The organism is Duganella sp. CF402, from assembly GCF_900109645.1.
GTDB lineage: Bacteria > Pseudomonadota > Gammaproteobacteria > Burkholderiales > Burkholderiaceae_D > Rugamonas.
In genome coordinates, this window is sequence record NZ_FOBG01000001.1 from 2840449 (window position 1) to 2955034 (window position 114586).

105 protein-coding genes and 1 tRNA gene (2 of these 106 running past the window's edge) are annotated in these 114586 nt (G+C 63.5%); 60 read left to right on the forward strand and 46 right to left on the reverse strand.

The annotated features are described in order from the left end of the window. The 6 genes in view from fliD to BMZ70_RS12760 are tightly spaced (at most 28 nt apart) and all read left to right on the forward strand, a layout consistent with a single transcriptional unit that may run on beyond the window. Nucleotides 1-2222: the 3' portion of a flagellar filament capping protein FliD gene (fliD, locus tag BMZ70_RS29220; RefSeq protein WP_092274533.1), read on the forward strand. It extends 463 nt beyond the left edge of the window; only the last 2222 of its 2685 coding nucleotides appear in the window; its start codon lies off the left edge, out of view; it ends in the stop codon at nt 2220-2222. 28 nt (nt 2223-2250) lie between these two features. Further along, entirely contained in the window at nt 2251-2688 is a 438-nt protein-coding gene (gene fliS / locus BMZ70_RS12740) for a flagellar export chaperone FliS (protein ID WP_092274536.1), read from the forward strand. Nucleotides 2689-2691: 3 nt separating this feature from the next. Beyond that, entirely contained in the window at nt 2692-3021 is a 330-nt protein-coding gene (locus tag BMZ70_RS12745) for a flagellar protein FliT (RefSeq protein WP_092274539.1), read from the forward strand. 14 nt (nt 3022-3035) lie between these two features. Then, on the forward strand, nt 3036-4643 hold the full coding sequence (locus tag BMZ70_RS12750; protein ID WP_092274542.1) for a flagellar hook-length control protein FliK: 1608 nt from the start codon (nt 3036-3038) through the stop codon (nt 4641-4643). Beyond that, nucleotides 4636-4968, forward strand: a complete 333-nt coding sequence (locus BMZ70_RS12755; protein ID WP_092274544.1) for an EscU/YscU/HrcU family type III secretion system export apparatus switch protein — start codon at nt 4636-4638, stop codon at nt 4966-4968. The genes BMZ70_RS12750 and BMZ70_RS12755 overlap by 8 nt, the downstream gene beginning before the upstream one ends. A gap of 15 nt (nt 4969-4983) precedes the next feature. Continuing rightward, nucleotides 4984-5742: a flagellar brake protein gene (locus tag BMZ70_RS12760; protein ID WP_092274547.1), complete on the forward strand. Its 759-nt coding sequence runs from the start codon at nt 4984-4986 to the stop codon at nt 5740-5742. 112 nt (nt 5743-5854) lie between these two features. Here the strand turns inward: BMZ70_RS12760 and fliE are convergent, their stop codons facing one another. After that, nucleotides 5855-6199 (reverse strand): flagellar hook-basal body complex protein FliE, encoded by a 345-nt coding sequence (gene fliE / locus BMZ70_RS12765; protein WP_092274549.1) that lies wholly within the window; start codon nt 6197-6199, stop codon nt 5855-5857. 163 nt (nt 6200-6362) lie between these two features. On the opposite strand from fliE, the gene fliF reads away from it, so the two are divergent. The 14 genes from fliF to BMZ70_RS12835 all read left to right on the forward strand — a co-directional run bounded on the left by fliF (nt 6363) and on the right by BMZ70_RS12835 (nt 27884). Beyond that, nucleotides 6363-8108, forward strand: coding sequence for a flagellar basal-body MS-ring/collar protein FliF (gene fliF / locus BMZ70_RS12770; protein ID WP_092274552.1), 1746 nt, complete (start codon nt 6363-6365; stop codon nt 8106-8108). Further along, nucleotides 8101-9099, forward strand: a complete 999-nt coding sequence (fliG, locus tag BMZ70_RS12775; RefSeq protein WP_092274555.1) for a flagellar motor switch protein FliG — start codon at nt 8101-8103, stop codon at nt 9097-9099. The genes fliF and fliG overlap by 8 nt, the downstream gene beginning before the upstream one ends. Nucleotides 9100-9101: 2 nt before the next feature. Beyond that, the gene (locus tag BMZ70_RS12780; protein WP_092274557.1) at nt 9102-9869 is read left to right on the forward strand and encodes a flagellar assembly protein FliH; all 768 of its coding nucleotides are present in this window, start codon (nt 9102-9104) and stop codon (nt 9867-9869) included. 2 nt (nt 9870-9871) lie between these two features. Beyond that, entirely contained in the window at nt 9872-11290 is a 1419-nt protein-coding gene (gene fliI, locus BMZ70_RS12785) for a flagellar protein export ATPase FliI (protein ID WP_092274560.1), read from the forward strand. A gap of 39 nt (nt 11291-11329) precedes the next feature. After that, nucleotides 11330-11770, forward strand: coding sequence for a flagellar export protein FliJ (gene fliJ, locus BMZ70_RS12790; RefSeq protein ID WP_092274563.1), 441 nt, complete (start codon nt 11330-11332; stop codon nt 11768-11770). A 19-nt stretch (nt 11771-11789) separates the two neighbouring features. Further along, the gene (locus tag BMZ70_RS12795) at nt 11790-13493 is read left to right on the forward strand and encodes a flagellar hook-length control protein FliK (RefSeq protein WP_092274566.1); all 1704 of its coding nucleotides are present in this window, start codon (nt 11790-11792) and stop codon (nt 13491-13493) included. Nucleotides 13494-13697: 204 nt separating this feature from the next. Beyond that, on the forward strand, nt 13698-14213 hold the full coding sequence (gene fliL, locus BMZ70_RS12800; protein WP_092274568.1) for a flagellar basal body-associated protein FliL: 516 nt from the start codon (nt 13698-13700) through the stop codon (nt 14211-14213). A 21-nt stretch (nt 14214-14234) separates the two neighbouring features. Then, entirely contained in the window at nt 14235-15218 is a 984-nt protein-coding gene (fliM, locus tag BMZ70_RS12805; protein WP_092274571.1) for a flagellar motor switch protein FliM, read from the forward strand. Nucleotides 15219-15232: 14 nt separating this feature from the next. After that, the gene (gene fliN, locus BMZ70_RS12810; RefSeq protein WP_092274574.1) at nt 15233-15667 is read left to right on the forward strand and encodes a flagellar motor switch protein FliN; all 435 of its coding nucleotides are present in this window, start codon (nt 15233-15235) and stop codon (nt 15665-15667) included. Further along, nucleotides 15664-16275 carry a flagellar biosynthetic protein FliO gene (gene fliO / locus BMZ70_RS12815; protein WP_165403479.1) on the forward strand — a complete coding sequence of 204 codons (612 nt, stop codon included), beginning with the start codon at nt 15664-15666 and terminating at the stop codon, nt 16273-16275. Before fliN ends, fliO begins: the two co-directional genes overlap by 4 nt. Continuing rightward, nucleotides 16265-17026 carry a flagellar type III secretion system pore protein FliP gene (gene fliP, locus BMZ70_RS12820; protein ID WP_092274577.1) on the forward strand — a complete coding sequence of 254 codons (762 nt, stop codon included), beginning with the start codon at nt 16265-16267 and terminating at the stop codon, nt 17024-17026. The genes fliO and fliP overlap by 11 nt, the downstream gene beginning before the upstream one ends. A 9-nt stretch (nt 17027-17035) precedes the next feature. Continuing rightward, nucleotides 17036-17305 (forward strand): flagellar biosynthesis protein FliQ, encoded by a 270-nt coding sequence (gene fliQ / locus BMZ70_RS12825; RefSeq protein ID WP_092274580.1) that lies wholly within the window; start codon nt 17036-17038, stop codon nt 17303-17305. Between the two features lie 96 nt (nt 17306-17401). Further along, nucleotides 17402-18244 carry a flagellar biosynthetic protein FliR gene (fliR, locus tag BMZ70_RS12830; RefSeq protein WP_092274583.1) on the forward strand — a complete coding sequence of 281 codons (843 nt, stop codon included), beginning with the start codon at nt 17402-17404 and terminating at the stop codon, nt 18242-18244. 85 nt (nt 18245-18329) lie between these two features. Further along, the gene (locus BMZ70_RS12835) at nt 18330-27884 is read left to right on the forward strand and encodes an iron-regulated protein frpC (RefSeq protein WP_092274586.1); all 9555 of its coding nucleotides are present in this window, start codon (nt 18330-18332) and stop codon (nt 27882-27884) included. Between the two features lie 106 nt (nt 27885-27990). Here BMZ70_RS12835 and flgL read toward each other — a convergent pair whose 3' ends face one another. The 11 genes from flgL to flgB form a co-directional block, all read right to left on the reverse strand. Continuing rightward, nucleotides 27991-29253 carry a flagellar hook-associated protein FlgL gene (gene flgL, locus BMZ70_RS12840; RefSeq protein WP_092274589.1) on the reverse strand — a complete coding sequence of 421 codons (1263 nt, stop codon included), beginning with the start codon at nt 29251-29253 and terminating at the stop codon, nt 27991-27993. A 17-nt stretch (nt 29254-29270) separates the two neighbouring features. Next, a complete protein-coding gene (gene flgK, locus BMZ70_RS12845; protein ID WP_092274592.1) occupies nt 29271-31229 on the reverse strand; it encodes a flagellar hook-associated protein FlgK in 1959 nt (652 codons plus the stop codon). 52 nt (nt 31230-31281) lie between these two features. Continuing rightward, nucleotides 31282-32232: a flagellar assembly peptidoglycan hydrolase FlgJ gene (gene flgJ, locus BMZ70_RS12850; protein WP_092274595.1), complete on the reverse strand. Its 951-nt coding sequence runs from the start codon at nt 32230-32232 to the stop codon at nt 31282-31284. 11 nt (nt 32233-32243) lie between these two features. After that, on the reverse strand, nt 32244-33368 hold the full coding sequence (locus BMZ70_RS12855; RefSeq protein ID WP_092274598.1) for a flagellar basal body P-ring protein FlgI: 1125 nt from the start codon (nt 33366-33368) through the stop codon (nt 32244-32246). Between the two features lie 5 nt (nt 33369-33373). Continuing rightward, nucleotides 33374-34027 (reverse strand): flagellar basal body L-ring protein FlgH, encoded by a 654-nt coding sequence (locus BMZ70_RS12860; protein WP_092274601.1) that lies wholly within the window; start codon nt 34025-34027, stop codon nt 33374-33376. A gap of 10 nt (nt 34028-34037) precedes the next feature. Then, nucleotides 34038-34829 carry a flagellar basal-body rod protein FlgG gene (gene flgG / locus BMZ70_RS12865; protein ID WP_092274604.1) on the reverse strand — a complete coding sequence of 264 codons (792 nt, stop codon included), beginning with the start codon at nt 34827-34829 and terminating at the stop codon, nt 34038-34040. A gap of 68 nt (nt 34830-34897) precedes the next feature. Beyond that, nucleotides 34898-35638: a flagellar basal-body rod protein FlgF gene (flgF, locus tag BMZ70_RS12870; protein ID WP_092274607.1), complete on the reverse strand. Its 741-nt coding sequence runs from the start codon at nt 35636-35638 to the stop codon at nt 34898-34900. Between the two features lie 13 nt (nt 35639-35651). Further along, nucleotides 35652-37211, reverse strand: a complete 1560-nt coding sequence (locus tag BMZ70_RS12875) for a flagellar hook protein FlgE (RefSeq protein ID WP_092274610.1) — start codon at nt 37209-37211, stop codon at nt 35652-35654. A gap of 30 nt (nt 37212-37241) precedes the next feature. Next, nucleotides 37242-37940, reverse strand: coding sequence for a flagellar hook assembly protein FlgD (locus tag BMZ70_RS12880; protein WP_092274613.1), 699 nt, complete (start codon nt 37938-37940; stop codon nt 37242-37244). A 13-nt stretch (nt 37941-37953) separates the two neighbouring features. Further along, on the reverse strand, nt 37954-38364 hold the full coding sequence (gene flgC / locus BMZ70_RS12885; RefSeq protein ID WP_092274616.1) for a flagellar basal body rod protein FlgC: 411 nt from the start codon (nt 38362-38364) through the stop codon (nt 37954-37956). A gap of 2 nt (nt 38365-38366) precedes the next feature. Continuing rightward, nucleotides 38367-38795: a flagellar basal body rod protein FlgB gene (gene flgB / locus BMZ70_RS12890; RefSeq protein WP_092274619.1), complete on the reverse strand. Its 429-nt coding sequence runs from the start codon at nt 38793-38795 to the stop codon at nt 38367-38369. A 154-nt stretch (nt 38796-38949) separates the two neighbouring features. Between flgB and flgA the strand changes: the two genes are divergently transcribed. The 3 genes from flgA (at nt 38950) to BMZ70_RS12905 (ending at nt 40538) form a co-directional block, all read left to right on the forward strand. Beyond that, the gene (flgA, locus tag BMZ70_RS12895) at nt 38950-39648 is read left to right on the forward strand and encodes a flagellar basal body P-ring formation chaperone FlgA (RefSeq protein ID WP_092274622.1); all 699 of its coding nucleotides are present in this window, start codon (nt 38950-38952) and stop codon (nt 39646-39648) included. 97 nt (nt 39649-39745) lie between these two features. Next, nucleotides 39746-40063 (forward strand): flagellar biosynthesis anti-sigma factor FlgM, encoded by a 318-nt coding sequence (gene flgM / locus BMZ70_RS12900; protein ID WP_092274625.1) that lies wholly within the window; start codon nt 39746-39748, stop codon nt 40061-40063. Between the two features lie 7 nt (nt 40064-40070). Next, complete coding sequence (locus tag BMZ70_RS12905) at nt 40071-40538, forward strand: flagella synthesis protein FlgN (protein WP_092274628.1); 468 nt, start codon at nt 40071-40073, stop codon at nt 40536-40538. Here BMZ70_RS12905 and motD read toward each other — a convergent pair. From motD to BMZ70_RS12955, 10 genes are all read right to left on the reverse strand, one after another. Then, the gene (gene motD / locus BMZ70_RS12910; protein ID WP_092274631.1) at nt 40535-41296 is read right to left on the reverse strand and encodes a flagellar motor protein MotD; all 762 of its coding nucleotides are present in this window, start codon (nt 41294-41296) and stop codon (nt 40535-40537) included. The two genes, BMZ70_RS12905 and motD, sit on opposite strands and share 4 nt — an antisense overlap. Nucleotide 41297: 1 nt before the next feature. Next, on the reverse strand, nt 41298-42044 hold the full coding sequence (locus BMZ70_RS12915; RefSeq protein WP_092274634.1) for a flagellar motor protein: 747 nt from the start codon (nt 42042-42044) through the stop codon (nt 41298-41300). Next, on the reverse strand, nt 42026-42757 hold the full coding sequence (locus BMZ70_RS12920) for an RNA polymerase sigma factor FliA (protein WP_092274637.1): 732 nt from the start codon (nt 42755-42757) through the stop codon (nt 42026-42028). The genes BMZ70_RS12915 and BMZ70_RS12920 overlap by 19 nt, the downstream gene beginning before the upstream one ends. Before the next feature lie 20 nt (nt 42758-42777). Beyond that, entirely contained in the window at nt 42778-43578 is an 801-nt protein-coding gene (locus tag BMZ70_RS12925) for a MinD/ParA family ATP-binding protein (protein ID WP_092274640.1), read from the reverse strand. After that, the gene (gene flhF / locus BMZ70_RS12930; RefSeq protein WP_092274643.1) at nt 43571-45022 is read right to left on the reverse strand and encodes a flagellar biosynthesis GTPase FlhF; all 1452 of its coding nucleotides are present in this window, start codon (nt 45020-45022) and stop codon (nt 43571-43573) included. The genes BMZ70_RS12925 and flhF overlap by 8 nt, the downstream gene beginning before the upstream one ends. A gap of 108 nt (nt 45023-45130) precedes the next feature. Further along, the gene (locus tag BMZ70_RS12935; protein WP_092274645.1) at nt 45131-46072 is read right to left on the reverse strand and encodes a DUF4351 domain-containing protein; all 942 of its coding nucleotides are present in this window, start codon (nt 46070-46072) and stop codon (nt 45131-45133) included. Between the two features lie 49 nt (nt 46073-46121). Beyond that, nucleotides 46122-48245: a flagellar biosynthesis protein FlhA gene (gene flhA / locus BMZ70_RS12940; RefSeq protein WP_092274648.1), complete on the reverse strand. Its 2124-nt coding sequence runs from the start codon at nt 48243-48245 to the stop codon at nt 46122-46124. Next, a complete protein-coding gene (gene flhB / locus BMZ70_RS12945) occupies nt 48242-49432 on the reverse strand; it encodes a flagellar biosynthesis protein FlhB (RefSeq protein ID WP_092274651.1) in 1191 nt (396 codons plus the stop codon). Before flhB ends, flhA begins: the two co-directional genes overlap by 4 nt. An 87-nt stretch (nt 49433-49519) precedes the next feature. Beyond that, complete coding sequence (locus tag BMZ70_RS12950) at nt 49520-50497, reverse strand: fumarylacetoacetate hydrolase family protein (protein WP_092274654.1); 978 nt, start codon at nt 50495-50497, stop codon at nt 49520-49522. Further along, the gene (locus BMZ70_RS12955; protein WP_092274657.1) at nt 50494-51210 is read right to left on the reverse strand and encodes a pseudouridine synthase; all 717 of its coding nucleotides are present in this window, start codon (nt 51208-51210) and stop codon (nt 50494-50496) included. Before BMZ70_RS12955 ends, BMZ70_RS12950 begins: the two co-directional genes overlap by 4 nt. 125 nt (nt 51211-51335) lie before the next feature. On the opposite strand from BMZ70_RS12955, the gene BMZ70_RS12960 reads away from it, so the two are divergent. Further along, on the forward strand, nt 51336-51599 hold the full coding sequence (locus BMZ70_RS12960; RefSeq protein ID WP_229205393.1) for a hypothetical protein: 264 nt from the start codon (nt 51336-51338) through the stop codon (nt 51597-51599). Nucleotides 51600-51754: 155 nt separating this feature from the next. Here the strand turns inward: BMZ70_RS12960 and BMZ70_RS12965 are convergent, their stop codons facing one another. The 4 genes from BMZ70_RS12965 to BMZ70_RS12980 are packed head-to-tail and all read right to left on the reverse strand — an operon-like array spanning nt 51755 to nt 54818. After that, on the reverse strand, nt 51755-52780 hold the full coding sequence (locus tag BMZ70_RS12965) for a S49 family peptidase (protein WP_092274660.1): 1026 nt from the start codon (nt 52778-52780) through the stop codon (nt 51755-51757). Between the two features lie 19 nt (nt 52781-52799). Continuing rightward, on the reverse strand, nt 52800-53165 hold the full coding sequence (locus BMZ70_RS12970; protein WP_092274663.1) for a Rieske (2Fe-2S) protein: 366 nt from the start codon (nt 53163-53165) through the stop codon (nt 52800-52802). After that, nucleotides 53165-53824, reverse strand: coding sequence for an HAD-IIIA family hydrolase (locus BMZ70_RS12975; protein WP_092274666.1), 660 nt, complete (start codon nt 53822-53824; stop codon nt 53165-53167). Before BMZ70_RS12975 ends, BMZ70_RS12970 begins: the two co-directional genes overlap by 1 nt. A 10-nt stretch (nt 53825-53834) precedes the next feature. After that, nucleotides 53835-54818, reverse strand: coding sequence for an RluA family pseudouridine synthase (locus BMZ70_RS12980; protein ID WP_092274669.1), 984 nt, complete (start codon nt 54816-54818; stop codon nt 53835-53837). A 670-nt stretch (nt 54819-55488) separates the two neighbouring features. On the opposite strand from BMZ70_RS12980, the gene BMZ70_RS12985 reads away from it, so the two are divergent. The 5 genes from BMZ70_RS12985 (at nt 55489) to fetB (ending at nt 63140) form a co-directional block, all read left to right on the forward strand. Continuing rightward, nucleotides 55489-58611: an Rne/Rng family ribonuclease gene (locus tag BMZ70_RS12985; protein WP_092274671.1), complete on the forward strand. Its 3123-nt coding sequence runs from the start codon at nt 55489-55491 to the stop codon at nt 58609-58611. A 105-nt stretch (nt 58612-58716) separates the two neighbouring features. Continuing rightward, nucleotides 58717-59832 carry a GTP 3',8-cyclase MoaA gene (gene moaA, locus BMZ70_RS12990; RefSeq protein WP_092274674.1) on the forward strand — a complete coding sequence of 372 codons (1116 nt, stop codon included), beginning with the start codon at nt 58717-58719 and terminating at the stop codon, nt 59830-59832. Nucleotides 59833-59834: 2 nt separating this feature from the next. After that, entirely contained in the window at nt 59835-61733 is a 1899-nt protein-coding gene (gene glp / locus BMZ70_RS12995) for a molybdopterin molybdotransferase MoeA (RefSeq protein ID WP_092274677.1), read from the forward strand. A gap of 4 nt (nt 61734-61737) precedes the next feature. Further along, the gene (locus BMZ70_RS13000; protein WP_092274680.1) at nt 61738-62343 is read left to right on the forward strand and encodes an ABC transporter ATP-binding protein; all 606 of its coding nucleotides are present in this window, start codon (nt 61738-61740) and stop codon (nt 62341-62343) included. After that, on the forward strand, nt 62340-63140 hold the full coding sequence (gene fetB, locus BMZ70_RS13005) for an ABC transporter permease (RefSeq protein WP_092274683.1): 801 nt from the start codon (nt 62340-62342) through the stop codon (nt 63138-63140). The genes BMZ70_RS13000 and fetB overlap by 4 nt, the downstream gene beginning before the upstream one ends. Here fetB and BMZ70_RS13010 read toward each other — a convergent pair. Genes BMZ70_RS13010 through cqsA form a run of 5 tightly spaced genes read right to left on the reverse strand, consistent with a single transcriptional unit; the run spans nt 63091 to nt 67989 of the window. Further along, nucleotides 63091-64245 (reverse strand): MFS transporter, encoded by a 1155-nt coding sequence (locus BMZ70_RS13010; protein WP_092277817.1) that lies wholly within the window; start codon nt 64243-64245, stop codon nt 63091-63093. The genes fetB and BMZ70_RS13010 overlap by 50 nt on opposite strands. 5 nt (nt 64246-64250) lie before the next feature. Then, complete coding sequence (locus BMZ70_RS13015; protein ID WP_092274686.1) at nt 64251-65030, reverse strand: DeoR/GlpR family DNA-binding transcription regulator; 780 nt, start codon at nt 65028-65030, stop codon at nt 64251-64253. Nucleotides 65031-65075: 45 nt separating this feature from the next. Continuing rightward, nucleotides 65076-66344 (reverse strand): DNA recombination protein RmuC, encoded by a 1269-nt coding sequence (locus tag BMZ70_RS13020; RefSeq protein ID WP_092274689.1) that lies wholly within the window; start codon nt 66342-66344, stop codon nt 65076-65078. A gap of 4 nt (nt 66345-66348) precedes the next feature. Beyond that, a complete protein-coding gene (locus BMZ70_RS13025) occupies nt 66349-66741 on the reverse strand; it encodes a group II truncated hemoglobin (protein WP_092274692.1) in 393 nt (130 codons plus the stop codon). 15 nt (nt 66742-66756) lie between these two features. Continuing rightward, nucleotides 66757-67989, reverse strand: a complete 1233-nt coding sequence (gene cqsA / locus BMZ70_RS13030; RefSeq protein ID WP_092274695.1) for an alpha-hydroxyketone-type quorum-sensing autoinducer synthase — start codon at nt 67987-67989, stop codon at nt 66757-66759. Nucleotides 67990-68164: 175 nt separating this feature from the next. Here cqsA and BMZ70_RS13035 point away from each other — a divergent pair, with 175 nt between their 5' ends. Next, nucleotides 68165-69430 carry a sensor histidine kinase gene (locus BMZ70_RS13035; protein WP_092274698.1) on the forward strand — a complete coding sequence of 422 codons (1266 nt, stop codon included), beginning with the start codon at nt 68165-68167 and terminating at the stop codon, nt 69428-69430. Nucleotides 69431-69433: 3 nt separating this feature from the next. Then, nucleotides 69434-70441 carry a response regulator gene (locus BMZ70_RS13040; RefSeq protein WP_092274701.1) on the forward strand — a complete coding sequence of 336 codons (1008 nt, stop codon included), beginning with the start codon at nt 69434-69436 and terminating at the stop codon, nt 70439-70441. 8 nt (nt 70442-70449) lie between these two features. Here BMZ70_RS13040 and BMZ70_RS13045 read toward each other — a convergent pair whose 3' ends face one another. Then, nucleotides 70450-72984, reverse strand: coding sequence for an ABC transporter permease (locus tag BMZ70_RS13045; RefSeq protein WP_092274704.1), 2535 nt, complete (start codon nt 72982-72984; stop codon nt 70450-70452). Then, nucleotides 72985-73992, reverse strand: coding sequence for an adenosine deaminase (locus BMZ70_RS13050; RefSeq protein WP_092274707.1), 1008 nt, complete (start codon nt 73990-73992; stop codon nt 72985-72987). It lies immediately after the preceding gene. 440 nt (nt 73993-74432) lie between these two features. On the opposite strand from BMZ70_RS13050, the gene BMZ70_RS13055 reads away from it, so the two are divergent. From BMZ70_RS13055 to BMZ70_RS13125, 15 genes are all read left to right on the forward strand, one after another. Beyond that, nucleotides 74433-76355: a PrkA family serine protein kinase gene (locus tag BMZ70_RS13055; protein ID WP_092274710.1), complete on the forward strand. Its 1923-nt coding sequence runs from the start codon at nt 74433-74435 to the stop codon at nt 76353-76355. 93 nt (nt 76356-76448) lie between these two features. Further along, nucleotides 76449-77717: a YeaH/YhbH family protein gene (locus tag BMZ70_RS13060; protein ID WP_092274713.1), complete on the forward strand. Its 1269-nt coding sequence runs from the start codon at nt 76449-76451 to the stop codon at nt 77715-77717. A 1-nt stretch (nt 77718) separates the two neighbouring features. Then, on the forward strand, nt 77719-79260 hold the full coding sequence (locus BMZ70_RS13065) for a SpoVR family protein (protein WP_092274716.1): 1542 nt from the start codon (nt 77719-77721) through the stop codon (nt 79258-79260). A 518-nt stretch (nt 79261-79778) separates the two neighbouring features. Then, entirely contained in the window at nt 79779-80441 is a 663-nt protein-coding gene (locus BMZ70_RS13070; RefSeq protein WP_092274719.1) for an energy transducer TonB, read from the forward strand. Nucleotides 80442-80525: 84 nt separating this feature from the next. Next, nucleotides 80526-81422 carry a MotA/TolQ/ExbB proton channel family protein gene (locus tag BMZ70_RS13075; protein WP_207231507.1) on the forward strand — a complete coding sequence of 299 codons (897 nt, stop codon included), beginning with the start codon at nt 80526-80528 and terminating at the stop codon, nt 81420-81422. Nucleotides 81423-81428: 6 nt separating this feature from the next. Next, nucleotides 81429-81857, forward strand: a complete 429-nt coding sequence (locus tag BMZ70_RS13080) for an ExbD/TolR family protein (protein ID WP_092274722.1) — start codon at nt 81429-81431, stop codon at nt 81855-81857. Nucleotides 81858-81917: 60 nt separating this feature from the next. Beyond that, nucleotides 81918-82346 carry an ExbD/TolR family protein gene (locus BMZ70_RS13085; RefSeq protein WP_202414291.1) on the forward strand — a complete coding sequence of 143 codons (429 nt, stop codon included), beginning with the start codon at nt 81918-81920 and terminating at the stop codon, nt 82344-82346. 70 nt (nt 82347-82416) lie between these two features. Continuing rightward, entirely contained in the window at nt 82417-83640 is a 1224-nt protein-coding gene (locus tag BMZ70_RS13090; protein WP_229205394.1) for a tetratricopeptide repeat protein, read from the forward strand. A gap of 110 nt (nt 83641-83750) precedes the next feature. After that, nucleotides 83751-84707 carry a bifunctional riboflavin kinase/FAD synthetase gene (locus BMZ70_RS13095; RefSeq protein ID WP_092274732.1) on the forward strand — a complete coding sequence of 319 codons (957 nt, stop codon included), beginning with the start codon at nt 83751-83753 and terminating at the stop codon, nt 84705-84707. Nucleotides 84708-84772: 65 nt separating this feature from the next. After that, nucleotides 84773-87640, forward strand: a complete 2868-nt coding sequence (ileS, locus tag BMZ70_RS13100; protein ID WP_092274735.1) for an isoleucine--tRNA ligase — start codon at nt 84773-84775, stop codon at nt 87638-87640. Between the two features lie 58 nt (nt 87641-87698). Next, nucleotides 87699-88202: a signal peptidase II gene (gene lspA, locus BMZ70_RS13105; RefSeq protein ID WP_092274738.1), complete on the forward strand. Its 504-nt coding sequence runs from the start codon at nt 87699-87701 to the stop codon at nt 88200-88202. 15 nt (nt 88203-88217) lie between these two features. After that, complete coding sequence (gene coaBC, locus BMZ70_RS13110; RefSeq protein WP_175500801.1) at nt 88218-89441, forward strand: bifunctional phosphopantothenoylcysteine decarboxylase/phosphopantothenate--cysteine ligase CoaBC; 1224 nt, start codon at nt 88218-88220, stop codon at nt 89439-89441. Nucleotides 89442-89452: 11 nt separating this feature from the next. Next, entirely contained in the window at nt 89453-89902 is a 450-nt protein-coding gene (gene dut, locus BMZ70_RS13115) for a dUTP diphosphatase (protein WP_092274744.1), read from the forward strand. 24 nt (nt 89903-89926) lie between these two features. Beyond that, nucleotides 89927-91018 (forward strand): M48 family metallopeptidase, encoded by a 1092-nt coding sequence (locus BMZ70_RS13120; protein WP_092274747.1) that lies wholly within the window; start codon nt 89927-89929, stop codon nt 91016-91018. 16 nt (nt 91019-91034) lie between these two features. Further along, entirely contained in the window at nt 91035-91430 is a 396-nt protein-coding gene (locus BMZ70_RS13125; RefSeq protein ID WP_092274749.1) for a surface-adhesin E family protein, read from the forward strand. Here the strand turns inward: BMZ70_RS13125 and BMZ70_RS28335 are convergent. Continuing rightward, nucleotides 91427-91567, reverse strand: a complete 141-nt coding sequence (locus BMZ70_RS28335; protein ID WP_165403478.1) for a hypothetical protein — start codon at nt 91565-91567, stop codon at nt 91427-91429. The genes BMZ70_RS13125 and BMZ70_RS28335 overlap by 4 nt on opposite strands. A gap of 44 nt (nt 91568-91611) precedes the next feature. Here BMZ70_RS28335 and BMZ70_RS13130 point away from each other — a divergent pair, with 44 nt between their 5' ends. The 7 genes from BMZ70_RS13130 to BMZ70_RS13160 all read left to right on the forward strand — a co-directional run bounded on the left by BMZ70_RS13130 (nt 91612) and on the right by BMZ70_RS13160 (nt 97429). Continuing rightward, nucleotides 91612-92634 carry an XdhC family protein gene (locus BMZ70_RS13130; RefSeq protein ID WP_092274752.1) on the forward strand — a complete coding sequence of 341 codons (1023 nt, stop codon included), beginning with the start codon at nt 91612-91614 and terminating at the stop codon, nt 92632-92634. 92 nt (nt 92635-92726) lie between these two features. Continuing rightward, nucleotides 92727-93617: a DMT family transporter gene (locus BMZ70_RS13135; protein WP_092274756.1), complete on the forward strand. Its 891-nt coding sequence runs from the start codon at nt 92727-92729 to the stop codon at nt 93615-93617. Then, nucleotides 93614-94507, forward strand: a complete 894-nt coding sequence (locus BMZ70_RS13140; protein WP_092274758.1) for a DNA-3-methyladenine glycosylase 2 — start codon at nt 93614-93616, stop codon at nt 94505-94507. The genes BMZ70_RS13135 and BMZ70_RS13140 overlap by 4 nt, the downstream gene beginning before the upstream one ends. A gap of 61 nt (nt 94508-94568) precedes the next feature. Further along, nucleotides 94569-95435 (forward strand): acetyl-CoA carboxylase, carboxyltransferase subunit beta, encoded by an 867-nt coding sequence (gene accD / locus BMZ70_RS13145; RefSeq protein ID WP_092274761.1) that lies wholly within the window; start codon nt 94569-94571, stop codon nt 95433-95435. Nucleotides 95436-95450: 15 nt separating this feature from the next. Further along, nucleotides 95451-96467: a MerR family transcriptional regulator gene (locus BMZ70_RS13150; RefSeq protein ID WP_092274764.1), complete on the forward strand. Its 1017-nt coding sequence runs from the start codon at nt 95451-95453 to the stop codon at nt 96465-96467. Between the two features lie 57 nt (nt 96468-96524). Next, entirely contained in the window at nt 96525-97004 is a 480-nt protein-coding gene (locus BMZ70_RS13155) for a DUF29 domain-containing protein (RefSeq protein ID WP_092274767.1), read from the forward strand. After that, the gene (locus BMZ70_RS13160; protein ID WP_165403477.1) at nt 96962-97429 is read left to right on the forward strand and encodes a DUF29 domain-containing protein; all 468 of its coding nucleotides are present in this window, start codon (nt 96962-96964) and stop codon (nt 97427-97429) included. The genes BMZ70_RS13155 and BMZ70_RS13160 overlap by 43 nt, the downstream gene beginning before the upstream one ends. 22 nt (nt 97430-97451) lie before the next feature. On the opposite strand, the gene BMZ70_RS13165 is transcribed toward BMZ70_RS13160, so the two are convergent. After that, a tRNA-Met gene (locus tag BMZ70_RS13165) sits at nt 97452-97528 on the reverse strand. A gap of 162 nt (nt 97529-97690) precedes the next feature. Here BMZ70_RS13165 and BMZ70_RS13170 point away from each other — a divergent pair. From BMZ70_RS13170 to BMZ70_RS13195, 6 genes are all read left to right on the forward strand, one after another. Continuing rightward, a complete protein-coding gene (locus BMZ70_RS13170) occupies nt 97691-98278 on the forward strand; it encodes an NUDIX hydrolase (protein ID WP_092274773.1) in 588 nt (195 codons plus the stop codon). Further along, nucleotides 98275-99003: a leucyl/phenylalanyl-tRNA--protein transferase gene (gene aat / locus BMZ70_RS13175; protein ID WP_092274775.1), complete on the forward strand. Its 729-nt coding sequence runs from the start codon at nt 98275-98277 to the stop codon at nt 99001-99003. Before BMZ70_RS13170 ends, aat begins: the two co-directional genes overlap by 4 nt. A 41-nt stretch (nt 99004-99044) precedes the next feature. After that, on the forward strand, nt 99045-99773 hold the full coding sequence (locus BMZ70_RS13180; protein WP_092274778.1) for an arginyltransferase: 729 nt from the start codon (nt 99045-99047) through the stop codon (nt 99771-99773). 33 nt (nt 99774-99806) lie between these two features. Then, a complete protein-coding gene (locus tag BMZ70_RS13185; protein WP_092274781.1) occupies nt 99807-100841 on the forward strand; it encodes a quinone-dependent dihydroorotate dehydrogenase in 1035 nt (344 codons plus the stop codon). 10 nt (nt 100842-100851) lie between these two features. Next, nucleotides 100852-101901, forward strand: coding sequence for an aldo/keto reductase (locus BMZ70_RS13190; RefSeq protein WP_092274784.1), 1050 nt, complete (start codon nt 100852-100854; stop codon nt 101899-101901). 94 nt (nt 101902-101995) lie between these two features. Next, nucleotides 101996-104335: a TonB-dependent receptor plug domain-containing protein gene (locus BMZ70_RS13195; protein WP_092274787.1), complete on the forward strand. Its 2340-nt coding sequence runs from the start codon at nt 101996-101998 to the stop codon at nt 104333-104335. Here the strand turns inward: BMZ70_RS13195 and BMZ70_RS13200 are convergent. The 10 genes from BMZ70_RS13200 to BMZ70_RS13245 all read right to left on the reverse strand — a co-directional run bounded on the left by BMZ70_RS13200 (nt 104325) and on the right by BMZ70_RS13245 (nt 113492). After that, nucleotides 104325-105932 carry a methyl-accepting chemotaxis protein gene (locus BMZ70_RS13200; protein ID WP_092274790.1) on the reverse strand — a complete coding sequence of 536 codons (1608 nt, stop codon included), beginning with the start codon at nt 105930-105932 and terminating at the stop codon, nt 104325-104327. The genes BMZ70_RS13195 and BMZ70_RS13200 overlap by 11 nt on opposite strands. A 117-nt stretch (nt 105933-106049) precedes the next feature. Continuing rightward, entirely contained in the window at nt 106050-106982 is a 933-nt protein-coding gene (locus BMZ70_RS13205) for a CysB family HTH-type transcriptional regulator (protein ID WP_092274793.1), read from the reverse strand. Next, entirely contained in the window at nt 106979-108049 is a 1071-nt protein-coding gene (locus tag BMZ70_RS13210; RefSeq protein ID WP_092274796.1) for a sulfate/molybdate ABC transporter ATP-binding protein, read from the reverse strand. The genes BMZ70_RS13205 and BMZ70_RS13210 overlap by 4 nt, the downstream gene beginning before the upstream one ends. 4 nt (nt 108050-108053) lie before the next feature. Beyond that, nucleotides 108054-108944: a sulfate ABC transporter permease subunit CysW gene (cysW, locus tag BMZ70_RS13215; protein ID WP_092274799.1), complete on the reverse strand. Its 891-nt coding sequence runs from the start codon at nt 108942-108944 to the stop codon at nt 108054-108056. Between the two features lies 1 nt (nt 108945). Further along, nucleotides 108946-109821 (reverse strand): sulfate ABC transporter permease subunit CysT, encoded by an 876-nt coding sequence (gene cysT / locus BMZ70_RS13220; RefSeq protein WP_092274802.1) that lies wholly within the window; start codon nt 109819-109821, stop codon nt 108946-108948. A gap of 95 nt (nt 109822-109916) precedes the next feature. Then, nucleotides 109917-110693, reverse strand: a complete 777-nt coding sequence (locus BMZ70_RS13225) for a sulfite exporter TauE/SafE family protein (RefSeq protein ID WP_092274805.1) — start codon at nt 110691-110693, stop codon at nt 109917-109919. Nucleotides 110694-110777: 84 nt separating this feature from the next. Beyond that, nucleotides 110778-111416 carry a peroxiredoxin gene (locus BMZ70_RS13230; protein ID WP_092274808.1) on the reverse strand — a complete coding sequence of 213 codons (639 nt, stop codon included), beginning with the start codon at nt 111414-111416 and terminating at the stop codon, nt 110778-110780. Between the two features lie 27 nt (nt 111417-111443). After that, entirely contained in the window at nt 111444-111998 is a 555-nt protein-coding gene (locus tag BMZ70_RS13235; protein ID WP_092274811.1) for an RBBP9/YdeN family alpha/beta hydrolase, read from the reverse strand. Between the two features lie 14 nt (nt 111999-112012). Next, nucleotides 112013-113020, reverse strand: coding sequence for a sulfate ABC transporter substrate-binding protein (locus BMZ70_RS13240; RefSeq protein WP_092274814.1), 1008 nt, complete (start codon nt 113018-113020; stop codon nt 112013-112015). An 88-nt stretch (nt 113021-113108) separates the two neighbouring features. Beyond that, entirely contained in the window at nt 113109-113492 is a 384-nt protein-coding gene (locus tag BMZ70_RS13245; protein WP_092274817.1) for a diacylglycerol kinase, read from the reverse strand. 103 nt (nt 113493-113595) lie between these two features. Between BMZ70_RS13245 and BMZ70_RS13250 the strand changes: the two genes are divergently transcribed. Continuing rightward, nucleotides 113596-114375, forward strand: coding sequence for an IclR family transcriptional regulator (locus BMZ70_RS13250; protein WP_092274820.1), 780 nt, complete (start codon nt 113596-113598; stop codon nt 114373-114375). On the opposite strand, the gene pbpG is transcribed toward BMZ70_RS13250, so the two are convergent. Then, a protein-coding gene (gene pbpG / locus BMZ70_RS13255) for a D-alanyl-D-alanine endopeptidase (RefSeq protein ID WP_092274823.1) crosses the window boundary here: on the reverse strand, nt 114357-114586 show its end. Its footprint extends 832 nt past the window's final position; the window shows 230 of its 1062 coding nt (coding positions 833-1062); its start codon lies beyond the right edge, outside the window; it ends in the stop codon at nt 114357-114359. The two genes, BMZ70_RS13250 and pbpG, sit on opposite strands and share 19 nt — an antisense overlap.

Consider the following 114586-nt stretch of genomic DNA (forward strand, 5'->3'; position numbering starts at 1 on the left):
GCCTGACGCCGGGCTCGCTCACCATCAACAACACCGCGATTGCCACCGACGGCAGCACGCGCAGCGCGCGCCTGCTGGCCGACGCCATCAACGCCAAGAGCAGCACCACCGGCGTGTCGGCCAAGGCCGCCACCACCGCCACCAGCGCCACGCTGTTTGGCAGCGGCGGCGCCAGCACCTATGGCGACATCGACACCAGCGGCGGCGGCACCTACACGCTGTCGGTCGGCGGCGTGGAAATCGCCGTGCAGCAAACCGGCGTGGCGGGCGGCAGCGGCATCACCGGCGCCTCGCTGGACGCGGCGCTGACCGGCGACACCGCCGTCACCCGCGCCCTGGCCGAGGCCAACATCACTGTCAGCGGCAGCGTGGCCGGCGGCGACCTGCAGTTCAAGAATGCGGACGGCAACAATATTGCCGTGACCGAAACCGTGAGCGGCGCCGTTACCGGCGGCATCGGCAATAGCGGCAGCGCCAACAATGGCTCCAACACCACCGCAGTCGGCTCGATCTCGCTGATTTCCGCCGACGGCAGCCCGATTACCGTGGCCGGCACCAACCCGGCCGGCGCCGGCCTGACCGCCGGCACCGGCGGCGCCTACCTGGGCACCAGCTTTACGGCCGACGCCAGCCGTACCAGCGGCAATATCGTCATCGACAGCTCGAACAATACCTTGCAGGGCATCATGGCCGCCATCAACAAGGGCGGCTTCGGCGTCACGGCCAGCATCGTGTCGGACGGCAGCACCGGCACCGGCGCCACGCCCAACCACCTGATCCTGACCTCGACCGCGACCGGCGTCGCATCGACCATGAAGATCACCCTGTCCGGCTCCGGCGGCAACCCGCCCGATCCCGACCTGGTGGCCCTGATGGGCTACGACCCGGCCGGCACCCAGAGCCTGTCGCAAACGGCCGCCGCCGCCGACACCAAGGCCACGGTCAACGGCATCGCCGTCACCAGCGCCGGTACCAGCATCACGGGCGCCATCCAGGGCGTGACCATCAGCGCGCTCAAGGTCGGCACCAGCACCCTGTCGGTGGCCACCGACAGCAGCTCGCTGACCAGTTCGGTGAGCGGCTTTGTCACCGCCTACAACGCCCTGAGCAAGCAAATCAGCACGCTCGGCGCCTACGATCCCGACACCAAGACCGGCGGCCCGCTGCTGGGCGACTCGACCCTGCGCGGCCTGCAATCGGCGCTGCGGCGCCAGCTCTCGACCACGATTACCGGGCTGCAGGGCACCTCGCTGACCAGCCTGTCGCAGATCGGCATCTCGTTCCAGAAAGACGGCACCCTGGCGCTCGATAACAGCAAGCTGAGCACAGCAATCAGCAACAACTTTGCCGATATCCCGGGCCTGTTCGCGGCAGTCGGGCGCGGCACCGACCCCGATATCAAGTTCGCCAGCTCGTCCAGCAAGACCCTGGCCGGCGACTACCGTATCAACATCACCCAGCTGGCCACCAAGGGCACGCTGGCCGGCAACCTGGTCCTGCCGGCCGAGACCACCATCGACGCCGACACCACCTGGACCGTGACGCTGAACGACACCAAGCCGGCCACGCTGGCCAATACCGCCACCATCTCGCTGCCAGCGGGCAATTACAATCCGAGCCAGCTGGCCACCCTGCTGCAGTCGGCGATCAATGGCGTCAGCGCGTTTTCCACCGCCGGCGCCACCGTCAGCGCCACGGTGGGCGATGACGGCAAGTTGTCGCTGACCTCGACCCGCTACGGTTCCAAGTCCAATATCCACGTCAGCAGCGCCACCGGCACCGATGTCTCGGCCGCGTTTGGCACCGGCGCCTCGGTCGACGGCCTGGACGTGGCTGGCACCATCGGCGGCTACACCGCCACCGGCGACGGCCAGTCGCTGACCGGCGCGGCCGGCGCACCGATCGAAGGCCTGAAGCTGACCGTGACCGGCGACACCATCGGCTCGCGCGGCACCTTCGGCTTCTCGCAGGGCTATGCCTACCAGCTCAATACCCTGGCGTCCGGCTACCTGGGCAGCACCGGCGCGATCGCCAGCCGCACCACCGGGTTGAACAACACCGTCAAGGACATCACCAAGCAGCGCGATACCTTCAGCGCGCGCCTGGTGGATGTTGAAGCGCGCTACCGCGCGCAGTACACTGCACTCGACACGTCGATTGCCAGCATGAATTCCACCGCGTCATTCTTGACGCAGCAGTTCGCGGCGATGGCCAAGGCCTGACCGCGTACGCATTAACAGGAGATAAAGTATGTTCGGATCTCGACAAACTGGTGTCAGCGCCTATGCCAAGGTTGGCATGGAAACCGGCGTGGTTGCCGCCAGTCCCCACAAGCTGATCGTGATGCTGTTCGACGGCGCCCTGGTGGCGCTGAGCACGGCCCTGAGCGGCATGCGCACTGGCAATATCGGCGAGAAGGGCAAATCGATCTCCAAGGCCATCATGATCATCGACAGCGGCCTGCGCGCCGCGCTCGACAAGAAAGCCGGCGGCGAGATCGCCGAAGGCCTGGACGCGCTGTACGAGTACATGAGCGCGCGCCTGCTGACGGCCAACCTCAACAACGACGCCACCATCATCGAAGAAGTGCAGCGTTTGCTGACCGAGTTGCGCGACGCCTGGAACGCGATCGCCGACACCCCTGCCGCCACCGGCATCCACCCCGCCAACAACCTCGCGAGCGCCTGATTTATGATGACGATTCAAGATGTTTTATCCGTGTACGCCGCGATGGCCGACCTGACCGAACAGATGGTGCAGGCCGCCAAACGCAGCGACTGGGATGCCCTGGTCTTGCTGGAACAACGCTGCGCCGCCCACGTGCAGACGCTGCGCGAACACGAGCCGCCACAGCCGATGAGCGGCGCCGAGCGCGAACGCAAAATCGAACTGATCCGCCAGATGCTCAACGCCGACCGCCAGATCCGCGACCTCACCATGCCGTGGATGGCCCAGCTGTCCAAACTGATCAACGCCACCGGTACTGAACGGCGCATCGTCACCGCCTACGGTAGCGTCTAAAGCAGGCGCGCGCCATGTTGCCGCGCCTGGACGCCGCCATCGTCACGCCGGTCAAGCCGGCTGACGGCGCCGGTGCGGGCGTTGCCATCGGCGATGGCCGCCAGGCGGCTTTCCAGCGCGCGGTGCAAAGCCTGGTCGGCCAGACCGTGCCGGCCGAGGTGCTCTCCAAGCTCAAGGACGGCAGCTACCTGGTCAAGGTGGCGGAAAATTCCGTGCGCCTGATGCTGCCGGGCGACACCCAGGTCGGCACCAGCGTGCCACTGACCGTGCTCACGGCCCAGCCGCGCCCCACCTTCCAGCTCGGCACCAGCACGCCGGGCGCCGCCCCCACCCTGTTGTACACCGATGCCGGCGCGGCCGAGGGCGGCGAGGCCGCCACCCTGCCATCGCAAGGCGCCGTGGTGCTGCCCGGCAGCGGCAAACCGGCCAGCGGCGCGGCGCAAGGCGCGCCCGGCCAGCCCGGTGCGCCCACCACTGGCGCTGGCGCCGGTGCCGGCGCACCAGCCGATGCCGACGCCGCTCCCGGCCAGCTCCAGCCCGGCCTGCCCGGCACGCCAGCCAGCGGTGCCGGCGCCACTGCCGGCAACCCGGCCGCCAACAGCGGCAACAGCGCCGCCACCGGCCGTCCCGGCTTGCCGGCCGGAGCCGCCCCCGACACCCCCGATGCCCCTGCCGGCAACGCCGCGCAAGCTGGCCGCCCGGCCATCGCTGCCGGCAATGCCGCCCTGCCGAATCCCGCCGCCGCCCTGGCCACGCCAGCCGGCGCGGCACAAGCGCAAGCGGCCGCCACGCTGGCGGCAGGCAGCGCCGGCTCCGCCGTCCCGGCCGACGCCGTCAAGCCGCAAAGCCTGGCCGCCACCCTGCTTGGCAAGGCGCCGCTGACGCCGGCCAGCGAGCTGCCCGAACTCAGCGCCAACACCCCGCAAGCGACGCTGAGCAGCGCCGCGCGCGTGCTGACCACTGTGCTGAGCACCGCGCAAGCGGGTCAGGCGGCGCAAGCGGCGCTGATCGGCAAGACCGCGTTGTTCGGCAACGCCGCGCCCGACACCGACGCGCTGGCGCAACAGCTGCACGAGACCATTTCCAAGAGCGGCCTGTTCTATGAATCGCACGTGGCCGAATGGGTCAAGGGCGAGCGCCCGCTGGCCGAGCTGATGCGCGAGCCGCAGATGCAGCGCCTGCTGCAACAGCAAGGCGGCGAAACTGCCGCGCGCGCCGCCGCCGGCGGCCCCGACCTGAGCGCCGCGCAAATGATCAACCAGCAGCTGCACACGCAGGAGCAAAACCGCGTGCTGTGGCACGGCCAGGCCTGGCCCGGGCAAGAAATGCAATGGGATGTGCGGCGTGAGCAGCGCGAAGGCGGCCAGGGCGGCAACGGCGATGCCGACGGCGAGCCGGAACAGATCTGGCGCAGCGGCGTGCGCTTCCGCCTGCCGCTGCTGGGCGCAGTGTCGGCGGCGGTGACGCTGGTCGGCGAGCAAGTCCACATCCAGGTGCAGACCGACAGCGACGGCAGCGCCGTCACGCTGCGCGCCTATGCCAGCCAGCTGGAAAGCGCGATGGCGGCGGCCGGCGCGCAATTGTCCTCGCTGACCATCAGCCAGGAGGACGATCATGGCTGACGAAGCCGCGCGCAAGCCGCTGCAGCAGGCGGTGGCGCTGGCCTACGACAGCGGCAAGCCCGCCCCCAAAGTGGTGGCCAAGGGCCGCGGACTGGTGGCCGAGCAGATCATCCACGTGGCGCAGGAAGCCGGCGTGGCCATCCATGAGTCGAAAGAACTTGTGTCCCTGCTCATGGAAGTTGATCTGGACCAACAGATCCCGCCTATTCTTTATCGTACAATTGCGGAACTATTAGCGTGGCTATATCATATTGAAGCAGCGCAAAAGTCTGGTATGCCCCTGCCTCCGGCGCCGGACACCAGCATCCCCTTGACCGAAATTTGACCGAACTGGCTTTAGATGTACCCACACTTTCAGGATGCGGAATTGGAAAACTGGCACGATTTTGAAGTCGAATCACGACGGGAAATCTTCTCCCTGCTGCGCGGTATCGGCGAAAAAAACCAGTTGATCCGCATGCTGATCCAGGGCGAGTCGGACGTCTGCGTGACCTCCATCCTCGACGTCGACGAAGCGGCCAACATCGTCTACCTTGACTGTTCGATCGACCAGGAGCAGAACAAGCGCATCCTGGCCTCGCGCCGGCTGTCGTTTGAAACCACGCTGGACAAGGTGCGCATCCTGTTTGCGGCCGACCAGATCGAGCAGACCCAGTTCGAAGGCAACCCGGCCTTCAAGATTCCGTTCCCGGACACCCTGATCCGCTTGCAGCGGCGCGAGTACTACCGCATCGCCACGCCGGTGACCAACCCGGTGCGGGTGCAGATCGCCCTGCCGGCCGAGCTGGGCGGCCCGACCACCTTCCCGCTGGCCGACATCAGCTGCGGCGGCATCGCCATCCTTGACAACAAAATGGTGCTGGGCGACGCCATCGGCAAGAGCTACCTGGACTGCAAGATCGACCTGCCGGAAATCGGCCCGATCACCACCGCGCTGCAGGTGCGCAACTCGCTGGACCTGACCCTGCTGAACAACAAGACCAACCGCCGCCTGGGCTGCGAGTTCGTCAACATCCCACGCGGCGCGCTGGCCAGCGTCCAGCGCTACATCACCAAACTCGAACGCGAACGCAACGCCCGCATCGCCGGCCTGACTTAAGCGCCCCCCCCCCCGCGCCGCCAACAGGCAGTAGCTCAGACTAGACCCTGAAAAATAAAAAAGCCCTGAAGTTGGACCGTAACTTCAGGGCTTCAGTTCAGTTTGTCCGAGCTTAAACCTGCATGTTCATGATGTCGTGGTAGGCCGACACCAGCTTGTTGCGCACCTGGATCGTGCCCTGGAAGTTGATGCTGGCTTTTTGTTGCGCAATCATCACATCCGACAGGCTGACGCTGTCATCCCCCATCGCAAACTGTTTGCTCAAGCCATCGGCCTCGACCTGGCTGGCGTTGACGGCGTCCAGCGACTTTTTCAGGGCGTCGGAGAAATTCGCCTTGGGTACGGCGGCCGGCTCGGTCGCGATCACCGGCGGCTGCAGGTCCGGCTTGGTCGCGTGCGCGCGCAGCTGCGCTATCATGGCTTGGATTCGACTACTGTCAATTCCACCTGTAATCATTGCTAACTCCTTTTTAAACGTGGTGCCAGAATAACAAGGACCACGCCAGCCCCCTGCATTGAGCAGGACCGTAAACGGCGCTCTGTTCCCCCTATTGAATTTCCAAAATACAAGCAATAATGGCGGTATTCCTTAAAGAACCCTCAATCGGGACCCAACCATCATGGCCGTAGCGGAAGAGATCGACAACGACACAGCAGCCGGCGCGCAAGACGACGGCGTCGAGAAGCTGCCCTTCATCCAGACGCCGATGGGGCGCAACTTCCTGCGCGCCGCCGGCGCGGCCGCCATCGCCGCCATCCTGGTCGGCCTGTGGCTATGGAACAAGCCGCCCGACTACGCGGTGCTGTTCTCCAACTTCACCGACCGCGACGGCGGCGCCATCACGGCCGAACTGGACAAGCTCAACATCAAGCACAAGTTCGCCGACAACGGCACCGCCATCCTGGTGCCGGCCGACCAGGTGCACGACATCCGCCTCAAGCTGGCGGCCCAAGGCTTGCCGAAAGGCGGCACGGTCGGCTTCGAGCTGATGGAAAACCAGAAGCTGGGCGTGTCCCAGTTCGCCGAGCAGGTCAATTACCAGCGCGCGCTCGAAGGCGAGCTGGCCCGTTCCATCATGTCGCTGGCGCCGGTGGAAAACGCCCGCGTCCACCTGGCGCTGCCGAAGCCGTCCGTGTTCGTGCGCGACCAGCAAAAACCGACCGCCTCGGTGATCGTTACCCTGCGCACCAACCGCATGCTGGATGCGCAGCAGACCGGCTCCATCATCCACCTGGTGGCGTCCAGCGTGGCCGAACTGACCCCGGCCAACGTCACCGTGGTCGACCAGGCCGGCAACCTGATTTCCGAGCAAAACAAGCCGGGCGCGATCGCCAACGCCAAGCTCGACGAGCTGCAGCTGAAATACGTCAAGGACCTGCAGGCGCAGGTGATCAAGCAAGTCGAATCGATCGTCGCGCCGATCGTCGGCGAAGACAATGTGCGCGCCGAGGCAGTGGCCGATGTCGACTTTGCCAAGATCGAGCAGGCCTCCGAGAACTACAAGCCGAACTCGCCCCCGGCCGCCTCGGCCATCCGCAGCCAGCAAACCAGCGAGACCAACGGCAACAACAGCACCAACAATCCGGGCGGCATCCCGGGCGCGCTGTCGAACCAGCCGCCGGGCACCGCCACCGCCCCGCTCAACCAGACCGCCCAGGCCAACGGCCCCAACGCGCCGCCGCCGGGCACCGTGCCCGGCACCGTCAACCCCAACGCCGCCGGCGGCACCAGCCACAAGGAATCGACTACCAACTACGAAGTCGATAAAACCGTGCGCTACGAGCAACGCGGCATGGGCGGCCTGCGCCGCCTGACCGTGGCGGTGGTGGTCAACTACAAGCGCATTGTCGATAAGAACGGCAAAGTCACGGTAAAAGCCTATACTCCTGAAGAGATGGCCAAGATCAACGACCTGGTCAAGCAGGCGATGGGCTACAACCAGGATCGCGGCGACGCCGTCAGCGTGGCCAACTCGCCGTTCGATGGCGTCGACAAGCCGTACGAGCCGCCGCCGGAATGGTGGAAGGACCCGGCCAACTTGCCGATGGCCAAGGATCTGGCGAAGTTCCTGATCACCGCCCTGATCTTGCTGTACATCGTGCTGCGCATCGTGCGTCCGATGATGCGTCCGGTGTTCAAGAAGATCGACGAGATCAACGCGCCGGAGCCGGAACCGGAAGTGCCGGAGGAAGTGGTCGAGGAAGGTCCGGACGAAGCGCTCATCGCCGAAGAAGAACTGCGCAAAATGGAAGAAAACACCGCGCGCAGCTACCGCGACAACCTCGCGATGGCCAAGAAACTGGCGGTGGAGGACCCACGCATTGTGGCCAACGTGATCAAGGAATGGATAGGCGCAAATGACTGAGAATACCGGACTGCAAAAGGCCGCCATCCTGATGCTGGCGATGGGCGAGACCGAGGCCGCCGAGGTGATGAAGTTCCTCGGCCCGCGCGAAGTGCTCAAGCTGGGCGCGGCGATGGCCACCATGAAGAACGTGCCGCACGAGGAAGTGGTCGGCACGCTGGACAATTTCCGCGACATGGTGGCGGCCGCCTCCACCGTGGGCCTCGATTCGGACGAGTATATCCGCCAGGTGCTGACCAAGGCGCTGGGCGACGACAAGGCCTCGGTGCTGCTGTCGCGCATTCTGGGCGGCAAGGACGCCTCGGGCATCGAATCGCTGAAGTGGATGGATTCGCAATCGGTCGCCGAGCTGATCCGCAACGAACACCCGCAGATCATCGCCACCATCCTGGTCCACCTCGAGCGCGACCAGGCCTGCGAAATCCTCGGCCACTTCACCGACCGCCTGCGCAACGACGTGGTGCTGCGGATCGCCACGCTGGACGGCGTGCAGCCGGCCGCGCTGCGCGAGCTGAACGACGTGCTCACCAAGCTGCTGTCGGGTAACGAGAACATCAAGAAATCGACGCTGGGCGGCGTGCGCGCGGCGGCCGAGATCCTCAACTTCATGTCCGGCGAGCAGGAAAGCTCGGTCATGGACAATATCAAGAACTACGACAACGACATGGCGCAGAAGATCATGGACGAGATGTTCGTGTTCGACAACCTGATCGATATCGACGACCGCGGCATCCAGCTGCTGCTGCGCGAGGTGCAGTCCGAGATGCTGATCATCGCCCTGAAGGGCGCGTCGCAGGAACTGCGCGACAAGATCTTCAAGAACATGTCGGCGCGCGCCTCGGAAATGATGCGCGAAGACCTGGAGTCGAAAGGTCCGGTGCGCCTGTCGGAAGTGGAAACGCAACAAAAGCAAATCCTGCAAATCGTGCGCCGCCTGGCCGACGAAGGCCAGATCGTGCTAGGTGGTAAAGGCGAGGATTCCTTCGTTTAAACATGGTCATACATACGAAAGAACAGCAGACGGCGTTCCAGCGCTGGGAGATGACGTCGTTCGGCGACGAACGGCCGAGTTCGATCGCCCAGCGCGAAGCCGAGCAGCGCGAACGCGACGCCGAGAACGCGCGCCTCGAAGCCGAGCAGCGCGTGCAGGACGCCTTGCAGGCGCAGCAGGAACAAATGGAAATGGGCCCGCCGCTGCCGCCGCCCACCGCCTACCCGACGGTCGAAGAGCTGGAGCAAATCCGCGAAGACGCGCGCAAGGAAGGCTATGAGGAAGGCCATGCGGCCGGCCACGCCGACGGCCATGCCGAAGCCACCGAAGCCGGCCTGGCAGCCACCAGGGAAGAATTGCAGCACGTACGCGCGCTGGCCGACAGCTTCAGCGAAGCGCTGCACGGCGCCGACCAGCTGATCGCCAACGAGGTGCTGGACCTGGCGCTGCAACTGGCCAAGGGCATGCTGAAGAACGCGCTGCAAGTGAAGCCGGAACTGATCCTGCCGATCGTGCGCGACGCCATCGAATACCTGCCGGTGCTGCAGCAGCCGGCGCTGCTGGTGCTGCATCCGGACGACGCCGCCACCGTGCGCGCCGGCATCGGCGAAGAGCTCGACAAGGGCGGCTGGCGCGTGGTGGAAGATCCTTCGGTCGGCCGTGGCGGCTGCAAGGTCGACACCGCCAGCAACCAGATCGACGCCACCGCCGCCGCGCGCTGGCAGCGCCTGAGCCACGCGCTCGGCAAAGAAGTGGACTGGCTGGCCTGATCATGGACGCCGCAACTGCTCCCGCCCCTGCCGCCAACGTCCACGCCGGGCGCTGGAAATCCTACCTCAACGATTGCGCCGAACTGGTCGGTTTTGTCGAGCCGATGCAGGTCTCGGGCCGCGTCACGCGCGTGGCCGGGCTGGTGATGGAAGCGGTCGGCCTGCGGCTGGCCGTGGGCGCCGCCTGCACCGTGCCGCTGCCGGCCGGCGGCAAGATCGAGGCCGAAGTGGTCGGCTTCGAAGGCGACAAGCTGTTCCTGATGCCGCAGTCCGACGTCGAAGGCGTGGTGCCCGGCACCCGCGTGTTCCCGGTCGAACCGGCCATCCCCAAGCCGGGCAGCGTGACCCATCCGCGCCGCCGCCCGAGCGACCGCGCGCGCCACCTGCCGGTCGGCCCGGAACTGCTGGGCCGCGTGCTGGACGGCGCCGGCCGCCCGCTGGACGGCCTCGGCCCGCTCAACACCACCGACAGCGCGCCGATCAACACCCGCCCCGCCAACCCGCTGGGCCGCGCGCCGATCGCCGAAACGCTGGACGTGGGCGTGCGCTCGATCAACGCCATGCTGACCGTCGGACGCGGCCAGCGCATGGGCTTGTTCGCCGGTTCCGGCGTCGGCAAGTCGGTGCTGCTGGGTATGATGGCGCGCTACACCGAGGCCGACATCATCGTGGTCGGCCTGATCGGCGAACGCGGACGCGAAGTCAAAGAATTCATCGAGCAAATCCTCGGCGAGGAAGGCCTGGCGCGCTCGGTGGTGGTGGCGGCCCCGGCCGACACGCCGCCGCTGATGCGCCTGCAAGGCGCGGCCTACGCCACCGCAATTGCCGAGCACTTCCGCGACAAAGGCCAGAACGTGCTGCTGATCATGGACTCGCTGACCCGCTACGCGATGGCGCAGCGTGAAATCGCGCTGGCCATCGGCGAGCCGCCGGCCACCAAGGGCTATCCGCCGTCGGTGTTTGCCAAGCTGCCGATCCTGGTCGAACGCGCCGGCAACGGCGAAATGGGCGGCGGCTCGATCACCGCCTTCTACACCGTGCTGACCGAGGGCGACGACCAGCAAGACCCGATCGCCGACTCGGCGCGCGCCATCCTGGACGGCCACATCGTCCTGAACCGCCGCCTGGCCGAGGCCGGCCACTACCCGGCCATCGACATCGAGCAATCGATCAGCCGCGCGATGCACTCGATCACCTCGCCCGAGCACCAGAGCAAGGCGCGCCAGCTCAAGCAATTGTTCTCGCGCTTCGAGCGCAGCCGCGACCTGATCAGCGTCGGCGCCTACGCCGCCGGCACCGATCCGGTACTCGACCAGGCGATCCAGCTGCACGACCGCATCGAGCATTTTTTGCAACAACAAATCACCGAACGGGTGACCATGAGCGAGAGCTTGGGCCAACTTACCTCTCTATTCGACTGATTGACGCAGTACCCCGCCACCTATAATTAAGCTAAGAATATGGCTTCCAAAGCGCAATTAGAAACCTTGATGGACCTGGCGCGGCGCGAAACGGACGATGCCGCCAAGCGGCTGGGCATTGCCCTGAAAGCCGTGGATGACGCCAGGCAAAAGCACCAGATGCTGGTCGGCTACCAGAACGAGTACATCAAGCGTTTCGAGGCGGCGCAGGCGGCGGGCATTACACCGATGGCTTACCGGAATTTCGTGGCGTTCATCGAAAAGCTGGACACTGCGGTCAAGGGCCAGCTCGACATGATCAAGCACGCCGAGCACCGCAGTGAACAGGAAAAGGCCGCGTGGCAAGCCAGCGAGCGCAAGCGCATGTCCTACTCCACCCTGAACGACCGGGCGGATGCCGCCGCGCTCAAGCTGGAAAACAAGCGCGACCAGAAGCAAATGGACGAGCACGCAGCAAGGCAGGCGTACTACAAACGATGACATTCAGAGAGCGCGAAACATGCAAACCCCTAATCTCCAGATTCCTACCCTGAACGCCAATGCAGTGGCCGCGCAAAAAACCAATGTCAGCTTCGGCGCCGGCGGCGACAACGACGCCTTCAAGCAAGCGCTGTCGCGCGAGATCGACCAGCGCAGCAACAACGAAAGCAGCAGCGCCAGCAGCAAGCAGCCGACCCGCGCCGCCGAGCGCCCTGCTTCGCGCGCTTCGGCGCCGAAACAGCAGCAGGCCGCGCCGGCCAGGCAAGCCGAATCCAACAACGACGCCGATGCGCCGCAGCCAGCCGCTGCCGCCGCCAGCACCGAAGTCGCCGCCGCGCCGGCCAAGAGCGCCTCGAGCGACACCGAAAGCAGCAGCGCCGATAGCAACAGCGCCAGCAGCGACGCCCAGGACGCACAAGCCGCCGATCCGGTGGCCGACATGCTGGCCCTGGTTGCCGCCTTCAACCAGCCCGCCGCACCGGCCGCCGCGCCGGCCACCGACGCAGCAGCAGCGGGCGCAACCGGCGCAAGCAGCGCCACGCTGGGCGCCACCGCCAGCGGCGCTGCCGATGCAGCAGCTGCTGGCGCAGCGGCCGCCGCCGCACAAGCCGCCATCGCAGCCGCCGCCGACAAAGCTGGCGCGATCGCAAACGCGCCGGCCGCCGTGGCAACTGATGCCGCTGACGCCGCAGCAGCCGACGCTGCAGCCGCGCTGGCCGCCACCGCCGGCGCCGATGCCGCCGCCCTGCAAGCCGCACAAGACCAGGCCGCAGCCGCCACCGACTTCAAGACCGCGCTGGGCAAGGCCGGCTCCGCTGCACAAGCGGCTGCCGACGCGGCAGCGGCGGCCGCCGCTGCGGCCGCACTGAGCGCCGCCAGCGGCAAGACTGACGCCAGCCTGACGCCGGAACTGGCCAACGCCGCCGCCAGCAGCGCCAAGGCCGACGCCCAGCCAGCTGCCGAGGTGGCCGACGCCAGCACCGCGACCGTGGCCGACACCGCGCCGAAAGCTGGCGCCGACGTCATCAACAAGATCGAAACCAAGGCTGCGCCGGCCGGCGAGGCCCAGCCGCAAGTGTCGCAGACCCAGCAGCAACAGCAGGCCGCCGATCCGGCCCAGCTGGCCGCCGCGTCCAACACCACCACCGCCAGCGCCGAGACCACCGCCGTGCTGAAGGAAGCCACGATCACCGTCGCGCCGACCGCCAGCCACGCCGCGCAGGAACTGGCCAAGGCCGCCAGCGCCGTCCCGACCGACAAGCTGAGCAGCCGCGTCGGCACCCAGCAGTGGGACCAGCAGCTCGGCCAGAAAATCATCTTCATGGCCGCCGGCGGCGAGCAGAGCGCCACGATGGAACTGAATCCGCCGGACCTCGGCCCGCTGCAAGTGGTGCTGAGCGTGAACAAGGACCAGGCCACCGCCGCCTTCAGCTCGGCCGCGCCGGAAGTGCGCCAGGCGCTGGAATCGGCGCTGCCGAAACTGAAAGAGATGATGAGCGAAGCCGGCATCCAGCTCGGCAGCGCCACGGTCTCGGCCGGGATGTCGGATCAGAACAACAGCGCCTACAGCCAGCAAGCCAGCTCGGCGCAAAGCGGCAGCGGTAACGGCAGCAGCCGGGGCGGCGCCGGCTACGGCCGCGACACCGGCAGCGACGCCGAGGCAGCGCGCACCACGCAAGCCGCGCGCCGCTTGCCGGCCGGCGCGGTCGATACTTTCGCCTGAGCGCACGCCGCCATCGCACACAACCGGGAGCGGCAACCCTGCCCTCCCGGTTTTGTTGTCTGTTACACTACGGAAACGCCAAGCAGCAGCGGGAACGCCCCTCTTTTCAGCGGATCCAACTGCGCAGGCCTGACCGATAATGACATAATGGCGGCGTGATCCACTCCCGCTGCAAGAAGGGCTACTTTGAAAGCGAACCCAAAAATGAAAGCCGATCAGAAAGTTGAAGCGCCTTCCGGTGGCGGCAGCAAGAAACTGATCATCATCATCCTGGCTGTTGTGCTCATCCTCGGCGCGGCGGGCGGCGGTGCGGCCTGGTTCTTCTTGCACGGCAAGGCCGATGCGGAAGAGCATGACGACACGCCGGTCAAGAAGAAAAAATCGAAGAAGCCGGTCGGCCCGCCGGAATACGTGCCGGTCGAACCGTTCACGGTCAACCTGCAGCCGGGCGAAGCCGGCACCGACCAGTACCTGCAAATCGCCTTCACGCTGGAGGTGGGCGGGCTGGAAGAGAAGGAAAACGTCAAGGCCAATATGGCCAAGGTGCGCAGCCGCATGCTGTTGCTGTTGTCGAGCAAGCGCGCCACCGATATCAATACGCCGGAGGGCAAGGTCCAGCTGGCCAAGGAAATCATTGCGCAACTGCGCGAACCGTTTGAAGACCGCGGCTCGCAGCAGGAAATCGAGGACGTCCTGTTCACGTCCTTCATCATTCAGTAACACAGAGAATCACCGAGAATCATGGCTGATAATTTTCTCTCCCAGGAAGAAGTCGATGCCCTTCTGAAGGGCGTCAACGGCGACCAGGACGACGTCGCGGCGCAAGAAGACGTCGCGGGAGTACGAACGTACAACCTGGCCACCCAGGAACGGATCGTGCGCGGCCGTATGCCGACGCTGGAAATTATCAACGAACGCTTTGCCCGCCTGTTGCGCGTCGGCCTGTTCAACTTCCTGCGCCGCAGCGCCGAGGTCTCGGTCGGCTCGGTGCGGGTGTCCAAGTATTCCGAGTTCATCCGCAACCTGGTGGTGCCGACCAACCTGAACCTGGTGCACATGAAGCCGCTGCGCGGCACGGCGCTGATGGTGTTCGATCCGGGCCTGGTGTTCCTGCTGGTCGACAACCTGTTCGGCGGCGACGGCCGCTTCCACACCCGCGTCGAGGGCCGCGACTTTACCCAGACCGAGCAGCGCATCATCCTGCGCATCCTCGACATTGTGTTCGAGGCTTACACCAAGTCGTGGGAGCCGGTGTATCCGGTCGAGTTCGAGTACATCCGCTCGGAAATGAATACCCAGTTTGCCAACATCGCCACGCCCAACGAGGTGGTGGTGGCGTCGACCTTTACCGTGGAGCTGGGCTCGGTGTCGGGCCAGATCCACTTCTGCATGCCGTACTCGATGATCGAGCCGATCCGCGATTCGCTGACGTCCAGCCTGCAGGGCGAGGCGCTCGAGGTGGACAAGCGCTGGATCCGTTTGATGACGCAGCAGATCCAGATCGCGGAAGTCGAAGTGGTGGCCTCGCTGGGCACGGCCAAGGTCAATTTCGACGAGATCCTCAATATGCGGGTGGGCGACATCATCCCGCTGACGATCCCGGAACTGATTTCGGCCACCGTGGACGGGGTGCCGGTGATGGATTGCAGCTACGGCGTCATGAATGGCCAGTACGCGCTCAAGGTCGAGAAACTGCTGGCCAATACCGATAATCTTAAAAATTAACACCGGAGAGAATCATGTCGGACAATCAAGACGATCAACCGCTGGACGATGACGATCCGTGGGGTGCGGCGATCGCCGAGCAGGCCCAGGCCGAAGCGGCCGCGCTGGAAAAGCAGCAGGCTGCGCAAGCGGCCAGCGCCGCCGTGTTCAAGGACTTTTCCGGCACGCCCAGCAAGACCGAGACCCACAACGATATCGACTTCATCCTTGATATCCCGGTCCAGCTGACGGTGGAACTGGGCCGCACCAAGATCGCCATCAAGAACCTGCTGCAATTGGCGCAGGGCTCGGTGGTCGAGCTGGACGGCCTGGCCGGCGAGCCGATGGACGTGCTGGTCAATGGCTGCCTGATCGCCCAGGGCGAGGTGGTGGTGGTGAACGACAAGTTTGGTATCCGCCTGACTGACATCATCACGCCGTCCGAACGTATTCGAAAACTCAATAAATGAAGCACGGACTGATTTCTACCCTCATCCTCGCGGCGGCCCTGGCCGCCGCGCCTGCAATGGCCCAGCGCAGCGTGTCGGGCACCATCGGCGCGGCCCATGCGGCCACCGAAGCGCCGGCGGCGACGGAAACCGCCGCCAGCGTCGAGGCCGCCCCCGCTCCTGCAACTCCCGCACCTGCTCCGGCAGCTGCCGCACCGGCCCCGGCGCCGGTCCAGCCGAGCGCGCTGGCGATGACCATCCCGACGCCGCAAGCAAGCGCGCCGTCGACCGGCGGCGGCCTGTTGCAAACCTCGCTGGCCCTGCTGTTCGTGATTGGCCTGATGCTGGGCCTGGCCTGGCTGACCAAGCGCTTCGGCCCGAAAAACTTCGGCGGCGGCAACAGCAACGTCAAGCTGGTCGGCTCGCTCAGCGTCGGCACCCGCGAGCGCATCCTGGTGGTGGAAGTGGGCGAACAATGGATCGTGGTGGGCGCCTCGCCCGGCCGCATGAACGCGCTGGCCACCATGCCGCGCCAGGAAAGCAGCGAGCCGGCCCAGCCGGCCACCGTCCCCGGCGCCAACTTCGCCGACTGGATCAAACAAACGATAGACAAACGCAATGGCAAATAAGCTGTCCAGCTACGCAACACCACTGCTGATGCTGGCCGCGCTCGCCCTGCCATTGGCGGCCGGCGCGGAATCGAACATCGGCATCCCCGCATTAACTTCAACGCCAGCACCTGGCGGCGGCACCAACTACACGCTGCCGATCCAGACCATGCTGCTGATGACGGCGCTGACCTTCATCCCGGCCGCGCTGTTGCTGATGACCAGCTTCACCCGCATCATCATCGTGCTGTCGCTGCTGCGCCAGGCGCTGGGCACGCAGTCGGCGCCACCGAATCAGGTGATGGTCGGGCTGGCACTGTTCCTGACCCTGTTCGTGATGGGCCCGACCTTCGACAAGATCTACAACGAAGCTTACCTGCCCTTGCAGGAAAACAAGCTCAACATGATGCAGGCGCTCGACAAGGGCGCCGCGCCATTAAAAACTTTCATGCTCAAGCAAACCCGCCAGGCCGACCTGGCGCTGTTCGTCAAACTGTCGCGCAGCCCCGCCCTGCAGGGGCCGGAAGACGTGCCGCTGCGGATCCTGGTGCCGGCGTTTGTCACCAGCGAGCTGAAAACCGCGTTCCAGATCGGCTTTGCCATCTTCATTCCATTTCTGATTATCGACATGGTGGTCGCCTCTGTACTTATGTCGATGGGCATGATGATGATGTCGCCGGCAGTGATTTCGCTGCCGTTCAAGCTGATGCTGTTTGTGCTGGTGGATGGCTGGCAACTGCTGTTGGGCTCGCTGGCCCAGAGCTTTTACTAGGAGGCCGCGATGACGCCCGAAAGCGTGATGACGATGGGCCGCCATGCGATGGAAATTACCCTGATGATCGCCGCCCCCATGCTGCTGGTGGCGCTGATCATCGGCCTGGTGGTGTCCATTTTCCAGGCCGCCACCCAGATCAATGAGCAGACGCTGTCCTTCATCCCCAAGCTGGTCGGCATTTTCGTGGCGCTGGTGGTGGCCGGGCCGTGGATGCTGTCGGTCATGCTCGACTACATGCGCGAAGTGTTCAACGGCATTCCCCTGCTGGTAGGCTAGAGCACTGTCGTTTTATCAATTTGTAACAGTTTCCGATTTACTAAAAAGTTCGTCTACAATGCAGAAAGATGCCGGACGGAAATGTAACAGACCCTTATGCTGACCGTCTCTTCCGCCGATATCAATATGTGGGTAGCCGGATTGCTGTGGCCGCTGGCCCGCATCCTGGCCCTGATCGCCGCCTCGCCGCTGCTCGGCAACAGCGCGGTGCCGGCCAGCGTCAAGGTCAGCCTGGGCGTGGGCATCGCCATGATCGTGGCGCCGGCGGTGCCGGCTTGGCCCGCCACCGACCCGCTGTCGATGGCCGGCATCCTGATCGTGCTGCAGGAAATGCTGATCGGGCTGGCGATGGGGTTCAGCATCCGCATCATTTTTGCGGCGGTGGAAATGGCCGGGGAGATTTCCAGCCTGACGATGGGCCTGGGGTTCGCGACGTTTTTCGATCCGACCACCCAGGGCCGCTCGTCGGCCATCAGCCAGTTTCTGTCGCTGGTGGCGACGATGGCGTTTTTGGCGGTGAATGCGCATTTGGTGTTGCTGTCGGCGCTGGTGGAGAGCTTTTCCACGCTGCCGGTGTCGAGCATCCCCATCTACGGCGGCGGCTTCAAGCAGCTGGCCGACTGGGGCGGGCGGATTTTCAGCACCGGGGTGCAGCTGTCGCTGCCGATCGTGGCGGCCTTATTGATTACCAACGTGGCGCTGGGGATTTTGACCCGCGCCGCGCCGCAGTTGAACTTATTTGGGATCGGCTTTCCGATTACCCTCGGCATGGGCTTGCTGGTGATCGCGATGACCCTGCCGTACTTCGGAGCGCCGATCCAGAACCTGTTTTTGGACGGGATTGAACGCGCCAGGCTGATGCCGCGCACCTGGTCGCAGCGACCGCCCGTAGTTAAACCGGCAAGCTTGCCGATTCGACCTCCGGGCCTGCAGCCATAGGGAAATTCAATAGCCGTCGTGTGTATTTTGGTTTCCATGAGGCAATGAGCCGCGTATCATGGGAGCTTGCCTGGAGAAACCTGTAATGAGCACGCAAATACCGAGCTTTACCACTGACCAAATCGCCTTGTGGACCACCGCGCAGATCAAAGCGCTGGGCACCGAGGACATGCAGGCGTTCTCCTCCGATCAGATAGGCGCACTTACCACGGCCAATGTACGCTTCCTGCGCACCGATCAAATCGCAGCGCTGGGACTAGCCGGCATCGCCGGCCTGACCACAGACGCGATCCAGGCCTTCAAGCCAGCCAATATTACCGCGCTGACCAGCGACCAGGTGCTGACGCTCAGCACCGACCAGCTGGTGGCCCTGACCACCCAGGAAATCGTCGCCCTGACCTCCCGCCAGCTCAACATCCTGGCGCCGGCCCAGCTGGCCGCGCTGGAGACCCAGGACGTGCGCGCGCTGCAGCTGGCCCAGGTCAGCAGCATCAGCTCCGACCAGATCATCAACCTGACCACCGACCAGCTCACCAGCATGAGCTCGGCGCAACTGCGCGCCATCAGCACCCGCGCCATCACCGCGATGAGCAGCGACCAGATCGCGTCGCTGGTGTCGAACCAGTTGCAGCAAATCGCCACCCAGCAACTGAACGCCCTGAGCGCCTCCCAGCTGTACTCGGTCACGACCGACCAGATCGCCCAACTGAGCACCTTGCAAGTGAGCGCGCTGTCGAGCGACTTCCTGCAAGCCCTGAGCAGCGACCAGTTTGGCGCGATGGAAACGCGCGACCTGATCTGGTTGAGCAGCCGCCAGATCCGCGCCCTGACCGATGTCCAGCTGGCCGGCCTCAGCACCGACCAGGCGCATGCCCTGCGCAGCAATGAAGTGGCGGCGCTGCGCGCCGACCAGTTGGCCGTGCTCAGCACCGACCAGCTGGTCGCCATCGCCTCGCTGGCGCCGCTCAGTTCGGCCCAGATCAGCGGCCTGACCACCGACCAGGTCACCTCGCTGGCGACCAAGACCATTGCCGCCCTGAGCAGCGCCCAGCTGGCGGCGCTGAACGCCGACCAGGTGGTGGCGCTCAATAGCGACCAGTTGATCGCCCTCGGTACCGCGCAAGTGGCGGCGCTGACCACCAGCCTGCTGACCCAGTTGACCACCACCCAGGTGCAGGCCATCGAAACGCGCGACATCCTGGCCCTGGACAGCAACCAGCTGCGCGCCCTGAGCTTCGACCAGGTCCAGGCCCTGACCACCGCCCAGCTGGCGAGCCTGGCCAGCGACATGCTGCCGGCCCTGCTGCCGGACCAGGTTGCCGCCCTCAGCAGCGACCAGCTGGCGGCCTTGAAAAACCTGGTGAAACTGACCACCGCGCAGTTTGCCGCGCTCACCACCGACCAGCTGGTCACGCTGGAAAGCAAGGACCTGGTGGCCCTGAGCAGCAGCCAGCTGGCGGCGCTGACCTATGACCAGATCCAGTCCCTGACCACCGACCAGGTGGTGCTGCTGAACACCACCCAGTTCAACACCCTGAGCACCAGCGTGTTCGCCCAGCTCACCACCGACCAGATCAAGGCGATCGAAACGCGCGATATCCGCGTCCTCAATACGGCCCAGATCCAGGCCCTGAGCTATGACCAGCTGCAGGCGCTGACCACCGACCAGATCTATGCCCTGACCACGGCCGATGCGCAAGCGCTGCGCCCGGACCAGCTGGCGGTGCTGACCACCGACCAGATCATCGCCATCAAGACCCTGCTGCCGCTGACCACCAACCAGGTGGTGTGGCTGACGACCGACCAGATCGCCGCGCTGGAAACCAAGGACATCGCCCTGCTCACCAGCGCCCAGCTGGCCGCGCTGAATATCGACCAGGTGCAGGCGCTGACCAGCGACCAGCTGGCAGCGCTGGGCACGGCCCAGGTAGCCACCTTGACCACCACCATCCTGAGCGCGCTGACCACGCTGCAAATGCAGGCGCTGGAGACGCGCGATGTGGCGGTGCTGACCGCCAATCAGGTGCGCTCCCTGCTCACCGAACAAGTGGCGGCCCTGAGCACCGACCAGGTCAGCGCGCTCAGCACCAGCGCCGAGCAAGCGTTGACGGCCGACCAGATCGCCACCCTGAGCACCGACCAGATCGTCGCGCTGAAAACCCTGGTGCCGCTGACCACCACGCAAATCCAGGCCCTGACCACTGACCAGCTGGTATCGATCGAAAGCCGCGATGTGATCGCCCTGACCAGCGCCCAGCTGGCGGCGCTGACCTATGACCAGGTCCAGGCCCTGACCAGCGACCAGCTGGTCGGCCTGACCGCGTCGCAGTTTGCCGACATGAGCACCAATATGCTCAACACGCTGACCACCGACCAGGTCCGCGCGATTGAAACGCGCGACATCGGTGCGCTGCGCGCGGCCCAGGTGGCGCTGCTGTCGACCAACCAGCTGACGTCGCTGCTGACCGACCAGTTCAACGCCCTCAGCAGCGCGGCGGTGGGCGCCCTGAGCACCGACCAGATCAGCGTGCTGACCACCGACCAGCTCAACGCCATGAACACCCTGGCCGGCATGTCGAGCCGCCAGCTGGCGGCGTTCACCACCGACCAGATCAGCTCGCTGAGCACGCGCAACCTGGCCACGCTGGCCAGCAACCAGCTCGGCGTGCTGAACGCCGACCAGGTGCTGTCGCTGACCACCGACCAGATCGTCGCGCTCAGTGGCGGCCAGTTCCGCGGCCTGAGCTCGAGCGGCATCGCCGCCCTCAGCACCGACCAGGTGCAAGCGATCGAAACGCGCGACGTCGCGGTGCTGAATACCCAGCAACTCAACAAGCTCACCACCGACCAGATCGTGGCCTTGCTGACCGCGCAGATCTACGCGCTCGACACGGCGCAGGAGACCGCGCTCACCACCGACCAGATCGCCGCACTGAGCAGCGACCAGATCGACGCCCTGCGCTCGCTGGCGGCGCTGACCACGCGCCAGATCCGCGCCCTTACCAGCGACCAGGTCGGCGCCCTCAACTCCAGCGACCTGGTCAGCCTGAGCACGCGCCAGCTGGCCGCCTTCAGCAGCGACCAGCTGCAGTCGCTGAACACCGACCAGATCATCGCCCTCAGCAGCGATCAGATCGCCGCCTTCAGCACCGCCGCGATTGCCGTCCTCAGCACCGATGCGATTGCCGCGATTGAAACGCGCGACATCCGCGCCATGCGCACCGCGCAAATCGCCCGCCTCAGCCTCGACCAGGTGATGGCGCTGCGCACCGACCAGCTGGCCGCCTTCACCACCGCCGAAGTGCGCGCCCTGACCGTCGACCAGCTGGCCGTGATGAGCAGCGACCAGCTGGCCGCGCTGCAGCTGGCGCCGCTGTCAACCAAACAAATCATCGCCCTCACCAGCGACCAGGTCGGCGCCCTCAGCACGGCCGACTTCGCCGCCCTGCTGACGGCGCAGATTGCCGCCCTGACCTCGGACCAGGCCGCCGCCATCAGCAGCGACCAGATGGTGGCGCTCAACACCACCCAGCTGCGCGCCCTGAGCACCAGCACGCTGTCGGCGCTGGCCACCGACCGCATTGCCGCACTCAGCAACAACGACCTGGCCTCGCTCAGCACGCGCCAGGTAGCGGTGCTGACCAGCGACCAACTGCTGGCCCTGAACACCGGCCAGCTGCGCGCCCTGACCACCCAGGAAATCGCCGCCCTGACCGCCGCGCAGCTGGGCAGCCTGAACGATACCCAGCTGGACGCGCTGCTGACCCTGGCAGCGCTCAGCACGCGCCAGCTGCAGGCGCTCAACACCGACCAGCTGTCGCACCTGAACCTGGCCGACCTGCGCTCGCTGACCTCGCGCCAGGTGCAGTCGCTGTCGGCCGACCAGGTCGCGTCGCTGGCCACCAGCCAGATTGCCGGCCTGCTCAACGCCCAGCTGGTGGCGCTCGGCACCACCGCGATCCAGGCCCTGACCACCGACCAGATCGGCGCCCTGACGGCGTCCGGCCTGGTGGCCATGAGCACGCGCCAGATCGCCGCCCTCACCACCGACCAGGTGCAGGCGCTGCGCACCGACCAGATCATGGTGCTGACCACGCAGGAAATCGCCGCCCTGACGCCGGACCAGAAAGCCGTGCTGAGCAGCGACCAGCTGGCCGCGCTGTCGTCGCTGGCCAGCTTCTCGACCGTCGCCATCGCCGCCCTCACCACCGACCAGATCGCGTCGTTGTCGCTGACCCTGCTGGCCAGCCTGACCACGCGCCAGATCGCCGCCCTGACCACCGACCAGGCCGGCGCGCTGACCACCAATGAAATCGTGGCCCTGACCACCCAGCAGGTGCGCGCCCTCAGCAGCAGCCAGCTGGGCGCGCTCAACACCGACCAGTTGCAAGCGATGGAGCTGGCGGACGTGCAGGCGCTGGCCACCCGGCAAATCGTCGGCCTGACCACCGACCAGATCACCAACCTGCTCGACACCCAGATTGCCGTCCTGGGCACGCAAGTCATCGCTGCCCTGACCACCCAGCAAGTGCATGCCCTCAGTACCAGCCAGCTGGCCGCGCTGTCGACGCTGGCGCCGCTGACCAGCAAGCAGATCGGCGCGCTCACCACCGACCAGATCGCCAGCCTGGGCAATATCGCCACGCTGAAAACCAACCAGATCGCCGGCCTCACCAGCGCCCAGATCGGCGCCCTCACCACCGACCAGATCGTCGCGCTGACCACCCAGCAGGTGCGCAGCCTGAGCCCGGCCACGCTGGCCGCGCTCAACACCGACCAGGTGCAGGCGATCGAGGCAGTAGACATTGCCGCCCTTGGCAGCAACCAGATCGTCAGTCTCAATAGCGACCAGCTGACGGCGCTCAGCGCCACCCAGTTTGGCGCCATCGGCACCAAGGTGCTGGTGGCCCTGACCAGCAAGCAGATTGCCGCCCTCAGCACCAACCAGCTCGACAGTCTGGCCTCGCTGGCGCCGCTGACCACGGCCCAGGTGCGGGCCCTGACCACCGACCAGCTCAGCAACCTGCTGCTGGCGCAGATCGCCACCCTGAAAACCGCGCAGCTGGCCGCGCTCAACAGCGCGCAGCTGCAGTCGCTGACCACCGACCAGATCGTCGCGCTGACCACCCAGCAAGTGCGCGGCATGGGCACGGCCGCCCTGACCCGCCTCAGCACCGACCAGACCGCTTCCATCGAACTGGCCGACCTGGCCGCGCTCTCCACCGCGCAAGTGGCGGCGCTGCTGACCGACCAGATCGTGGCGCTGACGTTGACCCAGCTGTCGGCCCTGACCTCGCAGGAGATCGCGGCCCTGACCGCCATCCAGCTCGGTGTGATGAGCACCGCGCAGTTTGCCGCCCTCGGCAGCCTGGCCGGCTTGGGCACCAAGCAAATCGCCGGCATGTCGTCCGACCAGATCATGGCGCTGACGCCGGCCCAGGTGGCGGTCCTGAAAACCGCGCAGATCGCCGCCCTGAACAGCGTACAGATCCAGTTCCTCAGTACCGACCAGATCCCGGCCCTGACCAGCGCGCAAGTCCGCTCGCTGGCGACCGCCGCCGTGGCGGCCCTGACCACCGACCAGCTGAATGCGCTGGAAGACGTCGACCTGCGCGCGCTGACCTCGCGCCAGATCGTCGCCCTCACCAGCGACCAGCTGGGTGGCCTGTCGCTGCCCCAGTACGCCACCCTGAGCACCCTGGAAATCGCCGCCCTGAGCACGCGCCAGATCGGCTACCTGAACAACACCCAGCTCGAAGCCCTGAGCAGCATCACCGCCCTCACCAGCAACCAGGTGCGCGCCCTCAGCAGCGACCAGCTGCAGCAGCTGGCGGTCGGCACCCTGACCGCCATGAAGACCAGCCAGCTGGCGGCGCTGGGCAGCGCCCATGCCGAGGCCCTGACCGATCCGCAACTGATTGCGCTGTCGACCGCGCAAGTGCGGGCCCTGTCCACCGCCCTGCTGTCGCACCTGACCGTGCTGCAAGTGCCGGTCATCGAAGTCGAGGACTTTGCCGCCCTGAGCTCGACGCAGCTGCGCGCGCTGACCACCGACCAGATGATGGTGCTGAGCACCGACCAGCTGCACGCCCTGAACCGGGCGCAGGTGGCGAGCCTGACTGCGGCCCAGCGCGCCGTGCTGAACCCGGACCAGGAAGCGGCCATCCAGCCGGACCTGACCGACGCCACCACCGCCGAGATCGCCGCCCTGTCGACCAACCGCATTGCGGCGCTGACGCAAAGCGAGATCGATACCCTGACGACGCGCCAGGTCGCGGCCCTGACCTCGACCCAGGTGGCGGTGCTGGACCAGAACCAGCTGGCCTACCTGAGCGGCGAGCAGGTGGGCGCCCTCAGCACCAAGGCCCTGACCGGACTGGACTTCAACAACATCCCGTTCATCGATGCCGTCGACTTCGCTTTCCTGAAATCGTCGCAATTGCAGGCGCTGAATTCCGACCAGCTGCAAATCCTCAGCAGCGACCAGGTCGCCGCGCTGAGCAGCCAGAGCCTGGCCGGCCTGAAGGCGACCCAGGTCGCCTTGCTGAGCACCGACCAGCTGAATGCGCTGAGCTACTTTAACGCCTTCAGCACGGCGCAAATCCGCGCCCTCACCACCGACCAGCTGCCGGGCCTGACGCCGGGCCAGATCGCGGCCATGAACACGCGCCAGATCGCCGCCCTGACCAATCTGCAGACGCCGTTGCTGACCACCGACCAGATCGTCGCGCTCGACACCGGCGACCTGCTGGCCATGAACACGCGCGCGCTGCAGGCGCTCACCACCGACCAGATCGCCGCGATCGAAGGGGCCGACATCGCCGCGCTGCGCTCGGCGCAAGTGTCGGTGCTGACCACCGACCAGGTGCTGGCGCTGACGCTGGGCCAGATCGGCCTGCTCGGTACCGGCGCCATCGCCGGCCTCAGTGTCAACCAGATCGGCGTGCTGACCACCGACCAGATCGTCTACCTGAGCGGCGGCCAGTTGCGCGCCCTCAGCACCCGCGCCATCGCCGCGCTCAACACCGACCAGTTCGCTGCCATCGAGGCCGGCGACCTGGCGGCGCTGAACACGGCGCAGATTGTTGCGCTGGGCACCAAGGACATGCTGTCGATTACCGACGCCCAGCTGCTGGCGCTGAGCTCGCAGCAAGTGCGCGCGCTGACCACCGCCCAGACCAACGCCCTGACCAGCACCCAGCTGGCGCTGTTCCCGGCCGGCTGGCTGGCCACGCGCCAGGTGGCCGGCCTGAGCAGCGATAGCCTGAGTGCCTTCGACGACACCCAGCTGGCGGCCCTGACCACGCTGCAGGTGGCGGCGCTGTCGACCAGGCAGGTGACCTCGCTGACCACCCACCAGATCCAGGCCCTGAGCGTGAATCAATGGCGCGCCATCAGCACCAACGCCATGCGCGCGCTGAACTCCGACCAGCTGGCGGCGCTCGAGCCGGAAGACCTGAACGGCCTGAAGTCGAGCCAGTTCGCCGCACTCACCACCGAGCAGATCCAGCAGTTGAGCGCGGACCAGATGGGCCAACTCAGCACCGCCGAGATCGCCGCCATGACGCAGCCGCAGATCAAGGCGCTCAGTACCACGCAGCTGGCCGGCCTGACCAAGCTGCAGCCGCTGACCACGCTGCAAATCGCGGCGCTGACCAGCGACCAGTTGCAATCGCTGGACGCTGACCACATCGGCATGCTGCAGACCAAGCAGGTCGCCGCGCTGACCAAGCTCCAGCTGTCGATCCTCACCACCGACCAGATGGTGGCGCTGAGTACCGCGCAAACCCGCGCGCTGTCGCTCGATGCGCTGGCCGGCCTGAATTCGGACCAGGTCGCGGCCATGGAAGTGGTCGACGTGCAGGCGTTCACCAGCGCCCAGCTGGGCAAGCTGAACACGGCGCAATTCAGCGGCCTGACCCTCGACCAGCTGGCCGGCCTGAAGACCAGCCAGATCCCCGGCATCACCGCCGGTGACATCAAGGCCCTCAGCACCGACCAGCTCAACGCCCTGAGCACGCTGGGCACGCTCACTGCGGACCAGGTGGCGGCGCTGACCTCGGACCAGCTCAATGCGCTCGACGCCGACAGCTTCACCTCGCTGCGCTCGTCGCAAATGGCGGCGCTGAAGTCGGCCCAGGTGGCGCAGTTGTCGACCGCCCAGGTGGGCAGCCTGACCACCCAGCAAATCAACGGCCTGGCCATCGCCTACCTGACCACCGACCAGCTGCAGCTGCTCAGTGTGACCGCGATTGCCGGCCTCAGCTCGGTGCAGCTGCCGAAGCTGACCACCGCGCAGATCTCGGCGCTGACGCCGGAGCAGCTCAACGCCCTGTCGACGCGCGCCCTGCCGGCGCTGACGGCCGGGCAGGTCAAGGCGCTCACCACCGGCCAGCTGAATAGCCTCAACAGCATGAGCGGGCTGGGCACGGCGCAGATTTCCTACCTGACCTCGGACCAGATCACCGCGCTGGACGAGACCCTGTTCGACAGCCTGAGCACGCGCCAGCTGGGCGCGCTGGTGTCGGCCCAGATCGTCGGGCTGAAAGTGTCGCAGATCGACACCTTCAGCACCGCCGACATCCGCGCCTTGAGCGCCAACGCCCTGAACGCGTTCAACACCGACCAGGTCGGCGCGCTCGATGCGACCGACATCGGCGCCCTGAGGACCGACCAGATCAATAACTTCAAGGCGCCGCTGATGTCCAGCCTGAGCGTTGAGCAGGTGGCCACCTTCAGCACCCAGCAGCTGCACAATATGACCAATGCGGTGCTGCGCTTCCTCAGCGTCGAGCAACTGGCGGCGCTGACCATGACCCAGGTGACGGCGCTGACGGCGCTGCAGATCTCGGCGCTGTCCACCGACCAGCGCGCCGCGCTGACGGCCAGCCCGCTGATCCTCGACCTCGACGGCAACGGCGTCAGCACGCTCGGCATCGGCGCCGGGGTGCAGTTCGACATCCGCGCCGACGGCAGCAAGGTCAACACCGGCTGGGTTGCACCGGGCGACGGCTTGCTGGCACTGGACCGCAATGGCGATGGCGTGATCAACGACGGTAGCGAACTGTTCGGCACCGCCACCGCCAGCGCCGGCGGCGGCAACAGCCGCGACGGCTTTGCCGCGCTGGCCGAGCTCGACAGCAACCACGACGGCGTGGTCGACCGCAAGGACGCGCAATACGCCGCCCTGCGCGTGTGGGTGGACGCCAACGCGGACGGCGTTAGCCAGAGCGACGAACTGAAGACGCTGGCCTCGCTCAACGTGGCCAGCCTGACGGTGGCGGCGCAAGCCAGCGACGTGATCGACCAGGGCAACTGGATCGGGCTGCAATCGAGCTACACCAGCAGCGACGGCAGCACCCACGCGCTGGCCGACGTCTGGTTCCTGGCCACCCACACCGCCGCGCTGACGCAGGCCATCAACAGCTACGGCCAGCAGGCGGACAGCGGCAGCAACGGCGCCGGCCAGCTGTCCCAGCCGGGCGCCGGCAGCGGCCTGGCCGGCAACGCCGCCGCGCTGGGCCAGCAATTGCAGCAATACCTGTCCAGCACGCCGCTCGCCGGCAGCGCAACGTCCCAGCACGATGACTGGCTGCGCAAGCAAGCCAGCACCAGCCAGGGCATCCTGGCGGCGAAATAAAGCAAAACGGCCAGCTGAAATGAACTGACCCCGATAAGTTGGACGACAACTTATCGGGGTCAGTTCAGAAAAGCTGGCCGTTTTTTTAACGCTGCGAAAAAAGAATTTAGCTGATGTAATTGAACAGCGACAAGCCGGACATGGTGGTGAACGATTTCTGCGCCGCCGTCAGCGTGGTCTGCTGCTGGGTGAACAGCGAGATCGCCGCCGTGTAGTCGAGGTCCTGCAGGCTGGACAGCGTGGTCGCATATTGCAGGCCGAGATCGTCACCCGAGCTATCGAGATAATCCACCTCCTTCAGGCGCGCGCCCACCGCCGCCTGCACCGACAGCACATTGTCGGTGGCCGCATCGATATTCACTTGCAGCTGGTTGAGACTGTTGTTCAGGCTGGCCTGGCCGGCCGCGCCGCTGCCCGGCGCCCGCAGCGCATCGATGAAGCCCTGCACCGTGGTGAAGATCGATTGCTTGGTCGATGGATTCACGGCGAAATTGTCGCCATCGGCCGGATCGCCCTTGATGTCGAACTGCACGCCGTCGAAGGTGATGTTCTGCCCGCTCACATAGGCTTGCGGCACGGCCGGCACCGGCGCCGGCGGCACCGGGTTGCCGGTGGTCAGGTCGGTCACGGTGTAGGTCGTCACCTTGGGCACGCCCGGCGTTTCCGGTACCACCTGGAAATCGATCTGGTACTGGTGGCCGGTCAGCAGGGTCGCATCCTTGACCGAGCCGGCGCTGATGATGCCGCTGCCGCCGCGCGTGTAGTTGGCCGGGTCCGGCGTGGTCACGAAGGTGCCGTTGCCGGTCTGGTTGCTTTCGAACACGGAGGCGCCGGAATCGGTGATCGGGATGGTGCGGGTCGAGCCGACCTGCAGCGAACGCTGGCCCTGGTCGCCCTGGTAATCGGCGCCGGTGGCGGTCTTGGTGAACGGCAGCGTGGTCGACTTGTAGCCCGAGAACACATAGCCGCCCACGCCGTCGGCGGTGTTGGCAATGCCCAGCAGGTCGGCCAGCCGGCTTTCCAGCTCGATCGCCACCGACTCGCGGTCCGATGGCGTGTACGAACCGTTGCCGGCTTTCACCGCCAGGTCCTTGATGTCCTGCAGGATGGAGGTGGCGCTGGCCAGCGCCGTGGTCTCGGTCGACAGCACGCCCTTGGCGTTGGCGCGGTTGGTGGCCAGCTGGGTGTTCAGCGATTGCGACTGCGTCACTTCCAGCGCGCGCGCGGTGGCGATCGGGTCGTCGGCCGCCGTCAGGTTCTTGCGGCCGGTCGACAGCTGCTGCTGCGTGCGCGACATGGCCGTCTGCAGCGAAGTGATCTGCGCCGAGCCGACGTCGTAAATGGTCCTGGTGCTGATGCGCATTACCATGATGCTACCCTATCTGTTTAATTGCCAAGACTGAGCAAGGTGTCGAATAACTGGCTGGCCACTTGCATGACCTTGCCGCTGGCCTGGTACGCTTGCTGGTAGCGCAGCAGGTTGGCCGCCTCTTCATCGAGGTTGACGCCCGACACGCCCTGCTGCGCGTTGGTCGCTTGCTTGACGGCGGCGTCGGCCGCCGTGCCGCTGATCTGCGCTTCGCGCGCCTTGGTGCCCACGTAGTTGACCATCTGGGCGTAGGTGGTCTGGAACGTGGCCTTGCCGTTGTCCAGGATGTTCTTGGTCTGCAGCCCGGCCAGCAAGGCGCCGTTGCGGCTGTCGCCCACGCCGCTGGTGTTGGGGCCGACGGTGAAGCTGTCCTGGTCGGCCGGCGCGCCGCTGATGGTGAAGCTGACGCCGCCAAAGCTGATGGTGGCGCCGTCAGTATAGTCCACCGGCGTGCCGGCCGTGAACACGGTAGCGGTGCCGTTGACTGTAACCGTCACGTCCTGCCCGGCCGGGAAGCCGGAGAAGGTATTGCTGGCCTTGTCATAGGTCAGCGTGCTGGCGGAGGTCACTTGATTGCCCGGCAGCAGGTAGTTGCTGTCCACCGTGCCGGCCGTGATCTTGCCGTTGCCGGCGTTGGTGGTCGGCGCGGCGGTGGCGATCGGCGCCGCCAGCGCGATCTTGTCGCGGTCCTTGATGGCTACCGAAAAGTCCTTGGCCGCGTTGTAGGTCGGGCGCACCAGGAAGTTGTCGTTCTGCGCCCCGGTGCCGGTGATGCTGTAGGCCACGCCGTCGATCACTTGCGGCGTGGTCTGCGGGTAGGGATTGATCTGCGTAATCTTGCCGTCGCTCAGGCGCGTGACGTTGAAATTGGTGCCGTCGAAATCGACGCTGTAATCGCTGGCGGTCAGCGCGCTGGCGTCGGTCACCGTCGCCGTGACGTCGGCGGTGCTGGCTGGCGAATTGCGGCTGTTGGTGCCGACATAGGCCTGGATCGGATTGAAGAAGTTGGTGCCAAGGTTGCCGTTCTCATCCTGCCCCAGCACGTGCTGGGCGTTGAACGCGGTGGCCAGGCCGGCGGCAACCTGGCCCAGCGAGTTTTGCGCGCGGTCCATCGGGCCGTCGCGGAATTCCATCAGGCCGCCCAGCTGGCCGCCGGTGAACACCTTGTCCGGCAGTTCGGTGAAGGCGCCGCCGTCGGTGACGTAGCCCAGCGTGACGCGGCTGACGTCGGTCGGCGAGGTCGAGGTGCCCAGCTGGAAGGCTTTATTGGCCACCACCAGCGGCTGGCCGGTGCCGAACGAAACGTTGAGCATATTGTTGTCGCCAGGCAGGACGCTGATCTTGACCAGCTTGTTCAGCTCGGTCAGCATCTGGTCGCGCTTGTCGAGCAGGTCGTTCGGCTCGGCCTGGCTGGTGGTGAGGCCGGCGATGGTCAGGTTGATGTCGGCGATCTGCTTGGCGTAGGCGTTGATCTCGCCGACGTTGGAGCTGATCTGGTTGTTGACGCCGGAGGCGATCTCGGTCAGGCGCGCGGCCATGCCCTGAAAGCGCGAGGCCAGCGATTCCGCGTTCGACAGCAGCGACTGGCGCGCGGCGGCCGAGGCCGGGCTGGCGGTGGCGTCCTGCACGCCGTTGAAGAAGTCCTGCAGCGCCGGCGACAGGCCGGCGGTGGGGTCGGCCAGCAGATTGTCGATCTGGCCGATCTGCGCGCTATAGGCGTCCAGCGAAGCCTGGTTGGACTCGGCGTTGCGCAGCGAGGTGGCCAGGAAATTGTCGTAGTAGCGGCGCACGGCCTCAACCTCGGTGCCGGAGCCGACATAGCCGAAGCCCTGGTACTGGGTGCCGGTGTCACCCTGGATGGCGACCTGCCGGTTGTAGCCGACCGAGTTGGCATTGGTGATGTTGTTGCCGGTGGTCGAAAGACCAACCTGGGCTGCCAACAAACCGCTTTTACCGATGCTGAGGAGACTGGACATAATATTTTTACTCTATCTGTGAAGGGTAACGGCAAGCCGTGCCAAAACTTTATTACCCGGCCAGCGAACGCTTGATGATGCTGGCCAGCTTGGTGGCGTAGTTCGGGTCGGTGGCGTAGCCGGCCTTCTGCAGGCCCTTGGCGAAGCTGGTGGCGTCGCCGGCGCTGGCCAGTACTTTTTCGTAACGCGGATTGCTGGCCAGCAGCTTGGCGTAATCCTTGAAGCTGTCGGCATAGCTGTCGTAGGCGCGGAAGCGCTCGACCCGGGTCTGGGCCTTGCCGTTGACGTATTCGGTGGTGGTGGCCTCGACCACCTTGCCTTTCCAGTCGCCGCTGGCCTTGATGCCGAACAGGTTGTGGCTGTTGGTGCCGTCGCGGCCCTTGATCTCGCGCTTGCCCCAGCCGGACTCGAGCGCGGCCTGGCCCAGCATGAATTTGGCCGGAATGCCGGTGGCCTTGCTGGCCTCTTCCGCGTGCGCCGCCAGTTTTTCCTGGAAGCTGCGTACGTGCGGCGCTTGCGAGCCCTTGTTGGCGCTGTCGGTGGCGCTGGTGGCGGTGGCGGCATTGCCGCCGGCCGCCGCGATCGCGCGCTGCAGCTTGGCGTCCATCAGGCTGGCGGCGCCGTTGAAGTTGCCGCCGCCGGCATCGGCCGCCGTGCCATCGTTGCCAATGCCGAGCGCGGCGGCGTCGGTCTTGGCCGACAACTGGCGCACCAGCATGTCAGCCAGGCCGATGCCTTTCTTGGCGATGTTCTGGCTGGTCTGCTGGTCCAGCATGGTCTGGAAGGTCTTGGTCTGCGAACTGTCGAGCATGCCGTCCTGCGGCGTGGCGTCGCGCATGCTCTTCAACATCATGTTGACGAACATGGCTTCAAACTGGGTGGCGGCCGTCTTCAGCGCCTCCGGGCTGCCGGCGCGGGCCGACTGCTTGAGGCTGCCCATGTCGCGCACATCGAGCGCGAACTTGCCGCTCAAATCGTTGGAAGTGGAAGTCTGGCTGGCCATGATCGCCCCGCTTAGATGATTTCCAGTTCGGCGCGCAGCGAACCGGCGGCCTTCATGGCCTGCAAGATGGACAGCAAGTCCTGCGGCGTGGCGCCAATGGCGTTGAGCGCCTTGACCACCTCGGCCAGCGAGGCGCCGCCCTTGACCATCATCACCTTGCCGCCATCGGCCTTGATGCCGACCTGCGGATTTTGCGTGACCACGGTGCGGCCGCCCGACAGCGGATTCGGCTGGCTGACCTGGGTATCGGCATTGACCGATACTGACAGGTTGCCGTGCGAAATGGCGCACGTATCGAGCGTGACCGCGCGGTTCATCACCACCGAGCCGGTGCGCGCGTTCATGATGACCTTGGCAGGCTGCTCGGCCGGATTCACATTCATGTCCTGCAGCGTGCCGATGAAGCTCACGCGCTGGTCGCTGCTGCTCGGCGCCTGCACGCGGATCACGCGGCTGTCGAGCGCGTAGGCGATGCCGGCGCCGTACTTGTCGTTGATGGCTTCCACCACACGGCTGGCAGTGGCGAAGTCGGCGTTGTTGAGTTCGAGCTTGATCATATTGCCCTCGCCCAGATTGGTGGCCACCGCGCGCTCCACCGTGGCGCCGCCCGAGATCTTGCCGACGCTCAGGTGGTTGACGGTCAGCGAGCTGCCACCGCCGCCAGCGCCGCCGCCGGCTTGCACGCCGACGCCGCCCACCAGCACGTTACCCTGCGCCATGCCGTACACCTGGCCGTCGGCGCCTTTCAGCGGCGTCATCAGCAGCGTGCCGCCGCGCAGGCTCTTGGCGTTGCCCATCGACGATACCGTGATGTCGAGCTGCTGGCCCGGCTGCGCGAACGGCGGCAGGGTCGCCGTCACCATCACCGCCGCAACGTTTTTCAGCTGCAGCTGCGAGCCGCCCTGCGGCAGGTTGACGCCCAGCTGTTGCAGCATCGAGATCACGCTTTGCACGGTGAACGGGGTTTGCGTGGTCTGGTCGCCGGAGCCGTCGAGGCCGACCACCAGGCCGTAGCCCAGCAATTGGTTGTTACGCACGCCGGCAATGCTGGCCAGGTCCTTGATGCGCTCGGCCTGGCTGAACGGCGCCAGCAAGGACAGGCTCAGCAACAGTGCGGCTTTGATCGAAGTTTTCATGATAGTCAGAACGGCAGCAAGCTTTGGAAGAAGCGCGACGCCATCGACGACAGCTCGGCGCGGTCGACCTTGTTGGCGGTGCGGTACTCGACGCGCGCATCGGCCACGGCGGTCGACTGCACGGTGTTGCCGGTGGCGATGCTGTCCGGGTTGATCATGCCGGAGAAGCGGATGTACTCGGTGCCCTTGTTCATGCCGATCTGCTTCTCGCCCGCCACGATCAGGTTGCCGTTGCCCAGCACTTCCACCACGGTCACGCCCATCGTGCCGGTGAAGGCATTGCTGGCGGCCTGGGTGTCGCCGTCGGCATAGGTGTTCTCGCTGCTGACCGAGAGCGGATTGCCGAAAGTGCCGGCCAGTTTCTTCGGCATGGTGGCGCTGACGCTGCCCGACTTGTTGCCAGTCGCCGTGCCGCTCTTGTTGGCCGAGGTGCGCTCGGTGATGACCAGGGTCAGCACGTCGCCCACGTGGCGCGCGCGGCGGTCTTCGAACACCGGACGGAACGCGGCGGGCTGGTAGATGGCGCCGTTGTTGGGCACTTGCTGCATTTGCTCGGTGGTCAGCGGGCGTGCGCTCATCGGGCCGCTGACGATGGAGGTCGGCGTGCTCTGGCAAGCGCTCAGGGCCAGTGCGGCAACGAGAATGGTGGCGTGTTTCATGATGGCTTCCTTACATCTGCGACAGCTTTTGCAGCATCTGGTCGGAGGTGGTGATGGCCTTGGAATTGATCTCGTAGGCACGCTGGGTCTGGATCATGTTCACCATCTCCTCCACCACGTTGACGTTGGAGGTTTCGACGTAGCCCTGCAGGATGGTGCCGGTGCCGTTCGAGCCCGGCGTGTTCTGCTGCGGCGCGCCCGAGGCGGTGGTTTCCACGTACAGGTTTTCGCCCTTGGATTCCAGCCCGGTCGGGTTGATGAAGGTGGCCAGCTGCAGATTGCCCAGCTGCTGGGTGGTGGTGGCGCCGTTGGTGCCGGCGATATTCACCGACACGGTGCCGTCGCGCGCCACGGTGATCGCTTGCGCGGTGATCGGGATGGTGATGGCCGGTTGCAGCACAAAGCCTTCCGAGGTCACCATCTGGCCGTTGCTGTCGCGCTGGAACGAGCCGTCGCGGGTGTAGGCGGTGGTGCCGTCCGGCAGCAACACGGTGAAGAAACCGCTGCCGTTGACCATGATGTCTTTATCATTGCCGGTCGACTGCGGATTGCCCTGGGTGTGGATGCGCTCGACAGCGACGGTGCGCACACCGGTGCCGAGCTGCATGCCGGATGGCAGGTTGGTCTGTTGCGACGACTGCGCGCCCGGCTGGCGGATATTCTGGTACAGCAGATCTTCGAACACGGCGCGCGACTTCTTGAAACCGTTGGTGCTGACGTTGGCCAGATTGTGGGACGTGACGTCCATCTGCGTCTGCTGCGCTTCCATGCCAGTCTTGGCGATCCATAACGAACGTATCATGATGCTTCTCCCAATGCCGGATGAACTATGACCGTTCATCCCATGCAAGCATTATGCGGGAGAGGCCGTCAACTCAAAGCGAGGATCTGGGTGGCTTTTGCGGCGTTATTCTCGGCGTTCTTCATCAGGCTCATTTGCATTTCGAACTGCCTTGCCAGACTGATCATGTTGACCATCGAGTCCACCGGGTTGACATTGCTGCCCTCCACCGCGCCATCGACCACGCGCACGGTGGCGTCGGCTTGCGCCGGCGTGCCGTCGGCCTGGCGGAACAGGCCGTCGTCGCCGCGCAGCAGGGTCTTGGTGTCCGGATTGACCAGCTTGATGCGCCCCAGCGTGTTGGCCGGGCCCGGCTGGAAATCGTTGGCGATCACGCTCACCGTGCCGTCGCTGGCGATGCTGACGTTGGTATCGGGCGGCACCGTGATCGGGCCGCCGTCGCCGATCACGGTCTGCCCTGCGGCGGTTTGCAGGATGCCGTTTTCGGTCACCTTCAGGCTGCCGTTGCGGGTGTAGGCTTCCGAACCGTCGGCCGACTGCACCGCGATCCAGCCCTGGTCGCGGATGGCGATGTCGAGCGCGCGGCCGGTGGTCTGGATCGGCCCGGTACGGAAGTCCGAACCGACCGTCGAGTCGACCACGAAGGCGCGCGTCGGCAAGCCTTCCGACACCACCGGCACGGCACGGAAGGTGTCGAGCTGGGCGCGGAAGCCGGTGGTGGTGGCATTGGCCAGGTTGTTCGACACGGTGGCTTGCTGCTCCATCACGTGCCGGGCCCCGGTCATCGCGGTATAGACGAGACGGTCCATGATTTACCTCACATTAACGCAGGTTCACCAGCGTCTGCAGGATCGAGTCCTCGGTCTTGATGGTCTGCGCATTGGCCTGGTAGACGCGCTGCGCGGTGATCATGTTGACCAGCTCGGCCGTCAGATCGGTGTTCGAGGTTTCCACCGCGCTCGAACGCAGCTGCCCCATCGAACCGGCATTCGGCACGCCCACGGTTGGCGGACCGGAGGCCGAGCTTTCCGCCCACGTGTTGTTGCCCAGTGGCGTCAGGCCGTCGACGCTGGCGAAGTTCGCCATTGCGATCTGGCCCATCGCGCGCGACTTGCCGTTGCTGTACTGGCCCAGGATGATGCCGTTCTCGTCGATCGAGTAGCGCTGCCACGAACCGGCCGAGTAGCCGTTCTGGGTCGAGCCCAGGTCGTTGGTGACGCTGCCGTACTGGGTCATCTTGTCGAACGAGGTGGCCACCGTCATCGGCACTTGCGCGCCGGTGTCCGGGAAGATCGGCAAGGTGATACTGATCGGCAAGGTGGTCGGGCTGGTGGTCGAGGTGGCCATCGCCTGCGGATCCAGCACGCCGTTCTTGGTGAAGATCAGCGTGCCGGCCTTGACCGCAGGCACGGTGATGGCCGCGCCCAGCAAGGCGTTGATCTGGTCCGGGCTCTTGCCGGTGATCGAGCTGGTATTGCCCGGATCGAGCGCAGCAAAGGCCGCGTCCAGCGCCGCCAGCTGCTCAGGCGTGGCGGCAGCCGGTGGCGTGCTGGCGGCCGCAAACATCGCGTCATGGGCCGCCTGGGCATAAACGAAGGCGGCTGCGGCGATGTCGGCCGGCACCGGCGGCGTGGCGCGCACGGCGTCGTTGTAGGCGGTGCGGGCATCGATGGTCGGCTGGTCGGTGGCCACCACGGCGGCCACGCTGGCCGAGACGATTTCCTTGTTGTCGGCGGCGGCGTACACGTCCCAGGTGTTGGCGTCGGTCTTGACGTAGTAGGTCGTCATGATGTGCGAGGTGCCCAGCGAGTCGTACACGTTCAGCACGGTCTGCTTGTTGTAGCTGGTCGGATCGTTGGCGTCGAACGGGATGGTTTCCGGCACCTTTTCAGCCGAGCTCAGGTTCAACTGGAAGTTGGCTTCGGTGGTTTGCACCGGCGTCAGGTCGGACTTGTCCAGCGTCAGCGGCACCGGCGCCCCCAGCTGGATCACACCGGCCGTGTTGGACAGGTAGCCGGTCAGCACCGCGCCCTGGGCGTTGACCAGGGTGTGGCTGGCGTCCTCATGGAACTGGCCGTTGCGCGAATACTCCACCGCGCCATTCACCACCAGCCGGAAGAAACCGCCGCCATTGATGGCCACGTCCAGCGGATTGCTGCTGCTTTCGATATTCCCCTGGGTGAACTGCTGCGCCAGCTTGGACACGGACACACCAATACCCGCGTTATTGCCCGAGACGCCGTTCAGCGAGTTGGCGTACAGATCGGCAAACTGCGCTTGCGACGCCTTGAAGCCTACCGTGCTGGCGTTGGCAATGTTATTGCCGATGACGTCCAGCGATTTGGATGCAGCATTCAAGCCGCTCAGTCCTTGTTGGAACATGGTATTCCCCTATGATAGGTGTGGTACTGCTTACAGAACTTCTTTCACGTCGCTCATGGCGAAATGGCCGAGCGAGGTATTCAATTTGACGCCGCCGCTGCCGGTCGACACGCTGGCCACCGCCGCCAGTTGCAGCGGCGTGGCGGTGACTTTGTTGCCGGCGTTGCTGGCGGTGACGGTAAAGGTGTAGCTGCCGGCTGCCGCCGCGCTCTTGTCGTCCTTGGTGCCGTCCCAGGTGATTGGATAGGTGCCGGCCTCGGCGTCGCTCATGGTCATGGTGCGGACCGTCTTGCCGGTGCTGTCCTGGATCGCGATGCTGACGCTTTGCGCGTCCGACGGCAGGTCGATGCCGAACACGCTGGAGCTGGTGGTCTTGCCATCGGCGTCGGTGCTGCTGTTGAGCTCGAGGCCCTTGCCTTCCACCAGGATCCCTTTGCCGATCAGGCTGATGGCGGTGGAGGACTGGGTGGTGGCGATATCGGTGCGCAGCGATTCCAGCGTGGCGTTGACCTTGTTGATGCCGGTCACCGTCGACAGCTGGGCCAGCTGGCTGGTCATGGCCGCGTTGTCCATCGGATTCAGCGGGTCCTGGTTCTGCAGCTGGGTCACCAGCAGCTTCATGAACTTGTCCTGGTCCGCCTGCACGCTGTCGGTGCTGGTGGTCGTGGTGGTGGCCACGCTGTTGGTGGTCGCTGCCTTGGGCGTATCGATAATGCCGCTAATAGCCATGATGTTCTCTTAATCAGGATTGACCGATGGTCAGGGTTTTCAACAGCAGCGTCTTGGCCGCGTTCATGGTCTCGACGTTGGTTTGGTAGGAGCGCGAGGCCGACAGCATGTTGACCATCTCATCCACCACATTCACGTTAGGCATGGTCACGTAGCCGTTCTCGTCGGCGGCCGGGTGTTTGGGGTCGTACATCAGCTTCATTGGCGACTGGTCTTCCACCACCTGCTTGACGCGCACCCCGGTCGAGCTGCCGCCGTTGGTCGGCGTGGTCGCTTCGAACACCACCTGGCGCGCGCGGTAGGCTTCGCCGCTGGCGCTGGTGGCGCTGTCGGCATTGGCCAGGTTGGAGGCCACCACGTTCAGGCGCTGCGCTTGCGCGCTCATGGCCGAACCGGAAACATTGAAAATATTAAACAGCGACATGATTAGCTCCCTGACTGGATCGCCGCCATCATCGACTTGATCTGGGCGTTGATGGCGGTAATGCCGGCTTCATAACGGATGGCGTTGTCGGCAAACTGGTTGCGTTCGACATCCATGTCGACCGTGTTGCCGTCCACTGCGCCCTGCACCACGCCGCGGTACAGAAGCGGCGTGCCATCGGCCAGCGTACCGGCGTCTTGCAGGGGGTTGGGGTAATGCTTGGCGGCGGTGGTGGCCAGGGTTTGCGGCACGTTGCCATTGGCCTTGTCCAGCGCCGACTGCAGCGCGCTGCCGAAGTCGAAATCGCGCGCCTTGTAATTGGGCGTGTCACCGTTGGCAATATTCGAGGCGAGCACGGTCTGGCGCTGCGAGCGCAGGCTCAGTGCGGTTTCATTGAACCGCAAATAATCGTCTAACTTGCTGCCGAGCATGATCCGCTCCCCTTCCACATTGATGACAGGATCGATGATACGGAGTTGCTCTTGATAACGATCGGGCGATAAGCACCCCATTTCCGGTCCTATTCCAAGCTTCAAGTCCAGCCCGGCGGACTATGATGGCAACATTGAAGGGGAAACCGACACCATGAAATCACGCTACCTTATTGCCGCCGTGCTGGCCGCCGCGTTCAGCGCCGGCCCGGCCGCCGCCCAGGCGGGACGCCAGGACATCGCCGCGCTCAAGCGCACGGTGGAGCAATTCCTGCAGGTGCAGGCCGGCGGCTTGCCGGGCCAGGTCACGGTGACCGTGGGCGCGGTCGATCCGCGCATCAGCCTGGCTGCCTGCCCCGATCCACAAGCGTTCTTCATGCCCGGCGCGCGCGCCTGGGGCAAGACCTCGGTTGGCGTGCGCTGCGCGGCGCCCTCCGCATGGACTATTTATATTCAAGCCAGCGTCACGGTGGTCGGCGAGTACGTCGCCAGCGCCGCGCCGCTGGTGCAGGGCCAGCCCATCGACGCCGGCCAGTTGACCGTGCTCAAGGGCGACCTCACCACCTTGCCGGCAGGCATCGCCACCGATGTGAGCCAGGTGATCGGCCGCAGCGCCAATGTTTCGTTGCCGCCGGGCACTCCCCTGCGCCTCGACACCCTGCGCAGCAAGCCGGTGGTGCAGTCGGGCCAGTTGGTGCGATTGGTGTCGAGCGGCAATGGATTCAGCGTATCGTCGGAGGCGCGTGCCATGAGCACGGCCGGCGACGGCCAGGTGGTACAGGTCAAAACCGCCAATGGACAACAGATTACCGGCATCGCCAAGAGTGGCGGCACGGTGGAGGTAGCATTTTGAGCAACATGCAGCACTGGGTAGCTAAAGTTTACCGCCACGCCGCCGTTACCGACTCAGATCCCGGAGTTTCGTACTCCTAGCTGAGAAGGAAAAAGCTGTGAAAATCAATGACACCTTAAAGAGCACGCCCGGCCTGCCGTCGACGCCTGCTGCCGGCTCCTCTACCGCGCGCGGCGCGGAAAAGGCGGCCGAAGCAGCGCCAACGAATGTCGCCTCGGACAACGTGCGCCTGTCGCCGCAAGGCCAGGCTATGGCGGCCAGTTCGGCCGGCGGCGCCAACGCCGTGTTTGACACCAAAAAAGTCGAACGCATCAAGCTGGCGATTGCCGACGGCCAGTTCCAGGTCAACTCGGAAAAAGTAGCGGATGGCTTGCTGGACACGGTCAAGGATCTGCTGCACTCACGCAAACGATAGGATTATCATGACCACCGTCACCCCGCTGAACAGCCTGCGCGAAGAAGAGCACATCATGTCCACCCTGCTGGACGTGCTCCGCGAGGAACAGCAACTGCTGGTGACGGCGGAAATTGAAGGCCTGCCGGCCGTCACCACCCGCAAGACCGCGCTGGTCACGCAAATGACCCTGTTGTCGGCGCAACGTCACCGTGCTTTGGGCAAATCCGGTTTCCCGGCTGAGGAAGCAGGCATGGACGCATGGATCGCCGCCAGCGGCGCGGCGCGCGAGGAATCGGCCAGCCTGTGGCAGTCGCTGCTGCAGCACACGCGCGAGGCCAAGGAGCTGAACCGCGTGAATGGCATGTTGATTAACAAGCAAATGGGCCACACCCAGGGCGCGCTGCAAGCGCTGAGCCCGAAAGGCGCCAATTTCTACAGCCCGGGCGGCATCTCCACTTCCCTGCCGCGCAGCCGCGGCTTCCTGGCCGGCTAATTAGTCGCGACTTCGGTACTCGGATCCGGAATTCCCGAAAGAATCGTCACCGCCACCCGGCGGTTGCGCGCACGGCCTTGCGCCGAGTCATTGTCCGCCACCGGCACGTTGGAGCTGTAGCCCACCGCCGTCAGGCGCTGCGGCGCCACGCCGGCGTCGATGAACAGGCGCACCACGCTGCTGGCGCGCACCGACGACAGCTCCCAGTTGGACGGGAAACGGGTATTGCCGATTGGCTGGTTGTCGGTATGCCCTTCCACCTGCACATCGTGGCTGTCAGCCTTGAGCAGGCTGGCCACGGCGCGCAAGGCTTCCACCGATTCCGGCATCAGGCGCGCATCGCCCGGATCGAACAGCACCGAGGCGTTGATCTCGACGCTGACGCCGCGACTGTTCTGCGTCACCCGCACCTTGCCTTCCTTGACCAGCGGCGCCATCGTTGACAGCAGATCCTGCGCCAGCTTGGTCATCTGCTCTTTTTCCTTGCGCAGCAATTCCACCCGGCGCTTGAGCGCGGGATTCGGCACTGGCAGGTTGGGCACTTCGGTATTCACCGGCTGGGCCGCGCCCTTGCCGCCGAAGGCATCGCCCAGGGCGTCGGAAAAGATCTTGTATTTGCCGATATTGACCGCCGAAATCGCGTACATCACCACGAAGAAGGCGAACAGCAAGGTGATGAAATCGGCGTAGGAAATCAGCCAGCGCTCGTGGTTCTCGGGCTCGTCGTCGAACCGCCTGCGGGCGCGCCGGTACTGCATCTCAATGCTCCCGCATCAGCGTGGCGATGCGCTCGTCGATCACCCGCGTGTGGTCGCCGGTGGCGATATCGTAGAACACCGCCGCCGCAATCTCCTGCTGGTGCACGGCCTGGGTGACGATGGCTTTGAGCTTGTTGGCGATCGGGTAGAAGAACAGATTGGCCAGGCCAACGCCGTAGATGGTCGACACGAACGCCACCGCAATGCCGGCGCCCAGCTTGCTCGGATCGGTCAGGTTTTCCATCACGTGGATCAGGCCCAGCACCGCGCCCAGGATGCCGATGGTGGGCGAATAGCCGGCCGCCGATTCCCAGATGCGCACGGCTTGCCGCTCCTCGGTTTCGTAGGCGGTGATTTCGGTGTCCAGCAACTGGCGCAGTTTGTCGGGTGCGATGCCGTCGACGATCAGGCGCAGGCCCTTGGTGTTGAACTTGTCCTTGGAGGCCAGCATGTAGCGCTCCAGGGACAGCAGGCCGTCGCGGCGCGCCGCCAGGTTCCAGGCGTTGATGTCGCGCGCCAGCGCGGCGCGGCTGTCGGGCGGCGGCGCGAACACCAGCCGCAGCATGCGCAGGCCGCGCAGCAGGGTTTTCGGGCGCGTCTGCAGCAGCACGGCGCCGAAGGTGCCGACCACCACGATGGCAAACGCCGCCGGCTGGAACAGCGAGCTGACCTTGCCGCCCTCGAGCCCCTGGCCGATGACGATGCCGGCCAGCGCCACCAGCACGCCGGCTACGCTGGCCCAGTCCAAGACCGCTCCCGGAGTGAGGCACGCAGCCGCGCCACAGCTTGCGTATGCAGCTGCGATACGCGCGATTCGGATACGCCCATCACGGCGCCGATTTCTTTCAAGTTGAGCTCCTCTTCGTAGTACAAGCCCATCAGCATTTTCTCCCGCTCCGGCAAGGCATCGATGGCGTCGATCACGGCCTGGCGGAAGTCGCCGTCCAGCAGCGAGCGCAGCGGATCGGCTTCGTCGTCCGAGGCATAGCGGTCGAGGAAACTGTCGTTGCCGTCGTCGTCATGGAAATCCTCGTAGTACACCAGCTGGTGGCCGCCGCCGTCGGACAGCAATTCCTGGTAGTCGGCCAGCGACAGCTTGAGCGACTTGGCCACTTCCGATTCGCTCGGCGGCCGGCCCAGGCGCTGCTGCAAGGTGGACATCGCGGCCTCGACCTTGCGCATGTTCTGGCGCAGCGAGCGCGGCAGCCAGTCGCTGTTGCGCAGTTCATCCAGCATGGCGCCGCGGATTCGCAGCACCGCGTAGGTTTCAAATTGCGCGCCGTGGGTTTCTTCGTAACGGCTGATGGCGTCGAGCAGGCCGATCATCCCGGCTTGCACCAGATCGTCGACTTCGACGCTGGGCGGCAGTTTCGCCTTCATGTGGTGGGCCAAGCGCTTGACCAACGGCATGTGCTCCGTCAGTAAGGTGTCCTTGTCCGCTTTCCCTTTTACCGTATACATTCGAATAATTATTATCTTGATTAAGCGCTGAGTTGGCTATTCCCTCCCAGCGCGAAGCGGCCCGCCAGCTCGCGGAACGCAACCGAGGCACCGGCCAGCGGGAAGGCATCGACCACTGCGCGCCCCAAGCGCGCAGCTCGCTGCAGGTATTCATCCGCCGGCACCGAACCCATCGACACCAGGTTCACGGCCAGATATCGGCTGGCTGCCTGTGCCATATTATCGTATACCACCTTTGCTTCCGATTCGGAAGCCCCGGTGACCAGAATTCCAAACGGCCGGCGGCCCAGCTCCTGGTTCAGGCGCTTAATCATACTGTAGGCGGCCTTGATCGAGGTAGCGCTATTGGACACTTGCACCACGATCTCCGAGCTGGCCATCACCGGCACCGGAAACGCTTCCCCGTCGAACTCGCCGTCGACCAGCACCATGCCGGTCTGCTTGGCCAGCACGTCGAAGGCCTTGGCCAGGCGGCGCGTTTCGTCCGGCCCGGAGCGCGCTGCGCCGCGTGTCATGGACGCCACAGCGAAGCCTTGCGGCACCGGATGGATCACTTGATTGAGCGCGCATTCCTGGCGCGCCACGTTCAGCAGGCTATGGCCGCCGTCGACGCCGAGGCGCGAGGCCACGCCGTGGGCGCTGGCGCAGGCGTCGACGATCAGCACGTCGTTGCCGGCGCGGGACAGCGAGGCGCCGAGGTTGACCAGCATGGAACCCTTGTCGTCCTGCGGCGCCGCCGACAGGAAGGTGACGATGCGGGGCTGCGGCCCCGCCAGCATGCGGCGCAGGCCTTCGGCTTGATCGAAATTGAAGTTAGCCAAGGTGCACCTCGCGCATAGTCGTATCGTTGCTCATCAGCAGAGGCAGCTCCGCATCCAGGTACTGGGTGTTGACGATATCGCGTTTCAACTTGAAAGCGCGGTCGATCAGGTAGGCTGGATCGGCCAGGTGCAGGTCTTCCGGCACGCGCTGGCCGTTGGAGACGTAGAACAGGTTCAATTTTTGACGGATCACCACGTCCAGCACGTTGCCGATCGCGGCCGCTTCATCCAGCTTGGTCATGATGCAGCCGGCCAGGCCGCTGCCCTGGTAGGCCCGCACCACTTCGCTCAGGGTTTCCTGGGTGGCGGTGGCGTTCAGGCACAGCAGGCGTTTGACGTTGGCGGCAGCGCCTTGCAGCATGGAGACTTGCTCGGTCACCATCTGGTCGCGCTGGCTGACGCCAACCGTGTCGATCAGCACGGTATGTTTGTTCTTCAGTTCCTTCAGAGCGATGCGCAGGTCGGCTTCGTCTTTCACCGAGTGCACCATCACGCCGAGGATCTTGCCGTAGATGCGCAGCTGTTCGTGGGCGCCGATACGGTAGGCATCGGTGGTGATCAGGGCCAGCTTGTCCGGGCCGTGGCGCATCACGCAGCGCGCGGCCAGCTTGGCGGTGCTGGTGGTCTTGCCGACGCCGGTCGGGCCGACCAGCGCGAACACGCCGCCCTGGTCGATCAGCGCGTCTTCATTCGACATGGTCTGCAGGTTGCGCGCGAGGACGGTCTTGATCCAGCGCAGGCTGTCGGCGGCGTCGGTGTGGCTGGCCGGCAGTTTTTCAATCAGGTAGCGCGCCAGGCTGGCCGAGAAGCCGGCCGCCAGCATCGAGCGCAGCACGGCGGTCTTGTGTGGCGCGCGCGCTTGCGTCGCACCCCACGACAGTTCGGACAGCTGGGTTTCCATCATGCCGCGCATGGCGCGGATTTCATTCATCATGCCGCTCATCTCGGCGGCGGCGCTTTCCTTGGCGCTGGCGACGGCGGCGCTGACCATTGCGGCGATCTGGTTGGCGTCGATGGCTGGCGCGGCTTTCGCTTGCGGCGCAGGCGCCGGGACTGGAGCAGGCGCTGCTGCGGCCACCTTGGTTGCCAGCGACGAGTGCGAGGCGACCACGCGGCGTTGCGGCTGCTGCGGCAGGCTGGCCGGTTTGGCGGCCACCGGCGGCGACATGTGCGGCAACTCGTCTTCGAAACGCGGCTCGATGCGGCCGGTTGCCACGGCCGGGATGGCGGTGCTGCCGAGGTCCAGCGACGGCGCTGGTTCGGCCATCGGCGAGTGCGGTGCCGGCATGGCCAGCGAAGCGGCATCGTCATTGGCCAGGGCGAGGATTTCAACCACGCCATCGGACTGGCGGTTGGACAGGATCACGGCGTCGGGGCCGAGCGATTCGCGGACTTTGCGCAGGGCATCACGGGAAGTCGACGCGGTAAATTTTTTAACGTTCATGACCGTCTCTCAAGGAAAGCAAATGGAGTAGCTTCACTCCCATGCTTGCATTATTGACGATGCACCTTGGAAACGATCTGATGAACAAGAGCAGAAATGGGCCGCAATTCAGTCGCGGAAAACCTCGTCCAATGTTCGGGCGTCCAGCAGCTTCAGTCCCCACCCGGACAGCCGCTCCGCATCGGCCGTCGCCAGCCGCGCCAGCGTGCCCGGATCCAGCGCGCCAAAGCGCTTGACCAGCAACTCGGCCAACATGGTCGAACGCCCTTCTTGCCGCCCTTCTTGCAATCCTTCCTGCCGGCCGATCTTGCGGCCGGCGCGTTCAAAGTTATTTATGTAAGGCATGCTTTCTCTCCTTTCCAATTCCAGGACATCCTCCCTGAATTGCAGGTCCAACGCTTCCGGCAGACGCATCATCCAGTCGATCGCGTGATAGAAATCGATGATACGCTGCCTGTCCCAACGACGCTGGTACAAAAGCTTGGTCAGGCACCACTTGGCCGCGTGGCGATGCCCGGCATGGCGCTTGGTTTGCTGCGTCAGCAAATGCGCCGCAGTGACCAGCGCAAAGGGGTTCTGATGCGCCAGCAATTCTGGCAAGCGGTCCGCATGATCCTGCAACTTCACAATCGGAAAAGCCAGGCGCATCTCGCAGCCTAGCAAGCGATAGACAAAGCTCGCTGGCCGCCAATCCCTGCCGCTATCCGCCAGCACCGCCAGACTTGCCACCGGCCTGCGGTAACGGTCGTACACACGATAGTGATACGTGAAAATGCGCTCGGCAAACGCTCCGTCCCGCCAGCCCTGCACCTCCAGGTGCACCAGCACCCACTGCTCGCCGCCATCGCGCAAATGCACCCGCACCAGCTTGTCGAGGATGCGTTTTCCTACCGCTGCGTCGCGCGACAAGGCAGCCAACTCCTGGTCGAGGAAGTCGTACGGCCGCGACCAGTCAATGAGCGCATGCGCATCGGGAAAATAGAAGGCCATGAATTCGGGGAAGTAGCGTGTCACCACTTCCTTCCACGGCGCGTCGTAGTCGTCGTCCATCCATGCAGTCTAGGCTGACTGCACAGATGGACTTGACGCCAGATCAAACTCAGGCCGGTTGCTGGCCCACCAGGGCGGTGACGCGGATGGTTTTGCTTTCCGGGATTTCGGCGTGCGACAGCACTTTCAGTTGCGGCAGGGAGCGGCGCAGGAAGCGCGACAGCAAGGCGCGCAACGGCCCCGGCACCAACAGCACCGGCGTCAGGCCCAGCGCTTCCTGCTGCTGCGCCGCCGATGCCGCCTGCTGCGCGATGGTGTCGGCCAGGCCCGGTTCGATGCCGGCGCCATCCGGGCCGCTGGCCGCCAGCGCCTGCATCAGCAAACGTTCGAGGCGATTATCCAGCGTCATCACCGACAATTCAGCGGCGCCCGGGAACAGCTGCTGCACGATGGCGCGGCCCAGTGCGATACGTACCAGAATGGTCAGGTCGCCAGCATCCTGCGTATGCGTCGCATGCTCGGACAAGGTCTCGATAATGCTGCGCATGTCGCGAATGTGCACGCCTTCCGCCAGCAGGTTCTGCAGCACCTTCTGCAAGGTCGACAGCGGAATCAGTTTTGGCACCAGGTCTTCCACCAGCTTCGGCGCATCTTTGCTCAAGTGATCCAGCAGCTGCTGCACCTCGGCGCGCCCCAGCAGTTCGGAAGCGTGGGTGGTGATCAGGTGATTCAGGTGCGTCGCCACCACCGTGCCCGCGTCGACCACGGTGTAGCCCATGCCCTGCGCCTGGTCGCGCAGGCTGGCGTCGATCCACACGGCCGGCAGGCCGAAGGCGGGATCGGTGGTCGCCATCCCTTGCAGGGTGCCAGTCGCCATGCCCGGATTGATGGCCAGGAACTGGCCGTTGTAGGCCTCGCCGGTGCCCACTTCCACGCCCTTGAGCGCGATGCGGTAGGCCGACGGTTTCAATTCGAGGTTGTCGCGGATGTGCACCGGCGGCGCCAGGAAACCAACCTCCTGCGCGAACTTCTTGCGAATGCCCTTGATGCGCTTGAGCAGCTCGCCGCCCTGCGTCTTATCCACCAGCGGAATCAGGCGATAGCCCACTTCCAGCCCCAGCGTATCGACCGGCATCACGTCCTGCCAGCTGGCCTCTTCCTGCTCGGCCGCTGCTGCTGCGGCCGGCGCCGCCGCTTCCGCCGCCGCCACCTCGGCGGTCTGCTTCTCCACCGCGCGCTTGCTCATCAGGTAGCCGGAGCCTGCGAGAACTGCGCCCAGCAACAGGAACACCAGGTTCGGCATGCCTGGAATCAGGCCCATGCCGCCGATGATGGCAGCCGTGATGTACAGCACCTGCGGCTTGGCGAACAACTGGCCCATCAGCTGGGAGCCGATGTCCTGATCGCTGGCCACGCGCGACACCACGATACCGGCCGCGATCGAAATCACCAGCGATGGAATCTGCGCCACCAGGCCGTCACCGATGGCCAGCAATGTGTAGTTCTTGATCGCATCGGCAAACAGCATGTCGTGCTGGATCAGGCCGACCAGCAGGCCGCCCACCACGTTAATCACCGTCACCAGAATACCGGCGACGGCGTCGCCGCGCACGTATTTCGAAGCACCGTCCATCGCGCCGTAAAATTCGGCTTCCATCGACACTTCGCTGCGGCGTTTTTTCGCCTCGGCCTCGCCGATCAGGCCGGCGTTGAGGTCGGCGTCGATCGCCATCTGCTTGCCCGGCATTGCATCCAGCGCAAAGCGTGCGCCCACCTCGGCGATACGGCCCGCACCTTTGGTCACCACCACGAAGTTGATGATGGTCAGGATCACGAACACCACGATACCGACGGTGTAGTTACCGCCGATCAGGAAGTGGCCGAACGCCTCGATCACTTTACCGGCCGCATCGGCGCCGGTGTGGCCCTCGGTCAGTACCACGCGGGTCGAGCCCACGTTCAGCGCCAGGCGCAGCATGGTCGACAGCAGCAGGATGGTCGGGAAGGCCATGAAGTCCAGCGGCTTCACCGTGTACAGCGCGGTCAACAGCACAATGATCGACAACGCGATATTGAAACTGAAGAACAAGTCCAGCACGAACGCCGGCAACGGCAGGATCATCATTGCCAGCAGCATGATGATCAGGATAGGCGCGGCCAGGCTGGCCTTGTTTTGCGCCGTCGCCAGGCCTTGCAGCCAAGGCGGCAGTTTTACGTTGCTGAGGGCGTTCATGCGGATGCTCCGTTATTCAAATCTGGTGATGGGCCATGCTTGGGGATGAAAGCTGGATCCAGCGGGTCCATCGTTGGCGGCACGTCGAGTTTCTGCGGCTTGTCCGGATACTTGCCCTTGCCTTTGCTGAACAGGCGCAGCTGGAACACATAGGCCAGCACTTCAGCCACGGCCGCGTACAGCTGCTCCGGAATCTCGTCGCCGATATCGGTGTGCTTGTGCAGCGCACGCGCCAGCGCCGGCGCCTCCAGCATGGCCACCTTGTGCTCCTTGGCGATTTCGCGGATCTTGGCCGCCACCTCGTCGGTACCCTTGGCCACCACCTTCGGCGCGCCGCGCATGCCGTCGCTGTATTTGAGCGCCACCGCGTAGTGGGTCGGGTTGGTCACCACCACGTCGGCGGTCGGCACGTCGGCCATCATGCGGCGCTTGGCCATCTCGCGCTGCAGCTGGCGGATCTTGCCCTTGATTTGCGGGTTACCGTCGGACTCTTTCGATTCCTGGATCAGCTCCTGGCGCGTCATCTTCAGCTTGTTCGCGTAGTGCCACATCTGGTACGGGCCGTCGATGGCGGCGATCAGACCCAGCGCGCCGACGATGAACATGAAGCTGGACGCCAGCATATTGAGCGTGTGGCCGATGCCCAGCTTGAGCGGCTCGAGCGACAGGCCGATCACCGCATCTTTGTACTTAAGCACCACCATCCAGGTGACAAAGCCAACCACGATGGTCTTGAGGATGGCCTTCAGCAGCTCGACCAGCGCGTTGGTCGAGAACATATTGCTGATGCCGTTGATAGGATTGAGCTTGCCAAAGTTCGGCAGGAAAACCTTGTCGCTGAACAGCCAGCCGCCGACCAGCATCGGCGAGGCCAGCGCCACGACCATCACCGCCACGCCCAGCGGCAGGCAGGCGATCATCACCTGCACCACATCGACTGCAATCCGGTGGAACAGGACGTCGGCATCAAAGATTTGTTCCTGGGTCAGCGTCAGGCCGGACACCAGCGCATGCTGCAACTGGCGCACCAGGCTGTCGCCGGTCACCCACAGGCCGGCGCCCGCCGCCATCAGCACGGTAAACGTCGCCACTTCCCGCGATCGGGGAACGTCGCCCTCTTCACGCGCCTGCTCGAGGCGCTTCGCTGACGCGGGTTCGGTCTTTTCGGCGTCGCTGTCTTCTGCCATGTGGTCTGCCTGCTGCTTAGGTTAATCTCGACCGTGCCATTATCGATTGCGGCACGGCAAGATCATCGGTCGAATACGGCAGGAAACTCAGGCTTGCTTGACGGTTTGCGAGATTGCGCCAAAGACGGACTTGCCGTCCTCCAGCATTTCAATGCGGATGGTGTCGCCAAAGGCCATGAACGGCGTGACCGGCTCGCCGCCGGCGATCATCTCGAGGCAGCGCTGCTCGGCGATGCAGGAATAGCCCTTCTTGCTATCCTTGTTGGACACCGTGCCGGAACCGATGATGGAGCCGGCCCGCACATTGCGCGACTTGGCCAGGTGGGCGATCAGCTGCGGGAAGTTGAACACCATGTCGACGCCGGCCTGCGGCTTGCCGACCAGCTTGCCGTTCCAGGTCGACAGCAGCGGCAGATGGACCTTGCCGCCCTTCCAGGCATCGCCCAGCTCGTCCGGCGTGACCGCCACCGGCGAAAAACTGGTGGCCGGTTTCGATTGCAGGAAGCCGAAACCCTTGGCCAGCTCGTCCGGAATCAGGTTGCGCAGCGACACATCGTTGGCCAGCATCAGCAGGCGGATGCGCTGGTGGGCCTGGTCAGGCGTGGCGCCCATAGTCACATCGTCGGTGATCACGCACACTTCTGCTTCGAAATCGATGCCCCACTCCTCGCGGGCCAGCACGATATCGTCTTGCGGGCCGAGGAAATCGTCGCTGCCGCCCTGGTACATCAGCGGCTCTTCCCAGAACGAGGCCGGCATCTCGGCGCCGCGCGCCTTGCGCACCAGCTCGACGTGGTTGACGTAGGCCGAACCGTCGGCCCACTGGAAGGCGCGCGGCAGCGGCGCCATGCAGTTGGCGGGGTCGAAGTCGAAGCTGCGGCGGCCACCGCCCCGGTTCAGTTCCTGATAGATCGCATCCAGTTGCGGGGAGATGAAGGTCCAATCGTCGAGGGCGCGCTGCAGGGTGCGGCACACGCCATCGGCCAGTTGCGCGGTTTTCAGGTCGCGCGAGACCACCATCAGCTGGCCGTCGCGGGTGCCGTCATTCAGGGTAGCGAGTTTCATGTTGGCGTGAGCAGAGCGAGTTGTTCAGGCGTCAGGTAGCACCATTCGCCTTCGTTGAGGTCCAGCGAAGCCAGTTCCAGCTGGCCGATGGCCGAGCGGTGCAGGGCCGCGCAGTGGTTGCCGGCGGCAGCCAGCATGCGCTTGACCTGATGGTACTTGCCCTGCTCCAGCACGATCTCCAGCTGGTGCTCGCCGCGCTTGATGCAGGTCTGCGCCGCCAGCGGCGCCGGTTCGTCGTGCAGCTGCACGCCGGCCAGCATCTGGGCGATCAGCTCGTCGGTGACCGGCTCGGCCGTGGTGGCCTGGTAAATCTTCGGAACATGACGCTTCGGCGACGATTGTGCATGGATAAAAGCGCCATCGTCCGACATCAGCAGCATACCGGTGGTGTCGTGATCGAGCCGGCCGACCGGCTGCACGTCGCGCCAGGTCAGCTCTTCCGCCAGCAAGGTCAGCACGCCCGGATGGTGGCTGGGCTTGCGCGAACATTCGAAGTTGGCAGGTTTATGCAGCGCGATGTAGACGTGTTCGCGGTACACCACGTCCTCGTCGAACAGCCGGAAGACCAGGCCATCGGTCTCGATGGTTTCTTTGTAATTGTCGTGCACCACGCCGTTGATGGTGACTTCGCCGTCCTCGATCAGGGTGCGGCAGAATTTGCGGGTGCCATAGCCCTGCGATTGCAGGATGCGGTCCAAGGATAATTTGCTCATGGCCGAGATTTTACAGGATGCGCGGCCCCTTGATGTAGATCAAACCATGCCGGGATTCCATTGTTAGACTGAAACCACGCTAGGAATTCGCCTACTCCCCATAGGAATACTCAGCAGGACAGTCCATGAACGATCTCGCACTAACAAATGCCGCCGCCCACCGCGCCGCACTGCTGCTGGAACGTTGCCGCCACGGCGACGGTGAGCCGGCGACGGACGCGCAAGCCGCCTGGCATGCCGCCCGGCAGGCGCACTTCCTGGCCTGGCTGGAAGCCGGTGGCCTCACAAAAGAAAACAGCGGCACGCAGCCGCTGTTTTCAGCTCCACAAAGGAACTTATATGAGGAATCGAAATTCTCTCTACTCCGCATCAATGATGCAGCTGAGTAGTTCTCTACGTTGTACTGCACAATCGGAAAGTTTTGATATTGGCCCCCCTATGCAAGAACTACAAACCCAATATAGTTCATCGATAAGGATCTGCAAGTGAAAAAAAGGCTGGATTGATAATATTAATCGCCCAGCCAGTCGTCCTACCAGTTAGCCTAATGCAAGCTCGGCTTGACCGTTTCCACCGCCGACTTCATGGCGCCCGCGCCCATCGCCGCGCCGAATTTCTTCAGCACGCGCTCCGGCAGACCTTCATGCTGGGTGTAGTCGACGATATCTTCAGCCTTGATGACATCGCGGGCCACGCTGTCCACCGTGCCGTAGGCATCGGCCAGGCCCATGTCGATGGCCTTGGCACCGGTCCAGAACAGGCCCGAGAACATGTCCGGCGTTTCCTTCAGGCGCTTGCCGCGACCAGTGCGCACCACCTGAATGAATTGCTGGTGGATTTCGTTGAGCATGGTTTGGGCGTGCTGCTTGTGTTTTTCCGTTAGCGGGCTGAACGGGTCCATGAAGCCCTTGTTCTCGCCGGCAGTCAACAGACGTCGCTCAACTCCCACCTTATCCATGATGCCGGTAAAGCCGAAACCGTCCATCAGCACGCCGATCGAGCCGATGATGCTGGCCTTGTTGACGTAGATGCGGTCGGCGCCGGCGGCGATGTAATAGCAACCGGAGGCGCAAATTTCGTCGACGACAACGTACAGCGGCTTGCCTGGATAGCCCTTGCGCAGGCGAACCATCTCGTCGACGATCATGCCGGCCTGCACCGGGCTGCCGCCGGGGCTATTAATGTGCAGCACCACCGCTACCGAACCGCTGTCGGAGAACGCCTTGTTCAGCGCCGGGATCACCACGGCGGCCGAACCGCTGCCCTCGGACTCGATCGAACCCTCGACCTCGATCAGCGCGGTGTGGCGGCCCAGCGCTTCGCCGTCCGTACCGGTCCAGCTGTAGTCGAAGTAGGCGCTCAGCGCGAACACCACCACCAGCAAGGTCAGCGCCTTGAAGAAAATGCCCCAGCGGCGTGCCGCTTTTTGCTCTTTGAGGGTGGCAAACACCAGTTTTTCCAGCACCTCGCGCTCCCAGCTGGAAGCGTTCACCGCCGCCGGCTTGGCCGGTTGCGGCGCAGGCGCTGGTGCAGGTTCTGGGGTGCTGCCGGATTCGAGATCGTCGCTCATGGATTGCTTTATTAGTTAGTCAGGCGCGCGCGGGGCGCACGTAATCGTCCGGTTGCCAGTAAATTTGCTGGTCGCGTTCGACCACCGCGATCGGCCGCAGCCGGCCGCCACGGCACGGGCCGCCGGCGCACTGCCCGTTTTCCGGGATGTAGATGGCGCCGTGGGTCGAGCACATCAGGTACAGCTTGCTGGATTCAAAGAAGTCGCCTTCGTTCCAGTCGAGTTCGATCGGCACATGGGCGCAGCGGTTCAGGTAGGCATAGGCCGTGCCGCGATGGCGCACCACGAAACCGGTGGCGTCCTCGCCGCCGGCTGTCAGCGCAAAGCGCACGCCTTTGCCACCATCAACGATGGCGTCCGAGGCGCAGATCAGAATCTCATCCATCAGGCATGCTCACTGAGCCACTGGTGCAGCTCGGCCACGGTTTTGGCCGAGTACAGCGGGTTGCAGGCGTGCAGTTGGTCGGCCGGATGGGCGCCGTACTCGACTGCGACACCAGCCGCGCCGGCATTGTTGGCCATCAGCAGGTCGTGGGTGGTATCGCCGATCATCACCGTACGTCGCATATCCTGGCCCAACTCCCGCGTCAGCTCTTGCAGCATCGCCGGGTGAGGCTTGGAGAAGGTCTCATCCGCGCAGCGGGTAGCGTCAAACAAGGACAGTACTTTGACATCATTCATGGCGCGGTTCAAGCCGACCCGGCTCTTGCCGGTGGCCACGGCCAGGAAATAGCCGGCCTGCGACAGCTCGTCCAGCATGGCGTGCACGCCCGGGAACAGGCTGACCTCGTGATCGCGCGACAGGAAATGGTAGCGATAGCGCTCCACCATGCGTGGATAGAACGCCGGATCGACGTCCGGCAGCACCGCCTGCATGGCTTCATGCAGGCCAAGACCGATGACATGGGCGGCGCGGTCGTCGCTCGGCACCGGCAATTTCAAATCGCGCGCCGCTGCCTGGATGCATTTCACGATCGTTGAGGTTGAATCCATCAACGTTCCATCCCAATCGAAGACGATCAGATCAAATTGCTTTCTTGGCATGTGTTTGCGATTAGTTAAGAGGTTTGCCCAAGCTTACCAAGAATCGCTCGCATTCGGCGGCCAAAGGCGCGTTCAGCGTCATGTTTTTGCCGGATTCAGGATGAGTAAAGGTAATTTGGTGCGCATGCAGGAACATGCGTTTGAGCGCGCCGCGCGTGTCGGTGGCTTTCTGCAGCGCCTTGTTAAGCGCGAAATCGCCGTATTTGTCGTCACCTACGATGGGGAAGCCAGACGATGACAGGTGAACGCGGATCTGGTGCGTGCGCCCGGTCTTCAGTTCGGCTTCCAGCAAGGCATAGCCCTCGAATTTCTTCAGCAGGCTAAAGATGGTGTGCGAGGGCTGGCCGCCCTCTTCCGATACCGTGACCCGGCGCTCGCCGTCGGCGGTGGTGTATTTGTGCAAGGCCAACTTGATGTGCTGGCGCGCGTTTTTCCAGTCGCCTGCCACCATCGTCAGGTAGCGCTTGTCGGTCAGGCCGTCGCGCATCTGCTCGTGCAGGCTGGTCAGGGCCGAACGTTTCTTGGCCAACAACAACAGGCCCGAGGTTTCGCGGTCGAGGCGATGCACCAGCTCCAGGAACTTGGCGTCCGGACGCGAGGCGCGCAATTGCTCGATCACGCCAAACGACACGCCGGAACCGCCGTGCACGGCTACGCCGGCCGGCTTGTCGATCACCAGCAGGTGGCTGTCTTCGAAAATAATCTTGAATTCGGCGGCTGGAACGTGATTGTCCGGCTTTTCCGCCAGGCGGATCGGCGGAATCCGTACCACATCGCCTTGTACCAGACGGTACAGTTGGTCGATACGACCTTTGTTAACGCGCACTTCACCCGAGCGCAGGATGCGGTAGACGTGGCTTTTGGGCACGCCTTTGCAAACGCGCAACAGGTAGTTATCGATCCGTTGACCGGCTTCTTCTTCAGTGATGGTGACGAATTGGGCTTGCAGCGGGGCGGACGTTGAAGCGGGAACAACATCTTTTTGCATCTTCATTTGCTCTGTCTTCCCAGAAATCTCTCTAAGTCCTTCATTTTGAATATATAATCGTTTCGCTGCGGTTCAAACTGCGGCACGTGTAAGAATAAAAGCACATTTTACACAGGGGCGTCTCCACTGGCCTCGCCTAATTGCAAATTCAGAGGAAAAAATGTATGCGCACATCCCTGCCGGAATCAAGGTTGCACCGTAGTTGTAATCGGAGGGCGACAGGGGTGCTGAAGAAGAATGATTGGATAGTAAGGATAAAGTCCGGTCAGCCAGATCATAAGTTCGGCTGGCCGGTTGATGAGTAGTTGATAACGCTTGCCGTTTTCGTCAGACCCCATGCTCGCTGCAAGCTCGACCGTCGGCTGATACCGGCCCGGTCACAGAAGTTGCAATACTTGTAGTATGAAAGCTGGTCGAGTCTGGCCATTAAGACGCTGCTCTCCGTCTGTTTCTTTTCTGCCGTCCGTTGGGGCCGCATGGAGAAGGACTGATGAAGCGAGCACTCGGCATGTCGATCAACCTCATGCGCCCAGTTGTGGCCGCCCCGTGCGGCCGCACAGGATGGGCATACCCACCGCAATCACTCCGATTCTCGCGCATATCCCTGTAGCTTGCTGTACCGGACCTAGAAAAACCGGGCAGCACACATGGCCCAAGGGTCGCGGAGTTTATAAAAATGAAACGCATGTTGTTTAACGCTACGCAGCAAGAAGAGCTGCGCGTAGCGATTGTCGATGGTCAGAAACTGATCGATATCGACATCGAAACCGCCGGACGCGAACAGCGCAAGTCCAACATCTACAAAGGCGTGATCACCCGCATCGAACCATCGCTCGAAGCTTGCTTCGTCAGCTATGGCGAAGATCGCCACGGTTTCCTGCCATTCAAAGAGGTAGCGCGCACTTACTTCAAGGAAGGCGTCGATGTCCGTAACGCTTCCGTCAAAGAAGCGCTGCGCGAAGGCCAGGAAATCATGGTGCAGGTGGAGAAGGAAGAGCGCGGCAACAAAGGCGCCGCCCTGACCTCCTTCGTCTCGCTGGCCGGCCGTTATCTGGTGCTGATGCCGAACAATCCTCGCGGTGGTGGCGTTTCCCGTCGCGTCGAAGGCGAAGAACGCCAGGAACTGCGTGAAACGATGGACAAGCTGGACCTGCCGCCAGGCATGTCGGTGATTGCCCGCACCGCCGGCATCGGCCGCAACGTCGATGAACTGCAGTGGGACTTGAACTACCTGATGCAGCTGTGGCGCGCGATCGAAGGCGCCGGCAAGTCGGCCTCGGGCGCGTTCCTGATCTACCAGGAATCGTCGCTGGTGATCCGCGCGATCCGCGACTACTTCCAGCCGGACATCGGCGAGATCCTGATCGATACCGACGAGATCTACGAGCAAGCGCACCAGTTCATGAGCCACGTGATGCCCGACATGGTGCACCGTGTAAAACGCTACAGCGACGACGTGCCGCTGTTCTCGCGTTTCCAGATTGAACACCAGATCGAAACCGCGTACTCGCGCACCGTGCCGCTGCCATCGGGCGGCGCCATCGTGATCGACCACACCGAAGCACTGGTGTCGGTTGACGTCAACTCGGCCCGCGCCACCCGCGGTTCCGACATCGAAACCACTGCTTTCCACACCAACTGCGAAGCCGCCGAAGAGGTCGCCCGCCAGCTGCGCCTGCGCGACTTGGGCGGCCTGATCGTGATCGACTTCATCGACATGGAAGTGGCCAAGAACCAGCGCGAAGTGGAACAGCGCCTGAAAGACGCCCTGCACCACGACCGTGCCCGCGTTCAGATGGGCAAGATCTCCCGCTTCGGCCTGATGGAACTGTCGCGCCAGCGCCTGCGTCCGTCGCTGTCGGAAGGTTCGCACGTGACCTGCCCGCGCTGCTCGGGCACCGGCCACATCCGCGATACCGAATCGTCGGCGCTGCAAGTCCTGCGCATCATCCAGGAAGAGGCGATGAAGGAAAACTCGGCCACCATCCACGTGCAAGTGCCGGTGGACGTGGCAGCCTTCCTGCTGAACGAAAAGCGCGGCGAAGTGCTGAAGATCGAGACCCGCCACCGCATTACCATCATCCTGGTGCCGAACAAGCACCTGGAAACCCCGCACTACAAGCTGGAACGCATCAAGCACGACGATCCACGCCTGGAAGACAGCCAGGCCAGCTACTCGCTGGTGGAACAAGCCGAAACCGACATGGCCTACAGCAAGCGCCAGAAGGAAGAAGCCAAGCCGCGCCAGGAGGCTATGGTCAAGACCATCACCCCTGACCAGCCAGCCCCGCTGGTCGAGCGCAAGCCTAGCGAGACCGTCATCAAGCCGGCCCCGGCCCCAGTGCCTGCGCCAGCCGAGCAAGGTTTCTTTGCCAAGCTGATCGGTTTCTTCACCGGCAAGCCAGCCGCTCCGGCCCTGCCGCAGCAACCGACCATCGTGGTCAAGGCGCCAGCCGGCGGCGATCGCGGCGACCGCAACGCCCGTGGTCCACGCGGCCGCAACCGTAACGCCAAAGGTGGCCGTGGCGAGCGCGAAGAGAAAGAACCGGGCGCTGCCAAGGAAGAAAGCAAGGCAGCGGACGCCAACGGCCGTCCACCACGCCAGCCGCGTCCACCACGTGAAGCGCGTGAGCCACGCGAGCCGCGTGAACAGGCAGCGGAAGGCCAGGCACGCGAGCGCGCCGAACGTCCGGAACGTGCCGAGCGTCCGGAACGTGCTGAGCGCGGCGAACGTGGTGAGCGCGGTGAGCGTCCACCACGCCAGCCACGCGAACCGCGCGCCGACAAAGCGCCAGTCGAAGCCAAGGTTGACGAGTTGGCGCTGAACGCCGCCGCTGTCGCACCAGCGACCGGCCCGGCAACCGACGCCGCCAGCATCCTGAAATCGGCGCCGGGCGCCGGTCCGGAAGGCGAAGAAAACGAAGTGGCAGTGGACGGCGAAGAGCCGCGCCGCCGTCGCCGTCGTGGCGGCCGCAACCGCAATCGCCGTGAACGCGAAGGCGTGGAAGGCCAGGAATCGGCAGACGCAGAAGGCGAACAGGCCGAACTGAGCTTCTCGCCAGTCGCCGACGTCGCTGAAGCCGCCGCCGCTGCCGCAGCAGTTGCGCCAGCAGCCGAAGCCGCACCAGCAGCACCAGCAGCACCAGCAGCGCCGGTGGCTGAAGTAGCCGCCGCGCCGGAAGCCATTGCCGTTGCCGCGCCGGTCGAAGCCGCCGCACCAGTGGCAGCGCCAGCCGCGCCGGTCGCCGAACAAGCCGCACCAGTGGCCGAAGCCGCCGCACCAGCGCCGGTTGAAGCCGCACCGGTCGCCGCCCCGGCGCCAGCCGCCGTGGTGGAAGCCGCCCCTGTCGTGGAAGCCGCCGCCATCGCCGTTCCAGTGGCAGCGGAAGCACCGCTGGCTGCGGAGCCTGTAGTTGCCGCCGTGGTGGAAACCCCGGCCGCCCCTGCCGCGCCAACCGTGGTCGCTGAAGTGGCCGCCTCGGTAGCCGCCGAACCGGCACCAGCCGCACCGCTGGCCGCCGAGCCGGTCGCTCCGGTTGCCGCTGCTGCACCTGCACCGGCTCCGGTCGCTGCACCGGCCCCAGCGCCAGTAGCAGCACCGGCCCCATCGGCCCCGATCGACCTGCAATCCGTGCTGAACTCGGCCGGCCTGACGCTGGCCGCAACCGACCCAGCCAAGCTGCGCGCAGCTCAGGAAGCCGCAGCGCAGATCGCGCAACCAGTGCGCGTGCCACGCGAGCGCAAGCCGCTGCCGCCGCAGGTTGAAGAGCCGTTGGTTCAGGTCGACACCCGCCGTTAATCCGCAAGGATCAGCTGTAAAAAAGGGAAGCCTCGTGCTTCCCTTTTTTTATCATGCTATCGTAGCTGTCTGAGTCATTAGCAAGTGCATTTCATAAACAGCAATATGGCAGAAAAAATTATCATGATGACCGAGCAGCGCGGCGATGCACCAGTCATCCCGGCAGCGCTCGAAACGCCAACCGGCCTGCTGGCAGACCGCCTGGCGCGGCCGCTGCACGACCTGCGCATATCAGTCACCGACCGCTGCAACTTCCGCTGCGTGTACTGCATGCCGAAGGCGGTGTTCAACAACGACTACCAATACCTGCCGCACACCTCCCTGCTGTCGTTCGAGGAAATCACCCGCATCGCCAAATTGTTCATCGCGCACGGCGTGGAAAAAATCCGCCTCACCGGCGGCGAGCCGTTGCTGCGCAAGAACATCGAACGGCTGATCGCCATGCTGGCCGAGCTGAAAACCGTGAGCGGCAAACCGCTGGACCTGACGCTGACCACCAACGCCTCGCTGCTGGCGCGCAAAGCGCAGCCGCTGAAAGACGCCGGCCTGCAGCGCGTGACGGTGTCGCTGGATGCGCTCGACAACGCCACCTTCCAGCGCATGAACGACGTCGACTTCGCGGTCGACGATGTGCTGCAAGGGATAGAAGCCGCCCACCGCGTCGGCCTCGGCCCGATCAAGATCAACATGGTGGTCAAGGGCGGTATGAACGACCACGAGATCTTGCCGATGGCGCGCCACTTCCGTGGCTCGCCGTACATCCTGCGCTTCATCGAGTACATGGACGTGGGCGCTTCCAACGGCTGGAAGATGGACGAAGTGGTGCCATCATCCGAAGTGGTGCGCCGTATCAGCGCCGAGATGCCGCTGGAACCGGTGGCCCCCAATTACAGCGGCGAGACCGCAGCACGCTGGCGCTACGCCGACGGCAGCGGCGAGATCGGCCTGATCTCCAGTGTATCCCACGCATTCTGTGCCGACTGTACTCGCGCGCGCCTGTCGACTGAAGGTAAACTGTACACTTGTCTGTTCGCCACCAGCGGCCATGACCTGCGCGCGCTGCTGCGCGAAGGCCGCAGCGATGCAGAAATCAGCACCGCGCTGGCGCACCTGTGGCGCGCACGCGAAGACCGCTATTCGGAACTGCGCACCAGCCAGACCGAGGTCCTGAAGCTGAAGCGCAGCGCCAATAAAGTGGAAATGTCTTACATCGGGGGTTAGTTTTGTCTTTGAAGAGCAAGGTCACCGGGTTGATCCTGGCGGGTGGACGCGGCACGCGCATGGGCCGCGTGGATAAAGGCTTGCAGCCGTTTCGCGGCGCGACGCTGGCCGCGCACGTGCTGGCGCGCCTGTCGCCGCAAGTGGCCACGGTGGCGATCAACGCCAACCGCAACCTGCCGCAATACCAGGCGCTGGCCGCCGGCTCGCCGGTGCTGCCGGATTATCTCGATGGCTTTGCCGGTCCGCTGGCCGGCTTGCAAATTGGCTTGCAGTTCTGCCCTACCGAATTGCTGCTGACGGCGCCGTGCGACTCGCCGTTCTTCCCGGCGGATCTGGCCGAGCGCCTTTACGCCGCAATGCAGGAACAAGGCGCCGACATGGCGATGGCGGTGACGATGGAGCGCGATCCCGAGCAGCCGGACGCCGCGCCGTACCGCCAGCCGCACCCTGTGTTCGCACTGCTCAAAGCAAGCGTGCTGCCGCAGTTGGACGCCTATCTCGACACCGGCGCGCGCCGCATGGAAGGCTTCTTCAATACGCTGAAAGTGGCCGAGGTGCTGTTCGACGATAGCGCGGCGTTCAGCAACATCAATACGCTGGAAGAGCTGCAGCATCACGAACGCAGCACGCCTGTCCCCGCGCCGCCTGCCGCGCCACGCGACGGCGATCCACCAGCGTTGCCAGTCGAGGAAGCGCAGCGCCTGATCTGCGAGCGCATTGCCCCCGTCGATGCCACCGAAACGCTGCCGCTGTTGTCCGCGCTCGACCGCGTGCTGGCCGCCGACATCATCTCGCCGATCAACGTTCCGGCCTGCGACAACTCGGCAATGGACGGCTACGCCCTGCGCGGCGCCGACCTGCCTGCAGACGGCACGGCTACCTTCAAGACCATCGGCATCGCCTACGCCGGCCATCCGTTCACGCAAGCGCCGCAAGCCGGTGAATGCGTGCGCATCATGACCGGCGCCACCATCCCGCCGGGCTGCGACACCGTGCTGCCGCAAGAACTGGCCGCCGCGATTGACGGCGACCAGGTCACCATCGCCGCCAACGCCATCCGCGCCGGCGCCAACCTGCGCCGCGCCGGTGAAGACTTGAAAGCCGGCGGCACCGCCATCGCCGCCGGCAAACTGCTGCGCCCCGCCGACCTTGGCCTGATCGCCTCGCTGGGCATCGGCCAGGTGAGCGTCAAACGCAAACTCACAGTCGCCTTCTTCTCCACCGGCGACGAACTGCGCTCGCTGGGCGACCAGCTCGATGAAGGCTGCGTCTACGACAGCAACCGCTACACCCTGTTCGGCATGCTCACGCGGCTCGGCTGCGACGTGATCGACATGGGTGTGGTGAAGGACGATCCGCACGCACTGGAAGCAGCGCTGCGTGTAGCAGCCAGCAAGGCCGACGCCATCATCACCTCCGGCGGCGTGTCCGAAGGTGCGGCCGACTACACGCGCGACATCATGGCGCTGATCGGCGACGTCGCCTTCTGGAAGCTGGCCATGCGCCCCGGCCGGCCGCTGGCCTTCGGCAAAGTCCAGACGGAGCAAGACAGCGCCTGGCTCTTCGGCCTGCCCGGCAATCCGGTGGCGGTGATGGTGTCGTTCTACATGTTCGCCCGACCCGCCCTGCTGCGCATGATGGGCACCGACAGCAAACTGCAAACCCTGCAAGCGCGCGCCGCCGAAGCAATCCGCAAACGTCCCGGCCGCACCGAGTACCAGCGCGGCATCGTCAGCACCGGCGCAGACGGCGCGCCGCAAGTACGCCTGACCGGCGCGCAGGGTTCGGGCATCCTCAGCTCCATGAGCGAAGCCAATTGCATCGTGGTGCTGCACCACGACCAGGCCAGCGTCGCCGCCGGCCAGCTGGTCGACGTGCTGCTGTTCGACGGGCTGCTCTAGCATCATGCGCCTGCGGATCAGCAAGCTGCAATCGTCGCTGGCTGGTCCCTATTCCTTTGATTTGGCGGCGGGCCACTGCCTTACCATCTCCGGGCCGTCCGGCGCGGGCAAAAGCCTGTTGCTGCGCATGCTGTGCGATCTCGATCCGAACACCGGCGAGATCCTGCTGGACAACGTACCGCGCTCCGGCATGAGCGCGCCGGCGTGGCGCGCGCAAGTGGTCTACCAGCCGGCCGAACCGGCATGGTGGCTGCCCACGGCGAGCGCGCATTTCAAACCGCATCAGGCGCAGCGCGTGCAGGAACTGCTGCCGCTGCTGAAGCTCGCACCGTCGCTGCTCGACCATGAAGTCAGCCGCCTGTCCACCGGCGAACGCCAGCGCATGGCGCTGATCCGCTCACTGGCCTGCCATCCCAAGGTGCTGCTGCTCGACGAGCCCACCGCCGCGCTGGATCCCGAAGCCGTCAGCGCCACGGAAGCGCTGCTGCGCCGCGAAGTCGCCGCCGGCATGTCGCTCATCCTGGTCACGCATTCCACCGCACAGGCGCAGGCGCTGGGCCATCGCCACATGACCATGCGCGACCGCGTCCTGCACGAGGACACACAATGAACACCGCCATCCAGCCCAGTGCATTCGAGCTGGCGCTGACCTCATCGCTGGTAGTGCTGAATGCCGGCATCTCGGCCTATCTGGGTTTGCGCATGCAGCGCCTGATGCTGTGGTCTGCGGTGCGCATGGTGGTGCAGCTGCTGCTGGTGGGATTGGTGCTGCGCTGGGTGTTTGCGCTGGCCTCGCCCGCCGCCACGCTGGCGGTGGCGCTGTTGATGATTGTCGCCGCCGCGCGCGAGGTGGCCATGCGGCCCGCTCACGGATTGCGCGGCTGGCCGGGAGTGTGGCTGGCCACCGCCAGCGTCGGTCTGTCGAGCATCGCCACCGTGGTGCTGGCGCTGCTGACGGTGCTGCATCCCACGCCGTGGTACGAGCCGCAATACGCAGTGCCGCTGATCGGCATCGTGCTGGGGAATGTGCTGAACGCCGCCAGCCTCGGACTGGACACCTTCTACGGCGGCGTGGTGAGCGCCCGTGCCGCGATCGAAGCGCAACTGGTGTTGGGCGCCACGCGCCACGAAGCACTGGCGCCGCTGATCCGCGACTCGGTGCGCAAGGGCCTGATCCCCATCATCAACCAGATGTCAGCCGCCGGCATCATCACCCTGCCCGGCATCATGACTGGCCAGATCCTGGCCGGGATGGACCCGATGGACGCGGTGCGCTACCAGATCCTGCTGATGTTCCTGCTAGCCGGCGGCAGCGGCATCTCGGTCACACTGGCGGTGTACCTGGCTGCGCGCAGTGTCACGGACGAGCGCCACCGCCTGCGCCTGGAGCGTTTGTCAACCCGCTGAACGCCACTAGCAGCATGCCGCACGCCAGCGCGGCAAAGGCCCACTGCAAGCCCACCGCATGCGCCACGAAACCGATCAAACCCGGACCGGCAAGAATGCCAGCGTAGCCAATGGTGGAAATCGCGCTCACCGCCAGGCTGGCCGGCATATCCTTCTGACTACCGGCCGCCGTGAACAGCACTGGCACGATGTTCGATGCGCCGCAGCCGATCAGCACAAAGCCCGCCAGCGCCAGCCACGCCGACGGCGCCAGCACCACAATCAGGAAGCCGGCCGCTGCCGCCAGTCCGCCCAACAGCAGGATGCGGCGGCCGCCCCAGCGCTGCACGATCTTGTCGCCATTCAGGCGCCCGGCCGTCATCGCCACCGCAAACGCGGCGTAGCCCAAGCCGCCCTGTGCGCTGCTCATGCCGCTGTTGGTCAGCATCACCGCGCTCCAGTCGAGTACCGCGCCTTCGGCCAGGAACACGAACATGCACAGGAGGCCAATCAGCACCACCGCGCCGCGCGGCACCACCAGCAAGGGCGCATCGCGCTCCGCCGCCGGCGCTTCGCGCAGCAGGTGCGGACCTGCGGCCAGCAGCACCAGCGCCACCGCAACCGTCATCACCACCGAGGCGCTGGCGATGTCCATGCCCAGCCACAGCATCAAACTCATGGCACCCGCGCCAACGATGCCGCCTACGCTGAACATGCCGTGGAAACCGGACATCAGCGCGCCATCATAATCCTTCTCCACGATCACCGCCTGCACATTCATCGACACATCCAGCGTGCCGATGGTGGCGCCGAACAGGAACAAGGTCAACGCCAGCAACGGCGCGCTCGGTGCAATTGCCAAAAACGGGAACACTGCGGCACAGCCAAGGCCGGACCACAAGATCACGCGGCGGCAGCCGAAGCGCGCCGCCAGCACGCCGGTCACCGGCATCGCCAGCAACGAGCCGATACCAAGGCACAGCAGCAGCAAGCCCAGTTGCGCCGCTTCGACGCCGGTGCGCGCTTGCGCGTAAGGCACCAGCGGCGCCCATGCCGACATGGCCATGCCGGCCGCGAGAAAAGCCAGACGCGTTGAGACGCGCTGTTTCAATCCGTAGTTGTTCATCAGGTTCATGCGCCGGCCAGCAGCACGCGGGCGCCAGCGGCGGCATAAGCCTCCACGACTTCCGCGCTGGCGCCGGCTTCGACGATCAAGTGGGTTAATTGGGAAATCGGCAGTACGCCGTAGGCCGCTACCGCGCCGATCTTGCTGGCGGTAGCGACAACGGCGGTGGCCTTGCTTTGCGCGGCAAGGCGGCGTTTGAATTCCGCCTCTTCGTAATCGACCGCCGTTACGCCGCCCTGCACATCAACGCCGCAAGCGCCGATGAAGTACAGGTCGGGACGCATCAGTTCCAGCTCGCGCAGCGCGGTCGCGCCCACGCTGCCGCCAAGGCTTTGCTTGATGCGGCCGCCGATCATGATCAGGTCCACATGTGGCTGGTCCAGCAGCCGCGCGGCGATCGACGGCGCGTTGGTCAGCACCGTCACCGGCTTTGCGGGCAGCGCTTCGGCGATAGCGAGGTTGCTCGATCCGGCGTCGAGGAAGATGGTGGCGCCGGGCGGGATCAGGGTGACGGCAGCGGCGGCTAGGCGCGACTTGTCGTCCTGCTGGCGCGCCATGCGCTGCACCAGCGTGCCGCTCTCCGGCGCGGCTGGCATGCGCACCGCGCCGCCGTAGACCTTCTGGCACAAGCCGGCGGCGGCCAGATCGCGCAGGTCGCGGCGGATGGTGTCCTCGGTGACGTTCAGTTCGCGCGCCAGCTCGGCGGCCAGCACGCGCCCTTCGTCATTGAGTTGCTTAAGAATTAATGCATGCCGCTCGGGCAGCAGGAGGTTTTCTCGTTTCATGGACGAGATTGTACACAAATACGCAAAAACGCGCAGAAACGTGGATCAATCGGATTCCGGCTCGGTCCCGATCAGCAATTGCGCCTGCTCGCTCGGCAGCGCTTCCACGGTTTTCAGCTTGCGCGCCATCTGGCGGCTGCGGGTTTCGGCCGATTCGATATTCTTGGCGGCGCGTTCCAATGTGAGTTTGGTCGCGGCCAGCACGTCGCCGAACTTGGCAAACTCGGTCTTCACCGCGCCCAGCACCTGCCACACTTCCGATGAACGCTTTTCCAGCGCCAGCGTGCGGAAGCCCATTTGCAGGCTGTTGAGCAGCGCCGTCAGCGTCGACGGCCCGGCGATACTGATGCGGTTCACGCGTTGCAGCTCATCGGCCAGGCCGGGGCGGCGCATCACTTCCGCATACAAGCCTTCGGTCGGCAGGAACAGGATGGCGAAGTCGGTGGTGTGCGGCGGCGAGACATACTTCTCGGAGATGGTCTTGGCCTCGGTGCGCACCGCGCGTTCCAGTTCACGGCCGGCCGCTGCGACGCCTTCGGCGTCAGCGTTGTCGGCCGCTTCCAGCAGGCGTTCGTACTGCTCTTTCGGGAACTTGGCGTCGATCGGCATCCACACCGGCGCGCCGCCGTCGGTCTGGCCCGGCAGCTTGAGCGCGAACTCCACCCGCGCGCCGGTGCCGGCGATGGTCTCGACGTTCTTGGCATACTGGTCCGGCGTCAGGACCTGCTCGAGCAGCATTTCCAGCTGCACCTCGCCCCAGGTGCCGCGCGTTTTCACGTTGGTCAGCACGCGCTTCAGATCACCGACGCCCAGCGCCAGCTGCTGCATCTCGCCCAGCCCCTGGTGCACGCGTTCCAGCCGTTCCGACACCTGCTGGAACGAGGCGGTCAAGCGCGTCTCCAGCGTGGCGTGCAGTTTTTCGTCGACCGTCTTGCGCATCTCCTCAAGGCGCGCGCCGTTATCGGCTTGCAGGTCCTTGATCTTGGTCTCCAACATCACGCGCACTTCCAGCATGCGCTGGTTCATGGTGTCGGCGAACAGCTTGAGATTGCGGGTCTGCTCATGACGGCTGCTCACGCCCTGCTCTTCCAGCTGGCGGCGCATGGCCTCGAACTGCTGTACATTAGCGGCGTTGCTGGTCTGCGCCGTGGTTTGCAGCTGCATGCGTACCTCGCGCTCGACACGCTCGATGCGCTCGGCAAGATCGCCGGCCGCGCCGCCGCTGTTGCCACGGCCTCGCAGCAGCACCAGCACCTGCAACACAATGACGGCGGCAAATGCAGCCAAGAGGACGAAAAACTCGATGGAGGTCATGGAATCAATCCGGCTTGTTACGCATCCAGTCTGCGGTCTGGAAGAAAGAGTTCATCAGGCGCACGCGCAGTTCGGTCTCGATGCCCACCTCCTCCATCGCCCAAGCCATGCAGCGCAGCCACTGGTCGCGCTCCTGCGTGCCGATGGCGAACGGCATGTGCCGCATGCGCAAGCGCGGATGGCCATGCGCTTCCTGATACAAATCAGGACCGCCCATCCAACCGCTGAGGAACATGAACAGGCGCTGGTTAGCGTTTTCCAGCGAGGGGCCGTGCACGGAGCGCAGCAATTGGAACTCCGGTTCGAGTTCCATCAGATCATAAAAGCGGTCGACCATCGCGCGGATGGTCGCTTCGCCGCCGATTACTTCATAGAGGGTGCGGGATTCTTCAGTCATACCCGCAATGATAGCTTATACGAGGGCCAGCTTGCGCAAGCGCCGCGTCGACGACCAGCTATCCAGATCGGCCTCCGAACGGATCTCATCACAGGCATGGACGATACGCGCCAGCTCGGCGCGGCCCAAGCCGGAATTGAGCGTCAGCCGCACCAGCGAGCGGTTCTTGGGCGTAGCCGGCGCGCAGAACATCGCGCCGTACACCCCCTGCCGTTCCAGCAGCTTGCGCAGGGCCAGCGTCTTGGGCTCCGGCCCTGGTTCCAGCGCGATGATTTGCTCGCTGCCGTCGCTGACGTTGTAGCCCAGCGCACTCAGTTCATCACGCAGTTCGCGCGCGCCGGCATGCAGCGCTGCGCGGCGGTCATCGGCGGCGGCGATGAAATCGATGGCCGCGTCGAACCACGCCAGCTCGTGCCCCAGCAGGCAGGAACTGAAAATCGCCGGCCGCGACTCGGACAGGAAGTAGCCCTTGAAATGACTGGAACAGGTGATGAAGCCAGCCCGCCCGGCAAACGCCTTGGCCAGCGACGCCGTTCGGAAATGCACCCGCTCACTCAGGCCGGCGGCCGCCACCAGCCCGGCGCCGCGCGGTCCGTGGGTGCCCAGCGAGTGCGACTCGTCGACCAGCAGCATGCAGCCGCTGCGCTCCGCGATCTCCACCAGCTGCGCCAGCGGCGCCAGGCTGCCGTTGGTGCTGTACAGCGCATCGACTACGATCAGGCCACGGCCGTGGCGCTGCAGCTGTTTCTGCAAATGCTCCATGTCGTTGTGCAGGAACGAGACCGGGATAGCGCCGGCCGACTGCACCCCCTCCCACAGCGAGGCGTGGGCCTGCATGTCGAGATAGACCGGGATGCCCGGCCCGGTCAGCGTCTGCACCAGCCCGACGTTGGCGGCCCAGCCGGATTGCGCCAGGATGCCGTCCTCCGCCCCCATGAACTGTGCCAGCTTGCGTTCCAGCCGATGCTGCGGGCTGCCTTCCTGCAGGTAGACTGCCGACATCAGCAGTTCGCCGGCGCTGTGCTGCAAGGCGGCGATCTGCGCGCCCACCAGCACCGGCTCGCCGGCCAGACACAGGTAGTCATTGCCGGCCAGGAACACCGCGCCGGCCGGCGTCGGTTGCCAGGCGTGCGGATGCTCGCCGCCCAGCAGTTGTTGAATGCGGGTGATATGGTGCAGGTCCATGCGGCGGGTCACAAAATCCGGCAGCGCAGTGGGAACGTGGTGGTGGGCGATCGCATAGCTCATGGCGTTACTCCTGTTGAGTTTTGGATAAAAAAGATTGTTTTTTATGTACCGCAGGCGTCACCATGCGGCGAAAAAAACTCACAGAGATTGATGCGGATCAATGTCCGTTTTGATAATGCAGAATGCGTTGCAAATAAAGGCGATGATGGCGACTTGATAAAAATCAAAACTCACCATGAGGCCTCCCCTGCTCGACCGCTGGAAACGCCGGCAGCACGGACTGTTGCAGTCCCTGCTGCTGTATCACGGCCGCGAAGACCATGCGACCGTGCGCGTCCTGCTGCTGGCCTGCATCGGCACGGTGGGCATGCCGCTGTATTACGTGATCTGGCAGCACTTTTTCCCGCAGGAGTACGAATCGCTGCCGCTGCGCATGCTCGGCATCCTGCTGTGCGCCATCGGCCTGTTCGCGCGCCAGTTCAGCCGGCAGATGCTGAACCTGTACCTGCTGGTGACGCTCAGCTATATCTTTCCGTTCTTCTTCACCTTCATGTTCCTGATGAACCACGCGTCCGGCGTGTGGGGCGAATCGCTGCTGATCGGGCTGGTGGTGCTGTTCCATTTCGATACCGGACTGGCGCTGCGCGCCTACGCCATCGGCACCGTGCTGGCTTGCGCCGGGGCGGTAGCGCTGGGCGCCGGCGCGGCGCTGTCCAGCCGAGAAGTGCTGCAGCAGGTGCCGATCCACTGGTTCACCATCGCCGTGCTGTCGGCCGCCAAGATCAGCCGCGAAGTACTGGCGCAGGAAAAGCTGGCCGGCATGGGCGCCGGACTGGCTACGGTCGCGCACGAGCTGCGCACGCCGCTCACCAGCGTGGACGCCAATGTGCGCGGCCTGCTGCGCCGCATATCCGGCGCCCATATCCAGGACAAGGACGACCGCCTCACCATCATCGACGCGCTGGCGCGCATCCAGTTCGAGGTGCGCCATATGAACCACATGATCGACCTGTTCCTGCTCAGCGCCACGGCGGTGCGGCAAAACCTGCACCCGGTGGAGACCGTGTCGATGGAGGCGGTGACCGAGGCGGTGCTGCGGCGCTATCCGTTCGCCAGCCAGAAGCAGCAAAAGTCGGTGCAGCTGGAACTACGGCGCGACTTCCAGTTCGCCGGCCAGAGCGAGCTGGCGGTGGTGGTGCTGCTTAACCTGATGCGCAACGCCCTGCGCGCCGTGCAGCGTGCCGGCAAGGGCCGCGTGCGCATCGTCATCGACGGCGGCCACACGCCGCCACGGCTGCTGTTCATCGACACCGGCTGCGGCGTCGCGCCGCAACAGATGTCGCTGATCTTCCGCCGCTTTTACTCGCACCCGCCGCACAACGGCGCCGGCATCGGCCTGGCGCTGTGCCAGGAAATCATGCAGGCCTGGGGCGCGAGCATCCGTTGCGTGTCGCGCGAGAGCGCCTACGCTATCTTTGTCCTGGAATTCCCTGCGAGGTAAATCATGTACCTGCCCGTTTATGCCCATCCCACCACCACCGTGCTGGTCGACGACAGCGATTCCTTCCTGCGCAGCCTGTCGTTCCAGCTCGATCCCATGATGGCCAACAAGACCTTCCACGACACCAGCGAGGCCCTGCACTGGCTGCGCAACAGCGCCCCCGAAAGTGGCGTGCCATTGCACGTCAACTTCGACATGCAGAACCTGCCGGCCGACCAGTGCAATGTGGCGCTGGACCTGGAGCGCATTTACCGCATCGCCGAGCAAAAGCAGCGCTTTGCCACGCCGTCGGTGCTGGTAGTGGATTATTCGATGCCGCAGATGAACGGGCTGGAATTCTGCGCCGCCGTGGCGCACCTTCCGTGCAAGAAGATCCTGTTCACCGGCGCGGCCGATGAGAAGATCGCGGTGAGCGCCTTCAATCGCGGCCTGATCGACCGCTACATCAAGAAAAGCGACGACCACGCGCTGGACGTGCTGGAGATGGAAGTGGCGGCGCTGCAGGAGAGCTATTTCGACAGCCATTCCGACATCCTGCGCGAGATGGTGGCGCTGCACGATTATCACTTCCTGCGCGATCCGGCGCTGGCCGAGGTGGTGCGGGAACTCAAGCGCACGCTGGGTTTCGTCGAACACTACATCTTCCCGAATCCGACCGGCATCCTGTTCCTCGACCAGCACGGCAAGGCCACGCTGATGGTGATCGAGACCGAGCAAGGCATGTACTCGCAATATGAAATCGCGCGCGACAGCGAAGCGCCGCGTTCACTGCTGCATGCGCTGCTGGAACGGCGTGTGCTGGCCTTCTTCAGCGATCCTTACGGCGACGGCATGTACAACAGCAGCATGGCCGAGAACTGGCACCGCTACTGCGCCGCGCCGCGCATCTGCGAGGGCAAGGAGACGTACTACTGGGCGCTGTTCGACCTGCCGGCCCACTACTTCGACCAGCGGCCACACACCTACTCGCAGTTCCTGCAAGAGCTGCACCCGCAGAGCATTGCTGCTTAAGCTGCGGCTTAAGCTTCTCTCAGGGTTTGCAGCGGCGGCTGGCGCAACACATTGCGCAAGCCCAGCCAGCCGCCGGCAATGGCGCACAGCGCACCGGCCAGCAGGCCGACCAGCCACACCATCGGGCTGAAACTCCATGCGAACTTGAACTGGTAAGTGGCCAGCGCCCAGCCCATCGCCGCCGCGCCGCTGGCCGCCAGTACGCCCGACAGCGCGCCCACCAGCGAGAACTCGATCAACTGCGCCTGCGACAGCTGCTTGCGGGTGGCGCCCAAGGCGCGCAGCAAGCCGGCTTCGCGAGTGCGTTCGTCCTGTGATCCCATCAAGGCCGCATACAGCACCAGCACGCCCGAGGCCAGCGTGAACACGAACAGGAATTCCACCGCCGTAATCACCTGGTCCAGCACCGCCTGCACCTGGCGCAGGATACCGCCGACGTCAACGATGGTCAGGTTGGGGAAATCGCGCGTCAGGGCATTCATCACCGCGCCCTGCCCTTGCGGCAGATGGAAGGCGGTGATCCAGCTTTGCGAGATTTCCGTCATCGCCGCCGGGTTGATGATGGCGAAGAAGTTGACCCGCATCGAACCCCAGTCAAGCTTGCGGATGCTGGTGATGGTCACGTCCACCGGCGAGCCGGCGATATCGAAGCGCAGCTTGTCGCCCAGCTTCCAGCGCAGCGTCTTGGCGATGCCCTCCTCCACCGACACTTCCGGGAAGCCCGGCTTGTCCTCGAACCATTTGCCGTCGACGATCTTGTTCTCGGCCTGCATCTGCGCCATCGTCGACAGGTTGAATTCGCGGTCGGCCAGGCCCTTGGCGCGGTCTTCGGTGTAGGTCTCGGCGGTGACTGGCTGGCCGTTCACTGCGGTCAGGCGGCCGCGTATCATCGGGTACTGCGGCGCGTAGCTCACGCCGGCCGCCGTCAGGCGCTGTGCGATTTCATCACGCTGCTCCGGCTGGATGTTGATGATGAAACGGTTCGGCGCATCGGCCGGCGTGGCGTTGCGCCAGGCGGTCATCAAGTCGCCGCGCACCACGGTCAACACCAGCAGCGCCATCATGCCCAGCGCCAGCGAGACGATTTGCACGATGGTGGCGCCGGGGCGGCGCTGCAGCGAGGTAACCGCGAAGCGCCAGCTCTGGTGATCGATGACGCCTCGCAGGGAACGCAGCGACTTCAACCCCAGCCAGCCTACCAGGCCAAACACCGCGAATGCGCCGAGGAAGCCGAGCGCCGTGTACAGCGCCATTTTCCAGTCGCCCGCTTGCCACAGCAGCAGCGCGACGAAGCCCGCCATGCCGAAACCGTAGGTGGCCAGCGCGCCCACTTGCGGCGCATCCTGCTCGCGGCGAATAACGCGGTTGTGCGGCACTTTGCGCAGTTGCAGGATCGGCGGCAGCGCGAATGCGGCCAGCAGCAGGATGCCGATGGCCAGCCCTTGCAGCGCCGGGTAGATGGTCGGCGCGGGTAGTTCGCTGGAGACCAGTGCGCCCAGCACTTCCAACAACACGTAATGGCCGCCAAAGCCGACCGCCACGCCCAGCGCGCTGCCGAGCAGGCCAACCAGCAGGAATTCGATCAGGTACATCAGCGTGACTTGGTTCTGCGTCAGGCCAAGGCAGCGCAGCATGGCGCAGGCGTCGAGATGGCGCTGCATGAAGCGGCGCGCGGCCATCGCCACGGCCACCGCCGCCAGCATGGCAGACAGCAGGCCGACCAGCGACAGGAAGCGGTCCGCGCGCTCCAGCGTGGTTTGCATTTCCGGCCGGCCGTCCAGCGATTCCACGCGTACGCCCTTGATGTTGTTGTTCTTGATTTCGGCATCCAGCCATTGCTGGTACGCCTTGGCGACGGCCGCACCGTTCTTCAGCGACGGCGGTGCGCCGACCAGCAAGCGGTAGTTCACGCGCGAGCCGGGTTGAATCAGGTTGGTCGCTTCAAGGTCCTTCAGCGCGAACATCACGCGCGGCGCGAAAGCGAGGAAGTTGGCGCCGCGATCCGGTTCTGCGGCGATCAGTTGGGCGATGGTGAAGCGACGGTCGCCCAGTTGCAGCTGGTCGCCGACTTTGGCTTTCAGGCTGCCCAGCAGGCCCGGTTCCACCCACACCGTGCCGGCGGCGGGGGTTTCGGCGGCTGGCTTGCCGATGCTTTGCTCGGCTTGTGCCGCGTCAGTGGTAATCTTTACCTTGCCGCGCAGCGGGTAGCCGGGACCGACCGCCTTCAGAGCCGCCAGCACGGAAGCGGATTGCTCGCCCTCACCCGCTTGCGCCATGCTGGGGAAGGTGATGGCATCGGTCACCACCAGTCCGCGCTGGATGGCTTGCGCGCGCCATTCGGCGCGCACCGGCAAGTCAGCGCTGACGGCGACGTCGGCGCCCAGCAGTTGGTGCGCATCGCGATCCAACCCACTGCGCAGGCGGTCGATGAAGAAGCCGGTGGCCGACAGCGCAGCCACCGCCACCGTCAGCGCAATCAGCAGAAAACGCAGCTGACCGGCGCGCCAATCGCGCGCGGTCATTTTCAGGGCGAGTTTGAACATTTAGATTTTCGCGAAGAAGGCGTCGACTTCGGCCAGGAACTTGTGCTTCTGCTCTTCCGGCAGGAAGGCCGCAACGAAGCCATTGCGCGACAGGCGGTGCGCGTGCGACAGCCCCAAAGGCAGCGCCTCAAACGTGGCGATGAAGTTGTCGTTCATGTAGCCGCCGAAGTAAGCCGGGTCGTCCGAATTCACCGTCGCCAGAATGCCGGCATCCAGCAGCTGCAGCAGGTTGTGCTGCTCCATCTGGTCGAACACGCACAGCTTGATATTGGACAGCGGGCACACCGTCAGCGCCATCTGCTCTTTCGCCAGACGCTCGGTCAGCGCAGCATCTTCCAGGCAGCGCACACCATGATCGATGCGCTCGACTTTCAGCGTATCCAAAGCGGTATAGATGTATGCTGGAGGGCCTTCCTCGCCGGCGTGCGCCACCAGGTGCAAACCGAGATCGCGGCAGCGTGCAAACACCCGCGCAAACTTCTCCGGCGGATTGCCGACTTCCGACGAATCCAGACCGACGCCGATGAACTTATCGCGATACGGCAGCGCCGCCTCCAGCGTCGCAATCGCATCCTCTTCCGACAGATGGCGCAGGAAACACAGGATCAGCGTGGCGCTGACCGGGCTGTCCTGGCAGGCGCGATAGATGCCGTTGATGATGACATCCATCGCCACGCCGCGCGCGGTGTGGGTCTGCGGGTCGAAGAAGATCTCCGCGTGGCGCACATTGTCCGCCTCCGCGCGCTTGAGATACGCCATCGTCATGTCGTAGAAATCCTGCTCCTTCAGCAGCACGCTGGCGCCAGCGTAGTAAATATCGAGGAAGGACTGCAGGTCGGTAAAAGCATACGCCGCGCGCAGTTCTTCCACCGAGCCGTAGGCCAGCTTGATGCCGTTCCGTTCGGCCAGCGCGAAGATCAGCTCCGGCTCCAGCGAGCCTTCGATGTGGATGTGCAGCTCCGCTTTCGGCATCTGCTGCAAAACACGGCGCAATTGATCGTTCAACATGTGATTTATTCCTATTACTGGGTTGCTTAATCAAGCCATCTTATCGCATGCAGCCACAGTACGTCAGCACATCTTTCGAAGGCATGATACTGTGGTGAAAACGCGCGAAAAAACGCTACGAAAACTGCGTAGTTAATTCGATATTTCTTTTTTAAATCAGGATCTTACAAAAGAGTATTAACGATATTACGACATACCTTTTGACTTCCTGCACCAATAGCGCAATAATCAATTTCATAGACGTAAGAAGCGTTACGACCAACACATAAAAGCCGCCATCCGGCCATAAAGCCAGCTCATAGATCCGGGCAATCCGGGTCACACAAAGGAAGCTGACCAGAAGAAAAATAAGATAAAAGGATTATACGAACCAGAGCCAAGGCAAAGCGAACTGCCGGTGACTCGTGACAAGCAGGTTTCCATCATTAAAGGACATTCAAATGACCATTTTTGACAACTACGCCGCACGATACGAACGAACCAAAGAAGAAGAGATGTCCATGAAGGAGTATCTCGAACTTTGCAAGAAAGACCGGCTAACCTACGCCAGCGCCGCCGAGCGCATGCTGGCCGCCATTGGCGAACCGACCCTGGTCGATACCCGCAATGACACCCGGTTGTCGCGTATCTTTGCGAACAAGGTGATCAAGATTTATCCGGCATTCCGCGAGTTTTACGGCACTGAAGAAGTGATCGAGCAAGTGGTGTCCTACTTCCGTCACGCCGCGCAGGGCCTGGAAGAACGCAAGCAAATACTTTATTTGCTGGGCCCCGTCGGCGGCGGTAAATCGTCGATTGCGGAAAAGCTGAAATCGCTGATGGAACATGTGCCCTTCTATTGCCTGAAGGGTTCGCCGGTGAACGAGTCGCCGCTCGGCCTGTTCAACGAGGACGAGGATGGCACCATCCTCGAAGAAGACTACGGCATCCCGCGCCGCTACCTGCGCAATATTCCATCGCCGTGGGCGGTCAAGCGCCTGCACGAATTCAATGGCGACATCAACCAGTTCCGCGTGGTCAAGCGCTATCCGTCGGTGCTCAAGCAGGTCGCCATCTCCAAGACCGAACCGGGCGACGAGAACAATCAGGATATCTCTTCGCTGGTCGGCAAGGTCGATATCCGCAAGCTCGAAGATTATTCGCAGGACGATCCGGACGCCTACAGCTACTCGGGCGGTTTGTGCCTGGCCAATCAGGGCTTGATGGAATTCGTCGAGATGTTCAAGGCGCCTATTAAAGTGCTGCACCCACTGCTGACCGCAACCCAGGAAGGCAACTACAAGGGCACGGAAGGCTTTGGCGCGATTCCGTTCGATGGCATCGTGCTGGCGCACTCGAATGAGTCGGAGTGGAAGTCGTTCAAGAACAATCGTAACAACGAGGCTTTCCTCGACCGGATCTACATCGTCAAAGTGCCGTACTGCCTGCGCGTGACGGATGAGATCAAGATCTACGACAAGCTGCTGTTCAACTCCTCGCTGTCGCAGGCGCCATGCGCGCCGGGCACCCTGCGCATGATGGCGCAGTTTGCGATCCTGTCGCGGCTGAAGGATCCTGAAAACTCCAGTGTCTTCAGCAAGATGCTGGTGTACGACGGCGAGAACCTCAAGGACACCGATCCGAAAGCAAAGTCAATCCACGAGTATGTCGATTACGCCGGCGTGGACGAAGGCATGAACGGGCTGTCGACGCGCTTTGCGTTCAAGATCCTGTCCAAGGTCTTCAACTTCGATAACACCGAGGTGGCGGCCAATCCGGTGCACTTGCTGTATGTGCTTGAGCAGCAGGTTGAACGCGAGCAGTTCCCGCCGGAGCTCGAGCAGAAGTACTTCTCGTATATCAAGGAGCACCTGGCGCAGCGCTACGTCGAGTTTATCGGCAAGGAGATCCAGACCGCCTACCTCGAATCGTATTCCGAGTACGGCCAGAATATCTTCGACCGCTACGTGACCTTTGCCGACTTCTGGATCCAGGACCAGGAATACCGCGATCCCGATACCGGCGAAAGCTTCGACCGCGAATCGCTGAACAACGAGCTGGAAAAAATCGAGAAGCCGGCCGGCATCTCGAATCCGAAGGACTTCCGTAACGAGATCGTCAACTTCGGGCTGCGGGCACGCGCTAATAATGGCGGCAAGAATCCGGCGTGGACCAGTTATGAGAAGTTCCGCACGGTGATCGAGAAGAAGATGTTCTCGAATACGGAGGAACTGCTGCCGGTGATTTCGTTCAACGCCAAAGCCAGCGCGGAAGACGCCAACAAGCACGCCGACTTTGTCGCGCGCATGGTGGAGAAAGGCTACACGGCCAAGCAAGTACGCTTGCTGTGCGAATGGTATCTGCGCGTGAGGAAGTCGTCGTAAGCCGCCGGCGTTCCCGCGCAAGCGGGAATTCGTGCCGAGTGTAGCTGCCGCGTTCGCGGGAGCTACGAGGCATAAATTTGTAGGAGGCATCTTTTGACTTACCTCATCGACCGTCGTTTGCAGGGCAAGAACAAGTCCGCAGTCAACCGCGAGCGCTTCTTGCGGCGATACAAGGCCCAGATCAAGGACGCGGTGGGACGCGCCATCAAGGGACGTTCCATCACCGACGTTGAGAACGGCGAAAAGGTCTCCATCCCGGTCAAGGATGTGAGCGAGCCGTCGTTTGGCCATGCGCATGGCGGTATCTGGGAAGTGGTCAATCCCGGCAACCAGGAATACCTCAAGGGCGACCAGATCAACCGCCCCAAAGGCGGCGGCGGTTCCGGCCGCGGCAAGGCCGGCAATAGCGACCAGACCACCGAAGATGATTTCATCTTCGAACTGTCGCGCGAAGAATTCATGAACTACTTCTTCGAAGACCTGGAATTACCCAACCTGGTCAAGACCCAGCTGACCGCCACCACCGATTTCAAGAACCAGCGCGCCGGCTACAACATGTCCGGCACCCCCTCCAATATCCACGTGCTGCGCTCGCTGCGCGGGGCGCTGGGCCGGCGCATCGCCGTCGGCGGCAACTCGCGCAAGCGCGTAATCGAGGCCGAGCGCGAACTGGAACAGCTGCTGCTGGACGGCGTGCCGCTGCAGGACCAGCGCGTGGTCGACCTGAAAAAGCTGATCCACCACCTGCACACGCGGCTGCTGGCCATCCCCTTCATCGACCCATTCGACCTGCGCTACACCAACCGCGTCAAGGTGCCCAAGCCGATGACGCAGGCGGTGATGTTCTGCATCATGGACGTTTCCGGCTCGATGGACGAAACCCGCAAGGACACCGCCAAGCGCTTCTTCATCCTGCTCTACCTGTTCCTCAAGCGGGTCTACGACAAGATCGAGGTGGTGTTCATCCGCCACCACACGGCGGCGGCCGAGGTGGACGAGGAAGAATTCTTCCACTCGCGCGAATCGGGCGGGACGGTGGTGTCGTCGGCGCTGCACCTGCTGGACAAGATCATCGACGAGCGCTTCGGCGCCGGCAGCTGGAACAGCTACGTGGCGCAAGCCTCGGACGGCGACAACTGGGACAACGACTCGGTGCTGTGCCGCCAGCTGCTGATCAACACCATCATGCCCAAGGTGCAGTACTACACCTACGTCGAAATCACCGACGGCCCGCCGCAAAACCTGTGGGAGCAGTATTCGCAAGTGCCGGACCACCATCCGCACTTCGCCATGCAAAAAATTGTGACGCCGGCTGATATCTACCCGGTATTCCGTGAACTGTTCAAGAAGCAGCCGAAATAATATGAACGACAGGATCGAACCCAAGCCGAAGCATCCGAACGCGCTGCCGGAGCAATCCGAATGGACGTTCGAGCTGATCGAGCAGATACACCAGGAAATCCGCCGCGTGGCCGAGGGCTTCGGGCTGGATACCTACCCCAACCAGCTGGAGATCATCACCGCCGAGCAGATGATGGACGCCTACACCTCGGTCGGCATGCCGGTGTCGTACAACCACTGGTCGTTCGGCAAGCACTTCCTGAGCACCGAGAAGGGCTACAAGCGCGGGCAAATGGGGCTGGCCTACGAGATCGTCATCAACTCCAATCCGTGCATCGCCTATCTGATGGAGGAGAACAGCCTGACCATGCAGTCGCTGGTGATCGCGCACGCGGCGTACGGCCACAACTCCTTCTTCAAGGGGAACTACCTGTTCCGCACCTGGACCGACGCCGACGCCATCGTCGACTACATGGTGTTCGCCAAGAATTACATCGCCGAGTGCGAGCAGCGCCACGGCATCGACGCGGTCGAGCTGCTGCTCGATTCCTGCCACGCCATCCAGAACTACGGCGTGGACCGCTACAAGCGCCCGGCCAAGCTGTCGATGGCGCAGGAGCGCGCGCGCCAGAAGGAACGCGAAGCCTACGTGCAATCGCAGATCAACGAACTGTGGCGTACCCTGCCCCGGCGCGAGGAAGAGGAAACCGAGCGTGCCGCCAAGCGCTTCCCGGTCGAGCCGGAAGAAAACCTGCTGTACTTTATCGAGAAGTATGCGCCGCTGCTGGAACCGTGGCAGCGCGAGATGGTGCGCATCGTGCGCAAGATTTCGCAGTACTTCTACCCGCAGCGTCAGACCCAGGTGATGAACGAGGGCTGGGCCACCTTCTGGCACTACACCATTCTCAACCAGTTGTACGACGAGGGCGTGGTCGGCGACGGCTTCATGATGGAATTCCTGAAGAGCCATACCAACGTGGTCTACCAGCCGCCGGTCAACAGCCCTTACTACAGCGGCATCAATCCCTACGCGCTGGGCTTCGCCATGATGACCGACATCCGCCGCATCTGCGAGCACCCGACCGACGAGGACCGCGAATGGTTCCCCGACATCGCCGGCAGCGACTGGCGCAAGACGCTGGACTTCGCGATGCGCAATTTCAAGGACGAAAGCTTCATCGCCCAGTATCTTTCGCCCAAGCTGATCCGCGAGTTCCACTTCTTCGCCGTCCTGGACGACGACAACAACGAGAAGCTCAGCGTGTCCGCCATCCACGACGACCTCGGCTACCGCTACGTGCGCCAGCAGCTGGCCGAGCAGTACAACCTCGGCAACCGCGAGCCGAATATCCAGGTCTGGGCGGTCAATACCCAGGACGACCGCGCGCTGACCCTGCGCCATACCCAGTTCCAGCGCCGCCCGCTCAACCAGCAGGCCGGCGAAGTGCTCAAGCACGTGGCCCGGCTATGGGGCTTCGACGTGCACCTGGAAACCGTCAGCCCCAGCGGCGAAGTGGTCAGCACATTGGAGGTCAAGCGGGAGAAACGCGGCCGCACTTTCTGACCCAACATATATATAAGGCTTTTTTTGGCGTCGTCCAGCGTTAGGCACGGCTCTTGCAAGGCATAAACCGGGGATGGCGACGGCGCGCCAAACCCGGTTTTTTTCTTAAGTGCATGCTGCGGGCTGGCTGTCAACGTTTTTCTGAATCTACTTGTATAGCGTTCGACGCAAGGATTTCATCAAAGAAACATTTGCAGCCAAATTATCAATTGCGCGTAGTAAAATTACGCGCATAAAATTCCGTTTTTGGCCTTAAGGGAAAACTAAGTAACGTCATGGTGCGCCAGCGCCCGAAAATGCGCCAAACGGTGTTGCCGATTGAGCCAGAACGGTGCAAAGTGAGCGCTACCATATAGGAAAACCCTATGAAATTTAACCGGTTTTAGGGATGAAAATTCTATGTAAAATCAAGAATTCGTATGTATAATTCGCCGACGTCCCGGATGCGGCTGTTGTTTTGTGTCGCCATTTTGGGGTTTAAGTAGCACCAAAGAGAGTTGGTATTGGAGAAAGCAGGCATGAATTTCACGCACAACGAAAAAAGCACCGGGAAGAACTTTACAGGCATTACGATTGTCGTTTTGTTGCACGTCCTGGTTGCTTATGGGATCGTGACGGGCCTTGGGAAACGCCTGGTGGCCAAGATGGTCGCACCAGTGGAGACCAAGATCATCGAGGAGGTGAAACCTCCTCCACCGAAAGAGCTCCCACCACCGCCACCTCCGCCAGAGATGAAGGCACCACCACCGCCATTCATCCCGCCAGTTGAGGTGAACGTGCAGCAGCCGCCGCCGCCGAACAACACGATCGCTAACGCGACCAACGTGAAGCCGGCGACCACGGAACTCCAGAAAGCACCGCCAGCACCACCGGCAGCGCCACCTGGCCCAGCCAAGACTGGTGTCCGTACTGCTGCAGTAGTTGACTTTGGCACTTGCGCCAAGCCGGAATGGCCGAAGTCGTCGCTGCGTAACGAGGAAACCGGTACGGTTCAGCTGTCGTTCTTGATTTCGGCCGATGGCCGCGTCACCGAGAGCAAGGTAGTGAAATCGAGCGGCTTTAGGGATCTGGATAAAGCTGCGGTCGCTGGTATCACGAAGTGCCGTTTCAAACCGGCAACCGTGGACGGCGTTCCACAAGAAGGCTGGCAGCAGATGCAATACGTCTGGACGCTGGAGTAAAACCGAGACAGAACACCGTCTCAATTAGTAATTTTCGTTGTCATTACGCCAGCGATCTGATTATTTTATCAATTTGGAGGAAGCATGTTTAAGAATACCCGTTTGTCCGCTGTACTGGCCGCTGTGCTGTTCTCGGTGACCGCAGCCACCGCCCTGGTGAGCGCCCCTGCCTTCGCGCAAGAGCAAGCCTCGGCTGCCGCTTCGGCCCCAGCAGCTGCGCCAGCAGCGGATGCGGCAGCAGCGCCAGCAGCTGAAGCTCCAGCAGCTGCACCAGCAGCTCACGGTGGTAAAGAAGAAGTGGAAAACCCATACGGCTTCGCTGCTGTCTGGGAAGCTGGCTTCGTATCGCGCGGCACCCTGATCATCCTGTCGCTGATGTCGATGGGTTCGTGGTACATCATCATCACCAAACTGATCGACCAGACCAAGATCTTCAAGCAGTCGAAAGAAACCACTGCTAAGTTCTGGAAAGCATCGTCGATCGCTGCTGGTTCGGCTACCCTGACCGACGGCTCGCCATTCCGCTTCATCGCTGAAACCGGCACCAAGGCCACCGCTCACCACGACGGCGCCCTGCTGGAACAAATCGACCTGTCGACCTGGGTGACCATGTCGATCCAACGCGCTGTTGACAAAGTTCAATCGCGTCTGCAAGACGGCCTGTCGTTCCTGGCAACCGTGGGTTCGACCGCACCGTTCATCGGTCTGTTCGGTACCGTTTGGGGTATTTACAATGCACTGATCGCCATCGGCATGTCGGGTAACGCATCGATCGACAAAGTGGCAGGTCCAGTGGGTGAAGCACTGATCATGACCGCGTTTGGTCTGTTCGTGGCAGTTCCAGCCGTTCTGGGTTACAACTGGCTGGTGCGTCGTAACAAGTCGGCAATGGAAGACGTACGTGCTTTCTCGGCTGACGTGCACTCGGTTCTGATCTCGGGCGCCATGTCGACCGCAACCGGCACCAAAAAAGTAGGCTAATTAATCATGTCCATGTCCGTAGGCTCCGATAGCGGAGACGAAGATCAAGTCATGTCAGAAATCAACACGACGCCCCTGGTGGACATCATGTTGGTTCTGCTGATTATCTTCCTGATCACGAGCCCGGTCGTTCTGAAGCTGATCAAGATCCAGCTGCCAGAGGAAACGAACCAGGTTATTCAGACCAAGCCGGAAGACGTGAACATTGTCGTGAGCAAAGATGGCGACATCTACTGGAATCAACGGAAGATGCGCGATGCGAACGAACTGTTCGACAATCTGAAGCTGGAAGCAGTGAAACTGCCTCAACCGGAAGTGCACGTACGTGGTGACCAAGAAACCAAGTACGAAGCAATCGGCAAGGTGATTTACACGACCCAGCGTGCTGGTATTCAGAAGGTCGGTTTCATCACCGAACCGCCTGATAAGGGTTAATACCCGACAGTGCATCGCAGGCCTGCAGTCCAGGCCTGCCCTTCTACAAAGGAAATATTCATGAGTATGAGTGTCGGCTCTCCATCCGCAGGCGCGGATCCGGAACCAATGATGGAAATGAATATGACGCCCCTCATCGACGTGATGCTGGTGCTGATTATCATGATGATCATTACGATTCCTAAGGCCAACCACTCGGTCAACCTGAACATGCCGGTCGGCACCCCGCCGCCGCCAACCAAGGAACCAGTGGTCATTACGATTGACGTCGACTTCGACGGTACGATTCTGTGGGATAACGCAGTGGTTCCTGACCGCGGCACCCTGGAAGCGAAACTGACCGATGTCGCAGCGCAAGCTGATCAGCCGGAAGTGCATCTGCGTCCGAACAAGCTGGTGTCGTACAAGGTCGTAGCAGGCGTGATGGCTTCGGCCCAACGTCTGGGCGTGACCAAGATTGGTCTGGTCGGTAACGAACAGTTCCAATAATTAGTCCATGTACAATAATAGGCAGGACCATCCTGCCTATTTTCGTTTTTTGATGAAAGAAAACCCACCCATGTCCAAGTTTCGTCTCGCTCATCTCGGCCTGGTAATGGCCGCTATTGGTTTTACTGCAGCAGCCCCTATCGCAGGTTTCTCGTCGGTCGCCTACGCAGCAGAAACGGTGCGCGCAGAAATCGGCAAACCATTGCAAGAAGCACAGAAACTGGCCGCGGCCGGCAAGAACAAGGAAGCGCTTGCCAAACTGAAAGAAACCGATGCAGTCGGCGGCAAAACCGCCAATGAAACCTACCTGATCGAACGCACCCGCGCCTCGGCAGCGGTCGCCGCCGGCGATAACGACGCCGCCGCGAAAGCCTTCGAAACGGTCATCAATTCGGGCAAGCTGTCGCCTGCCGAATCGTCCAAATTCTCGGAAGCCCTGGCTGGTATCTACTACCGCGCCAAGGACTACAACAAAGCCGTGACCTGGTTCCAGCGCGTGCTGAAAGACAACCCAGGCAACACCTCGGCCCACGAATACATCGTGCAGATCCTGTACACCTCGGGCAAATACGCCGAAGCCGCCAAGGAACTGCAAGCGACCAAAAACCTGAGCGAAAACCAGCTCGGCATGCTGGCCAACATCCAGCTCAAGCAGAACGACAAAGCCGGCTACGTGCAGACCCTGGAAAAGATGGCGGCCAGCTATCCGAAAGCCCAGACCTGGGCCGACCTGCTGCAACGCGTGCAGACCAAGCCAGGCTTCTCGTCGTCGCTGTCGCTGGACCTGCTGCGCCTGCGCCTGCAACTGGGCCTGCTGACCAAGCCGAACGACTACATGGAAATGGCCCAGCTGGCCCTGCAAGCCGGTAACCCGGCCGAAGCCATCAAGATCATCGACCAAGGCTACAAGAAAGGCGCGCTGGGCACCGGTTCCGACGCCGCCCGTCACCAGCGCCTGAAAGACCTGGCCACCAAGACCCAAGCCGAATTCGGCGCCAAGCTGCCTGCTGCGCAAGCCGAAGCTGAGAAAGCCAAGGATGCTGACGCACTGGCCAACCTGGGCTTCGCGCTGGTTTCGGACGGCAAGGCTGACAAAGGCCTGCCACTGCTGGAACAAGCTGTGAAACTGGGCACCGGCAAAAATCCTGAAGCCATCAAGCTGCACCAAGGCCTGGCTCAGAACATCGCCGGCAAGAAAGCTGCTGCCCTGTCGACCCTGAAATCGGTCAAAGGCACCGACGGCACCGCCGACCTGGCCCGTTACTGGACCATGAACATTAACCGCCCACTGTAATCCGGGCTGCTAATGCACAAAGCGCTGTCCGGTCCGCCGGCAGCGCTTTTTTTTCGCTTTGAGGGTTTGCCCGTATAATCCCTATTTGCGATAGTTTTCCCCAGATTCCCATGAAGGTATTTCGAGGTCTTCCCAATGCAGCGGCGCGTGCGCCCTGCGCGCTCACGATCGGCAATTTCGACGGTGTCCACCTCGGCCATCAGGCTTTGCTGGCCCGCGTGCGCGCTGCCGCCGACCGTCTGGGTCTGGAAGCGGCCGTGATGACCTTCGAACCGCATCCGCGCGAATTCTTCGCCCACAAAATGGGCGACCTGTCGAAAGCCCCGGCCCGTATCGCCAACCTGCGCGACAAGCTGCAATCGCTGTCCGACAACGGCATCGACCGCGTCATCGTCGAACACTTCTCGTCTTCCTTTGCCGCCCTGACGCCGCAGGAATTCACCGAGAACGTCCTGGTCGAGGGCCTGCACGTGAAATGGCTGATGGTCGGCGACGATTTCTGCTACGGCGCGCGCCGCGCCGGCAATGTGCAAATGCTGCTGGAAGCGGGCCAGAAATACGGCTTCCACGTCGAGACCCTGCCGACCGTGATGAATGGCAGCACCCGCATCTCCTCCTCCGCCGTGCGCGAAGCGCTGCACGCGGGCGATTTCCCGCACGCCGAAGCACTGCTCGGCCATCCTTACGCCATCTCCGGCCATGTGATCCACGGCCAGAAGCTGGGCCGCACGCTGGGCTTCCCGACGCTGAACCTGCGCGTGCCGCACCGTCCGGCGCTGTCGGGCATCTTCATCGTGCAGGTGCACGGTTTGAGCGAGCAGCCGTTGCCCGCCGTCGCCAGCCTGGGCGTGCGCCCGACCGTGGAGGACAGCGGCCGCGTGCTGCTGGAAGTGCACATCTTCGACTTCGCCCAGAACTGCTACGGCAAGCAGGTGCGCGTGGAGTTCCTGCAGAAGATCCGCGACGAAGAAAAATACATCGACCTGCCGACGCTGACGGCCGCCATCGACAACGATGCGTCCATCGCCCGCGCCTTCTTCGCCAAGCGCGCCACCGACCGAATTTGACCGCGCGATTGAGCTACGCGCGCCGGCTACACAAGACACCCTGAATAAATCACTGATCAAATACCATGTCCGATAACAAATCCGTAAAGAAGCCAGAGAGTAAATACCCGGTCAACATGACCGAAACCCCGTTCCCGATGCGCGGCGATATGGCCAAGCGCGAGCCGAACTGGGTGCAGCAATGGCAGACCAAGAAAATCTATGAGCGCGTGCGCAAGGCCGCCGCCGGCCGTCCACAATTCATCCTGCACGACGGTCCTCCGTACGCCAACGGCGACATCCACATCGGCCACGCGGTCAACAAGATCCTGAAAGACATGGTGGTCAAGGCCCGCACTCTGGCAGGCTACGACGCGCCTTACGTGCCTGGCTGGGACTGCCACGGCATGCCGATCGAGATCCAGATCGAAAAACAATACGGCAAGAACCTGCCGACCGCCGACGTGCTGACCAAGGCCCGCGCCTACGCGCTGGAGCAGGTCGACCGCCAGCGCAAGGACTTCATCCGCCTGGGCGTGCTGGGCGAATGGCAGAACCCTTACCTGACCATGAACTACTCCAACGAGGCCGACGAACTGCGCGCCCTCGGCAAGATGCTGGAAAAAGGCTACGTCTATCGCGGCCTGAAGCCGGTCAACTGGTGCTTCGACTGCCAGTCCGCACTGGCCGAAGCGGAAGTGGAGTACAAGGACAAACGCGATCCGGCCATCGACGTCGGCTTCAAGTTTGCCGAATTCGACAAGCTGGCCAGTGCCTTCGGCCTGGACAAGCTGCCGACCGAGAACGGCTTCATCGTCATCTGGACCACCACCCCGTGGACCATCCCGTCCAACCAGGCCTTGAACGTGCACCCGGAGCTGAAATACGCGCTGGTCGAAACCTCGCGCGACGGCCAGCCTTTGCTGCTGATCCTGGCACAAGAGCTGGTGGAATCGTGCCTGGCGCGCTACAAGCTGGAAGGCGTCACCATCGCCACCTGCGAAGGCGCGGCGCTGGGCGGCATCAGCTTCCGCCATCCGCTGCACGCCTCCGATGCTTTCTTCGACCGCCTGTCGCCGATGTACCTGGCTGATTACGTGACCGCCGAAAGCGGTACCGGCGTGGTGCACTCGGCGCCTGCCTATGGTCTGGACGACTTCATTTCGTGCAAGGCGCACGGCATGAAGGACGAGCAGATCCTGACCCCGGTGCTGGGCGACGGCAAATATGCCGAGACGCTGCCGCTGTTCGGCGGCATGACCATCTGGGAAGCCTCCAAGCCGATCTGCGCGGCGCTGAAAGAAGCCGGCGCGCTGTTCGAAGTGAAGATGTTCGATCACAGCTACATGCACTGCTGGCGCCACAAGTCGCCGATCATCTACCGCGCCACCTCGCAGTGGTTCGCCGGCATGGACGTACATCCGAAAGATGGCGGCGCCACGCTGCGCCAGGCCGCGTTGGCCGGCATCGAGCAGACCGAATTCTTCCCTGACTGGGGCAAAGCACGCCTGCACGGCATGATCGCCAACCGTCCTGACTGGACCCTGTCGCGTCAGCGCCAGTGGGGCGTGCCGATGGCCTTCGTGGTCCACAAGGAAACCGGTGCGCTGCATCCGCGCACGCCGGAACTGCTGGAACAAGTGGCGAAGCTGATCGAAAAAGGCGGTATCGACGCATGGCAGGCGCTGGACCTGAAAGACCTGATCGGCGACGAAGCCGACGCCTACATCAAGAACAAGGACACGCTGGACGTGTGGTTCGACTCCGGCTCGACCCACCAGACCGTGCTGCGCGGCTCGCACAAGGAGCAATCGGCCTTCCCTGCCGACCTTTACCTGGAAGGTTCGGACCAGCACCGTGGCTGGTTCCACTCCTCGCTGCTGACCTCCTCGATGCTGAACGGCGCCCCGCCGTACAAGGCGCTGCTGACCCACGGCTTCGTGGTCGACGGCGAAGGCAAGAAGATGTCGAAGTCCATCGGTAACACGGTCGCGCCGCAGGACGTGTGGAACAAGCTGGGCGCCGACATGCTGCGCCTGTGGGTGGCCTCGACCGACTACACCGGCGAACTGTCGATCTCCGACGAGATCCTCAAGCGCGTGACCGAATCGTATCGCCGCATCCGCAACACCCTGCGCTTCCTGCTGGCCAACCTGTCGGACTTCGACTATGCCAAGGACGCCGTGCCGGTGGCCGAGCTGCTGGAGATCGACCGCTACGCCATCGCCAACATGGCGGCGCTGCAGAAGGAAATCGAAACGCACTACATGCAGTACGAATTCCAGCCGGTGACCTCCAAGCTGCAGAACTACTGCTCGGAAGACCTGGGCGGCTTCTACCTCGACATCCTGAAGGACCGCCTGTACACCAGCGGCGTGACGTCGCAGGCGCGCCGTTCGGCACAGACCGCGCTGTATCACATCACGCAAAGCCTGCTGCGTTTGATGGCGCCGGCGCTGTCCTTCACCGCCGAAGAAGCGTGGGAAATCTTCGCCGGTCCGGAAGGCTGGAAAGCCAGCGACGAAACCATCTTCACCCAGACCTGGTGGCAGCTGCCGGAACTGGCCGATGCGGAGGCCCTGCTGGCCAAGTACAACGCCATTCGCACCGTACGTACCGACGTGACCAAGCAGCTGGAAGACCTGCGCACCTCGGGCGCGATCGGCTCGTCGCTGCAGGCGGAACTGAGCATCAAGGCCGCCGGCGACAAGTTCAAGGTACTGGCAAGCCTGGAAGATGACCTGAAGTTCATCTTCATCACCTCGCTGGCATCGGTGAGCGAAGTGGCGAGCGAAGCGGAGGAAGCGGTGGCCGTGGCGGCATCGAAGGCAGAGAAGTGCGAGCGCTGCTGGCACTACCGCGCCGACGTCGGCGCCCACGCAGACCACCCTACCCTGTGCGGCCGCTGCCACAGCAACCTGTTTGGTGCGGGCGAAAAACGCAAGTTCGCTTAACATATTGCCGGCGCTCCCAGGTGGGAGCGCCTACGCTGACGTATTGAACGACTAATTCATGGCCACCAAAAAAATCTTCCCAACCAAATCCTCGGCCAGCCTGACGCCGTGGCTGTGCATCGCTGCCCTCGTGATCCTGATCGACCAGCTGACCAAGATCACCATCACCAAGACCTTCCAGCTGCACGAAGAAAAATTCATCACCTCCTTCTTCAACCTGGTGCTGGCCTATAACAAGGGCGCGGCCTTCAGCTTCCTCAGTAATAGCGGCGGTTGGCAGCGCTACTTCTTCACCGCCATCGGCATCGGCGCGGCCATCTTCATCATCTACCTGCTGAAGAAGCATGCCGGCCAGCGCATGTTCTCGTGGGCGCTGTCGCTGATCCTCGGCGGCGCAGTGGGTAATGTGATCGACCGCCTGCTGTACGGCCACGTGGTCGACTTCCTCGACTTCCACTGGGCCGGCATCGGCCACTTCCCGGCGTTTAACGTCGCCGATTCGGCAATCTGCATCGGCGCCGGCCTGTTCATCCTCGACGAACTGCGCCGCGTGAACAAATAACGGAGCTGCACCATGATGGAATTGACTGGTAAAAAAATCGTCCTCGGCCTGTCCGGCGGCGTGGCCTGCTACAAGGCGGCGGAACTGTGCCGCGCCTTCACCAAGTCCGGCGCCACGGTGCAGGTGGTGATGACCGAAGCGGCCACCCACTTCATCACCGCCGTCACCATGCAGGCGCTGTCGGGCCGCCCGGTGTTCACCGACCAGTGGGATCCGCGCGTCAACAACAACATGGCCCACATCGACGTCACCCGCGACGCCGACGCCATCATCATCGCCCCATGCTCGGCGGACTTCATCCGCAAGCTGGCGCACGGCGCCTGCGACGACCTGCTGTCGACCATGTGCGTGGCCCGTCCGCGCCACGTGCCGCTGCTGATCGCGCCGGCCATGAACGTGGAAATGTGGCAGAACCCGGCCACCCAGCGCAACGTGCAAACGCTGCGCGACGACGGCGTGGTGCTGTTCGGCCCAGCGGCCGGCGACCAGGCCTGCGGCGAAGTCGGTTTCGGCCGCATGCTGGAACCGGAGCAGCTGCTGGAAGAAGTGATCGCGGCGTTCCAGCCGAAAGTATTGGCGGGCAAGCGCATCATGATTACCGCCGGCCCGACCTTCGAGCCGATCGACCCGGTGCGCGGCATCACCAATCTGTCCTCGGGCAAGATGGGTTACGCCGTGGCGCGCGCCGCGCGCGAAGCCGGCGCCGAGGTGGTGCTGGTGTCCGGCCCTGTCACGCTGCCGGTGCCGTTCGGCGTGCAACGCATCAGCGTGCAGAGCGCACAGCAGATGTTCGACGCGGTGATGGCCGACGTCGAGCAGCAGCACATCTTCATCGCCGTGGCGGCGGTAGCCGACTGGCGCATCGCCAACGCCAGCGATCAGAAACTGAAGAAAAACCCGAACGGCACCGCGCCGGACCTGAAGTTCGAACAGAATCCGGACATTCTCGCCACCGTGGCGGCGCGCACCAACCTGTCCGGCCATCCGTACTGCGTGGGCTTTGCCGCCGAATCGGAAAACCTGGTCAAGTTCGGCGCCGACAAGCGCGAGAAAAAAGGCATCCCGCTGCTGGTCGGGAATATCGGCCACCACACCTTCGGCCAGGACGACAACACCATCATCCTGTTCGACGAAAACGGCCATACCATCCTGCCGCGCGCCGACAAACTGACGCTGGCGCGCCAACTGATTTCGGAGATTTCCAAGCGAATCTCCCAACATTCTCTATTCGCAAAATAAGCGCTAAATAAATGAAAAACGTAGACGTTAAAATCTTAGACCCGCGCATGAAGGACCAGCTGCCGGCGTATGCAACGCCGGGTTCCGCAGGCCTGGACCTGCGCGCCTGCATCGATGCGCCGATCGTGATCGAAGCCGGCCAGACCGTGCTGATTCCAACCGGCCTGGCGATCCACGTGGGTGATCCTGGCTACGCCGCCATGATCCTGCCTCGCAGCGGCATGGGCCACAAAAACGGTATCGTGCTGGGAAATCTGGTAGGCTTGATCGACTCCGACTACCAGGGCCAGTTGATGGTCTCGACCTGGAATCGCGGCCACAGCGCCTTCACGCTGCAGCCAATGGAACGCCTGGCGCAGCTGATTATCGTGCCGGTACTGCAGGTCGGCTTCAACGTGGTCGAGGAATTCGACACCAGCGAACGCGGTGTCGGCGGTTTCGGCAGCACGGGCAAACACTAATAAGAATGGAGACGGAGCGCAGGGATGAACAAAACAAATAAATTTGGCGCACTCTCCCTGGCGATGGCCGCCCTGGCCTCGCTCACCGCTTGCTCCACCTTCCAGTCCAGACCGGCGGCGCCGGAACCGGCGCCTGCTGTCGTCAGCAGCGTGACCGAAGCGCCGCCGGAAATCACCGCCAAGATGGCCGCCGCGCGCGCGCAACTGAGCCAGATGGTGGCGCTGCAGGATCGCTTGTACCGGATTGCCGGTCCCCTGCTGATCAACAACGCGGACCTGTGCCGCACGCAGGCGCGCAACCTGCTCGGCTTCACCGCCAAGAACAAATACTCCTACACCGGCGAATTCGTCGACGCCGCCCACGCGGTGCTGAACTACGGCGACCGCCTCGAAGTGGCCAGCGTGCTGCCGGGCAGCGGCGCCGCGCGCGCCGGCCTGCGCAAAGGCGACGCGCTGATCGCAGCCAACGGCAAGGTGCTGCCGGTGGGCGCCAACGCCGAAACGCTGGCCGCCGGCATTCTCGGCCCGCTGGCCAGCAGCAGCCAGTCGCTCGATCTGACGGTGGCGCGCGGCGGCAGCAACCAACAGATCAAAGTGCCGGTCACGCGCGCTTGCGCGTTCAAGATCGATATCGGCAATTCGGACAATATCAACGCCTATTCCGACGGCCAGCGCGTGCTGATCACGCGCGGCATGGTCAACTTCGCGCAGAGCGACGAAGCCATCGCCTACGTTCTGGCCAAGGACATCGCCCACAATGTGCTGGGCCACGCGGCCACCACCAAGCAGGCTTACACGGTGGGCAGCATCATCGACAACCTGGTGGCGGTGCGCCCCGACCTGTCGATGCTGATCGGGACTGCCGGCGTGAAGCCGATGCCGCAGGACCTCGACAGCGCCGCCGACTACCTGTCGCTGTACATGGTGGCGCGCGCCGGCTACAGCGTGGAAGGCGCGCACGCCTTCTGGCAGCGCCTTGCTACCCAGTATCCGGCCACGGTGCTGAATGGCTATACCGCCAACCACCCGTCGGTCGCCTACCGCATGCAGGTGATCGACAAGACCGTCGCCGACATCCGCAGCAAGCAGGCGGCCAAGCGTCCGCTGGTTCCTTAAACAACGGGAGAGCGCCATGAACAAGTCCGGCCTGATCGCAATCACCTTGATGCTGGCGGCCGGACTGGCGCAAGCGGCGCAGTGGAAGAAGGTTGGCGGCAGCAGCGGCAACGTTTTCTACATCGACAAAGCCAGCATCATCAAGACCGAGAAGACGCGCAAGGTGTGGTCCATGCAAAGCTACGGACGCGCGCAGAAGACGCCGGAGGGCAAGCTGTATCGCTCGGTGAAAATGCTGCACGTGTATGCGTGCGAGGAGCACACCACCACCCTGCTGGCGCAAGTCTATTACCCGGAAGCGATGGGCAAGGGCGAGCCGGTGGAGAACTACAAGTTCGAAAAATTCAACCCGGAAGATATTGTGCCGGACAGCGCGTTCGACAGCGCGCTGGAAGCAGCTTGTAAAACCTAGTTCGGGAAATTAGGGAAGTAAGTCGCCATCACCCACGTCAGGCCGACGCACACCAGCACAGCGAAAATCAGCACAATCAGCAAGCGGCCGAATTTGGGCGAACCGTCATCTTCCTTGATGTCTTCCTGATGAGGCATTTCACTCCCCTGCAAAATTAGCATCGCCGTAGTATATTCCATTCATGGACTCTATCGACCTCGAAGTTTTAAAAACCAGCGCCGCGTGGATTGCGTCCGGGCGCCGCTGTGAACTGATCACCGTCATCAAGACGTGGGGCTCCAGCCCGCGCCCGATCGGCGCCACGCTGGCCATCTGCGAAGACGGCACGGTGATCGGCTCCGTCTCGGGCGGCTGCATCGAGGACGACCTGATTGCGCGCGTGCGCGACGAGGGCATCAGCCGCACTACGCCGGAAATCGTCAGCTACGGCATCACCGCCGACGAGGCGCACCGTTTCGGCCTGCCGTGCGGCGGCACCATCGAGCTGTCGATCGAACCGCTGTCGGAACGCAGCCGCATCGCCGAACTGCTGGAACGGCTGGAACGCCATGAACTGGTGCAGCGCCGCGTGGACCTGCGCAGCGGCGAGGTGGAACTGAGCAAGGCCGCGCCGGGCGCGCAGCTGCAAGTCAGCGAGCAGGCGATGGTCACGATTCACGGGCCGCGCTGGCGGCTGCTGATCATCGGCGCGGGGCAGCTGTCACGCTTCCTGGCGCAAATCGCCACGGCGATGGACTACCATGTGATCGTCTGCGATCCGCGCGAAGAATACCGCGCCGGCTGGCATGTCGACGGCGTGCAGCTGGTGCACGACATGCCCGACGATACCGTGCTGACCATGCAGCTGGACCGCCGCAGCGCGGTGGTCGCGCTGACGCACGATCCCAAGCTGGACGACCTGGCGCTGATGGAAGCGCTGAAGTCGGACGCCTTCTACGTCGGCGCCATCGGCTCGCGCAAGAACAACAGCAAGCGCCGCGAGCGGCTGCTGGAGTTCGACCTGACGCCGGAACAGCTGGCGCGACTTCACGGGCCGATAGGTCTGTACATCGGCAGCAAGACGCCGTCCGAAATCGCCATCTCCATCCTCGCCGAAATGACGGCGATTAAAAACGGCGTGCCGACCGAGATGATCGTGCCGCACGCCGCCGCGCCGACCAAGCCGGGCGACGCCGCCTGCATCGTCGAAATTGGCGCGATCTGACACCGATCGCGGACCGATTCAATAGCAAGAATCGGCTGGCGCGCTACCCGTGCACCGGCTGACAATAGCGACTTCACACCACTGGAATCAGCATGAGCACCGCCAACCTACTCCGCCTTATCCTGCTGGCCGCCATCTGGGGCGGCTCCTTCCTGTTCATGCGCATTGCCGCGCCGGTGCTGGGCGCTGCGGTGCTGATCGAATACCGCGTGCTGTTTGCCGCCCTGTTCCTGGCCGCCATCGGCGTGTTCCTGAAAAAGACGCTGGACCTCAAGCAGCACTGGAAACACTACTTCATCCTCGGCCTGTTCAATTCCGCGCTGCCGTTCCTGATGTTCGCGTTTGCGGCGCGCACGCTGTCGGCCTCGGTGCTGGCGGTGCTGAACGCCACCACGCCGCTGTGGGGCACGCTGATCGGCGCCGTGTGGTCGCGCACGATGGTGAGCGGTAAAGTGCTGCTCGGCCTCGCGCTGGGCACCATCGGCGTGGCGCTGCTGGTGGGCTTCGATCATGTCAGCTCCAAGCCGGGTGCGGGGATCGCGATTGCGGCGGTGCTGTTCGCGTCCTTCAACTACGGCATCGCCAGCAATTACGCCAAGCAGGCCAAGGCGGTGGAGCCGTTCGCCAACGCGCATGGCTCGATGTGGGCCTCGGCGCTGCTGGTGCTGCCGGTGGTGCCGTTCTTCCCGGCGCCGGGCGAGCCGACCGTCGGCATCATGGGCGCGGTGATTGCGCTGGGCGTGTTGTGCAGCGGCGTGGCTTATTTGATCTACTTCCGTTTGATCCAGGACGTGGGGCCGTCGTCGGCATTGACCGTGACTTTCCTTAGCCCGCTGTTCGGCATCCTTTGGGGCGTCATGTTCCTGGGCGAGACCGTGGGTTGGTACACCTTTGCCGGCGCGGCCATTGTCATTACCGGCACCGCGCTGGTGACCGGCTTTCGTCCGAGCTTCGGCTTCCTGAGCAAGGCCCGCTCCACATGAAGCCTTTCACGCTGGCGCTGCCGGATGACTTCCGGCTGGGCGACGTACTGGCCTTCCATCGCCGCGACACCGAGAGTATCGCGGAAGAAGTCAGCGCCGAACGCCTGCGCAAAGGCGTGCTGCTGGATGGCGTGCCGGTGGTGCTCGATATCGCGCTGGCCCCCACCAGCGCCAGCATCACCGTGCATGCCGACGGCAAGCTGACCAGGGCGGCACAGGAACAGGCACGAGAGGCGGCCGTCAACATCCTCGGACTGCGCATCGATCCGGCGCCATTCAGCGCCTTCGTCAAGAAGGACAAGCTGTTCGCGGCGCTGGCGAAGAAGCAGCCCGGCCTGCGCATCGTGCAATCGGCCACCGTGTTCGAAGCGCTGACCTGGGCCATCATCGGCCAGCAGATCAACCTGTCGTTCGCGATTGCGCTGCGCCGCACCTTCATCCTGCAAGCGGGCCGCCAGCACAGCAGCGGCTTGTGGTGCTACCCTGATGCGCGCAGCGCCGCCGCGCTGACCGTCGAAGACCTCACCAGCCGCAAATTCTCGCGCGCGAAAGCGGAAACCGTGCTGCGGCTGGCGCAGCTGGTGGCGAATGGCGACCTGGCGCTGGACGTCACGCCATCCAATACCATCGAACAGATCTCGGCGGCGCTGCTGGCCGTCAAAGGCATCGGCCCGTGGACCGTCAACTACGGCCTGCTGCGCGGCTACGGCTATGCCGACTGCTCGCTGCATGGCGACGTCGCCGTGCGCGCCGCGCTGCAAACGCTGCTCGGTGAAGACGCCAAGCCGGATATCAAACGCACCGAACAAATCCTCGCTGCCTATAGTCCGCACCGCACGATGGCCGCCGCCCACCTGTGGGCCAGCCTGCATCCACGCTCCGATCAGTAAATTCCGCTTGAACCTGACGTAGCGTCAGGGTTTAGGATCCGCTGCATCAAACGGAGGATCTATGAGCTGGATTGAAAAACTTCTGCCGCCGCGTATCAAAAGCGGCGCCGCGCGGCAAGCCATACCCGCAGGCCTGTGGATCAAGTGCCCGTCGTGCGAGGCGGTGCTGTACCGCGCCGACCTGGAGGCCAACCTGCACGTCTGCCCGAAATGCAGCCACCACATGCGCATCTCGGCACGCGCAAGGCTGGACGCGTTACTCGACACCGGTGGCCGCCACGAAATCGGCCAGGAAGTACTGCCGGTCGATACACTCAAATTCAAAGGCACCAAGAGCTACACCGAGCGCCTCAAATCCGCGATGGAAGCGACCGGCGAAACCGATGCAATGATCGTGATCGGCGGCGCCATCATGTCGGTGCCGGTGGTGGTGGCCTGCTTTGAATTCAACTTCATGGGCGGCTCGATGGGTTCCGTGGTGGGCGAGCGTTTCGTGCGCGGCGTGCAGGCGGCCATCGACCAGCATGTGCCATTTATCTGCATCACCGCCAGCGGCGGCGCGCGCATGCAGGAAGGCTTGCTGTCGCTGATGCAGATGGCGAAGACCACCGCCATGCTGGCCAGGCTGGCCGAGAAAAAACTGCCGTTCGTCTCCGTGCTGACCGATCCAACTTCCGGCGGCATCTCAGCCTCGTTCTGTTTTCTCGGCGACCTGGTGATAGCGGAGCCGAAGGCGCTGATCGCGTTCACCGGCGCGCGCGTCATCAAAAGCACCTTGGGCGTGACGCTGCCGGAAGGCTACCAGCGGCCAGAGTTCTTGCTCGAGCGTGGCGCCATCGACATGATCGTCGACCGCCGCGAAATGCGCACCGAACTGGCGGCCTTGCTGGCATTGCTGCTCGACCTGCCACGCGATGCGGTGGCGTGAAGTACACTAAAGCGCATGAAAGCACTGAAAATCGGCGAACTGGCAGCGCGCTCCGGTCTTACCGTCCGCGCGCTGCATCACTACGACAGCATCGGCTTATTGACGCCATCGGCGCGCGCCGATTCCGGCTATCGCTTGTACAGCCGCGACGACGTGGCGCGCCTGCACCAGATACAGGCGCTGCGCAAATTCGGCATGTCGCTGGCCGACATCGGCACCTTCCTCGCCAGTCCCGATGCACCGTTTGCCGACATCGTCGCGCAGCAGATCGATGCGCTGGACCGCCAGATCGCGCAAGCGACCGCGCTGCGCGAGCAGCTCTCGCAACTACAGCTCCAGATGAGCGGCGGCGATACGCCAGCGATGGAAGACTGGCTCTCCACGCTGGAGCACATGCACTTGTACGAGCAGTACTTCTCGCAAGAGGAATTGCGCCGCCTGCCGTTCTGGCAGCAGGATGCGCGCCGCAACCAGGCGTGGGGCGCACTGGTGAGCGCGGTGCGTGAACTGATGGCGCGCGGCGTGGCTGCCAACGATCCGCAAGCGGGCGCATTGGCGCAGCGTTGGATGCAGATGCTGGAACAAGACACCGGCGGCAATCCCGAATTCGCGTGGCGCATGACGGCGATGCTGGAGCAGGAAGCCTCCGCCCAGCGACTCACACGCATCACGCCGGAACTCAAGCAGTATGTGGGCGAGGCCTTCGGCACTCACCGGCTGGCGCTGTACGCCAATTACCTGAGCGCCGCCGAAGTGCAGCACATGCGCGAACACGGCAGCAAGCACTTCCGCGAATGGATGGAACTGATCGTCACCGTGCACAAGCACATGGCAAGCGGCGTAGCGGCCAGCCATCCCTCCTCACACGCGCTGGCGTGCGAATGGATGCGCCTGTTCCGCCTGCGCGTGGGCGACGATCCGGCCACAGTGGAAAGAATCCGCGTCGCCCACGAACGCGAGCCGGCGCTGCTGCAAGGCACTTGGGTCAGCGCCGCCATGCTCAACTACATCCGCACCGCCGCCGCTGCTTGACACCCGTTTGATCCAGCATAAAGTGAAAGTCCCTTCACCGTTCTACGATGGTGCCTCATGGACGATCATCTCAACAACCTCTACGACGCAGACTTTTACCGCTGGGTGCACCGCCAAGCGGAATTGCTGCAGGCACGCGACTTTGCGCGACTTGATCTGCCCAACCTCATCGAGGAAATTGAATCAATGGGCCAGAGCAAAAGAAATGCGCTTGAACACCGGATGCTGGTGTTGCTTACGCACCTGTTGAAATACCAGATGCAACCGGAACACATCTCCGGCAGTTGGACTGGCACGATAGTCGAGCAGCGTAAACGCATCCATAGACTATTGAAGAAAACGCCGAGCCTGCGCCGCACGCTCGATGACTGCATCGCCGAAGCTTACGCCGACATCGCCAATCGCCTGACCACCAAGGCCAAGCTGCCGCGCTCCTGCTTCCCAGAAAAGCTTGCCTGCACCAAGGAGCAATTACTCACACAGGACTTTATGCCGTGGACAACCGCCTCAACAAACGCTGCGAAGCCGATGCCCTGATCTGGAGCGAGCAGCAGATCGCCCTGCCGCGCGCCGGCCAATTTGATCAGCTGGATCCGGAAAGCGTTATCGCCGTACTGGAGTACCAAGTGCAATCCGACAAAGAAGAGGTGGCACGCCGGTTGCGCAGTTTAATCACGTCATTGCTGAAGTACCAATTCCAGCCGCAACGCCGCTCGCGCAGCTGGGTAATGACGATCAATAGTCATCGCAATAAAATCCAGCACCTGCTCCAACGGATGCCCAGCCTGCGATCACAATTGGACGAGTACGTAGCCGACGAGTACCCACGGGCGATACGCGATGCAGCGTGGGAAACCTGCTTACCGCCATCAACCTTTCCGCAAAAAAGTCCCTACACCACGGATCAAATCCTCGACGCCAATTTTTTTCCGGACCAAAACGAAAAAGCCGTTGATCCTTAACGGTATCAACGGCTTTAGAATTTGGTTGCGGGGACAGGATTTGAACCTGTGACCTTCGGGTTATGAGCCCGACGAGCTGCCAGACTGCTCCACCCCGCGTCTGATGCCGTTATTATAGGGCAGATCTGGAATTTAGGCAATATCAATCCCGAAAAGAAACGCGATAGATCGGATAAATGCCGAGCTATCACTATTGCCGGCACGCCGCGCGGACGGCAATCGGTGTAAAGTAAGCATAAAACCGACTTGCTCAATTAGTTTATGAAATTCTGTCCCGAATGCGCTTCCCCCGTCAGCCTGTCCATCCCGGCTGGCGACAACCGTCCCCGCTATGTGTGCACCAGCAGCAGCTGCGCCACCATCCATTACCAGAATCCGAAAATGGTGCTGGGATCGATCCCGGTCTGGGAGCGCGACGGCCAATTGCAGGTCCTGTTGTGCAAGCGCGCCATCGAGCCGCGCTACGGCTACTGGACGCTGCCAGCCGGCTTCATGGAAAACAATGAAACCACCGGCGAAGCCGCCCTGCGCGAAACCCAGGAAGAAGCTGGCGCCAATATCAAGCTTGGCAAGCTGTTCACCTTGCTGAACGTGGCACGCGTGCACCAGGTCCATATGTTCTACCTGGCCGAACTGCTCGACCTCGATTTCGCGCCCGGCGAGGAAAGCCTGGAAGTCAAAATGTTCACGGAGCAGGAAATCCCGTGGGATGACTTGGCCTTCCCGACCATCCGCACCACGCTGGAACTGTTCTTCGCCGACCGCGTCAACATCCGCGAAGGGGGCAGCTACGGCTTCCACACGCAAGACATTATCCGCAACATGCGCTCGGACCTCGACCCCACGTGATCCCCTGGCTCGACACCAACACGCCCTTCCCCGACGTCGCCGAGGCGCTGACCAAGGACGCGCCGGGCTTGCTGGCGGCCGGCGCCGACTTGTCGCCGCAACGGCTGCTGATGGCGTACAAAAATGGCATCTTCCCGTGGTTCTCGGAAGGCCAGCCCATCCTGTGGTGGAGCACCGACCCGCGCATGGTGCTGCAAACGGAAAACTTCCGCATCTCCGATTCGCTGAAAAAGACCTTGCGCAAGATTGAGCGCAGCCGCGAGGAAGGCGGCCGCTGGCAAGTACGCTTCGACTCCGCCTTTGAAGATGTGATGCGCGCCTGCGCCGCCCCACGCCGCGACGGCCCCGGCACCTGGATCTCGGAAGAGATCATCGCTGGCTACACCAGCCTGCACCGCATGGGCTACGCGCACTCGGCCGAAGTCTGGCTCGATGGCGAGCTGGTCGGGGGCGCCTATGGCGTCAGCATCGGCCGCATGTTCTATGGCGAGTCGATGTTCGCGCGCGTCACCGACGCTTCGAAGATCGCCTTATCCTATCTGGTGCGCTTCCTGCGTGACAAAGGCGTAAGCATGATCGATTGCCAACAGGAGACCGGCCACCTGGCCTCGCTGGGCGCATCGCCGATCCCGCGCGCGCAATTCATGGCGCATCTGCGCAACAGTATTGAATTGCCTCAGATCACCGGATGGGAACCAATTGCACCACTCGCGCCAGCCAGTTAAGCTAGCATAAAGACCTGAACCCAACGCCAGATAGGACGTGCATGACGCACCTGAACGACCTGCCTTTCGCGACGCTACAGTTTTATACCACGGCGCCCTACCCTTGCAGCTACCTTGACGCTCGTCAGGCCCGCTCGCAGGTGGCTACGCCTTCGCATTTGATTAACGCCGACGTGTATTCGGAGCTGGTCAAGAACGGCTTCCGCCGCAGCGGCATCTTTACCTACCGGCCCTATTGCGATGGCTGCCAGGCCTGCATTCCGGTGCGCGTGGTGGCCGACCAGTTCCAGCCCAACCGCACCCAGCGCCGCGCCTGGCAAAAGCATGGCGACCTGATCGCGGGCGTGGCCACGCTGTCCTTCTCCGATGAGCATTACGAGCTGTACCTGCGCTATCAAAGCCGCCGTCACGCCGGCGGCGGCATGGACCAGGACAGCCGCGACCAGTACGCCCAGTTCCTGCTGCAAAGCCGGGTCAACACGCGGCTGGTGGAGTTCCGCGAGCCGGGCGGCACGCTGCGCATGGTCAGCATCATCGACGTGCTGTCGGACGGCCTGTCTTCGGTCTACACCTTCTTCGATCCCGATATGGAAGGCGCCTCCTACGGCACCTTCAACGTGCTGTGGCAAATCGAACAAGCACGTGAACTGAAACTGCCTTACATTTATCTGGGCTACTGGATCAAGGAAAGTCCGAAAATGTCCTACAAAACCAACTTCAAACCGCTGGAAGCCCGCATCAAAGGCGTATGGAGCGTGCTGGACGCCTGATAAAATACGGGCGAACAATAACCAGAGCGCCCCATGTCCAACAAATTCCTGTATTCCCTGGCCCGTCCGATGCTGTTCTCGATGGACGCCGAAGCCGCCCACCACTTCACCCTGCCGGCGCTGAAACGCGCCGCGTCGCTGGGCCTGACCAAGCTGATCCAGCAACCGAAGGCCGATCCGCGCACCGTGATGGGCATTACCTTTAAAAACCCGGTCGGCCTCGCCGCCGGCCTGGACAAGGATGGCGCCTACATCGACGCGCTGGCCGATCTTGGCTTCGGTTCGATCGAAGTCGGCACCGTGACGCCGCGCGCCCAGCCGGGCAATCCGAAGCCGCGCATGTTCCGCCTGCCGGAAGCGCACGCCATCATCAACCGCATGGGCTTCAACAACGGCGGCGTCGATGCGTTTGTCGCCAATGTGCAATCGTCGCGCTTCTACCAGGACAAGGCCGGCGTGCTGGGCCTGAACATCGGCAAGAACGCCGATACGCCGATCGAGCGCGCCACCGACGATTACCTGCACTGCCTGGAGAAGGTCTACCCTTACGCCAGCTACGTCACCGTCAACATCTCGTCGCCGAACACCAAGAACCTGCGCCAGCTGCAAGGCGGCTCGGAGCTGGACGGCCTGCTGGCCACGCTCAAGGACGCCCAGCTGCGCCTGGCCGACCAGCACAAGCGCTACGTACCGCTGGCGCTGAAGATTGCGCCGGACATGGATGGCGACCAGGTCAAGAACATCGCCGACGCGCTGATCCGCCACAAGATCGACGGCGTGATCGCCACCAACACCACGCTCAACCGCGACGCCGTCACCGGCATGCTGCACGGCGCCGAAGCGGGCGGCCTGTCGGGTGCGCCGGTGTTCCAGTTCTCGAACACGGTGATCCGTTTGCTGAAGGCCGAGCTGGGCGATGCGCTGCCGATCATCGGCGTTGGCGGTATCATGCAAGGCTCGGACGCCAAAGTAAAAATGGACTGCGGCGCGCAACTGGTGCAGCTGTACAGCGGCTTGATTTACGCCGGCCCGGCTCTCATCAAGGATTGCGCGGACGCCTTACGCTAAAGGAGCGGATATGCAGAAGGTACAACTGGGTAACAGCCACCTGAACGTCACCAAGGTCTGCCTCGGCACCATGACCTGGGGCGAGCAGAACACCGAAGCGGAAGCACACAGCCAGCTCGACTACGCAATCGAGCGCGGCATCAACTTCATCGACACGGCGGAAATGTACCCAGTGATGGTGCGCGCGGAAACCTCCGGGCTCACCGAGCGCTATATCGGCAGCTGGCTGAAGAAAAGCGGCATGCGCGACAAGGTGGTGATCGCCACCAAGGCCGCCGGTCCCAACGCCGGCATCACCTGGGTGCGCGGCGGCCGTGCGCGCGACTTCGACGCCGCCAACCTCAAGGCGGCGGTGGAGACCAGCCTGCAGCGCCTGCAAATCGAGCATATCGATTTATACCAATTGCATTGGCCGAGCCGCAACGCGCCCATCTTCGGCAACAATGTGTTCAATCCCAAGCAGGAGCGGCCGTGCATCGCCATCGAGGAAACGCTGGCCGCGCTGGGCGATCTGGTCAAGGAAGGCAAGATCGGCGCGATTGGCGTATCGAACGAATCGAACTGGGGCGTGAGCGAATTCATCAAGCAGTCGGAGATGAAAGGCCTGCCGCGCATTGCCTCCGTCCAGAACCTGTACAACCTGACGGCGCGCCATTATGAAACCAGCCTGCTGGACGAGACTTGCTTCCGCGAGAATGTCGGCCTGCTGGCATATAGCCCGCTGGCGTTCGGCCAGCTGACGGCCAAGTATCTGGACGACCCGAAGGCGCATGGCCGCCTGACTATCTTCCCGCCGACCTGGAGTCCGCGCTACCTGCGGCCAGCGGTGGTGGAGGCGACCAGGCGCTACGCCAAGCTGGCGCGCGACAACGGCCTGACGCCGACGCAACTGGCGCTGGCGTGGTGCTACTCGCGCTGGTTCGTGGCCTCGACCATCATCGGCGCCACCAACCTTGATCAGCTCAAGCACAACATCGATGCGTATGACGTCGAGCTGCCGCTGGACGTCATCAAACAAGTGGACCAGATCCACGCCGAGATCACCAATCCGGGTCAATAGCTCGAAACTTGAATATCAATAGTCAGAACCATTCGTGGGCAGCGCGGCTGCCCGCTGATAAGCTTTTGGCATTGATACTTCAAAGAGTTGACCCATGCGCATACGTCCCCTGCTGCTCGCCAGCCTGATTTCCTCCATCGTCATCCCCGCGTTTGCGCAGCAAGCTGCCGATGGCGAACTGCAATCGGTCGTGGTCACCGGCACCTACGCCAAGAACCGCCGCACGGTCGATTCCGAATCGCCGGTGGACATCATCGGCGCGCGTGAGCTGCAAGCCAGCGGCTCCACCGAACTGGCCACCGTGCTGGGCCGGGTGCTGCCGTCGCTGAACTTCCCGCGCCCATCCGGTGCCGATGCCAGCGACGCGGTCCGTCCAGCCCAGCTGCGCGGCCTGTCGCCGGACCAGGTGCTGGTACTGGTGAACGGCAAGCGCCGCCATGCGTCGGCCGTGGTCAACGTCAACGGCACCCAGGGCCGTGGTTCCGCGCCGGTGGACTTGAACGCGATTCCGCTGTCGGCCATCGACCACATCGAGGTGCTGCGCGATGGCGCGGCGGCGCAATACGGCTCCGACGCGATTGCCGGCGTCATCAACATCATCCTGAAGAAAGGCGCGGCCGGCGGCGATGCCGAGATCGGCTTCGGCGAATACCAGGAGCGCGACGGCAAGCAAGTGTCGCTGCGCGGCTCGGCCGGCTTCAACCTCGGCGATAACGGCTGGGTGCGCATCGCCGTGGACGCGGCCGACCGCGATCCGACCAACCGCGCCGGCGCCGACTACCGCTACCCGACCGACCCGCGCTACGGCCAGGTCAACCAACGCTTCGGCGATCCGGAAACCAAGCCGCGCGTGCTGTTCCTGAACAGCCAGTACCGCGTCAGCGACGACATCGACTGGTACGCCTTCGCCAACTACGGCCAGCGCGACACCTCGGCCGCCGCCACCTGGCGCAGCTTCGGCCGCTCGACGATTTATCCGGAAGGCTTCCTGCCGCTGGAAAACAGCAAGTCGACCGATACCTCGCTGGTAACCGGCCTGCGCGGCGAAGCCTCGGGCTGGCGTTGGGACGTGAGCCTGAACTACGGCCAGAATGAATTCAAGCTGGACCTCGACAACACCGTCAACCTCGACCTGAAGGAAGCCAGCCCGACCCACTTCTACGCGGGCAAGCTGAAAAGCTCGCAATCATTGCTGAACATAGATGTGGCGCGCGATTATCCGGTGGAAGCCTTCACCGGCCCGCTGACGGTGGCGCTGGGCGCCGAATACCGCCGCGAGGAATATGAAATCGGCGCCGGCGATGTGGCCTCATACAGCGGCTCTGGCGCGCAAGGCTTCTCCGGCTTCCGCGCGGTGAACGCCGGCAGCAACAGCCGCCATAACGAATCGGTCTACGCCAACTTCGAGGCGGAAGTGACCAAGCAATTCTCCGCCTCGGCTGCACTGCGCCACGAACGCTACAGCGACTTCGGCAACACTACCTCGGTCAAGGGCTCGACGCGCTACGCCTTCAACGACGCAGTCTCGCTGCGCGCGACCGCGTCGTCCGGCTTCCGCGCGCCGTCGCTGGCGCAGCAGTTCTACACCATCACCACCACCAATTTTTCGGTGGTCAACGGTGTGAACACGCCGATTGAAACCGGTACCTTCGCGGTCGGCAGCGCCGCCGCCGCTGCGCTCGGCGCGACGCCGCTCAAGGCCGAGAAAGCCCGCAACTACAGCCTCGGCTTGTTGGTGCAGCCGGCCCGCAACTGGACCGCCAGCATCGACGCTTACCGGATCGACATCGACGACCGCATTGCGCTGTCCGCCAATATGACGCTGAACCAGGCGCTGAAAGATACCCTGGCCAAGCAAGGCTTGCTGGTAGGCGCCGGCCGCTACTTCACCAACGCCATCGACACCCGCACCACCGGCGTCGACGTGCTGAGCACCTATCGCTGGGAAACCAGCGGGGCCGGGCGTTTTGACTTTACCGCCGCGTACAACCACAACAAGAACAGCGTGGAGCACGTCAACGCCAATCCAGCGATCCTGAGCGCCAACGGCTTGACGCTGATCGATCGCCAGACCGTCAATCGCCTGACGGCCGGCTCGCCCAAGGACAAGTTCAGCCTGGCGACGGATTGGGCGCTCGGCGACTGGGGCACGCGCGCCGTGCTCACCCGCTATGGCAAATTCACCGTGCCGCAGAATAACGCCACGCTGGACCAGACCTACGATCCGCAATGGGTGCTCGATCTGTCAGCCAGCGTCAAACTGGGCAAGCAATGGCGCCTGAGCGTGGGCGTGGACAACGCGACCGACCGCTATCCGGACCAGGTCACGTCGGCGGGCAACCTCAACAACAACGGCATCAACCCGTACAGCGGCTGGGCGCCGAACGGGTTCAACGGCCGCTACTACTACGCCAAGGCAGGCTTTACCTGGTAAGCGCCATGCGGCGCGGCGGCGCTGCGATGGCGGCTGGCTGTCCGGCCAGCTTGAACACGCTGACCGCCTGCTGCAGCAAGTCCGCCTGGTCGCGCATGCTTTGCGCGGCGGCGGCGGCTTCTTCCACCAGCGCCGCATTCTGCTGCGTCACATCGTCAATCGAAACAATGGCCTGATTGACCTGCTCGATGCCGGTGCTCTGCTCGCTGCTGGCGGCGCTGATCTGCTGCATGATATCGGCCACCTGCTGCACCGACTGCACAATATTCTGCATGGTTGCCCCAGCCTGATCCACCAGCGAAGCGCCGGCATCCACCGTCTCCACCGAGCGCCCGATCAGTTCCTTGATTTCCTTGGCCGCCGCAGCCGAGCGCTGCGCCAGCGTGCGCACTTCCGACGCCACCACCGCAAAGCCGCGTCCCTGCTCGCCAGCACGCGCTGCTTCCACCGCCGCATTCAACGCCAGGATATTGGTCTGGAACGCGATCCCATCGATCACGCTGATGATGTCGACAATCTTGCTCGAGCTTTCCTTGATCGCTCCCATCGTGCTGACCACCTCGCCCACCACTCGCCCGCCCTTGGTGGCGTAGTCGGAAGCGGCCACCACCAGCTTGGTCGCTTCACGCGCATTGGCGGCGTTTTGCGACACGGTCGAAGTCAGCTCCTCCATCGAAGACGCCGTCTCTTCCAGGCTGGAGGCCTGCTGCTCGGTGCGCGACGACAGGTCGAGGTTGCCGTTGGCGATTTCGTTGGAGGCGTTGGTAATGGTGTCCGTGCCCGAACGCACCTGCCCCACTGTGCGCGCCAGCGAATCGTTCATGTCGATCAGCGCACGCAGCAGCTGGCCGGTTTCATCGGTGGTGCTGCACTCCATGCGCATGGTCAGGTCGCCGCCCGCCACCGCCTGCGCCATGCCGACCGCGCGGTTCAGCGGCTGGGTGATGCTGCGCGTGATCACGTACAGCACCCACGCCGCCAGCGCGGTCGCCAGCACCGTCAACAGGATCATCATATTGCGCGAGCTGCCGTAGGACTGCTCGGCCACCGAGGCCGCATCTTCCACTGCCGCATTCTGGAACTTGACCAGGTCGCCCAGTGCGTTCAGGTACGCGGTCTGTTCCTTGCGCACCGTGGTCAACAGGTATTTGACGGATTCGTCATGCTTGCTGTCGTCGCCGGACATGGCGACGAAGGCGGTCTGCACCACCGTGTATTTTTCGCGCGCATCGAGCACCGCTTGCAGCTTGGCCTTGCTTTGCGGGTCCTCGTCATCGGCGATCAGCACGCCCAGCTTGTCGAGCTTCTCGTTGATTTCCACCTTGCGCTTGCCGACCCGCTCCAGCTCGGCCTTGACCACCGCCGGCTCATTGGACAGCATGGCGTTGCGCATGGCGCGCGCAATGTCATTCAAGCCGCCTATCGTTTCGTAAGCCAGTATGACCTTGGGCACTTTGTCGGTGGCGAGATCCTTGGTGTTGTTATTCAACTTGCCAAGATTGCCGATGCCGACCACAGCGATGCCGATCATGAAGATGATGGCCACGCCCAGACCGGCCGCCAGCCGGTAGCCGATTTTCCAATTGCCGAATCCCATTGCGAGCTCCCCGGAGTTGGTTGCAGGAGTTCAGTATATGGTCATTCGGACATGCCGATAGGAAAAATTTAAGAACTGTTCTGCCGCCGCCACAGTCATGTGGCGGCGGCAACAGCATCAGGCGACTTCCCCGCCGTTGAGGGCGGCGTCGATGTCGGCACGGGTCAGGTCCGGCGCGAACTGCTGGATGAAGTGGTAGGCGTACGAGCGCAGGTAGGCGCCCTTGCGCACCGCCAGCCGGGTGGTGTTTTGCGCGAACAGGTGCGACGCTTCCACCGCACGCATGCCCTTGTCGCGGCCGTGGTCGAACGCCATCGAGGCGACGATGCCCACGCCCAGGCCCAGCGACACGTACTGTTTGATCACGTCCGAATCCATCGCGGTCAGCACGATGTCCGGGCGCACGCCGGCTTGCTCGAAGGCCGCGTCGATGTGGCCACGGCCGGTGAAGCCGACGTCGTAGGTAATCAGCGGGAACTCGGCCAGGTCCTCCAGCTTGATCGGCGAGCGCGTCAACAGCGGGTGGCCGTCCGGCACCACGATCAAATGGCTCCAGCGGTAGCAAGGGAAGGACACCAGGTCCGGGAATTGCGACAGGCCTTCGGTGGCGATGCCGATATCGGTCTTGCCCGACAAGATCCACTCGGCGATGTGCTCGGGCGCGCTCTGCTGCAGGGCGATGCGCACGTCCGGATAGGCGCTGCGGAAGCTCTGCACCACCTTCGGCAGCGCGTAGCGCGCCTGCGTGTGGGTGGCCGCCACGCTCAGCGTGCCGCTTTGCTGGCCGGTGTATTCCAGGCTGGCTTGCTGCAGGTTCTCGGCCTCGATCAGCAGGCGGTCGATGATCTTCAGGATGCCTTTGCCCGGCTCGGTCATGCCGGTCAGGCGCTTGCCGTTGCGTTCAAAAATCACGACGCCGAGTTCGTCTTCGAGTTCGCGGATCTGGCGCGACACGCCAGGCTGCGAGGTGAACAGGGCATTCGCCACTTCCGTCAGGTTGTAGCCGCGACGGGCGGCTTCGCGGATGGACCGCAGCTGTTGAAAATTCATATGGACGCTCCTTCGTCGACGAACACGCGCAGACGTTTTGGTCGCACTACCAGCGTCTCGCCTTCTTTCAGGCCGAGGCTGCTGAAGCGCTCGTTAGGGATGACTGCTTCGATCAGTTCGGCGTTGTCGCCGCGCTCGAGGTCGAGCTGGGCCAGCGGGCCGATCGCGTGCGCACGGCGCAGCTTGACCACGATGCCTTCCGCACCCGGCGTGTAGCGGTCGACGTCGAGTTCGTGCGGGCGCACATACGCGGTGCCCTTGCCTGCCGCTGACGGCTGGCCCGGCACATCGAAGCTGGCTTCGCCGCTGGCCAGCACGCCGTCTTGCACGCGGCCGTGGAATACGTTGACGTTGCCAAGGAAGCCGTACACGAACGGCGAGGCCGGGTGGTTGTACACCTCGTCCGGCGCGCCGATTTGTTCGACGTTACCCTTGTTCATCAGCACCACCTGGTCCGCTACTTCCAGCGCTTCTTCCTGATCGTGGGTAACGAAGATGGAGGTCACATGCAGCTCGTCGTGCAGGCGGCGCAGCCAGCGGCGCAGTTCCTTGCGCACCTTGGCATCCAGCGCGCCGAACGGTTCGTCGAGCAGCAATACACGCGGTTCCACTGCCAAAGCGCGCGCCAGGGCGATACGCTGGCGTTGGCCGCCCGACAGTTGCGGTGGATAGCGATCCGCCAGCCAGTCCAGCTGCACCAGTTCCAGCAGGTCTTTGACCTTGCGGCGGATCTGGTCTTCCGATGGGCGTTCGCCGCGCGGTTTGACGCGCAAGCCGAAGGCGACGTTTTCAAACACGGTCATATGCTTGAACAGCGCATAGTGCTGGAACACGAAGCCGACCTGGCGCTCGCGCACGTGGCGGTCGGACGCGTCCTGGCCATCCAGCAGCACCTGGCCCGAGTCCGGATGTTCGAGGCCGGCGATGCAGCGCAGCAGCGTGGTCTTGCCGCAGCCCGACGGGCCCAGCAGCGCGGTCAGCTCGCCCTGCGGGAAGTCCAGCGAGATGTTGTTGAGGGCGACGAAATCGCCGAAACGCTTGTTGATGTTTTTAACTTGGATCGTCATGGTATTACTCCGTAGTGCGCACGTCGTCGGCGATGGATTCGTTCAGGCGCCAGGCGATAAAGGTTTTCACGACCAGCGTCACCAGCGCCAGCAAGGCCAGCAGGGACGCCACGGCAAAGGCGGCGGCAAAGTTGTATTCGTTGTAGAGGATCTCGACCTGCAGCGGCATGGTGTTGGTCTCGCCACGGATGTGGCCGGACACCACCGACACCGCGCCGAACTCGCCCATCGCGCGGGCATTACACAGGATCACGCCGTACAGCAGGCCCCATTTGATATTCGGCAGCGTGACGCGGCGGAAGGTATCCCAGCCGGATGCGCCCAGCACGATGGCAGCCTCTTCTTCTTCGCTGCCCTGCGCCTGCATCAGCGGGATCAGCTCGCGCGCCACGAACGGGAAGGTCACGAAGATGGTGGCCAGCACAATGCCTGGCACCGCGAACAGGATCTTGATGTCGTGCGCTTGCAGCCACGGACCGAACCAGCCCTGCGCGCCGAACAGCAGCACGTAGATCAGGCCCGAGATCACCGGCGACACCGAGAACGGCAGGTCGATCAAGGTCAGCAGCACGCTCTTGCCGCGGAATTCGAACTTGGCGATGCACCACGAGGCGGCCACGCCGAACACCAGGTTCAGCGGCACGGCAATCGCGGCGGTGATCAGGGTCAGCTTGATGGCAGAGATGGCGTCGTCTTCGATGATGGCGGCCAGGTAGGCATCCCAGCCTTTTTTCAGCGCCTCGAAGAACACCGCGACCAGCGGCACAAACAGGAACAAGGTCAGGAACAGCAGCGCGATGACGATCAGCGTCACGCGCACCGAGCGCGGTTCCAGGATTTGCGGCGCGGACGGCAGTTCGCCACGGCGCACATTGGCAGCAGGAGCTCCGCTCATATTATTTCCCCGACTTTCCGCGAGCCCAGGCTTGCAACAGATTGATGGTCAACAGCAGGATGAACGACACCACCAGCATCACCACCGCGATCGAGGTGGCGCCCGCATAGTCGTACTGCTCCAGCTTGGTGATGATGAACAGCGGCGTGATCTCGGACACCATCGGCATATTGCCGGCGATGAAAATCACCGAGCCGTATTCGCCGGTGGCGCGCGCGAAGGCCAGCGCGAAACCGGTCATCAGCGACGGCAGGATGGTCGGGAACACCACGCGCGAGAAGGTCTGCCAGGCATTGGCGCCGAGGCTGGCGGCGGCCTCTTCCAGTTCGCGCTCGGCATCTTCCAGCACCGGCTGCACGGTCCGCACCACGAACGGCAGGCCGATGAAGGTCAGCGCGATCACCACGCCGAGCGGCGTGAACGCCACCTTGATGCCGAGGCTGCCTTCGATGAAGCGGCCCAGCCAGCCGTTGGCCGAATACAGCGCGGTCAGGGTGATGCCGGCCACGGCGGTCGGCAGCGCGAACGGCAGGTCGACCAGCGCGTCGACGATGCGCTTGCCGGGGAATTCATAGCGCACCAGCACCCACGCCACGATGCCGCCGAAGATGACGTTGATGAAGGCGCCAATCAGCGAGGCGCCAAACGTCAGCTTGTAGGAAGCCATCACCCGCGCCGAAGTCACGGTGTGCCAGAACTGCTCCCAGCTGACGGTGGCGGTCTTCAGGAAAACCGCCGACAGCGGGATCAGGACGATCAGCGTCAGGTAGAAAATGGTGAATCCCAGCGACAGCCGGAAGCCCGGCATCACCCGGAACGGTGCGCCCCGCTTGACCACCGGAGGGGTGGCGCCGGACGCTGCAAGAACTGCTGACATGGTTGCTCCCTTATTACAAATCCTTCTATAAGGGCTGCATGTTCTCATCTATGCTTCATAATACAAACGAAGCATTTGTCATGTCGTTATGAGATTCAGCTATATACGAGTTTCACTGCCACGGCCACGAGGGTGACCGCGAGTATGCCGCGCAGCAAGCGCTCAGGCACGGCGCGGGCGGCATAAGCGCCGAGGGTGATGCCGGGCACGGAGCCGACCAGCAGGGTCAGCAGCAGGGTCCAGTTGATCGAACCCAGCCACCAATGGCCGACGGCGGCGATGGCGGTCAGGGGCACGGCGTAGGCGATGTCGGTGCCGGCCACTTCGGCGGCGGTCAGGCGTGGGTAGAGCATCACCAGCACGGTGGCGCCAATCGCGCCGGCGCCGATGGAGGAGACCGTCACCAGCACGCCCAGCACGGCGCCGGTGAGGATGGTGGCGTTGTGCAGCGCCCTGCCCTGCAGCTGGCGCTCGGGATGGGCGGTGATCCAGGCCAGCATCTTGCGCTTGAACAGCAAGGCGGTCACGGTCAGCAGGACCGAGCCGGCGATGGTGTAGCGGATGATCTGGCCCATCTCTTTGCTGAGGGTGCCGAAGTATTTGAGGCCGATGCTGGCGACCAGGGCGGCAGGCAGCGCGCCGATGCACAGGCGGCGCACGATGTCCCAGTGGACGGTACCGCGCAAACGATGGGTGAAGGTGCCGACGCCCTTGGTCAGGGAGGCAAATGCGAGATCGGTGCCGACGGCCACGGCGGGCGTGACGCCAAACAGCAGGGTCAGTAGCGGCGTCATCAACGAGCCACCGCCCACGCCGGTCATCCCGACCAGCAAGCCAACTGCAAATCCCGATGCAACAAACTGCAAATCCATAGAATTTCCCCAAAGTAGGCCCGAAGGGTACCTACTCAGGGGAAAATCCCAAACAACGGAAAACTTATAAGCTTATTTGTTTGCTTATTTGTTTGGCTGTGGCGTAACGCGCAGGTATGGACGTGGTGCGCTGTAGCCTTTTGGATACTTTTGCTTCAGCACTTCCGGGTCTTGCACGGTCAGCGGAATGATGACGTCATCGCCATCCTTCCAGTTGCCTGGCGTAGCCACGGTATAGCCATCGGTCAGTTGCAGCGCATCGATCACGCGCAGCACTTCGTCGAAGTTGCGGCCGGTGCTCATCGGATAGGTGATGCTCAGGCGTACTTTCTTGTTCGGATCAATCACGAACAGCGTACGCACGGTAGCGGTGGCCGAGGCTTCCGGGTGGATCATGTCATACAGGGTTGCAACCTTGCGATCCGCATCGGCGATGATCGGGAAGCCGACCACGGTGTTCTGCGTTTCTTCAATATCCTTGATCCACGCGGTGTGCGATTCAGCCGGGTCCACCGACAGCGCGATCGCTTTCACATTGCGCTTGTCGAATTCCGGCTTCAGCTTGGCAGTCAGGCCCAGCTCGGTGGTGCACACTGGCGTGAAGTCCGCCGGGTGCGAGAACAGCACCACCCACGAATTACCTGCCCACTCGTGGAATTTCAGCTTGCCGATGGACGAGTCTTGTTCGAAATCAGGCGCGGTATCGCCAAGGCGAATGGTCATAATGGTCTCCAGGGGTAAATATAATGGTCAAGCGGACAATACGCTATTGTGCGCCTGCCCTGCTAAAAAGTACAAGGTTTCCAGCCCTTCCGGCCAGTCCCCAAGACCGGACTCCGCATTGATGTGGCCGAGCGCGCCGCCGTTGAGGAAGCGGCTATGCCAGCGCCGGGCCCACAGCTCGGCGCGCGGCGCCGCCATCCACGGGTCGTTGGTGCTGCCAACCATGATGGACGGCACCGGCAAGGCTTGCTGCGGCAACAGCGGCGCCACGTGGAACTTGTCGGGATCGGCCGGCGCCACCAGCAGCACGCCCAGCACGCCGTCCGGATCGCGCGCCACGCTGTGCACCGTGGCCAGCGCGCCGAAGCTGTGCGCCACGATCAGGGTGGGACGCAGGTCGCGGCGGCGCACCGCGTCGACACGGGCCGACCAGCGCGGCAGGTCCGGCGTTTCCCAATCATCCTGCTGCACCCGCTCGAAAGCGGGGAACAGGCGTTGCCAGCGGCTTTGCCAGTGGTCCGGTCCGCTATTGTGCAGACCGGGCGCGATCAGCACGCGCAACTGTTCAAGGACGCCGGCCATGTGCTTACTTGCCCTTACTTGCCGGTAGGCTGGTAGATCTGGTCGAACAGGCCACCGTCGGCGAAGTGGGTCTTCTGCGCCTTGGTCCAGTCGCCAGCGACATCAGCGATGGTGAACAGTTTCACTTTCGGGAATTGCGCGGCGTATTTCTTGCCGGCTTTCTCGGTGCCTGGACGGTAGTAGTTCTGGGCGATGATGTCTTGCGCTTCGTCGGTGTACAGGAAGTTCAGGTAGGCTTCCGACACTTTGCGGGTGCCGCGCTTGTCGACCACTTTATCAACCACGGCCACTGGCGGTTCGGCCAGGATCGAGACCGAAGGAGCGATGATGTCGAACTTGGTCGGGCCCAGTTCCTTGATCGCCAGCAGGGCTTCGTTTTCCCAGGCGATCAGCACGTCGCCGATGCCGCGCTCCACGAAGGTGGTGGTGGCGCCGCGTGCGCCGGAATCCAGCACCGGCACGTTTTTGTACAGCTTGCTCAGGAATTCCTTGGCGCTGGCTTCGCTGCCGCCTGGCTGGCGCAGGGCGTAGCCGTAGGCGGCCAGGTGGTTCCAGCGGGCGCCGCCCGAGGTTTTCGGATTCGGGGTGATGACGGCCACGCCCGGTTTCACCAGGTCGTTCCAGTCCTTGATGCCTTTAGGATTGCCCTTGCGGACCAGGAACACGATGGTCGAGGTGTACGGGGTGCTGTTGTGCGGCAGCTTTTTCTGCCAGTCCGAGGTCAGCAGCTTGTGATCGGCGATGGCGTCGATGTCGTAGGCCAGGGCCAGCGAGACGACGTCGGCTTCCAGGCCGTCGATCACGGCGCGGCCTTGCTTGCCGGAACCGCCGTGCGATTGTTTGATCTTGACGGTGTCGCCCGTCTTGGCTTTCCACTCTTTGGCGAACGCAGTGTTGACGTCCTGGTACAGCTCGCGGGTTGGATCGTACGACACGTTCAGCAGCGAGATGTCCGCAGCCAAGGCTGGGGCAACGGCGGAAATAGCGAGAACGGCGGCAGCAATGATTTTCTTGGACAGCATTGGATTCCCCTAGTAGTGAAGGTCTCCAGATTACTGCCATCCCTTATGAATTAGAACGAAGACTTTATCAGTTCGTTATACAAGAAAATCATAAGAAGCGGTTGTATAGCACTACCGCCCAGGTCGCGACTGCCAGCAAGCAAGTCAGCAATACGGCGGCGCTGCCGAAATCCTTGGCGTTCTTGGACAAAGGGTGGCGTTCCAGCGACACCCGGTCCACCACTGCTTCAATAGAGGAATTAATCAGTTCTACGATCAGGATCAGCAACAGCACGCCGATCAGCACCAGTTTTTCGAACGCCGACACCCGCAGCAGCAGCGCAATGACGGTACCCACCACAAACACGCTGACCTCCTGGCGGAAGGCGTGCTCGCCCTTCCACGCGGCCTTGAAGCCATCGATCGAATAGAAAAATGCCGTGAAGATGCGTTTCAGGCCGCTCTTGCTTTTGAACTCGCTGACAGGATCCATGATGATACAAAAAGAAATAATGTCACATTATGCAGCATTTTCGTTTTTTTCCACATTATGGTATAAACTTTAGTATCGAATACTGCATCGCACCAACCACATCATGAAAATCGAAAACGTTCCAGAGCAGAAGACCACCATCCAGGTGATCGAGCGCATGGTAGCGCTGCTCGATGCGCTCGCCAAATATCCCGATCCCGTCAGCCTCAAGGAATTGTCCAAGGTCTCGGGGCTACACCCTTCGACCGCGCACCGGATCCTGAACGACATGGTGGTCACCCGCTTTGTCGACCGGGTTGAACCGGGCACCTACCGGCTTGGCATGCGGCTGCTGGAACTGGGCAATGTGGTCAAGAGCCGGCTGTCGGTACGCGAGGCGGCGCTGGATTTCATGCGTGCACTGCACAAAAAAACCCAGCAGACCATCAACCTGTCCGTGCGCCAGGGCGACGAGATCGTTTACATCGACCGCGCCTTCTCGGAACGTTCGGGCATGCAGGTGGTGCGCGCCATCGGCGGCCGCGGCCCGCTGCACCTGACCTCGACCGGCAAGCTGTTCCTGTCGGTGGACGAGCCGAAGGCCATCCGCGCCTACGCCACCCGCACCGGCCTGGCTGGACACAACAAGAATTCGATCACGGATCTGGGCAAGCTCGAGCGCGAGCTGAGCCTGGTGAAATCGCGCGGCTATTCGCGCGACAACGAAGAATTGGAACTGGGTGTGCGCTGCATGGCCGCCGGCATTTACGACGATAGCGGCAAGCTGATTGCCGGGCTGTCGATCTCGGCGCCGGCCGACCGTTTGCAGGAAGAATGGCTGGAAGATCTGGTCATGACTGCCAGCCAGATCTCCCGTACCCTCGGTTACATGCCGGTCGAGTAAGAGGTGGAACCGCTGAGGCCAGCCGGTTTCAGCGCTTCCAGCCACTTGCGCATGCGGCCTGCATCGGCCGTACGCGACTGTTTGCCCTTGGAGTCGAGGAATACCATGATCACCGAGCGGCCTTCGATCACCGCCTGCATCAGCAGGCAGCGCCCGGCTTCGTTGATGAAGCCGGTTTTCTGCAGGCCGATCGCCCAGTCCGGGCTGGCCA

What these genes read in the sequence shown, in the direction of transcription:
- BMZ70_RS13040 (WP_092274701.1), top strand. Translation starts at nt 69,434, where the DNA reads ATGTACCTGCCCGTTTATGCCCATCCCACCACCACCGTGCTGGTCGAC.
- BMZ70_RS13185 (WP_092274781.1), top strand. Translation starts at nt 99,807, where the DNA reads ATGTCCAACAAATTCCTGTATTCCCTGGCCCGTCCGATGCTGTTCTCG.
- fliG (WP_092274555.1), top strand. Translation starts at nt 8,101, where the DNA reads ATGACTGAGAATACCGGACTGCAAAAGGCCGCCATCCTGATGCTGGCG.
- BMZ70_RS13200 (WP_092274790.1), bottom strand. Translation starts at nt 105,932, where the DNA reads ATGGGATTCGGCAATTGGAAAATCGGCTACCGGCTGGCGGCCGGTCTG.
- fliF (WP_092274552.1), top strand. Translation starts at nt 6,363, where the DNA reads ATGGCCGTAGCGGAAGAGATCGACAACGACACAGCAGCCGGCGCGCAA.
- BMZ70_RS12855 (WP_092274598.1), bottom strand. Translation starts at nt 33,368, where the DNA reads ATGAAAACTTCGATCAAAGCCGCACTGTTGCTGAGCCTGTCCTTGCTG.
- BMZ70_RS13080 (WP_092274722.1), top strand. Translation starts at nt 81,429, where the DNA reads ATGTCCATGTCCGTAGGCTCCGATAGCGGAGACGAAGATCAAGTCATG.
- fliN (WP_092274574.1), top strand. Translation starts at nt 15,233, where the DNA reads ATGTCGGACAATCAAGACGATCAACCGCTGGACGATGACGATCCGTGG.
- BMZ70_RS13125 (WP_092274749.1), top strand. Translation starts at nt 91,035, where the DNA reads ATGAACAAGTCCGGCCTGATCGCAATCACCTTGATGCTGGCGGCCGGA.
- motD (WP_092274631.1), bottom strand. Translation starts at nt 41,296, where the DNA reads ATGCAGTACCGGCGCGCCCGCAGGCGGTTCGACGACGAGCCCGAGAAC.
- flhA (WP_092274648.1), bottom strand. Translation starts at nt 48,245, where the DNA reads ATGAACGCCCTCAGCAACGTAAAACTGCCGCCTTGGCTGCAAGGCCTG.
- fliP (WP_092274577.1), top strand. Translation starts at nt 16,265, where the DNA reads ATGGCAAATAAGCTGTCCAGCTACGCAACACCACTGCTGATGCTGGCC.
- BMZ70_RS13170 (WP_092274773.1), top strand. Translation starts at nt 97,691, where the DNA reads ATGAAATTCTGTCCCGAATGCGCTTCCCCCGTCAGCCTGTCCATCCCG.
- cqsA (WP_092274695.1), bottom strand. Translation starts at nt 67,989, where the DNA reads ATGAGCTATGCGATCGCCCACCACCACGTTCCCACTGCGCTGCCGGAT.
- BMZ70_RS28335 (WP_165403478.1), bottom strand. Translation starts at nt 91,567, where the DNA reads ATGCCTCATCAGGAAGACATCAAGGAAGATGACGGTTCGCCCAAATTC.
- fliQ (WP_092274580.1), top strand. Translation starts at nt 17,036, where the DNA reads ATGACGCCCGAAAGCGTGATGACGATGGGCCGCCATGCGATGGAAATT.
- BMZ70_RS12860 (WP_092274601.1), bottom strand. Translation starts at nt 34,027, where the DNA reads ATGAAACACGCCACCATTCTCGTTGCCGCACTGGCCCTGAGCGCTTGC.
- BMZ70_RS13035 (WP_092274698.1), top strand. Translation starts at nt 68,165, where the DNA reads ATGAGGCCTCCCCTGCTCGACCGCTGGAAACGCCGGCAGCACGGACTG.
- BMZ70_RS13150 (WP_092274764.1), top strand. Translation starts at nt 95,451, where the DNA reads ATGAAAGCACTGAAAATCGGCGAACTGGCAGCGCGCTCCGGTCTTACC.
- BMZ70_RS13235 (WP_092274811.1), bottom strand. Translation starts at nt 111,998, where the DNA reads ATGGCCGGCGTCCTTGAACAGTTGCGCGTGCTGATCGCGCCCGGTCTG.
- BMZ70_RS12960 (WP_229205393.1), top strand. Translation starts at nt 51,336, where the DNA reads ATGAACGATCTCGCACTAACAAATGCCGCCGCCCACCGCGCCGCACTG.
- BMZ70_RS12755 (WP_092274544.1), top strand. Translation starts at nt 4,636, where the DNA reads ATGGCTGACGAAGCCGCGCGCAAGCCGCTGCAGCAGGCGGTGGCGCTG.
- lspA (WP_092274738.1), top strand. Translation starts at nt 87,699, where the DNA reads ATGGCCACCAAAAAAATCTTCCCAACCAAATCCTCGGCCAGCCTGACG.
- fliL (WP_092274568.1), top strand. Translation starts at nt 13,698, where the DNA reads ATGAAAGCCGATCAGAAAGTTGAAGCGCCTTCCGGTGGCGGCAGCAAG.
- ileS (WP_092274735.1), top strand. Translation starts at nt 84,773, where the DNA reads ATGTCCGATAACAAATCCGTAAAGAAGCCAGAGAGTAAATACCCGGTC.
- BMZ70_RS13190 (WP_092274784.1), top strand. Translation starts at nt 100,852, where the DNA reads ATGCAGAAGGTACAACTGGGTAACAGCCACCTGAACGTCACCAAGGTC.
- BMZ70_RS13055 (WP_092274710.1), top strand. Translation starts at nt 74,433, where the DNA reads ATGACCATTTTTGACAACTACGCCGCACGATACGAACGAACCAAAGAA.
- dut (WP_092274744.1), top strand. Translation starts at nt 89,453, where the DNA reads ATGAAAAACGTAGACGTTAAAATCTTAGACCCGCGCATGAAGGACCAG.
- BMZ70_RS12750 (WP_092274542.1), top strand. Translation starts at nt 3,036, where the DNA reads ATGTTGCCGCGCCTGGACGCCGCCATCGTCACGCCGGTCAAGCCGGCT.
- BMZ70_RS13250 (WP_092274820.1), top strand. Translation starts at nt 113,596, where the DNA reads ATGAAAATCGAAAACGTTCCAGAGCAGAAGACCACCATCCAGGTGATC.
- flgC (WP_092274616.1), bottom strand. Translation starts at nt 38,364, where the DNA reads ATGTCGCTGTTTAATATTTTCAATGTTTCCGGTTCGGCCATGAGCGCG.
- fliE (WP_092274549.1), bottom strand. Translation starts at nt 6,199, where the DNA reads ATGATTACAGGTGGAATTGACAGTAGTCGAATCCAAGCCATGATAGCG.
- BMZ70_RS12980 (WP_092274669.1), bottom strand. Translation starts at nt 54,818, where the DNA reads ATGAAGATGCAAAAAGATGTTGTTCCCGCTTCAACGTCCGCCCCGCTG.
- BMZ70_RS13065 (WP_092274716.1), top strand. Translation starts at nt 77,719, where the DNA reads ATGAACGACAGGATCGAACCCAAGCCGAAGCATCCGAACGCGCTGCCG.
- BMZ70_RS12975 (WP_092274666.1), bottom strand. Translation starts at nt 53,824, where the DNA reads ATGCCAAGAAAGCAATTTGATCTGATCGTCTTCGATTGGGATGGAACG.
- BMZ70_RS13020 (WP_092274689.1), bottom strand. Translation starts at nt 66,344, where the DNA reads ATGACCTCCATCGAGTTTTTCGTCCTCTTGGCTGCATTTGCCGCCGTC.
- BMZ70_RS12935 (WP_092274645.1), bottom strand. Translation starts at nt 46,072, where the DNA reads ATGGACGACGACTACGACGCGCCGTGGAAGGAAGTGGTGACACGCTAC.
- BMZ70_RS12875 (WP_092274610.1), bottom strand. Translation starts at nt 37,211, where the DNA reads ATGTTCCAACAAGGACTGAGCGGCTTGAATGCTGCATCCAAATCGCTG.
- accD (WP_092274761.1), top strand. Translation starts at nt 94,569, where the DNA reads ATGAGCTGGATTGAAAAACTTCTGCCGCCGCGTATCAAAAGCGGCGCC.
- BMZ70_RS12985 (WP_092274671.1), top strand. Translation starts at nt 55,489, where the DNA reads ATGAAACGCATGTTGTTTAACGCTACGCAGCAAGAAGAGCTGCGCGTA.
- BMZ70_RS12760 (WP_092274547.1), top strand. Translation starts at nt 4,984, where the DNA reads ATGTACCCACACTTTCAGGATGCGGAATTGGAAAACTGGCACGATTTT.
- BMZ70_RS13070 (WP_092274719.1), top strand. Translation starts at nt 79,779, where the DNA reads ATGAATTTCACGCACAACGAAAAAAGCACCGGGAAGAACTTTACAGGC.
- flhB (WP_092274651.1), bottom strand. Translation starts at nt 49,432, where the DNA reads ATGGCAGAAGACAGCGACGCCGAAAAGACCGAACCCGCGTCAGCGAAG.
- fetB (WP_092274683.1), top strand. Translation starts at nt 62,340, where the DNA reads ATGAACACCGCCATCCAGCCCAGTGCATTCGAGCTGGCGCTGACCTCA.
- BMZ70_RS13230 (WP_092274808.1), bottom strand. Translation starts at nt 111,416, where the DNA reads ATGACCATTCGCCTTGGCGATACCGCGCCTGATTTCGAACAAGACTCG.
- BMZ70_RS13140 (WP_092274758.1), top strand. Translation starts at nt 93,614, where the DNA reads ATGAAGCCTTTCACGCTGGCGCTGCCGGATGACTTCCGGCTGGGCGAC.
- BMZ70_RS13210 (WP_092274796.1), bottom strand. Translation starts at nt 108,049, where the DNA reads ATGACGATCCAAGTTAAAAACATCAACAAGCGTTTCGGCGATTTCGTC.
- fliO (WP_165403479.1), top strand. Translation starts at nt 15,664, where the DNA reads ATGAAGCACGGACTGATTTCTACCCTCATCCTCGCGGCGGCCCTGGCC.
- BMZ70_RS13195 (WP_092274787.1), top strand. Translation starts at nt 101,996, where the DNA reads ATGCGCATACGTCCCCTGCTGCTCGCCAGCCTGATTTCCTCCATCGTC.
- BMZ70_RS13180 (WP_092274778.1), top strand. Translation starts at nt 99,045, where the DNA reads ATGACGCACCTGAACGACCTGCCTTTCGCGACGCTACAGTTTTATACC.
- flgL (WP_092274589.1), bottom strand. Translation starts at nt 29,253, where the DNA reads ATGGTAATGCGCATCAGCACCAGGACCATTTACGACGTCGGCTCGGCG.
- BMZ70_RS13245 (WP_092274817.1), bottom strand. Translation starts at nt 113,492, where the DNA reads ATGGATCCTGTCAGCGAGTTCAAAAGCAAGAGCGGCCTGAAACGCATC.
- flgF (WP_092274607.1), bottom strand. Translation starts at nt 35,638, where the DNA reads ATGGACCGTCTCGTCTATACCGCGATGACCGGGGCCCGGCACGTGATG.
- cysW (WP_092274799.1), bottom strand. Translation starts at nt 108,944, where the DNA reads ATGAGCGGAGCTCCTGCTGCCAATGTGCGCCGTGGCGAACTGCCGTCC.
- BMZ70_RS12950 (WP_092274654.1), bottom strand. Translation starts at nt 50,497, where the DNA reads ATGAAACTCGCTACCCTGAATGACGGCACCCGCGACGGCCAGCTGATG.
- BMZ70_RS12920 (WP_092274637.1), bottom strand. Translation starts at nt 42,757, where the DNA reads ATGTATACGGTAAAAGGGAAAGCGGACAAGGACACCTTACTGACGGAG.
- fliJ (WP_092274563.1), top strand. Translation starts at nt 11,330, where the DNA reads ATGGCTTCCAAAGCGCAATTAGAAACCTTGATGGACCTGGCGCGGCGC.
- BMZ70_RS13205 (WP_092274793.1), bottom strand. Translation starts at nt 106,982, where the DNA reads ATGAATTTTCAACAGCTGCGGTCCATCCGCGAAGCCGCCCGTCGCGGC.
- fliR (WP_092274583.1), top strand. Translation starts at nt 17,402, where the DNA reads ATGCTGACCGTCTCTTCCGCCGATATCAATATGTGGGTAGCCGGATTG.
- BMZ70_RS13135 (WP_092274756.1), top strand. Translation starts at nt 92,727, where the DNA reads ATGAGCACCGCCAACCTACTCCGCCTTATCCTGCTGGCCGCCATCTGG.
- BMZ70_RS13090 (WP_229205394.1), top strand. Translation starts at nt 82,417, where the DNA reads ATGTCCAAGTTTCGTCTCGCTCATCTCGGCCTGGTAATGGCCGCTATT.
- BMZ70_RS13155 (WP_092274767.1), top strand. Translation starts at nt 96,525, where the DNA reads ATGGACGATCATCTCAACAACCTCTACGACGCAGACTTTTACCGCTGG.
- flgA (WP_092274622.1), top strand. Translation starts at nt 38,950, where the DNA reads ATGAAATCACGCTACCTTATTGCCGCCGTGCTGGCCGCCGCGTTCAGC.
- BMZ70_RS12905 (WP_092274628.1), top strand. Translation starts at nt 40,071, where the DNA reads ATGACCACCGTCACCCCGCTGAACAGCCTGCGCGAAGAAGAGCACATC.
- fliM (WP_092274571.1), top strand. Translation starts at nt 14,235, where the DNA reads ATGGCTGATAATTTTCTCTCCCAGGAAGAAGTCGATGCCCTTCTGAAG.
- BMZ70_RS13000 (WP_092274680.1), top strand. Translation starts at nt 61,738, where the DNA reads ATGCGCCTGCGGATCAGCAAGCTGCAATCGTCGCTGGCTGGTCCCTAT.
- BMZ70_RS13010 (WP_092277817.1), bottom strand. Translation starts at nt 64,245, where the DNA reads ATGAACAACTACGGATTGAAACAGCGCGTCTCAACGCGTCTGGCTTTT.
- BMZ70_RS12795 (WP_092274566.1), top strand. Translation starts at nt 11,790, where the DNA reads ATGCAAACCCCTAATCTCCAGATTCCTACCCTGAACGCCAATGCAGTG.
- moaA (WP_092274674.1), top strand. Translation starts at nt 58,717, where the DNA reads ATGGCAGAAAAAATTATCATGATGACCGAGCAGCGCGGCGATGCACCA.
- BMZ70_RS12955 (WP_092274657.1), bottom strand. Translation starts at nt 51,210, where the DNA reads ATGAGCAAATTATCCTTGGACCGCATCCTGCAATCGCAGGGCTATGGC.
- BMZ70_RS13225 (WP_092274805.1), bottom strand. Translation starts at nt 110,693, where the DNA reads ATGGATTTGCAGTTTGTTGCATCGGGATTTGCAGTTGGCTTGCTGGTC.
- flgK (WP_092274592.1), bottom strand. Translation starts at nt 31,229, where the DNA reads ATGTCCAGTCTCCTCAGCATCGGTAAAAGCGGTTTGTTGGCAGCCCAG.
- BMZ70_RS12780 (WP_092274557.1), top strand. Translation starts at nt 9,102, where the DNA reads ATGGTCATACATACGAAAGAACAGCAGACGGCGTTCCAGCGCTGGGAG.
- BMZ70_RS13045 (WP_092274704.1), bottom strand. Translation starts at nt 72,984, where the DNA reads ATGTTCAAACTCGCCCTGAAAATGACCGCGCGCGATTGGCGCGCCGGT.
- flgB (WP_092274619.1), bottom strand. Translation starts at nt 38,795, where the DNA reads ATGCTCGGCAGCAAGTTAGACGATTATTTGCGGTTCAATGAAACCGCA.
- BMZ70_RS12835 (WP_092274586.1), top strand. Translation starts at nt 18,330, where the DNA reads ATGAGCACGCAAATACCGAGCTTTACCACTGACCAAATCGCCTTGTGG.
- BMZ70_RS12970 (WP_092274663.1), bottom strand. Translation starts at nt 53,165, where the DNA reads ATGGATGAGATTCTGATCTGCGCCTCGGACGCCATCGTTGATGGTGGC.
- BMZ70_RS13120 (WP_092274747.1), top strand. Translation starts at nt 89,927, where the DNA reads ATGAACAAAACAAATAAATTTGGCGCACTCTCCCTGGCGATGGCCGCC.
- BMZ70_RS13085 (WP_202414291.1), top strand. Translation starts at nt 81,918, where the DNA reads ATGAGTATGAGTGTCGGCTCTCCATCCGCAGGCGCGGATCCGGAACCA.
- flgG (WP_092274604.1), bottom strand. Translation starts at nt 34,829, where the DNA reads ATGATACGTTCGTTATGGATCGCCAAGACTGGCATGGAAGCGCAGCAG.
- BMZ70_RS13015 (WP_092274686.1), bottom strand. Translation starts at nt 65,030, where the DNA reads ATGAAACGAGAAAACCTCCTGCTGCCCGAGCGGCATGCATTAATTCTT.
- BMZ70_RS13025 (WP_092274692.1), bottom strand. Translation starts at nt 66,741, where the DNA reads ATGACTGAAGAATCCCGCACCCTCTATGAAGTAATCGGCGGCGAAGCG.
- flhF (WP_092274643.1), bottom strand. Translation starts at nt 45,022, where the DNA reads ATGAACGTTAAAAAATTTACCGCGTCGACTTCCCGTGATGCCCTGCGC.
- coaBC (WP_175500801.1), top strand. Translation starts at nt 88,218, where the DNA reads ATGGAATTGACTGGTAAAAAAATCGTCCTCGGCCTGTCCGGCGGCGTG.
- flgJ (WP_092274595.1), bottom strand. Translation starts at nt 32,232, where the DNA reads ATGGCCAGCCAGACTTCCACTTCCAACGATTTGAGCGGCAAGTTCGCG.
- fliI (WP_092274560.1), top strand. Translation starts at nt 9,872, where the DNA reads ATGGACGCCGCAACTGCTCCCGCCCCTGCCGCCAACGTCCACGCCGGG.
- BMZ70_RS13240 (WP_092274814.1), bottom strand. Translation starts at nt 113,020, where the DNA reads ATGCTGTCCAAGAAAATCATTGCTGCCGCCGTTCTCGCTATTTCCGCC.
- BMZ70_RS12880 (WP_092274613.1), bottom strand. Translation starts at nt 37,940, where the DNA reads ATGGCTATTAGCGGCATTATCGATACGCCCAAGGCAGCGACCACCAAC.
- BMZ70_RS12965 (WP_092274660.1), bottom strand. Translation starts at nt 52,780, where the DNA reads ATGAGCGACGATCTCGAATCCGGCAGCACCCCAGAACCTGCACCAGCG.
- BMZ70_RS13130 (WP_092274752.1), top strand. Translation starts at nt 91,612, where the DNA reads ATGGACTCTATCGACCTCGAAGTTTTAAAAACCAGCGCCGCGTGGATT.
- BMZ70_RS13095 (WP_092274732.1), top strand. Translation starts at nt 83,751, where the DNA reads ATGAAGGTATTTCGAGGTCTTCCCAATGCAGCGGCGCGTGCGCCCTGC.
- fliS (WP_092274536.1), top strand. Translation starts at nt 2,251, where the DNA reads ATGTTCGGATCTCGACAAACTGGTGTCAGCGCCTATGCCAAGGTTGGC.
- BMZ70_RS13075 (WP_207231507.1), top strand. Translation starts at nt 80,526, where the DNA reads ATGTTTAAGAATACCCGTTTGTCCGCTGTACTGGCCGCTGTGCTGTTC.
- BMZ70_RS13050 (WP_092274707.1), bottom strand. Translation starts at nt 73,992, where the DNA reads ATGTTGAACGATCAATTGCGCCGTGTTTTGCAGCAGATGCCGAAAGCG.
- cysT (WP_092274802.1), bottom strand. Translation starts at nt 109,821, where the DNA reads ATGTCAGCAGTTCTTGCAGCGTCCGGCGCCACCCCTCCGGTGGTCAAG.
- BMZ70_RS12745 (WP_092274539.1), top strand. Translation starts at nt 2,692, where the DNA reads ATGATGACGATTCAAGATGTTTTATCCGTGTACGCCGCGATGGCCGAC.